Origin of the sequence: Vibrio sp. 10N.286.52.F8, assembly GCF_041468745.1 — a bacterium.
Classification (GTDB): domain Bacteria; phylum Pseudomonadota; class Gammaproteobacteria; order Enterobacterales; family Vibrionaceae; genus Vibrio; species Vibrio crassostreae_C.
In genome coordinates this window covers 1-115,343 of sequence record NZ_JBFRJF010000019.1, presented here as the reverse complement: position 1 = coordinate 115,343, position 115,343 = coordinate 1, and the positions used below count along the sequence as shown (strand labels likewise).

At 43.8% G+C, this 115,343-nt stretch carries 98 protein-coding genes, 4 tRNA genes, 1 pseudogene and 1 other annotated feature (1 of these 104 running past the window's edge); of the genes and pseudogenes, 41 read left to right on the top strand and 62 right to left on the bottom strand.

Annotated elements, in window-relative coordinates:
- The 3 genes in view from nrfD to nrfB are tightly spaced (at most 3 nt apart) and all read right to left on the bottom strand, a layout consistent with a single transcriptional unit that may run on beyond the window.
- On the bottom strand, positions 1-182 hold the beginning of the coding sequence (gene nrfD, locus AB4133_RS11335) for a cytochrome c nitrite reductase subunit NrfD (RefSeq protein ID WP_372224487.1). Its footprint begins 793 nt before the window's first position; 182 of the gene's 975 nt are visible here — the first part of the coding sequence; its start codon is at positions 180-182; the stop codon falls past the left edge of the window.
- A 2-nt stretch (positions 183-184) separates the two neighbouring features.
- Positions 185-871, bottom strand: a complete 687-nt coding sequence (nrfC, locus tag AB4133_RS11330) for a cytochrome c nitrite reductase Fe-S protein (protein WP_017060985.1) — start codon at positions 869-871, stop codon at positions 185-187.
- 3 nt (positions 872-874) lie between these two features.
- Entirely contained in the window at positions 875-1,459 is a 585-nt protein-coding gene (nrfB, locus tag AB4133_RS11325) for a cytochrome c nitrite reductase pentaheme subunit (protein ID WP_372114431.1), read from the bottom strand.
- 482 nt (positions 1,460-1,941) lie between these two features.
- Here nrfB and nrfA point away from each other — a divergent pair, with 482 nt between their 5' ends.
- Positions 1,942-3,372 carry an ammonia-forming nitrite reductase cytochrome c552 subunit gene (nrfA, locus tag AB4133_RS11320; protein WP_372224485.1) on the top strand — a complete coding sequence of 477 codons (1,431 nt, stop codon included), beginning with the start codon at positions 1,942-1,944 and terminating at the stop codon, positions 3,370-3,372.
- Between the two features lie 125 nt (positions 3,373-3,497).
- The gene (locus tag AB4133_RS11315; RefSeq protein ID WP_017063559.1) at positions 3,498-3,842 is read left to right on the top strand and encodes a rhodanese-like domain-containing protein; all 345 of its coding nucleotides are present in this window, start codon (positions 3,498-3,500) and stop codon (positions 3,840-3,842) included.
- 25 nt (positions 3,843-3,867) lie between these two features.
- Here AB4133_RS11315 and AB4133_RS11310 read toward each other — a convergent pair whose 3' ends face one another.
- Both AB4133_RS11310 and gyrA read right to left on the bottom strand, forming a co-directional pair.
- Positions 3,868-4,497, bottom strand: coding sequence for a tetratricopeptide repeat protein (locus AB4133_RS11310; protein ID WP_017066842.1), 630 nt, complete (start codon positions 4,495-4,497; stop codon positions 3,868-3,870).
- Positions 4,498-4,666: 169 nt separating this feature from the next.
- Positions 4,667-7,309, bottom strand: a complete 2,643-nt coding sequence (gyrA, locus tag AB4133_RS11305) for a DNA topoisomerase (ATP-hydrolyzing) subunit A (protein WP_017072500.1) — start codon at positions 7,307-7,309, stop codon at positions 4,667-4,669.
- A gap of 258 nt (positions 7,310-7,567) precedes the next feature.
- Between gyrA and ubiG the strand changes: the two genes are divergently transcribed.
- From ubiG to yfaE, 4 genes are all read left to right on the top strand, one after another.
- A complete protein-coding gene (gene ubiG / locus AB4133_RS11300; RefSeq protein ID WP_017060991.1) occupies positions 7,568-8,311 on the top strand; it encodes a bifunctional 2-polyprenyl-6-hydroxyphenol methylase/3-demethylubiquinol 3-O-methyltransferase UbiG in 744 nt (247 codons plus the stop codon).
- Positions 8,312-8,819: 508 nt separating this feature from the next.
- Positions 8,820-11,102: a class 1a ribonucleoside-diphosphate reductase subunit alpha gene (gene nrdA / locus AB4133_RS11295; protein ID WP_372224482.1), complete on the top strand. Its 2,283-nt coding sequence runs from the start codon at positions 8,820-8,822 to the stop codon at positions 11,100-11,102.
- A gap of 103 nt (positions 11,103-11,205) precedes the next feature.
- Positions 11,206-12,339, top strand: a complete 1,134-nt coding sequence (nrdB, locus tag AB4133_RS11290; protein WP_372104694.1) for a class Ia ribonucleoside-diphosphate reductase subunit beta — start codon at positions 11,206-11,208, stop codon at positions 12,337-12,339.
- Complete coding sequence (gene yfaE / locus AB4133_RS11285) at positions 12,339-12,617, top strand: class I ribonucleotide reductase maintenance protein YfaE (protein ID WP_010438115.1); 279 nt, start codon at positions 12,339-12,341, stop codon at positions 12,615-12,617. The genes nrdB and yfaE overlap by 1 nt, the downstream gene beginning before the upstream one ends.
- Before the next feature lie 172 nt (positions 12,618-12,789).
- On the opposite strand, the gene napF is transcribed toward yfaE, so the two are convergent.
- Positions 12,790-13,305: a ferredoxin-type protein NapF gene (napF, locus tag AB4133_RS11280; protein ID WP_017060994.1), complete on the bottom strand. Its 516-nt coding sequence runs from the start codon at positions 13,303-13,305 to the stop codon at positions 12,790-12,792.
- Positions 13,305-13,871, bottom strand: a complete 567-nt coding sequence (locus AB4133_RS11275; RefSeq protein ID WP_017060995.1) for a molecular chaperone — start codon at positions 13,869-13,871, stop codon at positions 13,305-13,307. Before AB4133_RS11275 ends, napF begins: the two co-directional genes overlap by 1 nt.
- Positions 13,872-14,069: 198 nt before the next feature.
- Here AB4133_RS11275 and AB4133_RS11270 point away from each other — a divergent pair, with 198 nt between their 5' ends.
- From AB4133_RS11270 to AB4133_RS11260, 3 genes are read left to right on the top strand one after another with little or no spacing between them, the layout of a single operon-like run.
- Entirely contained in the window at positions 14,070-16,508 is a 2,439-nt protein-coding gene (locus AB4133_RS11270; protein ID WP_017069171.1) for a DmsA/YnfE/YnfF family dimethyl sulfoxide reductase, read from the top strand.
- An 11-nt stretch (positions 16,509-16,519) separates the two neighbouring features.
- Positions 16,520-17,140 carry a DMSO/selenate family reductase complex B subunit gene (locus AB4133_RS11265; RefSeq protein WP_004733360.1) on the top strand — a complete coding sequence of 207 codons (621 nt, stop codon included), beginning with the start codon at positions 16,520-16,522 and terminating at the stop codon, positions 17,138-17,140.
- 1 nt (position 17,141) lies between these two features.
- Entirely contained in the window at positions 17,142-17,987 is an 846-nt protein-coding gene (locus tag AB4133_RS11260) for a DmsC/YnfH family molybdoenzyme membrane anchor subunit (protein ID WP_102393398.1), read from the top strand.
- Positions 17,988-18,161: 174 nt separating this feature from the next.
- Here the strand turns inward: AB4133_RS11260 and AB4133_RS11255 are convergent, their stop codons facing one another.
- Positions 18,162-19,400, bottom strand: coding sequence for a CinA family nicotinamide mononucleotide deamidase-related protein (locus AB4133_RS11255; protein ID WP_104216166.1), 1,239 nt, complete (start codon positions 19,398-19,400; stop codon positions 18,162-18,164).
- Between the two features lie 210 nt (positions 19,401-19,610).
- Here AB4133_RS11255 and AB4133_RS11250 point away from each other — a divergent pair, with 210 nt between their 5' ends.
- Both AB4133_RS11250 and AB4133_RS11245 read left to right on the top strand, forming a co-directional pair.
- The gene (locus AB4133_RS11250) at positions 19,611-20,519 is read left to right on the top strand and encodes a DUF3943 domain-containing protein (protein ID WP_017069173.1); all 909 of its coding nucleotides are present in this window, start codon (positions 19,611-19,613) and stop codon (positions 20,517-20,519) included.
- Between the two features lie 267 nt (positions 20,520-20,786).
- The gene (locus AB4133_RS11245; RefSeq protein WP_372224479.1) at positions 20,787-21,299 is read left to right on the top strand and encodes a glycine cleavage system protein R; all 513 of its coding nucleotides are present in this window, start codon (positions 20,787-20,789) and stop codon (positions 21,297-21,299) included.
- Between the two features lie 73 nt (positions 21,300-21,372).
- Here the strand turns inward: AB4133_RS11245 and nspC are convergent, their stop codons facing one another.
- The 10 genes from nspC to uvrY all read right to left on the bottom strand — a co-directional run bounded on the left by nspC (position 21,373) and on the right by uvrY (position 31,814).
- Positions 21,373-22,512, bottom strand: coding sequence for a carboxynorspermidine decarboxylase (nspC, locus tag AB4133_RS11240; RefSeq protein WP_017063550.1), 1,140 nt, complete (start codon positions 22,510-22,512; stop codon positions 21,373-21,375).
- Between the two features lie 199 nt (positions 22,513-22,711).
- Positions 22,712-23,965: a carboxynorspermidine synthase gene (locus AB4133_RS11235; RefSeq protein WP_017061002.1), complete on the bottom strand. Its 1,254-nt coding sequence runs from the start codon at positions 23,963-23,965 to the stop codon at positions 22,712-22,714.
- An 8-nt stretch (positions 23,966-23,973) separates the two neighbouring features.
- Positions 23,974-26,925, bottom strand: coding sequence for a pyridoxal phosphate-dependent class III aminotransferase (locus AB4133_RS11230; protein WP_017061003.1), 2,952 nt, complete (start codon positions 26,923-26,925; stop codon positions 23,974-23,976).
- Between the two features lie 1,065 nt (positions 26,926-27,990).
- Positions 27,991-28,066 (bottom strand) — tRNA-Gly (locus tag AB4133_RS11225).
- A 32-nt stretch (positions 28,067-28,098) separates the two neighbouring features.
- Positions 28,099-28,185, bottom strand: a tRNA-Leu gene (locus tag AB4133_RS11220).
- 80 nt (positions 28,186-28,265) lie between these two features.
- Positions 28,266-28,341: transfer RNA gene (locus AB4133_RS11215), tRNA-Gly, on the bottom strand.
- A gap of 36 nt (positions 28,342-28,377) precedes the next feature.
- Positions 28,378-28,451 (bottom strand) — tRNA-Cys (locus AB4133_RS11210).
- A 266-nt stretch (positions 28,452-28,717) separates the two neighbouring features.
- Positions 28,718-29,275, bottom strand: coding sequence for a CDP-diacylglycerol--glycerol-3-phosphate 3-phosphatidyltransferase (gene pgsA / locus AB4133_RS11205; protein WP_017061490.1), 558 nt, complete (start codon positions 29,273-29,275; stop codon positions 28,718-28,720).
- Between the two features lie 46 nt (positions 29,276-29,321).
- Entirely contained in the window at positions 29,322-31,154 is a 1,833-nt protein-coding gene (gene uvrC / locus AB4133_RS11200; RefSeq protein WP_372224476.1) for an excinuclease ABC subunit UvrC, read from the bottom strand.
- A 15-nt stretch (positions 31,155-31,169) separates the two neighbouring features.
- Positions 31,170-31,814 (bottom strand): UvrY/SirA/GacA family response regulator transcription factor, encoded by a 645-nt coding sequence (gene uvrY / locus AB4133_RS11195; RefSeq protein ID WP_371724961.1) that lies wholly within the window; start codon positions 31,812-31,814, stop codon positions 31,170-31,172.
- Positions 31,815-32,240: 426 nt separating this feature from the next.
- Between uvrY and AB4133_RS11190 the strand changes: the two genes are divergently transcribed.
- A complete protein-coding gene (locus tag AB4133_RS11190) occupies positions 32,241-34,604 on the top strand; it encodes a DNA polymerase II (protein ID WP_372224474.1) in 2,364 nt (787 codons plus the stop codon).
- 93 nt (positions 34,605-34,697) lie between these two features.
- Here AB4133_RS11190 and AB4133_RS11185 read toward each other — a convergent pair whose 3' ends face one another.
- Positions 34,698-35,465, bottom strand: coding sequence for a nucleotidyltransferase domain-containing protein (locus tag AB4133_RS11185; protein ID WP_372224472.1), 768 nt, complete (start codon positions 35,463-35,465; stop codon positions 34,698-34,700).
- Between the two features lie 137 nt (positions 35,466-35,602).
- On the opposite strand from AB4133_RS11185, the gene yeiP reads away from it, so the two are divergent.
- From yeiP to AB4133_RS11170, 3 genes are all read left to right on the top strand, one after another.
- Positions 35,603-36,172 (top strand): elongation factor P-like protein YeiP, encoded by a 570-nt coding sequence (gene yeiP, locus AB4133_RS11180; RefSeq protein ID WP_017055115.1) that lies wholly within the window; start codon positions 35,603-35,605, stop codon positions 36,170-36,172.
- Positions 36,173-36,182: 10 nt separating this feature from the next.
- Entirely contained in the window at positions 36,183-36,512 is a 330-nt protein-coding gene (locus AB4133_RS11175) for an HI1450 family dsDNA-mimic protein (protein ID WP_004741258.1), read from the top strand.
- A gap of 147 nt (positions 36,513-36,659) precedes the next feature.
- Entirely contained in the window at positions 36,660-37,142 is a 483-nt protein-coding gene (locus AB4133_RS11170; protein WP_017061495.1) for an RNA methyltransferase, read from the top strand.
- 226 nt (positions 37,143-37,368) lie between these two features.
- Here the strand turns inward: AB4133_RS11170 and rluB are convergent, their stop codons facing one another.
- The 3 genes from rluB to rnm form a co-directional block, all read right to left on the bottom strand.
- Positions 37,369-38,403 carry a 23S rRNA pseudouridine(2605) synthase RluB gene (gene rluB, locus AB4133_RS11165; protein ID WP_017055112.1) on the bottom strand — a complete coding sequence of 345 codons (1,035 nt, stop codon included), beginning with the start codon at positions 38,401-38,403 and terminating at the stop codon, positions 37,369-37,371.
- Positions 38,404-38,562: 159 nt separating this feature from the next.
- Positions 38,563-39,183 (bottom strand): L-threonylcarbamoyladenylate synthase, encoded by a 621-nt coding sequence (locus tag AB4133_RS11160; protein WP_009848751.1) that lies wholly within the window; start codon positions 39,181-39,183, stop codon positions 38,563-38,565.
- A gap of 62 nt (positions 39,184-39,245) precedes the next feature.
- Positions 39,246-40,100: an RNase RNM gene (gene rnm, locus AB4133_RS11155; protein WP_017061496.1), complete on the bottom strand. Its 855-nt coding sequence runs from the start codon at positions 40,098-40,100 to the stop codon at positions 39,246-39,248.
- Between the two features lie 120 nt (positions 40,101-40,220).
- Between rnm and AB4133_RS11150 the strand changes: the two genes are divergently transcribed.
- The 8 genes from AB4133_RS11150 (at position 40,221) to AB4133_RS11115 (ending at position 48,991) form a co-directional block, all read left to right on the top strand.
- Positions 40,221-40,346: a Trp operon leader peptide gene (locus AB4133_RS11150; RefSeq protein ID WP_372224470.1), complete on the top strand. Its 126-nt coding sequence runs from the start codon at positions 40,221-40,223 to the stop codon at positions 40,344-40,346.
- Positions 40,293-40,407, top strand: a sequence feature (Trp leader region). It overlaps the preceding gene by 54 nt.
- Before the next feature lie 125 nt (positions 40,408-40,532).
- Positions 40,533-42,140 carry an anthranilate synthase component 1 gene (locus AB4133_RS11145; RefSeq protein WP_017070758.1) on the top strand — a complete coding sequence of 536 codons (1,608 nt, stop codon included), beginning with the start codon at positions 40,533-40,535 and terminating at the stop codon, positions 42,138-42,140.
- A gap of 2 nt (positions 42,141-42,142) precedes the next feature.
- On the top strand, positions 42,143-42,751 hold the full coding sequence (locus AB4133_RS11140; protein ID WP_017063544.1) for an aminodeoxychorismate/anthranilate synthase component II: 609 nt from the start codon (positions 42,143-42,145) through the stop codon (positions 42,749-42,751).
- A 9-nt stretch (positions 42,752-42,760) separates the two neighbouring features.
- Positions 42,761-43,756, top strand: a complete 996-nt coding sequence (gene trpD / locus AB4133_RS11135; protein WP_372224467.1) for an anthranilate phosphoribosyltransferase — start codon at positions 42,761-42,763, stop codon at positions 43,754-43,756.
- Between the two features lie 25 nt (positions 43,757-43,781).
- Positions 43,782-45,233, top strand: a complete 1,452-nt coding sequence (trpCF, locus tag AB4133_RS11130) for a bifunctional indole-3-glycerol-phosphate synthase TrpC/phosphoribosylanthranilate isomerase TrpF (protein ID WP_372224466.1) — start codon at positions 43,782-43,784, stop codon at positions 45,231-45,233.
- Positions 45,234-45,364: 131 nt separating this feature from the next.
- Positions 45,365-46,555 (top strand): tryptophan synthase subunit beta, encoded by a 1,191-nt coding sequence (trpB, locus tag AB4133_RS11125; RefSeq protein WP_017063541.1) that lies wholly within the window; start codon positions 45,365-45,367, stop codon positions 46,553-46,555.
- Positions 46,555-47,361 carry a tryptophan synthase subunit alpha gene (gene trpA, locus AB4133_RS11120; RefSeq protein WP_017061501.1) on the top strand — a complete coding sequence of 269 codons (807 nt, stop codon included), beginning with the start codon at positions 46,555-46,557 and terminating at the stop codon, positions 47,359-47,361. Before trpB ends, trpA begins: the two co-directional genes overlap by 1 nt.
- A gap of 310 nt (positions 47,362-47,671) precedes the next feature.
- Positions 47,672-48,991 (top strand): dicarboxylate/amino acid:cation symporter, encoded by a 1,320-nt coding sequence (locus AB4133_RS11115; RefSeq protein ID WP_017085898.1) that lies wholly within the window; start codon positions 47,672-47,674, stop codon positions 48,989-48,991.
- A 102-nt stretch (positions 48,992-49,093) separates the two neighbouring features.
- On the opposite strand, the gene AB4133_RS11110 is transcribed toward AB4133_RS11115, so the two are convergent.
- From AB4133_RS11110 to hisC, 5 genes are all read right to left on the bottom strand, one after another.
- On the bottom strand, positions 49,094-50,401 hold the full coding sequence (locus AB4133_RS11110; protein WP_010438025.1) for a TRAP transporter large permease: 1,308 nt from the start codon (positions 50,399-50,401) through the stop codon (positions 49,094-49,096).
- 21 nt (positions 50,402-50,422) lie between these two features.
- Entirely contained in the window at positions 50,423-50,902 is a 480-nt protein-coding gene (locus AB4133_RS11105) for a TRAP transporter small permease (RefSeq protein ID WP_004736522.1), read from the bottom strand.
- Between the two features lie 67 nt (positions 50,903-50,969).
- Entirely contained in the window at positions 50,970-51,929 is a 960-nt protein-coding gene (locus tag AB4133_RS11100) for a TRAP transporter substrate-binding protein (RefSeq protein WP_017063537.1), read from the bottom strand.
- 581 nt (positions 51,930-52,510) lie between these two features.
- The gene (locus AB4133_RS11095; protein WP_102398228.1) at positions 52,511-53,284 is read right to left on the bottom strand and encodes an ABC transporter substrate-binding protein; all 774 of its coding nucleotides are present in this window, start codon (positions 53,282-53,284) and stop codon (positions 52,511-52,513) included.
- A gap of 10 nt (positions 53,285-53,294) precedes the next feature.
- Positions 53,295-54,437 carry a histidinol-phosphate transaminase gene (gene hisC, locus AB4133_RS11090; RefSeq protein ID WP_372224463.1) on the bottom strand — a complete coding sequence of 381 codons (1,143 nt, stop codon included), beginning with the start codon at positions 54,435-54,437 and terminating at the stop codon, positions 53,295-53,297.
- Between the two features lie 181 nt (positions 54,438-54,618).
- On the opposite strand from hisC, the gene AB4133_RS11085 reads away from it, so the two are divergent.
- The 6 genes from AB4133_RS11085 (at position 54,619) to AB4133_RS11060 (ending at position 58,216) form a co-directional block, all read left to right on the top strand.
- Complete coding sequence (locus tag AB4133_RS11085) at positions 54,619-55,506, top strand: LysR substrate-binding domain-containing protein (RefSeq protein ID WP_372224461.1); 888 nt, start codon at positions 54,619-54,621, stop codon at positions 55,504-55,506.
- 285 nt (positions 55,507-55,791) lie between these two features.
- Positions 55,792-56,040, top strand: a complete 249-nt coding sequence (locus tag AB4133_RS11080) for a hypothetical protein (RefSeq protein ID WP_017069991.1) — start codon at positions 55,792-55,794, stop codon at positions 56,038-56,040.
- Positions 56,041-56,173: 133 nt separating this feature from the next.
- Positions 56,174-56,740 (top strand): septation protein A, encoded by a 567-nt coding sequence (locus tag AB4133_RS11075; protein ID WP_017061509.1) that lies wholly within the window; start codon positions 56,174-56,176, stop codon positions 56,738-56,740.
- 188 nt (positions 56,741-56,928) lie between these two features.
- Positions 56,929-57,327, top strand: a complete 399-nt coding sequence (gene yciA / locus AB4133_RS11070; RefSeq protein WP_017061510.1) for an acyl-CoA thioester hydrolase YciA — start codon at positions 56,929-56,931, stop codon at positions 57,325-57,327.
- A gap of 195 nt (positions 57,328-57,522) precedes the next feature.
- Positions 57,523-57,819 carry a YciI family protein gene (locus AB4133_RS11065; RefSeq protein WP_004741234.1) on the top strand — a complete coding sequence of 99 codons (297 nt, stop codon included), beginning with the start codon at positions 57,523-57,525 and terminating at the stop codon, positions 57,817-57,819.
- Position 57,820: 1 nt separating this feature from the next.
- Complete coding sequence (locus AB4133_RS11060) at positions 57,821-58,216, top strand: GspS/AspS pilotin family protein (RefSeq protein WP_017062026.1); 396 nt, start codon at positions 57,821-57,823, stop codon at positions 58,214-58,216.
- A gap of 108 nt (positions 58,217-58,324) precedes the next feature.
- Here AB4133_RS11060 and metE read toward each other — a convergent pair whose 3' ends face one another.
- Positions 58,325-60,688 (bottom strand): 5-methyltetrahydropteroyltriglutamate--homocysteine S-methyltransferase, encoded by a 2,364-nt coding sequence (gene metE, locus AB4133_RS11055; RefSeq protein WP_372224459.1) that lies wholly within the window; start codon positions 60,686-60,688, stop codon positions 58,325-58,327.
- A 281-nt stretch (positions 60,689-60,969) separates the two neighbouring features.
- Here metE and AB4133_RS11050 point away from each other — a divergent pair, with 281 nt between their 5' ends.
- Positions 60,970-61,881 (top strand): LysR substrate-binding domain-containing protein, encoded by a 912-nt coding sequence (locus AB4133_RS11050; protein ID WP_017062028.1) that lies wholly within the window; start codon positions 60,970-60,972, stop codon positions 61,879-61,881.
- Positions 61,882-62,020: 139 nt separating this feature from the next.
- On the opposite strand, the gene AB4133_RS11045 is transcribed toward AB4133_RS11050, so the two are convergent.
- Together AB4133_RS11045 and AB4133_RS11040 are read right to left on the bottom strand one after the other, a co-directional pair.
- Entirely contained in the window at positions 62,021-62,221 is a 201-nt protein-coding gene (locus AB4133_RS11045; RefSeq protein WP_004736508.1) for a DUF4250 domain-containing protein, read from the bottom strand.
- A 132-nt stretch (positions 62,222-62,353) separates the two neighbouring features.
- Positions 62,354-63,034, bottom strand: a complete 681-nt coding sequence (locus AB4133_RS11040) for a hypothetical protein (protein ID WP_372224457.1) — start codon at positions 63,032-63,034, stop codon at positions 62,354-62,356.
- A 330-nt stretch (positions 63,035-63,364) separates the two neighbouring features.
- Here AB4133_RS11040 and AB4133_RS11035 point away from each other — a divergent pair, with 330 nt between their 5' ends.
- Positions 63,365-65,662, top strand: coding sequence for a YgiQ family radical SAM protein (locus AB4133_RS11035; RefSeq protein WP_408068883.1), 2,298 nt, complete (start codon positions 63,365-63,367; stop codon positions 65,660-65,662).
- 85 nt (positions 65,663-65,747) lie between these two features.
- On the opposite strand, the gene AB4133_RS11030 is transcribed toward AB4133_RS11035, so the two are convergent.
- From AB4133_RS11030 to AB4133_RS11020, 3 genes are read right to left on the bottom strand one after another with little or no spacing between them, the layout of a single operon-like run.
- A complete protein-coding gene (locus AB4133_RS11030) occupies positions 65,748-66,212 on the bottom strand; it encodes a GtrA family protein (RefSeq protein WP_017062031.1) in 465 nt (154 codons plus the stop codon).
- Positions 66,199-67,686 carry an ArnT family glycosyltransferase gene (locus AB4133_RS11025; protein ID WP_372224453.1) on the bottom strand — a complete coding sequence of 496 codons (1,488 nt, stop codon included), beginning with the start codon at positions 67,684-67,686 and terminating at the stop codon, positions 66,199-66,201. The genes AB4133_RS11030 and AB4133_RS11025 overlap by 14 nt, the downstream gene beginning before the upstream one ends.
- Positions 67,683-68,702 carry a glycosyltransferase family 2 protein gene (locus AB4133_RS11020; RefSeq protein ID WP_327783691.1) on the bottom strand — a complete coding sequence of 340 codons (1,020 nt, stop codon included), beginning with the start codon at positions 68,700-68,702 and terminating at the stop codon, positions 67,683-67,685. Before AB4133_RS11020 ends, AB4133_RS11025 begins: the two co-directional genes overlap by 4 nt.
- A 125-nt stretch (positions 68,703-68,827) precedes the next feature.
- On the opposite strand from AB4133_RS11020, the gene AB4133_RS11015 reads away from it, so the two are divergent.
- From AB4133_RS11015 to AB4133_RS10995, 5 genes are all read left to right on the top strand, one after another.
- Positions 68,828-69,505 carry a response regulator transcription factor gene (locus tag AB4133_RS11015; protein ID WP_372224452.1) on the top strand — a complete coding sequence of 226 codons (678 nt, stop codon included), beginning with the start codon at positions 68,828-68,830 and terminating at the stop codon, positions 69,503-69,505.
- Positions 69,502-70,800 carry a sensor histidine kinase gene (locus tag AB4133_RS11010; RefSeq protein WP_372224450.1) on the top strand — a complete coding sequence of 433 codons (1,299 nt, stop codon included), beginning with the start codon at positions 69,502-69,504 and terminating at the stop codon, positions 70,798-70,800. Before AB4133_RS11015 ends, AB4133_RS11010 begins: the two co-directional genes overlap by 4 nt.
- 92 nt (positions 70,801-70,892) lie before the next feature.
- Positions 70,893-71,828, top strand: coding sequence for a pyridoxal-phosphate dependent enzyme (locus tag AB4133_RS11005; RefSeq protein ID WP_136973591.1), 936 nt, complete (start codon positions 70,893-70,895; stop codon positions 71,826-71,828).
- A 222-nt stretch (positions 71,829-72,050) separates the two neighbouring features.
- Positions 72,051-72,788, top strand: a complete 738-nt coding sequence (locus tag AB4133_RS11000) for a dienelactone hydrolase family protein (protein ID WP_136973590.1) — start codon at positions 72,051-72,053, stop codon at positions 72,786-72,788.
- A 176-nt stretch (positions 72,789-72,964) separates the two neighbouring features.
- A complete protein-coding gene (locus tag AB4133_RS10995) occupies positions 72,965-73,870 on the top strand; it encodes a MalM family protein (RefSeq protein WP_372224447.1) in 906 nt (301 codons plus the stop codon).
- Between the two features lie 88 nt (positions 73,871-73,958).
- On the opposite strand, the gene AB4133_RS10990 is transcribed toward AB4133_RS10995, so the two are convergent.
- Positions 73,959-76,772 carry a glycoside hydrolase family 3 C-terminal domain-containing protein gene (locus tag AB4133_RS10990; RefSeq protein WP_017071400.1) on the bottom strand — a complete coding sequence of 938 codons (2,814 nt, stop codon included), beginning with the start codon at positions 76,770-76,772 and terminating at the stop codon, positions 73,959-73,961.
- A gap of 142 nt (positions 76,773-76,914) precedes the next feature.
- Between AB4133_RS10990 and AB4133_RS10985 the strand changes: the two genes are divergently transcribed.
- Complete coding sequence (locus AB4133_RS10985) at positions 76,915-77,793, top strand: helix-turn-helix domain-containing protein (protein ID WP_017071401.1); 879 nt, start codon at positions 76,915-76,917, stop codon at positions 77,791-77,793.
- 321 nt (positions 77,794-78,114) lie between these two features.
- Here the strand turns inward: AB4133_RS10985 and AB4133_RS10980 are convergent, their stop codons facing one another.
- Positions 78,115-79,446 (bottom strand): carbohydrate porin, encoded by a 1,332-nt coding sequence (locus AB4133_RS10980; protein WP_048659629.1) that lies wholly within the window; start codon positions 79,444-79,446, stop codon positions 78,115-78,117.
- 457 nt (positions 79,447-79,903) lie between these two features.
- Positions 79,904-81,502 carry a glycoside hydrolase family 16 protein gene (locus AB4133_RS10975; RefSeq protein WP_057621915.1) on the bottom strand — a complete coding sequence of 533 codons (1,599 nt, stop codon included), beginning with the start codon at positions 81,500-81,502 and terminating at the stop codon, positions 79,904-79,906.
- A 546-nt stretch (positions 81,503-82,048) separates the two neighbouring features.
- Here AB4133_RS10975 and AB4133_RS10970 point away from each other — a divergent pair.
- Positions 82,049-83,044, top strand: coding sequence for a LacI family DNA-binding transcriptional regulator (locus AB4133_RS10970; RefSeq protein WP_102319824.1), 996 nt, complete (start codon positions 82,049-82,051; stop codon positions 83,042-83,044).
- A 90-nt stretch (positions 83,045-83,134) separates the two neighbouring features.
- On the opposite strand, the gene AB4133_RS10965 is transcribed toward AB4133_RS10970, so the two are convergent.
- From AB4133_RS10965 to AB4133_RS10940, 6 genes are all read right to left on the bottom strand, one after another.
- Entirely contained in the window at positions 83,135-86,578 is a 3,444-nt protein-coding gene (locus AB4133_RS10965) for a hypothetical protein (RefSeq protein WP_102319663.1), read from the bottom strand.
- A 74-nt stretch (positions 86,579-86,652) separates the two neighbouring features.
- Positions 86,653-87,642: an ABC transporter ATP-binding protein gene (locus AB4133_RS10960; protein ID WP_017071889.1), complete on the bottom strand. Its 990-nt coding sequence runs from the start codon at positions 87,640-87,642 to the stop codon at positions 86,653-86,655.
- 10 nt (positions 87,643-87,652) lie between these two features.
- Entirely contained in the window at positions 87,653-88,606 is a 954-nt protein-coding gene (locus AB4133_RS10955; protein WP_048659634.1) for an ABC transporter ATP-binding protein, read from the bottom strand.
- Positions 88,606-89,583 carry an ABC transporter permease gene (locus tag AB4133_RS10950; RefSeq protein WP_371957688.1) on the bottom strand — a complete coding sequence of 326 codons (978 nt, stop codon included), beginning with the start codon at positions 89,581-89,583 and terminating at the stop codon, positions 88,606-88,608. Before AB4133_RS10950 ends, AB4133_RS10955 begins: the two co-directional genes overlap by 1 nt.
- A 20-nt stretch (positions 89,584-89,603) precedes the next feature.
- A complete protein-coding gene (locus tag AB4133_RS10945; protein ID WP_017071753.1) occupies positions 89,604-90,578 on the bottom strand; it encodes an ABC transporter permease in 975 nt (324 codons plus the stop codon).
- A 55-nt stretch (positions 90,579-90,633) separates the two neighbouring features.
- A complete protein-coding gene (locus AB4133_RS10940; RefSeq protein ID WP_017071752.1) occupies positions 90,634-92,268 on the bottom strand; it encodes an ABC transporter substrate-binding protein in 1,635 nt (544 codons plus the stop codon).
- A gap of 500 nt (positions 92,269-92,768) precedes the next feature.
- On the opposite strand from AB4133_RS10940, the gene AB4133_RS10935 reads away from it, so the two are divergent.
- Positions 92,769-93,548 carry a hypothetical protein gene (locus AB4133_RS10935; RefSeq protein ID WP_017071751.1) on the top strand — a complete coding sequence of 260 codons (780 nt, stop codon included), beginning with the start codon at positions 92,769-92,771 and terminating at the stop codon, positions 93,546-93,548.
- Positions 93,549-93,665: 117 nt separating this feature from the next.
- On the opposite strand, the gene AB4133_RS10930 is transcribed toward AB4133_RS10935, so the two are convergent.
- The 13 genes from AB4133_RS10930 to AB4133_RS10870 form a co-directional block, all read right to left on the bottom strand.
- The gene (locus AB4133_RS10930) at positions 93,666-94,919 is read right to left on the bottom strand and encodes a D-amino acid dehydrogenase (RefSeq protein ID WP_372224441.1); all 1,254 of its coding nucleotides are present in this window, start codon (positions 94,917-94,919) and stop codon (positions 93,666-93,668) included.
- A gap of 225 nt (positions 94,920-95,144) precedes the next feature.
- Entirely contained in the window at positions 95,145-96,071 is a 927-nt protein-coding gene (locus tag AB4133_RS10925) for a LysR family transcriptional regulator (RefSeq protein WP_136973584.1), read from the bottom strand.
- Between the two features lie 245 nt (positions 96,072-96,316).
- On the bottom strand, positions 96,317-97,294 hold the full coding sequence (locus AB4133_RS10920) for a bifunctional oligoribonuclease/PAP phosphatase NrnA (RefSeq protein ID WP_372224439.1): 978 nt from the start codon (positions 97,292-97,294) through the stop codon (positions 96,317-96,319).
- Between the two features lie 58 nt (positions 97,295-97,352).
- Positions 97,353-98,159: an ETEC_3214 domain-containing protein gene (locus tag AB4133_RS10915; RefSeq protein ID WP_017071747.1), complete on the bottom strand. Its 807-nt coding sequence runs from the start codon at positions 98,157-98,159 to the stop codon at positions 97,353-97,355.
- 3 nt (positions 98,160-98,162) lie between these two features.
- Positions 98,163-98,333 carry a hypothetical protein gene (locus AB4133_RS10910; RefSeq protein WP_017071746.1) on the bottom strand — a complete coding sequence of 57 codons (171 nt, stop codon included), beginning with the start codon at positions 98,331-98,333 and terminating at the stop codon, positions 98,163-98,165.
- Between the two features lie 77 nt (positions 98,334-98,410).
- Complete coding sequence (locus AB4133_RS10905) at positions 98,411-99,814, bottom strand: transglycosylase SLT domain-containing protein (protein ID WP_372224438.1); 1,404 nt, start codon at positions 99,812-99,814, stop codon at positions 98,411-98,413.
- Between the two features lie 84 nt (positions 99,815-99,898).
- Entirely contained in the window at positions 99,899-100,510 is a 612-nt protein-coding gene (locus AB4133_RS10900; protein ID WP_017062044.1) for a lipoprotein, read from the bottom strand.
- 3 nt (positions 100,511-100,513) lie between these two features.
- A complete protein-coding gene (locus AB4133_RS10895) occupies positions 100,514-101,521 on the bottom strand; it encodes a hypothetical protein (protein WP_048612772.1) in 1,008 nt (335 codons plus the stop codon).
- 50 nt (positions 101,522-101,571) lie between these two features.
- The gene (locus tag AB4133_RS10890) at positions 101,572-102,555 is read right to left on the bottom strand and encodes a hypothetical protein (RefSeq protein WP_372224436.1); all 984 of its coding nucleotides are present in this window, start codon (positions 102,553-102,555) and stop codon (positions 101,572-101,574) included.
- 750 nt (positions 102,556-103,305) lie between these two features.
- Entirely contained in the window at positions 103,306-104,091 is a 786-nt protein-coding gene (locus AB4133_RS10885; RefSeq protein ID WP_372224434.1) for an HAD-IIB family hydrolase, read from the bottom strand.
- Between the two features lie 35 nt (positions 104,092-104,126).
- Entirely contained in the window at positions 104,127-105,410 is a 1,284-nt protein-coding gene (locus AB4133_RS10880; protein ID WP_372224432.1) for a TRAP transporter large permease, read from the bottom strand.
- 9 nt (positions 105,411-105,419) lie between these two features.
- Complete coding sequence (locus tag AB4133_RS10875) at positions 105,420-105,884, bottom strand: TRAP transporter small permease (protein ID WP_017062049.1); 465 nt, start codon at positions 105,882-105,884, stop codon at positions 105,420-105,422.
- A 107-nt stretch (positions 105,885-105,991) separates the two neighbouring features.
- A complete protein-coding gene (locus tag AB4133_RS10870) occupies positions 105,992-107,005 on the bottom strand; it encodes a C4-dicarboxylate TRAP transporter substrate-binding protein (RefSeq protein ID WP_017062050.1) in 1,014 nt (337 codons plus the stop codon).
- 273 nt (positions 107,006-107,278) lie between these two features.
- Between AB4133_RS10870 and AB4133_RS10865 the strand changes: the two genes are divergently transcribed.
- Positions 107,279-107,983, top strand: a complete 705-nt coding sequence (locus AB4133_RS10865; RefSeq protein ID WP_372147974.1) for a glycerophosphodiester phosphodiesterase family protein — start codon at positions 107,279-107,281, stop codon at positions 107,981-107,983.
- A gap of 9 nt (positions 107,984-107,992) precedes the next feature.
- Positions 107,993-108,745 carry a DeoR/GlpR family DNA-binding transcription regulator gene (locus tag AB4133_RS10860; protein ID WP_017062052.1) on the top strand — a complete coding sequence of 251 codons (753 nt, stop codon included), beginning with the start codon at positions 107,993-107,995 and terminating at the stop codon, positions 108,743-108,745.
- 50 nt (positions 108,746-108,795) lie between these two features.
- Here AB4133_RS10860 and AB4133_RS10855 read toward each other — a convergent pair.
- The 7 genes and pseudogenes from AB4133_RS10855 to AB4133_RS10825 all read right to left on the bottom strand — a co-directional run bounded on the left by AB4133_RS10855 (position 108,796) and on the right by AB4133_RS10825 (position 115,057).
- Positions 108,796-109,773: pseudogene (locus tag AB4133_RS10855) on the bottom strand (DHH family phosphoesterase).
- Between the two features lie 59 nt (positions 109,774-109,832).
- Positions 109,833-110,639, bottom strand: a complete 807-nt coding sequence (locus AB4133_RS10850; protein WP_372224430.1) for an ETEC_3214 domain-containing protein — start codon at positions 110,637-110,639, stop codon at positions 109,833-109,835.
- Between the two features lie 2 nt (positions 110,640-110,641).
- Positions 110,642-110,812 carry a hypothetical protein gene (locus tag AB4133_RS10845; RefSeq protein WP_017062056.1) on the bottom strand — a complete coding sequence of 57 codons (171 nt, stop codon included), beginning with the start codon at positions 110,810-110,812 and terminating at the stop codon, positions 110,642-110,644.
- A gap of 26 nt (positions 110,813-110,838) precedes the next feature.
- Positions 110,839-112,299 (bottom strand): transglycosylase SLT domain-containing protein, encoded by a 1,461-nt coding sequence (locus tag AB4133_RS10840; protein ID WP_372224429.1) that lies wholly within the window; start codon positions 112,297-112,299, stop codon positions 110,839-110,841.
- Positions 112,300-112,399: 100 nt separating this feature from the next.
- A complete protein-coding gene (locus tag AB4133_RS10835) occupies positions 112,400-113,011 on the bottom strand; it encodes a lipoprotein (protein WP_017062058.1) in 612 nt (203 codons plus the stop codon).
- Between the two features lie 23 nt (positions 113,012-113,034).
- Positions 113,035-114,018, bottom strand: a complete 984-nt coding sequence (locus tag AB4133_RS10830) for a hypothetical protein (protein ID WP_017062059.1) — start codon at positions 114,016-114,018, stop codon at positions 113,035-113,037.
- A gap of 55 nt (positions 114,019-114,073) precedes the next feature.
- A complete protein-coding gene (locus AB4133_RS10825; RefSeq protein WP_017062060.1) occupies positions 114,074-115,057 on the bottom strand; it encodes an LPP20 family lipoprotein in 984 nt (327 codons plus the stop codon).
- Between the last annotated feature and the right edge of the window lie 286 nt (positions 115,058-115,343).

Below are 115,343 nucleotides of genomic sequence, written 5' to 3'. Positions count from 1 at the left end.
GCTAGAAAAGCCGTTGCCTTTAATACACCATTATTCGCTGGATCGTCCTCAATCACCTTTCTCTTAAGGTAAATCGAGATCATCACTGCACCCGCTGACATACCCGCCAAAAACAGATAGATAGCAATGATCCAGTCCCAAACCACGGTACCTGATTGAAACGCTGTATCCCATGCACTCATAATCAAATCTCCCCTTTTTGGTGTGGCACTTTATAGAGTTTTGGCTGAGTACCTAGATAAGCCTTATCTCTGTAAACCACTTCAGATTTAAGTACCTGGTTTATCTCGCTCTTAGGGTCATTTAAGTCGCCAAATATCAGCGCATTGGTAGGGCAAGATTCAACACAAGCAGGTAATTTACCTTGCGCAAGATTGGTATCGCGGCAGAAGTTACATTTGTCGGCCGACTTATTCTTAGGATGGAAGAAGCGCACTTGATATGGACAAGCTAGCAGGCAATAACCACAGCCGACACACTTCTCTTTATGTACATCAACAATTCCTGTCTTCTCATCTTTATAGGCGGCGCCTGTTGGGCAAACCATCACACAAGGTGCATTATCACAATGTTGACAAGAGTTACGAGTGAAACGGTAATCAACATTTGGATATTCACCTTGAGGTTCGCTCTTTATGATTTCTAAGCGCGATACGCCTTCAGGCACTTTGTTTACTTCACGACACGCCTCAGTACAAGCAGTACAGCCAATACAAGCGGTTTCGTCATGAACCATTCCGTAACGCTTGGTGCCATCTTCCTGAACATTAGCCAGCGTTTTGCGGCTTGTAACCGCTGCAGTACCTGCAACACCAGTTGTGAAAATAACGGCACCCGCGCCAGCTAAAAAGTTTCTTCTTGAGCAGCTCATAGATTACTCCCCTTCTTTCTTCTGGTTGAAGTCTGAATGGCAATCCACACACAGCTTGATGGTTTGCTTTTTATCTAAGCCAAGCACCTTCGCTTCACTCGCATGCACATCGTGACAGTTTGAACACGTTAAATTTTGTGCGTGAACGTCGTGGGTCCAGCTCGCTTCGCGCAGCTCATCAGGCTTGTGACAATCTATACATTGGCTATTGGCATCTAAAATTAAGCTAGGGTCTAGGTAAACTTTGTCGGTACCTGGTTGTGATTGAGCCTCACGATACTTCACCACTTTAGGCGCGCCTTCGCGGTGGTCGGGGCTAATAGAACTATGACAGTCGGTACAATTTACTTCACGGCCAAGCAAAGCGTGTGCACTTTCACCATGTGAACCCAATACCGTTTCTTTTGAATCTTTATGGCACTGAACACACTTGTAGTCTTTGTCACGGATTAATTCGACTTCATGTCTTGTTGATTCTCCTACTGGCGTAACAGCAGGCTCTGCAACAGCATGAATGGAATAACCATAGAGGCAGAATGCTAGAAGGGATTTAAGCATTATGACTATGGCCAATTTAATATTGCCCATTTTATCCTTTCCTTATACCGGCATTATTTAACTCTCAACTAAATAATATTCCGGTTAAACAAAAGTACCCTTAAACGATATTATTACCGCTTAAATGATATCAATTCTTATTTTGGATAAGCCACAACGCTTTCTATATTTAGAATATACCCCTAATTAGGTAAAGCGAAATATACAAAGGGTAATATGTGAACACAATCACCCTATTTATAGTGAGGGCATGTCGGGTAATTATTTGTTATATATGATAATAATTCTCAATAAGACCAGTCTAACTTGATGTCCACATACCCCTTTAGGGCTATATAAACTTCAACGTGATTGAAGTCACTGTCATTAATTGATCTAAAACAAGCAAACATCCGACACGTAACAAAATGTGTTTATTTATGAATTAATATAAACAGCAATTCTCCAGTTCTTAATTTGAATAGCAAACTCACAACGCTTGGTATAAAAATCAGTATATTGGAGATATCACTGTGAAAAAGCATTGGATACGTAATTCCGTCACAGCATTATTAATGGTTAGCGCATCACTAGTAAGCGCGACCAGTTTTGCTGCGTCTGAACAAAAAGAAATTGGTGATCCTCGTAACGACCAGTTCGAGCAAAACCACCCAGATCAATACCATTCATGGAGACAAACGTCAGAGAGCGAAGCCATTGAAGACGCACTAAAAGAAGATCCAAACATGGTTATTCTATGGGCGGGCTACGGTTTCGCGAAAGACTACAACAAAGCCCGCGGCCACTTTTATGCGGTTGATGATGTAAGACAAACCCTGCGTACTGGCGGACCAACCGACGAAAATTCAGGCCCAATGCCAATGGCGTGCTGGAGCTGTAAAAGCCCAGACGTAGCACGCGTTATTGAAGAGCGTGGTGAAGACGGCTACTTTGAAGGTAAATGGGCTCGTCTTGGCAGCGAGATAGTCAATCCAATTGGTTGTGCCGACTGTCACGATACTCAAAGTGAAGGCTTTAAAAATGGCGAACCTGCACTAAAGATCACTCGTCCTTATGTTGAACGTGCGTTCGATGCGATTGGGAAGAACTTCGAAGAGCAAGGTCGCTTTGATCAGCAAGCCTCTGTGTGTGCTCAGTGTCACGTGGAATACTACTTCACGGGTCCAACAAAAGGTGTGAAATTCCCTTGGGATAAAGGGACGCGTGTTGAACAGATGGAAGAGTACTACGATCAGATTGGTTTTAAAGATTGGACACATAAAGTCTCTAAAGCACCAATGCTAAAGGCTCAGCACCCAGGTTACGAAACTTGGCGTGAAGGTATTCACGGTAAGAACAACGTCGCTTGTGTTGACTGCCACATGCCTAAAGTGACGAAAGAAGACGGTACCGTTTACACCGACCATAAAGTAGGTAACCCGTTTGACCGCTTCGAAGACACTTGTGCTAACTGCCATACTCAATCTAGAGAGACCATGCGTAACATCGTTTCAAGCCGCAAAGCTCAAGTACTAAACATGAAGCTGACCGCTGAGAAACAAATCGTAGCCGCTCACTTTGAAGCAGGCGCAGCATGGGAAGCAGGCGCAACAGAACAAGAGATGGCACCTATCTTACAAGATATTCGTCATGCGCAATGGCGCTGGGACTACGCTATTGCATCTCATGGTGTTCATATGCACGCCCCTGAAATCGCTCTAGAAGTACTAGGTACTGCCGTTGACCGCGCAGCCGATGCTCGAACTAAGATTGTTCGTCTACTGGCGAAGAAAGGCATCACTGATCCAATCGAGATTCCAGATATTTCGACCAAAGAAGCGGCTCAAAAAGCGCTTGGAATGGACATGGATAAGATGAATGCTGAGAAGCAACACTTCTTAGACACCGTGGTTCCTAAGTGGGAAGAGCAAGCTGAAAAGCGTGAAGCTAACTACGAATACTAGTTCCTTCAAATAGACCAATAAGATAAAACCAGTCACACTGTAAAGGTGTGGCTGGTTTTTTAGATTTGGGCGCACTCAACCGTCCCAATTTCACATTACCTTTTAGCTAATTCAAGGAACAAAGAATGAAGCACTTACTTTCGCTTTCGGCATTATGCATCGCATTAACAAGTTCAGGACTTCACGCCTCAGAACGAGCAGAAACAGGGTGGGAAATGATTGAGGAAGGTGCGCTGGTCGTTGATGTCAGGACACCAGGAGAGTTCAAGCAAGGTCATCTGGACAATGCGATTAACTACCCTCTTTCTGAAGTCGCTACGCACTTTGCCAGCATAGACAAAGCTCAACCTATCGTTTTGTATTGCCGCAGTGGTAACCGCTCAGGACAAGCTTACCAGTATTTGAAAGCTCAAGGGTTTACACAGATCCACAACGCTGGCGGTTTAATTGAGATGCAAGAAAGCAAATAATCTCGAAATTACAGATAGTGTCCGTTTAACGGATCATTTGCTTAGCTTGGTTGATCGAATGGATGATAGAGACACGATCAATGCCTTTCTGGTTAGAATCGAGAATTTGAGTCCAAGCATCGATCGCTTGTTGGTAGCGCATACTGATGAAGTGATCGGTCGCTATCAACATCAATGCCGTACGATCGTTGGGATCAAGCTCCATGGATTGATTTAAGAGCACTTTCACATCATCACTCATCGCCTGTGAACTTAGGTAATACAAGGCGCTCGCTTTAGCTGCATAAAGCCCTGAAGGCGCCTGTGGGTCTAAACGAATCGCATAGTCGTAACAGGTAAATGCAGCATCAAACTCCCCTTTCTGCATATAAACACCACCAAGCTTAAACCAAAGGTCTGATTGATTAGGGTCTTGCTCCAGGCTCTGCTGAAGTTCATTTTGGAAATCTGTTGCTGTATAGCTGCTGTCGTCACTTGAAGTAAGTTGAGGGGCTTCTTGTTTCATCTGAGACCAAACCAGAATGCTGGCTAATATCGCCACACATGAAATAAGGAGGTTGCCTTTAAGATGGCTGGTTTTTCTGTTTGATGCGATCACGATTGCCACTAGAAATAGGCTCATTAGCAGCAAAGCAATCAGTAACCAGATATCCATTCCATTCTCCTTTCATTGACGCTTTACTGTACCTTTTTCTCACTAAAACAATATTGATCGAGGTTTAGCTATTGGCTTTTAAACAAGTCACAGCCAAATTCTAGGTAATAAAAAACCGAGCACAATGGCTCGGCTTTTTGTCTCAACTTCTATTTATAGAAGTGAAAGATTACTCAGTGTCTTGCTCGCTATCAGAAGCGTCTGATGCTTGCTCTTCACTTGATTCAGAAACGACTGCTGCTTCAGCGTTTGCTACTTCAGCTTCGCCTTCAACAACCTCAGCTTCTTCTACTTCGTCGATACGTTGTAGACCTACAACGTTCTCGTCGTCAGAAGTACGAATCAGTGTTACACCTTGAGTGTTACGACCAACTTGGCTCACTTCCGCAACGCGAGTACGTACTAGCGTACCTGCGTCGGTGATCATCATCATTTCGTCGCCTTCTTCAACTTGAACAGCGCCAACAACTGGGCCATTACGTTCAGAGACTTTGATAGAAACCACACCTTGCGTTGCACGGCCTTTCGTTGGGTATTCAGCTAGTTCAGTACGCTTACCGTAACCGTTTTGAGTCACAGTTAGGATATCGCCTTCGTTAGAAGGAACAATCAACGATACTACTTGATCGTCTTCTGGAAGCTTCATACCACGAACACCAGAGGCAGTACGGCCCATTGCACGTACTTTGTCCTCGTTAAAGCGAACAACTTTGCCCGATTTAGAGAACAGCATGATGTCGCTATCACCGTTAGTGATGTCAACGCCAATCAGTGAATCATCGTCACGTAGGTTAACTGCAATTAGGCCGTTAGCACGTACGTTTGCGAACTGATCCAGTGATGTCTTCTTAACAGTACCGTCACCCGTTGCCATGAAGATGAATTTCTCGTTAGAGAACTCAGAAACAGGCAGGATAGCCGTGATACGCTCACCTTCTTCTAGAGGAAGAATGTTAACGATAGGCTTACCACGAGCAGTACGACTTGCTAATGGCAGTTGGTAAACTTTCAGACGGTATGTCTTACCACGAGTAGAGAAACATAGGATGTTATCGTGAGTATTAGCAACAAGCAGACGCTCAATGTAATCCTCATCTTTCATCTTAGTTGCACTCTTACCTTTACCACCACGACGCTGAGCTTCGTAGTCGCTTAGGATTTGGTACTTAACGTAACCTGCGTTAGAAAGCGTTACTACAACGTCTTCTTGAGCAATCAGCTCTTCCATGTCGATGTCATGAACTGCCGCTGTGATTTCTGTACGACGCTCGTCGCCATAGATTTCACGTACTGCTTCAAGTTCTTCACGGATAACTTCCATCAAACGCTCAGTGCTTGCAAGAATGTGCATTAGCTCAGCGATTTCTTCTAGAAGGGCTTTGTACTCGTCTAGAATCTTCTCGTGCTCTAGGCCAGTTAGGCGGTGAAGACGAAGTTCTAGAATAGCTTGTGCTTGTGTTTCCGTTAGGAAGTATTGACCATCGCGGATGCCGTATTGGTCTTCCAACCAATCAGGACGAGCCGCATCAGTACCTGCACGCTCAAGCATTGAAGCAACGTTACCAAGATCCCAACCACGAGACACTAAACCAACTTTAGCTTCTGCTGGTGTTGGCGCGCTCTTGATCAGTTCAATGATTTCATCAATGTTAGCAAGTGCTAGAGACAATGCTTCAAGGATGTGTGCACGGTCGCGTGCTTTCTTCAATTCGAAGATAGTACGACGAGTCACAACTTCGCGACGGTGGTCTACGAAGCACTTAAGCATGTCTTTGATGTTGAACAACTGTGGTTGACCGTTATTCAACGCAACCATGTTGATACCGAAAGTCGTTTGCAGTTGAGTTTGAGCGTATAGGTTGTTAAGAACCACTTCGCCTACTGCATCACGCTTACATTCAATAACAATACGCATACCGTCTTTATCAGACTCGTCACGCAGTGCACTGATGCCTTCTACTTTCTTATCTTTAACCAGTTCAGCAATCTTCTCGATCAAACGAGCTTTGTTTACTTGGTAAGGGATCTCAGTAACGATAATGGTTTCTTTACCATTCTTCTCTACTTCGATATCCGCTTTTGAACGCATGTAAACCTTACCGCGGCCAGTCTTGTAAGCATCTACGATGCCTTTACGACCACTGATAAGTGCTGCTGTTGGGAAGTCAGGACCAGGGATATAGTCCATTAGCTCATCAATAGTGATATCTTCATTATTGATAAATGCTAAACAGCCATCAACAACTTCACCAAGGTTATGTGGTGGGATGTTGGTAGCCATACCTACTGCGATACCAGAAGCACCGTTTACCAATAGGTTAGGAATTTTTGTAGGAAGTACTGCTGGAATTTGTTCTGTACCATCGTAGTTCGGTACGTAATCCACAGTTTCCTTATCAAGGTCAGCCAGGAGCTCGTGAGCAATTTTCGCCATACGAACTTCGGTATAACGCATTGCAGCCGCGGAGTCGCCATCGATAGAACCAAAGTTACCTTGGCCATCAACTAGCATGTAACGCAGTGAGAACGGTTGCGCCATACGAACAATAGTATCGTATACAGCACTATCACCATGTGGGTGGTATTTACCGATTACATCACCTACTACACGAGCAGACTTTTTATATGGTTTGTTCCAATCATTACCTAGTACATTCATCGCGAACAAAACGCGGCGGTGTACAGGTTTTAGGCCATCACGCACATCTGGAAGGGCACGACCAACGATGACGGACATCGCGTAGTCTAGGTATGAACCTCTAAGCTCATCTTCAATATTTACGGGCGTGATCTCTTTCGCTAGATCGCTCATAGAGCCATTTTCCCTCTATAGTCAGATCGTATTTTTGAATACGTATAAGACCGAAAAATATAACACAAATTTACCTACGGAGGCATCACTTTCCCTCTCCTTTTACCATCTTGTGACCCTTGTAGCCAATCAATTGATGAGAAATTGCACCTCCGCATCATATCTTGCTGAAACATGGTCACTTTACATCCAATAAACTAGCAAAATTGTAGATCTTCTGGTCAGCGCGAAAAGGCAAGTTATAATGCCTGCAATTTCATGGATGCATTATTTAACTTGGAAATGCCGATTATGACTAAATCACAGAACGTAGACCCAGCAGAAATCAAGAAATTCGAAGACATGGCGTCACGCTGGTGGGATCTAGAAGGCGAATTTAAGCCACTACATCAAATCAACCCACTGCGACTAAATTACGTATTAGAGAAGACTGAAGGCCTATTTGGTAAGAAAGTCCTCGATGTTGGCTGCGGCGGCGGTATTCTTGCAGAAAGCATGGCGGTTGAAGGTGCGATAGTGACAGGCCTAGACATGGGTAAAGAACCGCTAGAAGTCGCGCGCCTTCACGCATTAGAAACGGGCACCAAGCTCGATTACATCCAGAGCACTATCGAAGACCACGCAGAACAGAACCCACAGACGTACGATGTGGTAACGTGCATGGAAATGCTTGAACACGTTCCTGACCCACAATCTGTTATCACTGCCTGTTCGAAATTGGTGAAACCGGGCGGCCACGTGTTCTTTTCTACATTAAACCGTAATTTCAAATCTTACTTGTTTGCGATTGTTGGTGCAGAGAAGCTATTGAGGATCGTTCCAGAAGGCACTCATGAACACGAGAAGTTCATTCGCCCTGCTGAACTTATCAAGATGGTCGATAACACTCCGCTGCAAGAACTAGGGATTACAGGGCTGCACTACAATCCTCTTACGGACACTTATCGTTTAGGCACAAATGTAGACGTAAACTACATCGTCCACACGCAAAACTTTGGCTAAAAAATATCGGTAGCCCTACCGTAAAACCTTTTGTAAAAAAGACGAATGAAAAGAGTTGCAATTACCATAACTTTGCGACTTTTTTCAGTCTAAATTTCGTGCGCTAGCTTCCATTTTGACCACCTCGATTTAAATTTAATCGCCTAAAATCAATCGCCCATTTTGGCCAAAGATCAAGGAATTTTTTTTTATGGGCGTGCAAAAATAAAGCATCATTAAAAGCCGACTTTTATACAATCAAGTCACATATAACCTCATCAGTTAGTGGTCACTTACAGTTTTTTTTCAATCCACCACTTATCCACAAGCAACCCCATTTCTTTACCTTGAAAAATATCAGTTGTAGCACTATCTTGTAACCCAACAAACAAATGACCCCTATATGTTGTGTTTGAACTACAATGTATGGGTAGACCAAGATCACAAAGCCGAAACGTAATTTACAAAAATTACACAGAAATACACAAAAACACGGCCTTGTTCAGTTTTGTTAGGGAAATTAAGCAGAATGAACCAACAACTTACTGTTACCAAGCGTAACGGGCGCAAAGAAACGATCGATCTAGAGAAGATCCATCGCGTGATTACATGGGCAGCTGAAGGCTTGCACAATGTTTCTGTATCACAAGTAGAATTGAAAGCTCACATTCAGTTTTACGATGGCATCACCACTACTGACATTCATGAAACTATCATCAAGTCAGCAGCGGATTTAATCTCTGAAGAGACTCCTGATTACCAATATCTAGCAGCACGTCTGTCTGTATTCCACCTACGTAAAAAAGCGTACGGCGAATACGAGCCGCCTGCACTGTATGACCACGTTGCAAAACTGGTTGATATGGGTAAATACGATAGCCACCTTATGGAAGATTACACGAAAGCTGAATTCGAAGAGCTTGACGAGTACATCGACCACAAACGTGACTTAGACTTCTCTTACGCAGCGGTTAAGCAGCTCGAAGGTAAATACTTCGTGCAAAACCGTGTAACGAAAGAAATCTACGAGAGTGCTCAGTTCCTTTACATTTTAGTTGCTGCGTGTCTATTCGCTAAATACCCGAAATCGACTCGTCTTGACTACATCAAACGTTTTTACGACGCATCGTCTACGTTTAAGATTTCTCTACCTACACCGATCATGTCTGGTGTACGTACGCCTACTCGTCAATTCAGTTCTTGTGTACTGATCGAGTGTGGTGACAGCCTTGATTCAATCAACGCGACAGCAAGCTCAATTGTTCGTTACGTATCTCAACGTGCTGGTATTGGTATCAACGCAGGTCGTATCCGTGCGCTTGGTTCTGAAATCCGTAATGGTGAAGCGTTCCACACAGGCTGTATCCCTTTCTACAAATACTTCCAAACAGCAGTAAAATGTTGTTCTCAAGGTGGTGTTCGTGGCGGTGCAGCAACGGTATTCTACCCACTATGGCACGGTGAAGTTCAGTCTCTATTAGTACTGAAAAACAACCGCGGCGTTGAAGAGAACCGAGTTCGTCACATGGATTACGGCGTACAGCTGAACAAGCTTATGTACTCTCGCCTAGTTCAGGGTGGCAACATCAGCCTGTTCTCACCTTCAGACGTACCTGGCCTTTACGATGCGTTCTTCGAAAACCAAGACCGTTTTGAAGAGCTATACGTTAAGTACGAAAACGATCCTTCAGTGAAGCGTGAAACGGTTAAAGCCGTTGAGCTTTTCTCTCTGCTAATGCAAGAGCGTGCTTCTACTGGTCGTATCTACATTCAGAACGTTGACCACTGTAATACACACAGCCCGTTTGATTCTGAAGTAGCACCTGTTCGTCAATCGAACCTATGTCTAGAAATCGCGCTTCCTACTAAGCCACTTTCTAACGTAGAAGATGACGAAGGCGAAATTGCACTATGTACGCTTTCAGCATTCAACCTTGGCGCAATCAATGAACTGGACGACCTAGCAGAGCTTTCTGAGCTGGTTGTTCGTGCTCTAGATGCACTGCTTGATTACCAAGACTACCCGCTTCCAGCTGCATACAAGTCGACAATGAACCGTCGTACTTTAGGTGTAGGTGTAATCAACTACGCATACTACCTAGCGAAGAATGGTGTTAAGTACTCTGATGGCAGCGCGAATGGCCTGACTCACCGTACTTTTGAAGCAATTCAATACCACTTGCTAAAAGCATCTGTTGAACTAGCGAAAGAGCAAGGCCGTTGCCCATCTTTCCACGAGACCAACTACGCGAAAGGCCTACTGCCAATCGATACTTACAAAAAAGATATCGACTTAGTATGTGAAGAGCCACTGCACTACGATTGGGATTCTCTACGTGAAGAGATCATGGAGCACGGTCTGCGTAACTCTACGCTAACAGCGCTTATGCCTTCTGAGACATCGTCTCAAATCTCGAACGCGACTAACGGTATCGAGCCACCACGTGGTTACGTATCAGTGAAAGCATCGAAAGACGGCATCCTTAAGCAAGTGGTTCCAGATTTCCTAAATCTTAAAAACAACTACGAACTACTTTGGAACATTGGCAATAACGACGGTTACCTGCACTTAGTGGGTATCATGCAAAAATTCGTTGACCAAGCTATCTCTGCAAACACTAACTATGATCCAAGTGTTTACGACAGCGGTAAGGTACCAATGAAGCAGCTGCTTAAAGACCTGCTAACTGCATACAAGTATGGTGTTAAAACGCTTTACTACCATAACACTCGTGATGGTGCTAAAGACGACCAAGGCGATGCAGTTCAAGTGCCGGAAGAAGATTGTGAAGGCGGTGGTTGTAAGATCTAAACCGCAATAAACATTAAGACCCCAGAGAAGAGTTATCTTCTCTGGGTTTAAAGCATTAACAGGGTCCGTTTTATTGCGGGTCTTTAAAGGATTTGAGGCATTTATGGCTTACAGTACTTTTTCTCAACAAAAAAATGACCAACTAAAAGAACCAATGTTCTTGGGTCAGTCGGTAAACGTTGCACGTTACGACCAACAAAAATTTGAAATCTTCGAAAAGCTTATCGAGAAGCAGCTTTCTTTCTTCTGGCGCCCAGAAGAGGTCGACGTGTCTAGTGACCGTATCGACTACAACAAGCTTCCTGAGCATGAAAAGCACATCTTCATCTCTAACTTGAAGTACCAAACGCTTCTAGATTCTATCCAAGGCCGCAGCCCTAACGTTGCCCTACTTCCATTGGTATCACTACCAGAAGTTGAAACTTGGATTGAGACATGGTCATTCTCTGAAACGATTCACTCTCGTTCTTACACGCACATCATCCGTAACATCGTAAATGATCCAGGCGTAGTATTCGACGACATCGTTGAAAACGAAGAGATCCTGAAGCGTGCGAAAGACATCGCCTTTTACTACGACGATTTGATCAAGCTGACGGCGGACTACCACCGCTACGGTGAAGGCAACCACAACATCAACGGCGAAGACGTTAAGATTTCACTTCACGACCTGAAGAAGAAGCTTTACGTATGTCTAATGTCTGTAAACGCACTGGAAGCGATTCGTTTCTACGTGAGTTTTGCATGTTCATTCGCATTCGCTGAGCGTGAGCTAATGGAAGGTAACGCGAAGATCATCAAGCTAATCGCTCGTGATGAAGCCCTTCACCTTACTGGTACACAGCACATGATCAACTTGCTACGCAATGGTCAAGATGATTTTGAATTCATGCAGATCGCTGAAGAGTGTAAGCAAGAGTGTTTCGACCTATTCAAAGAAGCGGCTGAGCAAGAGAAAGAGTGGGCAGAATACCTATTCAAAGATGGCTCTATGATTGGTCTGAACAAAGACATTCTTTGCCAATACGTTGAGTACATTACCAACATCCGTATGCAGGCTGTTGGCCTAGGTACGGCTTACCCAGCAGCAACGTCGAACCCAATTCCATGGATCAACGCTTGGTTGTCTTCAGATAACGTTCAAGTTGCTCCACAAGAAGCAGAAATCAGTTCTTACCTAGTTGGCCAAATCGACAACGAAGTAAAAGCTGACGACTTTGAAGGATTTGAGCTGTAATGCCAACAATCAAAATCAACAAACTGACTTCAATTGAATCTAACCCTTCAAACACTCTGTTGGAAACAATGGAACAAGCTGGGTTAGAGCCAGAATACAACTGCCGAGATGGTCACTGTGGCGCTTGCCGCTGCACGTTGGATTCTGGTGAGGTCGAGTACGTTGGTTTTGCTATGGCTTACACGCAAGGTAATGAGATATTGCCTTGTATCTGTAAAGCAAAGACTGAGCTATCGCTGAGTAACGTTATTCATAGAAACAAGCAAAAACGCGCATAAGCCAGCTGGCTTTAGGTCACTTTGTTCGAATATCGTCAATAAGAATCAAAAAAGGGTCCGCTTCCTTTAGGAATGCGGACCCTTTTCTATTTATGTCTTTAGGTATCTAAAGCGACTCGTCTATCACTCAACCAAATCTTCCTGTTGGCTTGTGTCATACAAAGCCAAACGTTTATTGCTGAGTCAGGTTAAGAGTCACAGAGCCAATATAACAAGCGCTTCGGCACTCTCCACAGCCGTTACACTTATCTTTGTCCACTGTAGGCAACTCTCCTACTTCGATGTGTATTGCACCAGCTGAACACGCCGTTTGGCATGCTGAACAGTCCATTTGCATGTAATTATTGCAGCTATCCGCAAAGCTCGGCTTGAGGTCGATATAAGGCGTGACCGTTGGATGAAGTGCGCCGGTCGGACACACTTCAGTGCATTTGTTACACATAGAACAACTGTTGTAATCCAAATTCAGCAGCGCACTGCCCTCTAGCATCTCAATAACGCTATTTGGACACGATTGTTCACACAATCCACAACCGTCGCAAAGACGCTCAAACAGCACCTCATCGACCGCTCTTGGCGGTCTTGCATGCAAGCGCTGTGATATCTCTTCATAATTCGCGGCTGCTTTAACCGGTTTAGAAAGTCGAGTTAAGAAACCGCGTCTATTTGAATTTATTTGTTCAGACATTAGTCGATATATAACTTTTTAGTAGCAACATTTAAATTATATTCAGATATTAAGTACTTAAACCAATCTATTACATCAACCGATAGCTTTTTATAAAAAGATAACTCTGATGCTTTATTTAGTTTTTCTAAATAAACAGAAGACCAAGTTAATAAGTGACCCTCAAGTAATTCACCGGCTGAATTAATATTATTATTTTCTAACAAATACGCATGAGCGAATAACATTAAACCAAATTGATCTTCCGGCTCTCTTAACCCAGTGTCTAATTCAATCTGATTCAATTCTAAAAACTGGCGATACTCAACCGTAGAAGCACCAAACACAACGCGGTCTTTATCTAGGTACACAGAACCCCAAGGCGGAGCTGGCATGTCTCCAACGCCTTCAAACAGGCGGCTGAACTCTGCTGCGAGCGCATCTTCGTCTTCGCTTCTTAATGCCTGCAAGCATTCTTCAGAGAGTACTTCGCTCTCAACCAAAGCTTCGACAATGGTGATTAACTGTTCTTTACTTGTCGCTTGATAAAATAGCGAACCCAACAATTTATGCGTATCGATAATCATTATTATTTATACCGTTATAGGTTTAAAGATAATTATATTAATTAACTCATTTCATTCTTTGATCTATTTTATACATTCAATTCATAAACTTTAAATTCCACACTTATTTGATGCCAATCAATCAATAATTCGAAATAAATACATAAAGAACAAACTACCTATAAAGTGCTAGCTATCAATAGTAAAAGGCATCTTAGAATGACGAATAAGAAAGAATCTGGGGTAATGAATCTTACTCGAAGAGGCTTCATGAAAGCTTCCTCTGCAGTAGGTAGTGCAGCTGCACTTGCGGGCGGTATTGCATTACCTTTCAAATCCAAACCAGTAGCGGCTGCAGTTGCTGAAAATGTGGATGAGAAAATCGTATGGAGTGCATGTACAGTAAACTGTGGCTCTCGCTGCCCACTGCGTATGCATGTACAAAACGGTGAAATCAAATACGTAGAAACAGACAACACAGGCACTGACGAATACGGTCATCACCAAGTTCGTGCGTGTCTACGTGGTCGCTCGATGCGCCGCCGTGTTTATAACCCAGATCGCCTAAAGTACCCAATGAAACGTGTGGGTAAACGTGGTGAAGGTAAGTTTAAGCGTATTAGCTGGGAAGAGGCTTATGATGAAGTCGCTGGCACCATGCAACGCCTTATTAAAGACTACGGTAACGACACTATCTACCTAAACTACGGTACAGGTACGCTGGGCGGCACGGTTACTAAATCTTGGCCACCAGCTCAAACGCTGATTGCTCGTCTAATGAACCTAAGTGGTGGTTACTTAAACCATTACGGTGACTACTCAACAGCGCAAATCACGAAAGGCTTGAGCTACACCTACGGCGGTTGGGCAAACAACAACTCTTTCTCTGATTTAGAGAACACTAAACTTAACATTCAGTTTGGTAACAACCCTGCTGAGACGCGTATGTCTGGTGGCGGCCAGATCCACCACTACGTTGAAAGCAAAAACAAATCAAACGCAAGAACGATCATCATCGACCCTCGCTACACCGATACTGCCGGTGGCCGTGAAGATCAATGGATCCCAATTCGTCCTTCTACAGATGCGGCATTGGTAGCGGGTCTTGCACACGTGATGATCACTGAAGACCTTGTCGACCAACCGTTCCTAGACAAATACTGTGTCGGTTACGATGAGAAGACCCTTCCTGCATCAGCGCCTAAAAACAGCGACTACAAATCTTACATCCTAGGTTTAGGTGAAGATGGCGTAGAGAAGACACCAGAATGGGCTTCTAAGATCACGGGTATTCCAGTTGACACCATCGTTAAGCTTGGCCGTGAAATGGGCACAGCGAAACCATGTGCGATTCACCAAGGTTGGGGCTTACAACGCACTGCGAACGGTGAACTAGCGTGTCGTGCAATCGCGATGCTGTCACTGCTCACTGGCTCTGTGGGCGTATCAGGCGGTTCAACAGGCGCTCGTGAAAGCGACATCAACATTCCATTTGTGCGCTTCCCTACTGTGCCAAACCCAGTTGAAACGTCTATTTCAATGTTCATGTGGACAGACGCGATTTACCGTCACCATGAAATGACCGACATCACTGATGGTGTTCGCGGTGCAGAGCGCCTTAAGAACCCAATCAAGATGATCTGGAACTACGCAGGTAACTGCATCATTAACCAACACTCAGACATCAACAAGACTCACGCGATTCTTCAAGATGAAAGTGCGTGTGAAATGATTGTCGTGGTTGATAACCATATGACGTCTTCAGCGAAGTACGCCGATATCATCCTGCCAGACTTAACAACGTCTGAGCAAGACGACTGGTGTATGGACGGTAAAGCGGCGAACATGCCTTACTTCATCTACGCGCAGAAAGCGATTGAGCCTCAGTTTGAAGCAAAATCTATCTACGAGATGTGTACTCAGCTTGCGAAACGAATGGGCGTAGAAAAAGAGTTCACCGAAGGCCGTACTCAAGAGCAATGGATTGAGCACCTTTACGCAGAAACTCGTAAGAACGATCCAACACTGCCAACCTTCGAAGAGATGAAAGAGCTGGGTATCTACAAACGTAGCTACGACCACCACTACATCGCTTATGAAGATTTCCGTAAAGATCCTGAAGCGAACCCACTGACCACACCAAGTGGCAAGATCGAGATCTACTCAGAGCAACTGGCTGATATCGCGAAGACTTGGAAGCTGAAAGAAGACGAAGTGATTCACCCACTTCCGATTTACGCGGACTCTTTCGAAGGTCATAACGACCCACTAGCAGAGAAGTACCCACTTCAGCTAACCGGTTTCCACTACAAGGCTCGTACTCACTCGACTTACGGCAACGTTGCAGAAATCAAAGCAGCAGCACCGCAAGAGTTGTGGATCAACCCAATCGATGCAAAAGAACGTGGTATTGATAGCGGCGACATGGTGAGTATTTTCAACGACCGTGGCGAAGTACATATTCCAGCGAAAGTGACACCTAGGATTCTTCCTCGAGTTGTCGCACTAGGCGAAGGTGCATGGTACGCACCAGATGGTCAGAAGATCGACCATGCAGGCTCTATCAACGTGCTGACGACTCAGCGCCCGAGCCCACTTGCTAAGGGTAACCCTCAGCATACAAACCTAGTTCAAATCAAAGCGCTAAAGAAAGCATAAGGTAGGTTGGAATGAAACAATACGGCTTTTACATTGATTCAAGTAAATGCACGGGTTGTAAAACCTGTCAGCTTGCTTGTAAAGATTATAACGATCTAGACATCAAAACGAACTACCGTCGCGTATACGAATATGCCGGTGGTGGCTTCACTCAAGATGGTGATACCTGGGTTCAGAAAGATGTCTTTTCTTACTACCTATCTATCGCTTGTAACCACTGTACTAACCCAGCGTGTGTGAAAGTGTGTCCTTCGGGCGCAATGCACAAACGTGATGAAGACGGTTTGGTTGTGGTTGATGAGAGCGTATGTATTGGTTGTCAGCACTGTAGCAATGCGTGTCCTTACGGCGCACCACAATACAATGCTAAGAAAGGTCATATGACGAAATGCGATGGTTGTTACCAACGTGTTTCTGAAGGCAAACAGCCTATCTGTGTTGAGTCTTGCCCACTTCGTGCATTGGAGTTTGGTGAAATCAATACACTTCGTGAGAAGTACGGCTCTGGTGCGGATGTGGCTCCACTGCCATCTTCAACAGAAACGCTACCAAACATCGTGATTAAGCTGAACAAAAACGCGAAGCCGACTGGCGATACCAGCGGTCACCTAGCAAACCCGAAGGAGGTGTAAGATGATTTTTCATGAGTGGTCTTTAATCTTCTTTACGGTGCTGGCGCAAACTGCGGTTGGTGGTTACTTACTGATTGGCGCACGTGCACTGGTACTTGGTCATGACGAAGAGAAGCTGAACAGCTACAAGGTTCCAATGTTTATCCTATGGGTACTGATGGGTCTTGGCTTCATGTTCTCGACAACGCACCTTGGCTCTCCACTGCGCGCGTTTAACGCTTTTAATCAGCTAGGTTCGGCTTGGTTGTCTAACGAAGTGTTCTTCGGTGCGGCATTCTTCGCTGTCGGTGGCCTGCAATGGTTACTGTCGGTAGTCAAGAAAGGTGGCGTTGCTATCCAGAAGGCACTGATGGTTGGCGCGATGGTACTGGGTGTTATCTTCATGTACGCGATGATCAACGTATACATGATCAACACAGTACCGACGTGGGACAACATCTACACACCACTGAGCTTCATCATGACGATGGTTGTGGGTGGCTTTCTGTTATCTCAGTTCGTGATTGTATTCGCAAACGACAGCCGCTTTACGGTTGACCGTAACATCACCATGTTGGCTGTTATCGCTGTTGCTATCAGCTTGCTTGTGACAGTAGGAAAACTGAACCTGATCGGAGACATCCAAACTTCAGCGGCAAAAGCGTCTGAGTTAGTCGATGGTTTAGGTAGCTATGTGATTCTTCAAGTGGCACTGCTAATGGCAAGCTTGTTGATTTGGATTCTACCTATGCTGAACAAAGCAAAAGTGAACCCAGTTAACCTTGGCTTAGCACTAGTATTGTTCTTGGCTTCAGAGTTAATCGGCCGTGGTTTGTTCTACAGCCTACATATGACAAGCGGTTTGTAATCGAGTTCTTACGGACATGAGTTGCGTGTAAACATCGCTGCTTGTTTGGTTATCTAGAAGGCTAGATAAACAAAAGGCCCAACACCTATTTAGATGTTGGGCCTTTTTATTTCGTTTTTTCTAGCGTTTTTAATACAGACTTAGCGAGTTCGCTTACATCGTTAGCTTACATAGCTACTTAATGATAGCCGCTGGAATAAACATGTCTTTTAATCGCTTAACCGAAGAATAAGTACCAAACATCGGTTTGTTATCTAAATGCCTTCTCAGCATATCGGCGGCAACGGTCTTAATCACGTTGCGTTGGTCTTCACGCGAGTACTGACGATAAAACTCAAGTACCTGCCCCCACTCGCCTGCTTCAGTCGACAATGCAACGCTGAATGTGTTGCCTTCCAGCTTACCAGTCACCAAAGCCAATTCAGTTCCGCACTTATCTCTTGTTGCTCCAGCCAGCGCAAAGGTCGCGGCTAATGGATCGCTCTTTTCAAGTTCGCTCTCTTTTGGCTCAGCCATCACCCATGAGTGTCCGAAGCAATCTTCTATCTGCTCATTCAATTGCAGCCACGCTGACAGTGAACCTTTGGTCGACACTTCAGACACAGATAACGTCTTCTTTTTTTCCGCCATGATGTGTCCAATATGGTCAATCATCGGCTCATCAACACTAACGACATTACTCTCTAGCAGCTTGTAAACCATCTGCAGAAGCTTAACGCGAGTTTCTAAGTCTGCCTTAGGACCAAACAGTTTGACCTCAATGAACGGCAGATAAGAGCGATAACCAAGTTCATAACCTTCTGGCAGCTTTAGTTGATCCAAAACATCAGAGATACCGGACTCAGACAAACCAAACGTAAACAGTCGACTGCATTCAGAGGCAACCACTTGAGGGTAGGTACACGACAAGTCAGGAAGAATCTCAAACGTCACCATGCGCTTGAATTCACTTGGTACACCCGGCGTGAAATAGAAAGTCGCATCGTTAATTTTCAGTTTGAAGCCACAAGCCGTCCCTACAGGGTTATCGACAATCTCTGAACTCGCAGGTAACAAAGCTTGTTTAAGGTTGCTGTCTGGCATTAGCATGCCACGTCCAGAGAACATCTCTTCCATACGAGCAAGCCATTCAGGGAACATGACGAGTTTCTGCTCGGAAGCAGCTGCAGCGGCGGCAGCACTCATATCATCGGTTGTCGGGCCTAAACCACCATTAACGATAACCACATCATAGTTAAAGCTCAGCATCAGCAATTCTTCAACAAGAGCATTCATTTGATCACCCACAGTTGAGCGCTTAGCAAGCGCAAAACCATGCTGATAAAACTCAGCAGACATCCAAGCTGCGTTTGTATCTACAATGTCTCCATGAAGAACTTCTTCACCTGTGCTTAACATTGCGATTTTCGTCATATTTCTATCCCTTGTTGTCATAAAAAGACACTGCATTATTTACAAACTGGTCTATGGTTGAATTTGGAGCAATTCGCCTTTTCACTAATATTAATAATGTTAAACCTAAGGTTTTCTTAGGAAAAGCTATAAATTATTAGTTCCCTAAATCAGGCATTTAATAGATAATTGTGATCCTGATCAATTCCAAACTTTCTCATGGAGACCCTTGTGGCCAAATCACCGTTACTAGCAAAGGTTACTGCCGCATTTTCAATGCTAATGTCAGTTAACTCGGTTGCAAGCCAATACGACTTCGACCAGCCAATCAACCTTTCTTACTCGGATGAATGTGCTCAAGATTACTGTTTTAATGACAACTTGTACACCTACAAGCCTAGTACCAATTACGCACTGAGCGAATCGAGTGATGAGTACGACTTCTCAATCCAACAACCAAAACACATGTTGGTGAGTCAGGAGAAAGATTGGGATTACCTAATGGGTCAAACCTACACCATTCTTGGCTTGAGTGTCGCGACAGTGGGTCTAATGACTCTGCTCCCTGAAAGTATTACTAAGTGGGATGATGACCAACGTGATATCAGCTCATTAGGTAAAAAGTGGAAAGATAACGTTTCTGCTGGTCCAACATGGGACCGTGACGAACACTTCCTAAACTACGTAATGCACCCATATTTCGGTGGTGTTTACTACACCGCAGCTCGACACGCAGGTTACGACGAGTTTGAGTCATTCTTATACTCTTGGACTATGTCGACGTTCTTCTGGGAATACGGCGTAGAAGCGTTTGCAGAAGTACCTTCATGGCAAGATCTCTTCATCACACCTTTCTTCGGTGCGGTTGTCGGTGAAATGATGCTAGAAGCAGAGCAGGATATCATTGCTTCAGGTGGCGAAGTGATGGGCTCTCAAACCATGGGTGATGTGTCGCTATTCTTCCTTAACCCTGTTGGACACATTCACTACTGGGTAAGTGACGCATGGGGCGGTGATGCAGAAGTTAACCTGAATACTAACCCTTGGTGGGATAACCAAGACGCTGCACGTTTTGCTTACGATGCTGGCGCACCATACGACTCTCAGTTTGTTGGTATGAACTTCAAAGTAACGTTCTAATTCGTCTCTAGTACTACTCAATATAAGTTATTGAGTATAAGTTGCTGAATCATCAATCACAGTGACAACTCTTCTAAAAAGCGGCTCTCTAGCCGCTTTTTTTGTGCCCTACTCTTCATTCTCTTTTTTTGCATCGAAGCTTAGTTTCAAAAATTGACCTAGGTCAAACATTGTTCGATGTAACCTTCTACACTGAAATTAAAGAACTTTATCGCGTGATATCAAACATTTAATTAGCAAAGAATAATTGAAACCTTGGGGGCTGATATGAACAGTACATTTATCGTAAACTTTATAGGAAAAGCATCACCAGCAACAATCAAACAGCTTGCTGCGGTTACTCACGAAAACGACGGCAAATGGCTCATCAGTAAAGTGAACTTTATTGAAGACCAAGTCGCAGGCGTACTAAAGGTTCAACTTCCAGCCATCAACGAATTGATTGTAAAAGAAGCGTTCAGCGCCAATCCAGATCTCATCGTGCAGTTTGTCGATTCCGATCATACACACAATGTTCAAGACACGGTCCATCACTTGAGACTCGACTCTAACGACCGAGCAGGTATCGTCAACGAAGTGACTCATGTATTGGATAGACAAGGAATCAGTATTCTCGATATGGATTGTCACCGCGTCTTTATCGCTGGTGGCGGCGGTGTTAGCTCAAGTCTATTCACATCAAAAATCGCCGTTAAGCTGCCAATCGAAGTACAGATCGACGACGTAGTTAATGAACTCGAAACGCTCAGTGAAGATACTCGTGTGATGATTGAAAGCTAAATAAACAAAATTAAAGAACAAAAAAGAGCAGCTCATTAGCTGCTCTTTGTATTGCTCTGAACTTGTGATTCAGTTACTTAACTGACCATTGTGATAATGAGCGTTTGAAGTCTTCATAGCCGAATTCATTTAGCTTCTGAACTTCACCACTGCTACGTTCACAGTAGATTGAAGGCATTTTAAGGCCATTGAACCAGTTCAATTTCACCATTGTGTAACCCGCGCTGTCTAACAGATGCAGCTTTTGACCAATCTTAAGTGGCTCATCAAAGCTCGCTTCGCAGAACTGATCGCCCGCAAGACATGAACACGAACCAATCACGTAGTCATGGCTGCCTGTTTCTGATGCTTCCAATACTGATGCGGGCTCATTGTAGATAAGCGTGTCAAGGCGGTGCGCCTCAGTCGCTGAATCCACAATCGCTGTTTTCTTCACGTTCTCAACAATATCGACCACTGTCACAACTAGGTCGGTTGTTTTAGTGATGATCGCTTCACCCGGCTCAAGATACATCTGCACACCGTGCTTTTCAGAGAAGGCTTTCAGCGCAAGACCGAGTTTTTCGATGTCATAGCCAGGCCATGTGAAGAACACACCTCCGCCCATGCTCACCCAGTCCAACTTATCTAAGTGCTCACCAAACTGTTCTGAGATTGAATCAAGCAGGCCGATAAACGCATCGACGTCTTTGTTCTCACAGTTCATGTGGAACATCACACCATTAATCTCATCGAAAATTTCTGGTTTGATGTGGTCAGCTTGCACGCCCAAACGCGAGAATTGACGTGCTGGATTCGCCAAGTCTTGCCCTGCGTAGCTCACGCCCGGATTTAAACGTAAACCCAGTGAAGCTTTACCTTCAACAATATGACGGTAAGCAGCAAGTTGGCTTTGAGAGTTGAAGATCATCTTGTCGCAGATGTCAGCAACCTCTCTCACGTCATCTTCACTGTAGCCCACACTGTAAGCATGAGTTTCACCGCCAAAAGTTTCGTGACCTAATTTCACTTCATAAGGGCCAGAACTAGTAGTACCGTCTAGGTACGGTTTGATGATGTCAAACACGCCCCAAGTCGAGAAGCACTTAAGCGCAAGTACCAATTTCACACCTGAAATCTCTTTCAGTTGCTTGGCTTTTTCTAAGTTCGCAATCAACTTGTCTTCGTTGATCATGAAATATGGGGTTTTTAGTTCTTCTTTCTTAAACGTCATTTTTGTAAACACTCAAGCAGCATCTATAGATGGAAAGGTAAATTAACAATTTTGGTGTGATTTATTTTGATTTTGTCCTGTCCGAGCGCAGTGAGTTACAAAATCAAAATAAATGATACCAAAGCTTCAAGGCTATCATCATCGAAAAGGGAACAATCCATGTCCCCTTTAATTAGCAATCAAAACAAGAAATCAGTTCTTATTTTTTCAGCTCATGAATCACTGGAAGACCTTGGCCTGCTTCAAGCTCTTGAACATGCCAATCTAGACCAATTTCCGGCATAGTTGCTAGGAACGGATCTGGATTTAGCTGTTCCATGTTGAACACGCCTTTATCAGCCCATTCGCCACGGAAGAACTGAAGTGCAGCGGTAATCGCTGGAACACCAGTTGTGTAAGAGATCGCTTGGTGCTCTACGTCTTCGTAAGCCACTTCGTGGTCTGCGTTATTGTAGATGAATACGCTACGCTCTTTACCATCTTTCTTACCTTGAACCCAAGTACCGATACACGTTAAACCAGTGTAACCCGGAGCTAGAGATGTTGGATCCGGTAGTAGTGCTTTAAGAACATGCAGAGGCTGAACCACAGTACCATCGTGCAGTGTTAGCGGATCTGGGCTAAGAAGACCGATATCACGCATGCAGTTGAAGTAGTTCAAGTATGCATCACCAAAGCCCATCCAAAATTCGATACGCTTAGCTGGGATGAACTCTTTCATTGAACGAACTTCATCGTGCGCCATTGAGTAAACTTTGTGAGAACCACAGTTCGGGAATTCAAACTCAAGCATACGAGAGTGACAAGGTACTTGTTTCCACTCTTCATTTTCCCAGTAGAAAGAATCGCCTTGGATCTCAAGCATGTTGGTTTCTGGGTCAAAGTTTGTCGCAAACTTCTTGCCGTGGTCACCAGCATTCACATCCATTACATCAATTGAGTCAATCTCATCGAACAAGTGCTTAACCGCGTATGCAGCAAAGATTGATACCACACCTGGATCGAAACCAGCACCAAGAATACCTGTGATGCCTGCTTCAGCGAACTTCTCACGGTAGCCCCACTGCCAATCGTAAGCTTGTGGTACTTGTTGGCCTTCAGAACATAGGTCAACCGCTACCGATGTATCTAAATAAGAAACTTTAGATTGGTAACATGCTTCCATGATTGCCATGTTTACCCAAGGAGGACCAGCGTTGATCACTAGATCCGGCTGAACTTCTTTAATCAAAGCAACAAGCGCATCAACATCATCAGCGTCTACTGAACGTGCTTCTAGTTTCTTAGTTGAATCTTTAAGGTTGTTTTTGCCCTTGATAGATTCGATGATTTTTTCACACTTCGCGATTGTGCGAGAGGCGATTGTGATATCACCCAGTACTTCGTTATTTTGTGCTGCTTTGTGTGCAACAACCCAACCAACGCCGCCTGCACCAATTTGTAGAATAGCCATAGTATTAATTACCCTTGTTGTTCTGCTAGCTCAGTGGCTAGAGTTTGAATTTTGTTAATTAGAGATTTGAAATCTGATGTCTTTAAGCACGGATTCAAGATAGTAAATTTCAACGCGCTTTTACCATCAACGACCGTTTCGCCAAGAACAGCAATGCCACGAGTCAGCGCCTCCAGCCTTAACGTTTGATTCAGTTTGTCTAAATCTAGCTCACCGTTTGCTGATTGCCCATTGCGAGGCACCGATCGGAACAGCACAGTAGACAGTGACGGCTCAGCAAGCAGTTCAAAATCGTCATGCTTCTGAATCAGGTCTGCAACTTGAAGCGTCTGCTCTAGGAGATGATCGTACATATCACCCAACTGCTTTGGCCCAACGCTTTGCATCGTCATGAAGACTTTCAATGCATCAAAACGCTTGGTGGTCGCAATAGACTTATCGACAAGATTTGGCAGCTCATCGTGCTCGCGATTCAAGTAGTCTGCGTGATGCAGTAGGAACTTAAAGTTCGCTTTGTCTTTCAGCAACACAGCACCACAGCTGATTGTTTGGAAGAACAACTTGTGGAAATCAACGCTCACTGAATCCGCTTTCTCGATGCCTTTCAGGCGAGCTTTATGGCTACTTAAGATAAGCGCGCCACCGTAAGCACTGTCGACATGGAACCAAAGATCTTGTTGGTTGGCGATGTCAGCAATCGCTTCAAGGTCATCAATAGCACCGTGATCGGTCGTACCCGCAGTACCGACAACAGCAAAAGGAATCAACCCTTGTGCTTTAAGCGCTTTCACTTCTGTGTCTAGCAAGTCAGGTTTGATAGTGCCGTTTGCATTGGTGTCAACACAGCACACTGCCGCTTCGCCTAGCCCTAGTAGAGAGGCAGACTTTTGAACCGTGAAGTGCGATTTCTTTGAACATAAGATACGCAGCTTACTCGCGTATTCTGGTAAGCCAAGCTTTTGGATAGAATGACCATTGTGCTTATCCGCAACCCAGTCTCTCGCAAGCAATAAACCCATTAGGTTACTTTGCGTGCCGCCGCTGGTGAAAACACCGTCAGCTTGTGCGCCAAGTTGGTATTTTTCGCACATCCAATCCACCACACGCTGCTCAACATAAGTCGCAGCCGATGCTTGGTCCCATGAATCCATTGATTGATTCAACGCCGCGATAATCGATTCAGCTGCTACCGAAGCCATAAGAGGCGGAGTGTGAAGGTGTGCAATACAATCTGGGTGTTGCACGAAGATGGAGTTTGCAGCGACAAGGTCTGCAGTGCTATCTACAACATCAACCAAAGCGTGTTGATTGTTGTCAAGGTCGACAGCATTGATGGCTGCTTCTAGCACTTTTGGTTCTAAACCCGAATAAGGGGTTTCAACCTGTTCAAAAACCGCTTTCATCGCTTGAGTGGTTTGGTTCATCACGCTAGCAAATTCGTCGCTACCGCCTAAACCCGTCTGGATAAAATGCTTGTTCCATTCTTGGTTTGCTTGCTCGCTTGAAGCTGGGTCTTGTTGTAGACCACCACCTGCTGCGATGATCGCTTCTTCCATGACGCGCAATGCAAAGTCAATCTGCTCAAAAGAGATAATCATTGGCGGAAGGAAACGAATGACCGAACCATCACGACCACCCTTTTCAACCATCAAGCCGCGTTCTAACGCCGCACGTTGAATCGCAAGAGTCAGTTCGCCGTCTGATTGTGGTTCGCCAAACTTGTTAAGCTCACCATTTGGTTGCTTGATCTCAGCGCCAAGCATCAAGCCTTTACCGCGAACTTCAGCAATACAGCTAACGCGTGATTGAATCTTCTCTAACCCATGACGTAGGTATTGGCCTGCAATGTTCGCGTGCTCCACCAAACCATCTCGCTCGATGATTTCCAGTGCTTTAGCACCAGACACCATTGCTAACTGGTTACCACGGAATGTACCGGTATGTTCACCCGCTTTCCAAGTATCGATGCTCTTGTCGAATACAAGCAGCGACATAGGCAGTCCGCCACCGATCGCTTTAGACAAACATAAGATATCTGGGTTAACGCCAGACTCTTCAAACGCAAATCGATGACCCGTCTTACCTACACCACACTGAATTTCATCAAAGATCAGTAGGATGCCGTGTTCATCACAGATGCGACGCAAGCCTTGTAGCCAAGATGCAGGAGCTGGAATCACACCGCCCTCACCTTGTACAGGTTCAACGATCATCGCGGCTGGTTTCATGATGCCAGACTCGTCATCGTTCAACATACGCTCGATATAACGAATGCTCGCGTTGGCACCCGCTTCACCACCAATGCCAAACGGGCAGCGTAGGTTGTATGGGAAAGGCATGAAATGTACGTCAGACATCAAGCCGCTACGACGCTCTTTAGTACCGAGGTTACCCATCATGCCCATGGTGCCGTTGGTCATGCCATGGTAAGCACCACGGAAAGCAAACATGGTGTTGCGACCTGTGGTTTGCTTAGCAAGCTTGATCGCCGCTTCCACAGCGTCAGCACCCGATGGGCCACAGAATTGAAGAACCGAGTTATTTGAAAAGTCTTGAGGAAGAAAGGCTTTAACTCGCTTGATAAACGTCTCTTTTGCTTGAGTCGTGATATCAAGTGTTTGGTATGGCAAACCAGAATCGAGCTGGTCTTTCAGTGCTTGGTTAATCTCAGGGTGATTGTAACCCAGAGAAAGTGTACCTGCACCGGCTAAGCAATCGAGAAAGAGTTGGCCACGAGTATCTTCAACTAAAGCGCCACATGCTCGTTTAATAGCAATAGGCAGGCGTCTTGGGTAAGAGCGAACATCCGACTCATGCTGTTCTTGCTCTAGCAAAATAGCGTCAGGTGTTAGGTCGTACGTTCCCTCTAAGATAGGAACCATAGTTGAAAATGAATTTGCGATAGTATTAATATCGACTTCAAAGGCGGTAGTCATAAAAGTCCCCTTGAATGTGTTCATACTCACCTCCATCAGACGCAATTACCCACCAACTCTCGTTAAATTTGGAGAGAGTTCATAGTGAAATACACGTATTGTCTAGAAATGAGATATAGCTGTACGCTCGCATAAGTCAAATGACGAATACGAAATTAAGCCGTCTTAAGACAGCGATAAATTGTTAGCGTGAGCTCAAGGTTCAGTAATGCTACTGTTTTGAAGAATTGGACATTTTTGCAGGATCGGGCAGCTATGAGGAGCTGGTCCCTTTGGAAATGCAGAGCTGATTAGCAATGTTGTAATTAGTGTGTTCAATGTTGGGTTTCCCATTAACATGACGAACTGCGCCATAAGTATCCCGTCTATCAGCTAAAGGACTAGCCAATACCTACCCTACGTAATGTCCCAATCAGCAAGAATGGTCACTACGCGTATCCCCCAGAAGCAATCGTTGCTCTTCTTGAACATTTTCATTCCGAGATTGCGCGGGAAAGTAACATAAAGTGAAATGAACGATCAATAGTTTTTAGTAATAGCTTGATAAATAGCAGCGGTGGCTAAGCAATTGCTGTAAATATCGTCACACTATCGTTTGGGAAAGAGATCCCCGGTTCATTCGTTCCTCATACCCGAGGATGACGACGTGGGGTTATAAACGTTGCTAGAGAAGCTTTTAGGTCATGGCGTCACTCCCTAGAGCGAGGTATGAATTCATAGAGAACCCCTTACAACATGTCATTGTATTGCTTTATTCAAGAAACTATCTGATGCAATAGATTAAACTGAAGTTAATCAGCAAGCGGCAAGAGATCCCCGGTTCATTCGTTCCTCACACCCGAGGATGACGACGTGGGTTTATAAACGTTACTAGAGAGACTTTGAGGTCATACCGTCTTTCCGTCATTCCCTAGCACGAGGAACGAGTTCATAGGGAATCTCGCTTTTAAAAACTAACTTGATTGCAAAATTTGAAACAGAGATAGAAATGAATGTTGAGTGCGGATTCGAACAAGAAGAGTTCTTAAACGTAAAAGCTAAACGTCAGAAACCAAAAAGCCCGAACATTTCTGTTCGGGCTTCTTAATTTGGAGCGATACATCGGGTTCGAACCGATGACCTCAACCTTGGCAAGGTTGCGCTCTACCAACTGAGCTAGTATCGCATTTGCTTTATCGAGATAAAGACTTTAATAGATGGTGCCCCGGGCCGGACTTGAACCGGCACAGCGCGAACGCCGAGGGATTTTAAATCCCTTGTGTCTACCAATTCCACCACCAGGGCACGCAATTCTTTATTGCGATGCCGATTACTGAAAAGTAAAACACCATCTTAATGCTGACGCCAATCAACATTACAAAATTTGGAGCGATACATCGGGTTCGAACCGATGACCTCAACCTTGGCAAGGTTGCGCTCTACCAACTGAGCTAGTATCGCATTTTCATTCAAATTCTTTCTAGAAGAAAGAGAGAATGGAGGCGCCTCCCGGAGTCGAACCGAGGTCCACGGATTTGCAATCCGCTGCATAGCCACTCTGCCAAGGCGCCTTAGTAACTCCAATTGAATCGCTCATTGCCATCCTCTTGGGTACGGGATGCATTCTACGGATTCAGGCGATTGAGTCAATATTATTTTTGTATTTTTAATTCGTTTGAATAGATTTCATACGAAACAAGCCAAATAGCTGACTTTATGTTCAAAACACACTGTGAGCGGGTTATTCAAAGGAGATCTATATCACATTAGATATCCACTATTGATAACTTAACCTTAGGTTAAAGATCAAAAAAGCGAGCCTCAGCTCGCTTCTTCATCAATGATGTTTTTCGTCCAACAAATCGTCTTTGGCGGCCATCAAGTATTGTGCCATTGACCAGTAAGTAAGAACGGTGGCGACATAGAGCGCAATGTATCCGACCCATACCATCCAATCGTCATAGCGCCAGATAAGTACCCAAAGGGCGAACATCTGAGAAACCGTTTTTACTTTACCAACCCAAGATACCGCAACACTTGCGCGTTTACCGATTTCAGCCATCCATTCACGAAGCGCTGAAATGATGATCTCACGAGCAATCATGGTCACGGCTGGAATAGTTATCCAAATAGAGTGGTAATGCTCTGTAATCAGGATAAGAGCCGTAGCGACCAACACTTTGTCAGCCACAGGGTCAATGAAGGCACCGAAGCGAGACGTTTGCCCTAACTTACGAGCTAGCATGCCATCTAGCCAATCAGTGAAACCGGCTACCCAAAACACCATCGCAGCAGCGAAAGGAGCCCATTGATAAGGTAGATAGAAAACGACAACGAATACTGGGATCAAAAATAGTCTCAGTAAGGACAAAATGTTAGGTATATTCAAACGCATATTATTGGGCTCTTATTAATTGCGCTTTAATGGTGCGGGATTTTTACTATTGTTTCAATGCTTGATAAATGTTTTCTGCCAAAGAATGACTAATGCCCGGCACTTTGGCTATTTCTTCGACAGTTGCACGCTTAAGTTCTTGTAAGCCACCCATATATTTCAGCAAAGCTTGACGACGTTTAGGTCCTACCCCTTCAATTCCTTCCAAAGCACTGGTTCTGCGCGTTTTACCACGTTTCGCCCTGTGCCCTGCAATCGCATGATTATGGCTCTCATCACGAATGTGCTGGATAAGATGCAGCGCTGGTGCATCGCTAGGTAAATTAAACTCTTCACCTTCAAGGGTTACCAAAGTTTCTAAACCCGGTTTACGCGTCACGCCTTTCGCAATACCCATCATTCTTGGTCTAAACGGCCAATCACCCCAATATTGAGAAATGATCTCATGAGCGCGGTTTAGCTGACCTTTACCACCATCGATAAAGATGATGTCTGGGATCTTGTCGACATCGAGTTGCTTCGAATAACGTCTCTCAAGCGCCTGAGCCATCGCTGCATAATCATCGCCACCTGTAATGCCGGTGATGTTGTAACGACGGTACTCTGGTTTAACCGGGCCTTCTTGATTGAACACCACACACGACGCAATCGTGCTTTCACCCATGGTATGACTGATATCAAAACATTCCATGCGCTTGATAGCATCCATCGACAGCACTTCTTGGAGCTCTTTGAAGCGCTGATTAATCGTCATCTTGTGATTAATCTTGGTGGTAATAGCCGTCAATGCATTGGTATTAGACAATTTAAGGTAACGACCTCGAGTACCTGAAGGGTTGGTATTGAAGTGAATCTTACGACCCGCTACTTCACACAAGGCTTCTTGAATCGGTGTGACATCTTCCATCAAATCGGCATTGAGAATCAAACGGGTTGGGATGGTTCTCGCTTCACTATGCGCAAGATAGTATTGGCTTAAAAAGCTCGAAAAGACCTCTTGTCGCACCGTATTGTTGGGAATTTTAGGGAAATGGCTTCTACTGCCTAAAACCTTGCCTTGGCGAATCATCAAGATATGAATACACGCTACGCCATTCTCTTGAGCAAATCCCAACACGTCCATATCTTCCATTGAATCGTCAGATACGTATTGTTGTTCTTGCACACGTCGAATCGCTTGGATTTGATCACGGAAAGCGGCAGCTTGTTCAAAACGAAGCTCACGGCTTGCCTTGTCCATTTTGTCGATGAGCGTCTCAAGGACTAATTTGTCTTTCCCTTGCAGGAACAGACGAACGTAGTCGATAAGTTCACTGTACTCTTCATCAGAGATGATTGAGCTAACACATGGCGCAGCACAACGACCAATCTGATACATCAAACACGGGCGCGTTCTATTGGCATAAACCGTATCTTCACACTGGCGGGCAGGGAAAATCTTTTGGATTAGGTGTAGCGTCTCACGCACAGCGCCGGAATCAGGGTAAGGACCAAAGTATTCGCCCTTTTTCTTCTTAGCACCACGGTGCATCGACAAACGAGGATGCTTGTGACCGCTAATAAAAATATAAGGGTACGACTTATCATCACGCAAAAGTACGTTGTATTTAGGCAAGTACTGCTTGATGTAGTTGTGCTCAAGAATGAGCGCTTCTGTTTCCGTGTGCGTTACAGTGACATCGATCTTGTCAATATTACTAACTAGAGCGCGTGTTTTTTCACTGTCGACTTTTTTACGGAAATAACTGGAAAGGCGTTTTTTGAGGTTCTTAGCTTTACCGACGTAAATAACGGCAGCCTCGGCGTTATACATTCGATAAACGCCGGGCTGCTCTGTTACTGTCTTGAGGAATGAGACTGAGTCAAACAAGTTAGTCACTATACGATCTCAGTGTTAAAGGGTCTCAGTGTCTAACATTCCATGTCTAATCGCTAAATGCGTCAGCTCTACATCGCCACTGATATCCAGCTTACTGAACAAGCGGTAGCGGTAACTGTTGACTGTTTTAGGACTTAGATTGAGTTGTTCTGAAATATCCGTCACTTTCTGACCTTTGGTAATCATCATCATGATTTGAAGTTCACGTTCAGATAAGTCTGCGAATGGATTTTCAGACGCAGGCGAGAATTGGCTCAAAGCCATCTGCTGCGCAATTTCTGGTGAAATGTATCGTTGGCCACTATTAACCACTCGAATTGCATTTACCATTTCATCCGGACCTGCCCCTTTAGTAAGGTAACCAGCAGCTCCAGCTTGCATCACTTTAGTTGGAAACGGATTTTCCGTATGAACAGTTAAAACGATGATTTTAACATCAGGGTTGAAACGCAAGATCTTCTTGGTTGCTTCTAAGCCACCAATACCAGGCATATTCATATCCATCAAAATAACGTCAGTATTGTTAGTACGACACCATTTTGCAGCACCTTCACCGCTTTCAGCTTCCCCTGCTACGTTCATTCCACGGACGTCTTCAATAATACGTCGTATCCCTGTGCGAACCAGCTCGTGATCATCTACAAGGAAAACATTTATCAAACTTGTATCTCCACACTATTAATTGGCTCTGCAACCACTGTGTCATTTCATCTGTTTGAAACAATTGAACAAAGGAACAGTGGATCGCAGCATTGAGTACATCTTAACTTAATTACTAAAAAAAAGCTCTGTTGAATATGTGCTGAAACACGAACTTTAGCAAGTACTTATTAACAAATAAGCTAACTAAAACAACAAGCTTTTTCTAAAAATCAACCAGTTAAAACAACACCCAATAAAATTACATAAGATAAAGATATTTTCAATACCATTGAATAACCATTCGCGACAATTTCACTTATTTGCTTATAGAGTCCCGTTATTTGCCTCTACTAACTAGAATTTAGTTAGTATTTTTACTGCCTTTTGTGCGCAGAGGGTCGCTAGATGGTAGTATTCGATTCCCCATTTCAATAGGTTACTACATTGGATATTCAGCAAGGCTTTGTACTCACAAGACAAGCAAGAGATTTTTCAGGGCGCACACAAATCGACTTGTGGTTAAGCACCCCTCAAGGCCCTACTCTGCTGACGATTCAAAATGAAAAACCGGTATTTTTTGTCGCTCAATCTGACGTTGAGGCATGTCAGGCAATCGCAGCGAAAGAGTCGATCGATTGCCAATTTAAGCCTCTAGAATTAGCCACATTCGAGCAAACACCTCTCGCCGCGTGTTACACCTCACTGTCGAGAAGCAGCTTTGGTTTAGCGCAAGCCTTTCACAACGAAGAAATCCAAACCTTTGAAAGCGATATTCGACTCGCCGATCGATTCTTGATGGAACGTTTTATCAAGGGAAGTATTGAGTTCACCGGATCTGCTGTGCAAAAAAATCAGCATCGTCGAGTCTCAAACGCAAAATGCCGAGCAGGTTATTACTTACCCAGTCTATCTGTGGTCTCGCTTGATATTGAGTGTTCGGAAAAAGGCGTGCTTTATTCAATTGGCCTAGACAGCCCGATGGACAGCCGAGTAATCATGGTCGGCGAAGCACAACAAGCTGAAACCAATATCCAATGGGTTGCCAACGAGAAAGCGCTACTTGAAGCCATGATAGCTTGGTTCTCTGAATTTGATCCTGACATCATCATTGGCTGGAATGTTATCGACTTCGATTTTAGGCTGCTGCACAAACGTTCAGAATGGAACGAAGTGAAGCTCAACATCGGCAGAGACAACCAACCGAGCTTTTTCCGCAGTTCTGCTCAAAATCAGCAAGGTTTTATCACGATTCCGGGGCGCGTTGTCTTGGATGGTATTGATATGCTCAAGACAGCGACCTACCACTTCCGTTCTTGGTCTCTTGAGTCGGTATCGCAAGAGCTGCTTGGGGAAGGCAAAGACATCCATAACGTTCATGACCGTATGGATGAGATAAACCGAATGTTTAAGTTCGATAAACCCTCACTCGCTAAGTACAACCTTCAAGACTGCGTACTGGTAAACAGCATCTTCGAGCACACTCACCTACTCGACTTCGCGATTGAGCGCTCTCGATTAACCGGTGTTGAGCTGGATCGCGTTGGTGGCTCTGTTGCGGCCTTTACTAACTTATATCTGCCTCAAATCCACAGAGCGGGTTATGTCGCACCGAACTTAGAGCCAGAGAATTGGATTGCGAGCCCCGGCGGTTATGTGATGGATTCAATTCCCAATCTGTACGACTCGGTTTTGGTACTCGATTTTAAGAGCCTGTATCCATCGATCATTCGCTCGTTTCTGATTGACCCTATGGGACTAATTGAAGGGTTGAAGCTTGAACTAGGCCCAGCAGAAAACCAAGCCGTTGATGGCTTTCGAGGTGGGCAATTCCACCGCTCTAAACACTTCTTGCCCGAGATGATCGAAAACCTTTGGGCTGCACGTGATGTGGCGAAGAAGAACAACGAGAAAGCGTTCTCTCAGGCGATTAAGATCATCATGAACTCATTCTATGGTGTGTTAGGTTCGTCTGGTTGTCGTTTCTTCGATACCCGGTTAGCGTCTTCAATTACCATGCGTGGACATGAGATCATGAAGCAAACCAAGGTTCTGATCGAAGACAAAGGCTATCAAGTGATTTACGGCGATACCGATTCAACCTTCGTGTCTCTGAACGGCAGTTATGATCAGCAAAAAGCAGACGAGATCGGGAACACACTGGTCGCTTACATCAACGATTGGTGGACGAATCACTTAAAAGAGACCCACAACCTAACCTCAATACTCGAATTGGAATACGAGACTCACTATCGCAAGTTTCTAATGCCGACCATTAGAGGTTCAGAAACCGGCTCGAAGAAACGTTATGCCGGATTAATCACTCAAGGCGATAAAGAAAAGATCATATTTAAAGGGCTTGAGAGTGCACGCACCGATTGGACACCTCTCGCACAGCAATTCCAACAAACCTTGTATGAGATGGTGTTTCACGATCAAGATCCAACCGACTACGTCAGACAGTTTGTTGATGAAACCTCTGCTGGCAAACATGATGATTTATTGGTGTATCAAAAGCGCTTACGCCGCAAATTACATGAATACCAAAAGAACATTCCGCCGCAGGTTCGCGCAGCTCGTATGGCCGATGAGATCAATGCTCAGCTTGGTCGCCCTCTTCAATACCAAAATAAAGGACGCATTGAGTATTTGATTACTCTGAGTGGCCCTGAGCCCAAGGAGTATTTAAAGAGTGGTATCGATTATCAGCACTATATCGACAAGCAGATTAAACCGGTCGCAGAGGCAATACTGCCCTTCATCGGTTTAGACTTTGAAAGAGTTAGTGGGCAGCAGTTGGGTTTGTTCTAGCACTATATTCAATATGCTCTTAAAACGAAAAAAGCAGAGATATGTTCTTCAGCACACTCTGCTTTTTAGTATCAATGGATCGGTTATAAATCTCTATCCGATTCTGAACTCGGTTTTCTGATACTGCTTAATCAACCACTCACCAAAGCCATCAAGAATACCGATCACCGAACGTTTAGGGATTGGTCGACCAGAAAGTAAAATGCCCAACCTTTGGATTTCGACTTCTCGATCTGGGTGATACTTCAAGAACTGTTGGCCACATTCAACAGGATCATCGTACCAATATTTATCGCGGTACATCACCAGTGAGTAACTCGCCCGTAGAAGCTTCTTGGCAATAATCACCTGCGCAGCGACTTGTTGTTCTGGCGTTGTCGCTCGTGCGATCTTGTTGCGATACACCGCCAACCAGTTTTCCGCATCCATATTCCAGTGCTTAGCGATTTCCCAACTTGTTTCAAAATCACCATAGCAGTCTGATAAGTCTTCACCATGCACACACACGGCTAAATGCTTGAGCATAAAACCCCAAGTGAAGATATTGTCGAAATCGACTATCTCACTCACTAAGGTAGTTTTTATCGCCACTTGAGTTACCTGCGGGAAGCTCTTTTGGAAACGCCATTTGATGGTGTTCAACAAAGTGGTTCGTTGGTCAGGAAACGGTCGATGGGTCACCACAACCACATCTAGATTGGAGCGACCGAAGACGGCTTGCTTACGAGCCACACTGCCATAAATATAAATACTGTGCAGATTAGATCCTAACCCACCTTTTAGAAAGGCAATCAGATCGTTAACCACAGGTTGAAATTCAGGTTGAAAAGGCTGTGTTGGGTCAATAACGGGTAGCTGCATAGGTCGTTTCGGTAAATAAAATAATGATTTAACTATAACTCTATGATCGCCTAGGTGACTTTATGATTCAAGCTATTCCTATTTATAGCATCTCCGAGATATAATCAGCGGATAGACCCACTAAGGACAAACACAAAATGCCTAGAGCAAGTGAAATTAAAAAAGGTTTTGCTATCACAGTAGAAAGCAAAACAGTGATCGTTAAAGATATCGAAGTAACAACACCAGGCGGCCGTGGCGGCCAAAAGATTTACCGCTTCCGTGGTAACGATGTAGCAACTGGCGTTAAAACTGAAGTTCGCCACAAGGCTGACGAAATTGTTGAAACTATTGACGTAACTAAGCGTGCAGTAATGTTCTCTTACGTTGATGGCAACGAGTACATCTTCATGGACAACGAAGATTACACACAATTCATCTTCAACGGTGAGACTATCGAAGACGAACTACTGTTCATCAACGAAGAAACTCAAGGCATGTACGCGATCCTTATCGACGGCAACGCTGCAACGCTTGAGCTACCAACATCTGTTGAACTAGTTATCGAAGAGACTGATCCTTCAATCAAAGGTGCATCAGCGTCTGCTCGTACTAAGCCTGCTCGTCTTTCTACAGGTCTTACTATTCAAGTACCTGAATACATCGCGACTGGCGACAAAGTAGTAGTAAACACTGCTGAACGTAAATACATGAACCGCGCAAGCTAAGATACTTATTATGACCGAAGCTAACGACCTAATGTCTTATGACGACGCAATTGACACTGCATACGACATCTTCCTAGAGATGGCACCTGACAACCTAGAGCCTGCAGACGTGATTCTTTTCACTGCTCAGTTTGAAGATCGTGGCGCAGCAGAGCTTGTTGAAACTGGCGATGATTGGGTTGAACATGTTGGCTTTGAAGTCGACAAAGAGATCTACGCTGAAGTGCGCATTGGTCTTGTGAATGAAGCTGATGACGTTCTAGACGACGTATTTGCTCGCATGTTAATCAGCCGTGACCCAGAACATAAGTTCTGTCACATGCTGTGGAAACGTGACTAATACCGCTGTTGACGCTCATCAGCATGAGTAAACAAGTATTCATGTAAGCGAGTTAAAAGTTAGCCGAGCCGATTGCTCGGCTATTTTTATCACGCCATTTCTCATCATGATTACTCACTTTCATCATCAACGTTAGATTCACTGATTATGACCAAAGCAAAAACAGACACACAATCAAAAGGCTATGCCTGCATTGGCCTAGTTAACCCAAAGACGCCTGAAAACGTAGGCTCTGTAATGCGAGCTGCTGGCTGCTACGGCGCCAACTCTGTGTTTTACACTGGCACACGCTACGACCATGCGCGAAAATTCCATACCGATACCAAAGAAAAGCACTTAGCCCTGCCTTTGATTGGTGTTGAAGAGCTGAAAGATATTATTCCAGTAGGCTGCGTGCCGGTTGCTGTTGATCTGATTGAAGGTGCTAAGCCTCTACCTGATTACAAGCACCCACCACGTGCGTTTTACATTTTTGGCCCAGAAGATGGCACGCTAAAGAAAGAAATCACAGATTTCTGTCGTGAGACGATTTACGTTCCGACCAACGGCTGTATGAATCTAGCGGCATCAGTGAATGTAGTGCTTTACGACCGATTAGCGAAAGGCGATAACTTCTCGAATCATAAGTAAATAGAACGAGATACGAGATGCGAAAAGATTTATAGATACGTGTAAACGAGATAAGAGATGCGAAGAGCATGCTTACTGCCGATTATGGCAGTATGTTTTCGATACTCGATTACTCGCATCCCGCATCTGCTATTTCTCCAGACGTAAAAAAACCTGCTCAATGAGCAGGTTTTTTAGTATTCAGTGCTTTCAGCTAATGAAGCTTTACGCGTAAGAAATTACGTAATTACTGACGTGTTCTTGGCTTAGCTGGTTTAGCCGGACGACCGTTGTTCAGTTTAGGCTTACTTTTGTTAGCCTGAGGTTTGCCTTTGTTTGCAGCTGGAGCGCTACGACCTGAATCAGGTGTTGTAGTACCGCGAGTTGCAGGCTTCTTACGCTTAGTTTGGTTGCTACGGCCTTTTGGTGCGTTTGCACGCTCTTCGTGACGTTTAACAGCACGACGAATTTTTTGGCTACGAGAACGCTCACGCTTACGAGAAGTGTTTGAAGGATCAAGATCCAACAGTGTCTCTTTCTCAGGCTTAAGCTCAACAAGCTCACGCAAGTAGTTAACTTCTTGAAGATCTAGCTCTTTCCAACCGCCACGAGGCAGTTTCTTATCAAGGTAGATATCACCGTAACGTACACGTTTCAGGCGGCTTACTGTTGTTTCTTGTGATTCCCAAAGACGACGAACTTCACGGTTACGACCTTCGTTAATCGCTACATAGAAAGTATGGTTCATACCTTCACCACCAGCGTAAACCACATCTTCAAAACGAGCCATGCCGTCTTCTAGTTGTACGCCACGAGTAACGTTTTTAACTTTCTGCTCAGTCACTTCACCGAATACACGTACTAGGTACTCACGTTCAACCTGACGGCTTGGGTGCATTAGACGGTTTGCAAGCTCACCATCAGTAGTGAAAAGCAAAAGGCCTGATGTGTTTGCATCAAGACGACCAACTGAAATCCAACGAGAACCACGGATCTTAGGTAGACGATCGAAAACAGTACGGCGGCCTTCAGGATCGTGACGAGTACAAAGCTCACCTTCAGGTTTGTAGTAAGCAAGTACACGACAAACCACTTCTTCAGAAGCCTTGCCTGAAACAGTATGGCCATCGATACGGATCACTGAGTTCTCGTCTTCAAGACGCTCGCCCAGTTTCGCAACTTGACCGTTAACACTTACACGACCAGATTTGATTAAACCTTCTAGTTCACGACGAGAACCGTGACCAGCTCGCGCTAAAACCTTCTGTAATTTTTCGCTCATTTACTCTTTTCTACCTAATTGTCGTCTTCACAGACGTCGAATGAATTTTTCGCGACCAAATCGCGGTCGCGTATTATCGCAAATAACCTGCCAAAAAGCACTTGTTATTTACTGTGGCAGGTTTGCTGTATCGTTACAGACTGTTAATCAGTAAAGCGATTATTCAAACGGCGCAGGATCGCCAGCACCACGACGTAGAACCACGGCATCATCGTCACTGAAGTCAATAACCGTCGTCGGTTGCTCACCTAAGTAACCGCCATTCAAAATGACATCAACCGCATGTTCTAGGCTGTCACGAATTTCTTCTGGATCCGACTCCGTAGTCTCGTTACCCGGCAGAATCAGAGACGTCGACATTAATGGTTCACCCATCGCTTCCAAAAGGTCGAGTGCAATCTTGTTGTCTGGGACACGAATACCAATCGTTTTACGCTTGGCGTTCATCAAACGCTTTGGCACTTCTTTGGTTGCTTTAAAGATAAACGTGTAAGCACCTGGCGTGTGTGCTTTCAGCAGACGGAAAGCCACGTTATCAACGCGTGCATACAGTGATAACTCAGAAAGATCACGGCATAACAAGGTGAAATTGTGCTTGTCATCGATGCGACGAATTTTACAGATACGTTCAAGTGCTTGTTTGTTTTCAAGCTGACAGCCCAGCGCATAACCGGAATCTGTTGGATAAACCACAACGCCGCCATTGCGAATAATCGCAACCGCTTGAGTAATTAAGCGTGCTTGTGGGTTATCTGGGTGTACATAAAAAAACTGGCTCATTGTTGATCCTCGTTATCGAATCTCTCGACTCTATCATCAGAAGGAGCTGGCTCACCTAAAGACTATTCAGATGGTGAAACCGTTTGAAACTCCCAATCTTTCCATACTTCTTCGACCCCAGAAGGTAGCCAGAGATTGCGTCCAAGTTCCATCCACGGAGATGGGTAATGGAAATCACTGCCTTGGGAGGCTAATAGTTTGTATTGTATAGCATAATCCGCGAGTGTGCGTCTTTCTTGTTGCGCTTGCTGAGGTTGAGCTACTTCCATCGCATCCCCTTTCGCTTCAACAAATGCCGCTAGCAGGCGCTTAACCCACTTGGCTGTAAGTCCATATCGCCCAGGGTGAGCGAGTACGGCTTGTCCACCAGCAGCATGAATAGCCGTGACAGCATCACTCATTGAACACCAAGTTGGCGGCACATAACCTGGGTTATTACGAGTAAGAAACTTTTTAAACACCTGCTGCATAGTTTTCGCATAGCCATTGTCGACTAGCCACTTAGCAAAGTGAGCGCGAGTGATTGGTGCATCACCCGCAATCAATTTAACTTCTTCTAACACCCCTTCACGAGTCGCTTTCTCAAGACGGTGAGCGATCATCTCAGCACGCCCAATACGGTGTTGCTTCTGTTGTTCAATGAGCGCTTTGAGTTCTGGTGACTCAGGATCAACGTTTAACCCAACAATATGGATATCTTTGTTTTGCCAAACAGTCGAAATCTCAATGCCGTTTATCAACTGAATAGGAAGGTTGTTATCCGCAATGTAGCTGCGTGCTTCAGCAAGCCCATCAGTCGTGTCATGATCTGTAATCGCTAGCGCTTCGATGTTAAAGCCAAGCGCTCGGTCAATTAGCTCAGGTGGAGTAAGTCGGCCATCTGAGGCTGTTGTATGACTATGTAGATCAATTCTCATATATTCTTTTTCATTGTTTTCAATTTTTATCGTTATATTTGTGTCAACACACTTGACCCGCAAGCAGAAAACTAGTTAACTAGTACACAAATACGAAGTATCACATTTGATAGGTTCACCATGTTACAAGAATTTAACCAAAACCATAAAGATAAAGTTTTAGAACTTTCTTCAGTAGAAGCAAGTTCAGAGCTTAATTCGTGGCGCACTTGGACAAGTTCTTGGTGGGCTAACGTGTACTTCTAATTAAACAGTTTGTTTATAAAAAAGTTATCACTAAGCCCGCTTTAATAGCGGGCTTTTTAATTTGTCGAACATCTCACATTCAACTGACTAACAAATCATCGAATTGACCATATTCTAGATTGGGTGAAAGGTATCTTTATGCGACTATGTACGGCAGGAAATTTAAAGAATCATAAAGGAGGTCTTGTGAACAAGGCCATTGAAATCAAAAAGCTGGGAACCATTGAGGTCATCAATTCCTCAGTTCCTTACTCGCAAGATCCAACCAGCGTTTTTCATACTTTGTGTGAAAACAAAACTGATAGTCTTTTGTTGGAATCTGCCGAGATTGAATCTAAACAGAACCTGACAAGCCTACTCCTTATCGACTCTGCTGTTCGCATCGTATGTCGCGGACATGAAGTAACCTTTCAAGCATTGACTGAAAACGGTCAAGCGCTTATCGAACATCTCACTCAAAACGTGAAAGCAGAAATTAAATCTGACCTTACTGATAACGTTTTGACGCTGACTTTTATCGAACCAAGCAACGAATTAGACGAAGACTCACGTTTAAGAGAAGCCTCTTCATTCGATGCACTGCGTTTGGTTCAGCACAGCTTTGAGCAAGACGCGGATAACAAACACGCATTATTCATGGCGGGCTTATTCGCTTACGACATCGTGGCAAACTTTGAGCCACTAGGTGATGCTGAAGCAACCAACAATTGTCCTGACTTTGTATTCTACGTAGCTGAAACACTATTGCGTTTCGATCACCAAGAGAACGAAGGCCTACTTCACGCGAGCTTATTTGCTCAAGATGACAACATCAAAGCGCAATTAACTGACCGTCTAGCCGACATTCAAACTCAGTGTCAGTCCCTGAAAGCCATCACTGAAGTAACGCCGTTAGACAACGTTGAAGCTGTACCTAGCGTTTCAGATGAAGACTTCTGCCAAACGGTTCGTGATTTAAAAGAGTACGTAGTTAAAGGCGATGTATTCCAAGTGGTACCTTCACGCCGCTTCACTCTACCTTGCCCTGCCCCACTGGCGGCTTATAAAGAACTCAAACAAAGCAACCCAAGCCCTTACATGTTCTACATGCAAGACGAGCTGTTTACTCTGTTCGGTGCATCTCCAGAAAGCGCGCTGAAATACGAGACAGAAACCAACCAAATCGAGATCTACCCGATTGCTGGTACTCGTCGTCGTGGTAAGCGCCCTGACGGTCAAATCGATTTCGACCTAGACAGCCGTATCGAGCTTGAACTGCGTACCGACAAGAAAGAAAACGCCGAGCACATGATGCTAGTTGACCTAGCGCGTAACGATGTGGCACGTATTGCCGAAGCTGGCACTCGCCACGTAGCAGACTTACTGAAAGTAGACCGCTACAGCCATGTAATGCACTTGGTTTCTCGTGTTGTTGGTCAGCTCCGTGAAGACTTAGATGCTCTGCACGCTTACCAAGCTTGTATGAACATGGGCACGCTAACGGGCGCACCAAAAATCCGCGCAATGCAGCTTATTCGAGACGTAGAAAAAACGCGTCGTGGTAGCTACGGTGGTGCAGTCGGTTATCTAACTGGTGAAGGGACTCTAGATACTTGTATCGTAATTCGCTCTGCTTACGTTGAAGATGGCGTGGCACAAGTACAAGCAGGCGCTGGGGTCGTATTTGACTCAGACCCACAAGCAGAAGCCGATGAAACTCGCGGCAAGGCACAAGCGGTTATCTCAGCGATTCAAGCTGCACACACTAAAAGCGCTGCAGTAAATCAGAACACATCAAACAAGAAGGAGTCGTAATCATGGCTGATATTGTATTCATCGATAACTTCGACTCATTCACTTACAACCTTGTAGACCAGTTTCGTTCATTAGGTCACAGCGTAAAGATTTACCGTAACAACATTCCGGCAAAGGTTGTTGAAGCGGCGATCAACGAACTAGACAACCCTGTTGCACTGCTTTCACCAGGCCCTGGCGCTCCAGCAGATGCGGGCTGTATGCCAGAGCTGATTCAGCTTCTAAAAGGTAAAGTGCCAATGATTGGTATTTGCTTAGGCCACCAAGCGATTGTTGAAGCCTATGGCGGCACCGTTGCAGGCGCTGGCGAAATCATTCATGGTAAGGTGTCGATGATGGAACACCAAAACCATGCGACTTACCAAGGCTTACCTTCGCCATTGGCTATCGCTCGCTACCACTCTTTAGTGGCAACGCATGTATCTGATAGCCTAACGGTGACCGCTGAAGTAGATGATTTGGTGATGTCTGTGGTTCAAGAACAAGACAAGGTGTGTGGATTCCAATTCCACCCTGAATCAATTATGACGACCTACGGTGCAACGCTTCTAGCAAACGCTATCGAATGGGCTCTTGAGAAACCTCTTCGCCTTGAAAAGACTGGAAAATAGGAAACGATCATGGAACAGATTAATAAACTTTACGAACAGCAGTCTCTTACTCAAGAAGAAAGCCAACAGTTATTTGATGTGATCATCAAGGGTGAACTAGACCCAATCTTGATGGCTTCTGCGCTAACTGCACTGAAAATCAAAGGCGAAACGCCCGATGAAATTGCAGGCGCAGCAAAAGCACTACTTGCGAATGCAAACCCGTTCCCGCGCCCTGATTATGATTTCGCAGACATCGTAGGTACAGGTGGCGACGGTCACAACACCATCAATATCTCGACGACTTCTGCATTTGTTGCCGCAGCGTGTGGCTTAAAAGTCGCGAAGCACGGTAACCGCAGCGTATCGAGCAAATCAGGCTCTTCTGACTTACTGGATTCGTTCGGTATCAACCTAGCGATGACAGCTGAAGACACACGTACGGCTGTTGATGAACTTGGCGTAGCATTCCTATTTGCTCCGCAATATCACGTCGGTGTACGTCACGCGATGCCTGTTCGTCAGACGATGAAAACGCGCACTATCTTCAACATCCTTGGTCCACTGATTAACCCTGCTCGCCCTAATATCGAGTTAATGGGTGTTTACAGCAAAGAGCTCGTCCGCCCTATCGCGGAAACCATGCTGAAAATGGGTATGAAGCGTGCTGCCGTTGTGCATGGTAGTGGCCTTGATGAAGTGGCTATTCATGGCGAGACAATCGTTGCTGAAATTAAAGATGGCAAAATTCACGAGTACACAGTGACACCGGCAGACTTTGGCCTGAACACTCACCCTCTTGAAGCAATCAAGGGCGGCGAGCCAGAAGAGAACAAAGCCATCACAACCGATATCCTGACGGGTAAAGGCACTGATGCTCAAGTTGGCGCAGTGGCAGTCAACGTTGCTCTACTGATGCGTCTGTTTGGTCACGAAGACCTAAAAGCCAACGCACAGCAAGCAATTGACGCGATGAACTCTGGCAAAGCATACGAGCTTGTACAAAAGCTTGCTGCACACGCCTAACGAACGACGAATCGAGACAAAGAACATGACACAGACTACCGATAAACTGTCGACCCACGTTTCAGTCAAAGAAGCTGAAATGGCGGAAGTATTAGCAAAAATCGTTCGTGATAAATACCAATGGGTTGAAGCGCGTAAGCAGACTCAACCATTAGACGAGTTTAAAGCGTCACTAACTGCAACAGACCGCAGCTTTTATGACGCTCTGAGCGGAGAACAAACGGTTTTCATCACTGAATGTAAAAAGGCCTCTCCGTCAAAAGGTTTAATCCGTGACGAGTTTGACCTCGACTACATTGCTTCTGTTTACAACAACCACGCAAACGCGATTTCTGTGCTGACAGACGAGAAGTACTTCCAAGGTGACTTTGAGTTTTTACCTAAAGTTCGCAGCATTGCTAAGCAGCCTATCCTGTGTAAAGACTTCATGGTTGATACCTACCAAGTGTATCTAGCTCGTCATTACTCAGCTGATGCTATCTTGTTAATGCTATCGGTATTAGATGACGAAGAGTACAAAGCGCTGGCGGAAGTCGCTCACTCACTCAACATGGGTGTATTGACCGAAGTCAGCAACGAAGAAGAGCTTCACCGTGCAGTCGCTCTAAACGCTAAGGTGATCGGCATTAACAACCGTAATCTTCGTGACCTTTCGACTGATTTGAACCGTACTAAAGAGTTGGCGCCGCTGATTCGCGAACTGGCTCCAAACGCAGTTGTGATTTCAGAGTCTGGCATCTACACACATCAACAAGTTCGTGACCTTTCAACGTTTGCAGATGGCTTCCTAATCGGTAGCTCTCTAATGGCAGAGAAGAACCTCGAGCTTGCGGTACGCAAAGTAACACTGGGTGAAAACAAGGTGTGTGGTTTAACTCACTCTGACGATGCAGCAAAGGCTTATCAAGCTGGTGCGGTATTCGGTGGTCTGATATTCGTTGAAGCATCTAAGCGTCATGTGGATATCGAAGCGGCTCGTTTGACTATGAGCGGCGCACCTTTGAACTACGTGGGTGTGTTCCAAAACCACAGCGTTACTGACGTTGCGAAAACGGTTTCTGAGCTAGGCCTGTTCGCTGTGCAATTGCACGGTGATGAGTCTCAAGCGTTTGTCGATGAGCTAAAACAGTCACTACCTGAAAGCGTTGAGATTTGGAAAGCTTACGGTGTTGCTTCTGGTGCTGCTTCCGGTGCTAAAAGCTCGCTACCAGAATTACTGGAAAGCAACGTGACTCGTCACCTGCTAGATACTAAAGTGGGTTCTCAAACTGGTGGCACAGGCCAAGTGTTCGATTGGAACCTAATCAACAACCAAAGCGCAATCATGTTGGCGGGTGGTCTAACCCCAGAAAATGCTAACCAAGCGGCTAAGTTGGGTTGCTTAGGATTAGACCTAAACTCTGGTGTTGAATCTGCTCCAGGCAAAAAAGACGCAGACAAACTGCAACGTGCTTTTGCTGCGATTCGTAATTACTAGTCCAAGCTCGGCGCTAGAAATTAGAAAGCAGAAACTAAAAACATATTTGTGAGCTTTGCCTTTTGCGAAGCTCAAACAAGATTAAATGACTTGGTGTGAATACACATCAGTAGAATTGAAGGAATAACACAATGGCTAAACTCGATGCCTACTTTGGTGAATACGGTGGTCAATACGTACCGCAGATCCTAGTGCCAGCACTAGACCAACTTGAACAAGCATTTATCGATGCACAAGCCGATCCTGAGTTCCGCAGCGAATTCATGACGCTTCTTCAAGAGTACGCTGGTCGTCCAACGGCACTAACGCTAGCACGCAACCTAACAAAAGGTACAAAAACAAAACTGTACCTAAAGCGTGAAGATCTACTTCACGGCGGTGCTCACAAGACAAACCAAGTTCTTGGTCAAGCATTGCTAGCAAAACGTATGGGTAAGCAGGAAATCATCGCTGAAACTGGCGCAGGCCAACACGGTGTGGCAACGGCTCTAGCGTGTGCTCTACTAGGTCTTAAGTGTCGTGTTTACATGGGTGCAAAAGACGTTGAACGTCAAAGCCCGAACGTGTTCCGTATGAAGCTGATGGGCGCAGAGGTTATCCCTGTTCATTCTGGCTCTTCAACGCTAAAAGATGCGTGTAACGAAGCACTACGTGACTGGTCTGCAACTTATGAAGACGCGCATTACCTATTGGGTACTGCAGCGGGTCCTCACCCATTCCCAACGATTGTTCGTGATTTCCAACGCATGATTGGTGAAGAAACGAAGAACCAAATTCTAGCTCGTGAAGGTCGCCTTCCTGATGCGGTTATCGCTTGTGTCGGCGGTGGTTCGAACGCTATCGGTATGTTTGCGGATTTCATTGAAGAAGAAACTGTTCGCCTAATCGGTGTAGAGCCGGCTGGTAAAGGTATTGATACCGACCAACACGGCGCGCCGCTTAAGCACGGTAAAACCGGTATCTTCTTCGGCATGAAAGCGCCACTGATGCAAGATGAGAACGGCCAAGTAGAAGAGTCTTACTCTGTATCTGCGGGTCTAGACTTCCCATCAGTTGGTCCTCAACACGCGCACCTAAATGCTATTGGCCGTGCTGAATACGACAACGTGACCGACGACGAAGCGCTAGAAGCGTTCCAATTGATTGCACGTAAAGAAGGTATTATCGCAGCGCTAGAGTCATCTCATGCTTTGGCTCATGCTGTTAAAATGGCTCACGATGACCCAGAGAAAGAACAGCTATTAGTGGTTAATCTATCTGGTCGTGGTGATAAAGACATCTTCTCTGTACACGACATTCTTAAAGAGAAAGGAGCATTATAATGGATCGCTATCAATCACTCTTCACTCGCTTAGCTGAAAAGAATCAGGGCGCATTTGTACCATTCGTAACGGTTGGCGATCCTAACCCTCAGCAGTCTCTTAAGATCATGGAAACACTCGTTGAAGCGGGTGCTGATGCACTTGAACTTGGTATTCCATTCTCAGATCCGCTTGCAGATGGCCCGACAATCCAAGGTGCAAACATTCGTGCGTTAGATTCTAAAGTCACGCCAGATGTGTGTTTTGATCTTATTGGTCAAATTCGTGCTAAATACCCAGAGCTACCAATCGGCCTACTGATGTACGCAAACTTGGTGTACGCACGTGGTATCGAGAACTTCTACGAGCGTTGTGCTAATGCAGGTATCGATTCAGTATTGATTGCTGATGTACCAACCAACGAGAGTGGCGAGTTTGTTGCTGCAGCTAAGAAGTTTGGTATTCACCCAATCTTTATTGCTCCACCAACAGCAAGTGATGAGACGCTTCAATCGGTTTCTGAGCTAGGTGGTGGTTACACTTACCTACTTTCTCGTGCTGGCGTAACGGGTGCAGAAACCAAAGCAAACATGCCTGTGACAGCCCTACTTGACCGTTTGAACAAGTTTGATGCGCCACCAGCACTGCTTGGTTTCGGTATCTCTGCTCCTGAGCAAGTAAAAGAAGCCATCGAAGCTGGCGCTGCTGGTGCTATCTCTGGCTCTGCGGTTGTGAAAATCATTGAAAACAACGTTGAACAACCAGAAGCAATGCTTAAAGCACTTGCTGAGTTTGTTACGCCAATGAAAGCGGCAACGCAAAAATAATAAATAGGCTCCCACTAGTGCGATAATTTGCGCTGTGGGAGTTTTTCTCCGAGAACACGTCCAAACCCTCTCAATTGTTAAATTTCTGATAAAAACAACACCTCATACAAACCTGTAGCACACCTATAATACCCCACCAAAACATCACCACCATTTATAAAAATAATGACAAACCAAAAAGCAAACGTTTGCTTTAGTATGAAAAATCATCAAATGACATTTGATTACTGCTTTTTGGTGTTCTTTCATCTCTGCTCATATTGATAAATGTAAAAGATACGTGTAAAACTTCTCGCGAAATATTAATCCAATGGTACATCGTACATTGGTGAGTAGTTCTGGGATTTTTATATTTAGTAGCACAGAGGTTATGGAAGTGTTAAAAGAAAAGAGTTTACTAAGCAACATCGGCGTTCAAGTCGTTATTGCAATGATCATCGGTACCGCTGTCGGTGCAATGATGGGTGACAGCGCAACAATGTTCGCTCCACTGGGCGCAATCTTCATCAATTTAATCAAGATGCTGGTTATTCCTCTAGTCGCAGTTGCCCTAATTTCAGGTGCTGCAGGTCTAGGTAATAGCTCATCAGCAGGTAAAGTTGGTGTGGTTACACTGGGTTACTTTGCACTAACGTCTGCACTTGCTGTAGCACTAGCGCTTGTAATGGGTGAAGTATTCGAACCGGGTCGTGGTATCGATGTTTCTGGCGTTGAAGGTATGTTCTCTTCTGAATACGCTGCGAAAGGCGAACTTCCAACGTTCTGGGCAACCATCACGGGCATGATCCCTACCAACGTTTTCCAATCACTGAACGAAGCTAACATTCTGCAAATTCTCGTTTTCTGCTTATTCTTCGGTATTGCGATTTCTAAACAAGCGAAAGAAAAACGCGACCCAATCATCAATGGCGTAAACGCGATTGTTGACGCTATGGTTTGGATGATCAACAAGGTTATGATCATTGCACCACTTGGCGTATTTGGCCTAATGGCAGAAGCAGTCGGTACATTCGGTTTTGGCGCACTTATGGTCGTGTTCAAGCTGTTCATTGTCTACATTGCTGCGATTCTTATCTTCGGCTTTGTTGCTTACCCGCTAATGATTCAAATCTTCACTAAGACTTCTGCGAAGAAGTTCCTAGTGGCGATGAAGAAGCCTCAAGCGGTTGCACTATCAACAGCATCTTCAATGGCGACACTGCCAGTAACAATGGAAACGGTAGAGAAAGAACTTGGCGTTCGTAACTCTACGGCTTCATTCGTTCTGCCTCTTGGTGCGACGATCAACATGTCTGGTAACGCAATTTACTACGGCCTAGTTGCTATCTTCTTCGCACAGCTGTTCAACATCGACCTTTCTATGGGTGCTTACGTTGCTATCATCGTAACGTCTACCCTAGGTGCAGTTGGTCAAGCAGGTGTTCCTGGTCCTTCTTTCCTAGTGGTTGCAGTTCTTCTAGCGGCTGGTATCCCTATCGAAGGTCTACCTCTGTTGTTCGCTCTAGACCGTATCTTCGACATGATCCGTACTGCTCTAAACATCACTGGTGATGCAGCATGTGCAGTCATCGTTGATTCTCTAATCGAAGACGAAGCGAAAGAAGCTGAGCTACAAAAACAGCAAGCGTAATATTAAGCTTCAGTTTGATTGATAAATAAAACCGCCTTCATGAGGCGGTTTTTTTATTAGGTAATGATCGATATTGATTCGGTAAATCTTACCCTTGTCAGGCTAATTGATGAGTCCAAACGCACGAGGCAGAGCCAAACTAATTTCAGGAATAAAAGTAATGGCCAACAGTGTGACGATCAATACGGCACAAAACGGCATGATACTTCTTATAACGTTTTCAATCTTAGAGCCACTGACACTACAACCCACAAATAGCGCCGTACCAACGGGTGGCGTTGCAATGCCAATACATAAGTTGAAGATAATCATCATCGCGAAGTGAATTGGATGCATGCCTAAATGCTCAGCAATCGGCATAAAGATAGGGGTAAAGATCAATACGGCTGGCGTAAGGTCCATAAACATACCCACAATCAGTAGAATCAGGTTCATCAGAATAAAGATGATAATTGGATTGTCTGAAATAGAGAGCATCCAATCACTGATCATGGTTGGTAGACCGGTAAACGCCATTGCCCATGACATAATGGTAGAAGCACCAATCAAGAACAGCATAATGCCAGTAACCTGAACCGTTTCTCTACAAATTATCGGAAAGTGTGCCCATTTGAGGGTTCGGTAACAGAGTGACAGTATAAAAGAGTATAGAACCGCTATACATGCCCCTTCTGTTGCAGTGAATATACCACCAATAATACCGCCAATAACAACAACAATAAGCCCTAAGCTTGGTGTTGCTTGCCAAACAATATTCAGCACATCTTTCGTTGTGAAGCCGTCATTCGCACTTGTTTTGTAGCCCTTCTTTTTAGCGATGAAATAGGCGACGACCATACAACTTAAGCCCATTAGAATACCTGGGACATACCCTGCGATAAACAACGCCGCAACGGATGTTCCACCCGATACCACTGAAAATACGATCAGTGAATTACTCGGCGGTATTAATAAGCCTGCCGGGCAAGATGCAACGTTTACTGCTGTTGCTAAGTTTTTATCATAACCATCTTTTTCTAATTCTGGGCCTAAGGTTTTACCAACCGCAGCTGCTGCTGCAACGGCTGATCCTGAAACGGCGCCAAACATCATATTGGCGAAGATGTTCACGTGAAAAAGTGAGCCCGGGATCCAACCAACCAAGAGCTTTGCAAGGTTGATGAGTCGACTCGCGATGCCACCTACATTCATTATATTCCCCGCGAGGATAAAGAAAGGGATGGCTAATAAACTGAAACTATCAATACCGGTAATGATTTTTTGACCCGCAGTAATACTGGCGACTTCAAACGGTAAGATGAAATACATGATGGTTAAAGATGACATGGCAATTGCAATCGCAATCGGCATGCTTATCGCGATCATGAATAAGAATAGGCCTAGCAGCCAAACACCAATGGACAAATCCATAATATAGAGTCCTTTTAAAACTTATTTTTTGTTGGGCTCACAAAAAAGATCAAACGTATTCATGACCAAATAAATGAGGATAATAACGGCTGAAATCGGCAATATTGAATACACCGTCGACATCGGTAATTGCAGTGCTGGAGAGAGTTGTTGTGTGGTTCTTCCCATTAGGGCGATGCCACCTTGAAGCATTGCTAGAAATACAAATGCGCCAGAAATGATATTGATGAGTACATGTAATGCGATATGTGCTTTACCCTTAAGATAACCATCCAATAACGTTATTGCTAAGTGTCCTTTGATACCGAATAAGTAGCTTGCTCCTAATAAGCCAAGCCATACCATCGCATAACGAGCAAGTTCATCAGTCCAGTTACTTGGATCATTCAAAACATAACGACTAAAGACCTGCCAAGTGACAGTAACGACAAGTAACATTAGTGCAAAAGAAGAGACAAAAAGAATCAGCCTATCAAGTAGGTTTCTGAAAGTTGCTAACATGGTGTGATACCTCAAAAAATTTTGCCTTAGCAAAGCCAAGGCAAAATTATATTTTCACTAAGACTGATTAAAGAGCTTCAATTTTTTCAATGAATGGAGCTAGTTTTGGATCTTTTTTCGCCTCATCAATCATAGGTTTAACAGCTGCACGGAAAGGGGCTTTATCAACTTCAACAAACGTGACACCTTCTTTCATTCCTTTCTCTTTGTTCATGTCATCTGTTGCATCCCAGATTTTGATCTGCTCTTCAAGAGACTCAGCAGCAGCTTCTTTTAAGATCTTTTGCTCTTCTGCCGTTAATGAACCCCATTTGTATTCTGAAATGATGATCACGTCAGGTGTCATCATGTGCTGGTCCATAGAGTAAAATTTGGCAACTTCACTGTGTTTCATTTCAACTAAGCTAGAAATATTATTCTCAGCACCATCAATTACACCTTGTTGCAGAGCCGTGTATACCTCATTGAAAGGTACAGGTGTTGCTTTACCACCAAGTAAGTTAACCATTTCCATCATGGTTGGAGAACCAGGAACTCGAACTTTCATACCAGCGAGATCTGCTGGTGAGTTGATGGCTTTCTTAGCGTAGAAGCTACGTGTGCCTGAGTCATAGAATGTAAGACCGATGAAACCTTTACCTTCGCTTGAAAGCAGCATCTCTTGTGCAGCTTCACTTCGCATGAAGGTTCTCATATGTGGAACGTCACGGAATAAGAAAGGCAGTGCATTAACCTTAAACGTTGGTTCAAAAGATTCGGCTAACCCACCATTGATTTTGGCCATATCAATCGCGCCAGTAACAACTTGCTCCGCTTGGTCACGTTCAGAGCCTAATTGACCGTTTGGAAAGATCTTAATCGTAAGTTCACCATTCGATTTTTCTTTAACTTTATCAGCCATGATCACCATGCCTTGGTGAGCTGCGCTTTCTAATGACATTGCATGCCCTAACGTCAAAGTTTTTGCTTGAGCGCCAAATGCCATAAGAATTGAAGCCGCTGCAATCGTCAGTAGGTGTTTTTTCATGTTCTTCTCCAGAATCCATTTTGTAAGAGGTACAGTTTTTATATGCAACGCTATAGCTAAGTTTGAAATCTAACGTTCTATTGCACATCGCTCATAGCAGTAACGTTTCATTACAATATTCTTACCTCTATGAATTTTGTATTACAATACTATATGTACATTTTGTGAACTAAGGTTTATCTATTGGCCTGAGAACCTAATTGATTGTGATACCAATCATATTTGGGACTAATTAGACCATTAAGCAGTCTAACTTCGGATTGTTTGGGAATTTCGATTACTTTCAACTGCTTTTAGAACAATCTCTTAGCAAAAAATTACCGATATATTTATGTTATTTTAAGACATTAAATTCAGTTATGGAGCACGACAAAGAAGGTCTCCTCGTTCTAAAACGCGAGTCGTGAACAGTGCTTTGTGAGGTGATGAAGGCAAGGTTTTCGGCTGAATTTAGGTAACAAGAATAGATAAAGGCAATAGAGAGAAGCTTGAGAGGATGAATTATTTGTAACAAAAATCCGAGAGCCTCACAGCCCTCGGATTTTTGTTTTTGGTGTTCTAATTTTTAGGCGTTAGACGAATTACAAATCAGCGCCATAGATATCAAACGTAAAGTACTTAGCGGCGATCTTGTCGTAAGTACCGTTCGCTCTGATCTCTTCAATCGCGGCATTGAATTGTTTCGCCAGTTTTGAATCCTGCTTTCTTAGTGCTAACGCCGTACCCTCGCCAATGTAGGCTTTGTCGGTTACTGCTTTACCTTTAAATTCAAAGCCCTCACCTTCTTTTTTATCTAAGAAAGCTAATGACAGTTGATCCGAGTTGCCAAAGGTTAGATCTAGACGACCATTTTGCAGATCCAGATAAACTTCATCTTGCCCTGTGTAACGCTTAATGTTGGCAACATTGCCAAACTTGTCGGTTACGTAGCGATCGTGAATCGTACCTTGCTGAACACCTATGGTTTTGCCCGCTAAGCCTGCCTGATCGACGCTGAACTCAGCGCTTTTAGCAGCAACAAATACGGCTGGTGTTTGGTAGTACTTATCAGTAAACAAGATCTTACGCTTACGCTCTTCGGTGATACGCATTGACGCCATGATCACATCTGACTTTCTTGCCAACAAACTTGGAATTAGCGAGTCCCAGCTTTGTGAAACCCAAGTACAATCGAGTTTAGCTTGCTCACACAAAGCATCAGCTATCTCAATATCAAACCCGACAGGCACACCGTCGCTGTTTTTATAGTTGAATGGCGGATACGTAAAGTCCGACGCCAAACGGATTTCTTTCGCCTGTACCGTTGTACCAAGTAAAGCGACCGCACAAGCGAGTCCTAGTATTATCTTTTTCATCATTGCCATCCTAGATATGATCTTTATCGAGTTGAGATTGAGTTTCTTTATGTTGAGCTTGTTGAATGTGTTTGCCTTGTTGACTCTGTTCTAATTCGGTTTGGTAACGTGTTAGTGACGTTATCACTTCTAGCATGCTCTCTTGGCTACCAATACTGATTCGAACACAGTTACGCAAAGCCGGTTCATGGTTTTGGTTCCTTGTCACAATGCCGTCCTTCGCCAAGACACTGAACACTTGATGCCCAGCTTTTTGACGCAGCAAAATGAAGTTTGTCGATGAAGGGTAAACAGACTCGATGAAATCAAACTGCGTTAACTCACAAGCAAACCAGTTACGCAGCTCAACCAGATTCTGCGTCGCATCTTGCATCACTGAGACTCGTTCATCAGACAACGCGTCTAATACAATTTGAGATGAGCAATCTGGCATCGGATAAGGTGGAATCAGCTTCGCGACATACTGCATCACATTTTGACTCGCTAAGATAAAACCACAACGAACTGCAGCCAGTCCAAATGCCTTAGACAAAGTGCGAATCACAACCAAGTGCGGATAACGCTCAATAAGGCTAACGGCTGACGTTTGTGGTTCAAATTCGATATACGCTTCATCGACGACCACTAGAGATTTTCCAGTCGTGCCTTCCAGTACCTGAATCAAATCCAATTTAGGAATCACATTGCCCGTTGGATTGTTTGGTGAGCAAAGAAACACGATATTCGCCAGTTTTGCCTTATTCACAATATCAGCGACGTTCAGGCTAAAGTCTTCCTGCAATGGAGAGTCCAAGGTATTAATCGCCAATGCATCGGCGCAAAACTCATACATTGCATACGTTGGTGAACAAATAAGTATATTGTCACTCGCTGGCTTACAGAATGTTCTGATAAGTAAATCTATCGCTTCATCGGCGCCACGAACGGCAACAGTCGCAGCATCAGTTCCGCAATACGCTTGATAAGCCTTTGCAATATCTTGCGGTAAAAAATCTGGGTATCTATTGTGGCTTGCTTCTCCTTGAAATAGCGAACTTTCCAATTCATTGGCGTTTAGCCAGACTCGTCCATCACCACCAATTCTTCTTGCCGATTGGTAAGGTATTAATTTTTTTACAGCCTGAGGCACTAAACTATCGATAAAAGATGTCAAGAAGCTATCCCTTTCACAAAATCACAATGTCTTCACCACTGCTTTCATATTCAAAAAATGTGACTTATACACATATTGAATCACAAATGATGATTAAGTATTTACATTCAAACAGAACACTATTGATAAATGAATCGAAATAATCACATAATAGCCATGATAAAAAGTCATAGGTAAAGATATGAATCGCACACTTCCTTCAACCAAAACCTTGCTCGCGTTCTTGTCGACGGCAAGACATCTCAACTTTACGCGCGCGGCACATGAGCTCAATGTTACGCAAGGTGCAGTGAGTCGTCAGGTATTGTCGTTTGAAGAAAGTCTTGGCTGTGATCTCTTCTATCGCCATGCTCGAGGATTGTCTTTAACGCCGAAAGGAGAAGAACTGGCTCCCCTGATACAAGGAACGATTCATCAACTGCAATCGGCTCTCAATCAAGTGGCTAGCTCTCCGTCTAAGATCAAACTCAACGCACCGAGCTGTATTACCTCTTGGCTACTACCTAAGTTGATGTCTTTTCAGCAAGCCTATCCTGAAATTGATGTCGAACTGACGTCGACCATCAAGCACGTCTTCGAACCAAGCTTTGATCCGTTTGACGCCGTAATTACCTATGGTAAGAAGCCAAACCAACAATCGATTATCAGCCAATTATTGTTTAACGAGCAGCTAGCGCCCGTTTGCCAAGCACAAAGCATTACACAGAGCCATCTTGTCGACGACGCATCGACCATCATCAAGCCACACAAGCTTGCCCAATACACTTGGCTACACGCCAACAATGAGCAAAGTGATTGGCGACTTTGGTTAGAGCACATAGGCAGCCACGACCTTTCAAGCAAGAACAACCAACAATTCGCAACACTCGATCAAGCTATGAACGCCGCCATTCAAGGGTTTGGCATTGCCATAGGCGACATCACACTGGCCAAGCAAGATATTGATTTAGGTAGATTGGTAAAAGTGAGTGAAGGCAGTGTTTTCTCTGGAAATGGTTACTTCTTGCTGCAACCCAAGAATCGACAAAATACATCCTTATCTACGCTTGTTGATTGGCTCGTCGATTAGCGGCAATCATTGTTGGTAGGCCTCTTTATAAGCGGCAGGAGAGCGTCATAATGAGAATTTTTCCGTTCTCAAAATGAAACTATTTGATGTCTGTTTCGTATTGATTGTCAGAGAATAGAACGTACCTTCCTTTAACTATTTGAAAAGAAGTTCAATTCTATTTAGCCGGGAATTTATTCTGTTCCGTTGGAGAAAATGGCATTCGAGTTGCTTTGTCATAGATAACCCAACCAATATACAGCAGGTTGCACCAGTTTCACTGCAGCTTGTCACGGAGGATAGGCTATGACCTTACAAAGACATACGTATTACGGCTTGATTCACCATGGAATTAAAACCCTATTAATGGACAGAATTGGCCACTTCACAGAGCGTGAATATCACGAGTATCTCGACTTAACGACCGGTAAATCGACATGTTTTGCCATGAGTGAGCAAGAGCTCGAAAACACCTTAGACAGCTTAAAGAGCGAAGGTTACCTTGAAGATATCAAAAAGCTGATACCTCGCTATCAAACCTCGTCAATGCGATAACCTGCTTCAACTCTTTAAACACGATGAGTGGTTAGATTGAATTAATTGGCACCCAATTGTCTCGAGCTATTTTGCATCGAGACAGTTTTCGTTAGACTGTCAGCAACTCAACTAACTGGATAGTCAGTGTCTCATGAAACAAATTCTTGATTTCATTCCTCTCATTATTTTCTTTGCGCTTTATAAGATGTACGACATCTATACCGCGACCGGCGCTTTGATCGTTGCCTCTGCAGTTCAAATTATTTTGACTTATTTCATCTACAAGAAAGTCGAAAAAATGCAGGTCATCACCTTTCTAATGGTTGCCGTATTTGGTGGCATGACCATCTTCTTGCACGACGACAACTTCATTAAATGGAAAGTCACCATCGTTTACGCACTGTTTGCGATTGGCCTGACGGTCAGTCACATCATGGGCAAATCAGCGATTAAAGGTATGTTAGGCAAAGAGATCACACTGCCTGATTCGGTATGGGGCAAGATCAACTGGGCATGGACGCTGTTCTTTACCCTATGTGCCGTTCTCAACGTTTACGTTGCTTTCAGCCTACCGTTGGATGTTTGGGTCAACTTCAAAGTGTTTGGTCTACTCATCGCGACCTTGCTCTTCACCTTGCTCACTGGTGTTTATATCTATAAGCATCTACCAAAAGACCAGCAGAAAGAGTTAACGGATAAAAATACCGACGAGAAATAGCCCTTAGGGATGAGTCCTCATACCCTATTTGATACAATTATTATCAATATGCGATTGGCCAATGATACTCGTGATCATTGGCCGCTGATTATTTGTGTTCGGTGAAGACGTTAAAAATTAGACCACCACGAGTCTCGTAAACACATCTATTTTTATATAAAACAATCAATACCATTAAGAGTACGACAATGACTATTCAATCAACTTTGAACCCGATTGGTTCTTTACTTCTTCGCACATTAGCGATGCCTTCTGATACAAATGCAGCAGGCCAGATTTTCGGTGGTTGGATAATGTCACAGCTTGACCTTGCTGGCGGCATACTGGCAAAAGAGATATCTAACGGCAAGATAGTCACGGTTTCAGTATCGAGTATCGAGTTCAAACAGCCGGTTTCAGTGGGTGATGTTGTGTGTGTTTATGGTGACTGCACTAAGATTGGTCGCAGCTCGATGAATATCGACCTAGAAGTCTGGGTTAAGCCGGTACTTGATCACGGTATCGGCGACCGCTACAAGGTTTGTGGCGCGACATTCAACTACGTTGCTGTAGACGAAAGCGGTAAACCCCGCCCAATTAATAAATAGTACTTTCGACGACCCTATCGCACTTTAAGGTCTTTAGTCGTTTCGATTAAAAATGCTAAAGACCTTCTCACTCTCCCGCACCATTTCACAATTTCTTATCATTAGCCCTTCCAATACCAATTAGTTCGCGTAAATTAGCAAGATAGCGAATTTAAACGCCCCAAATTTAGTGAAGTAAAATAAGGATATCTCAATATGTGGTACGTGATTTTTTCTCAAGACGTCGAAAATTCATTAGAAAAACGCCTAAGTGTTCGCCCACAACATCTAGAACGCCTACAAACACTTCACGATGAAGGCCGACTGTTAACAGCAGGTCCAATGCCAGCGATTGATTCAGATAACCCTGGCGAAGCAGGCTTTACAGGTTCAACTGTGATTGCTGAATTTAACTCTTTGGAAGATGCACAAGCATGGGCAGACGCTGACCCGTACATTGATGCTGGCGTTTACCAAAATGTGATTGTAAAACCATTCAAGAAAGTATTTTAACGTGAAAAAATGGATTATTGGCTCACTGGCTTTAGCTCTGCTTGCAGGCTGTGCTTCAAGTGAGCAAGACGAACAAAGACAGCTAGAGATGATGGCGCAGCACCGAGCTGGCGTTTTATCTGCAGGCCTGCCGATTGAGTATGGCCCACTGTCGGTCATGCGCGTGCTAGCAAAAAACACGGTTATCGAAATCATGATGATCTACAACCAAGATGCAAAAGGTGCTAAGCCTTTAAACCAAGTTGTAGACATGAGTGTGAATAGCTACTGCACCAACTCTGAAGTGAGAGCAAACCTTGATATGGGCTTGGCTTACAACATCAAGATTCGCAACACTCGCGGACAACTGATGGTTGAGAAGTTGATCAGCAAAGAGACGTGTCAGAGCAGCAGCTAGTTTCTAGCTCGAGATTCGAACAAGTATAAAACCAGAAGGCCTCGCATTTGCGAGGCCTTTGTTGTGGTTCATCGTGGATTAGCGGGTCAATCAAAATCCTAGACTGAATTATGCCTCGGCTGATCCCCACTCTTTACGCAGTGCTTTAGTTGCCGAAACTAAGTTAGTCAGCGCCGCTTCTGTCTCTGCCCAATTACGCGTCTTCAGCCCGCAATCAGGGTTTGCCCACAAACGTTCTGCTGGAATTTTCTCTGCCGCTTTCTTAAGTAAATCAACAATCCACTCTTCTGAAGGGATGTTTGGTGAGTGAATGTCGTAAACGCCAGGTCCAATCGCATTCGGGTAGTTGAACTCTTCAAATGCTTTCAGCAGTTCCATGTTCGAGCGAGAAGTCTCAATGGTAATCACATCGGCATCTAGCGCGGCTACTGAATCAATGATCTCGTTGAACTCGCTGTAACACATGTGGGTATGAATCTGAGTTTCTGGTTTAGCACTTGCCGCTGAGATCTTAAAGGCATCGACCGCCCACTCTAGGTATTCTGCGTGGTCGCGCTTTTTCAATGGCAGACCTTCACGAATCGCTGGTTCATCGATTTGGATAATGTTGATGCCCGCGTCTTGCAAATCAGACACTTCATCTCGCAGCGCAAATGCCAATTGATTAGTGATCTCTTTGCGTGAGATGTCTTCACGTGGGAATGTCCAACATAAGATAGTGACTGGGCCTGTCAGCATCCCTTTCATCTGCTTCGAGGTCAGAGATTGGGCATAGGTCGACCATTCTACGGTCATCGGCTTCTCACGCTCTATATCCGCGACCACAATCGCCGGCTTCACGCAGCGTGAGCCATAGCTTTGTACCCAACCAAACTTAGTGGTTTGAAAGCCTGCTAGGTTTTCTGCAAAGTACTCCACCATGTCGTTACGTTCAGCTTCGCCATGAACAAGCACATCCAAATCCAGTGCTTCTTGACGTTTAACGGCATCCGCAATATGGCCTTTCAATGCAGTGTTATATTCCGCTTCACTCAGTTTGCCAGTGCGGTAAGCGCAACGTTGAACACGGATCTCGCCTGTCTGTGGGAATGAACCAATGGTTGTGGTTGGTAACAGCGGTAAGCCTAACACCTCAGACTGGTGCGCGGCACGTTCTGCATAAGGAGCACTGCGCTCTGCTAATGCTTTGGTAATCGTGCTAAGACGAACCTGTACTTGAGGCTTGTTCACATGAGTCGAGCTCTTACGTGCAACAATAGGTTGGCTATACGTCTCACACGCTAATATGGCATTTTGATCGCCGTCAAGCGCAGCACCCAATAAGCTAACTTCCGTGACTTTCTGTTTCGCGAAAGCAAACCAGCTTTTCACTTCATCGCTAAGTGAATCTTCTAACTCTAAGTCAACTGGGCTGTGCAGCAGCGAACATGAACTTGCGACCCAAAGCTTATCGTCTAACTTCTCTTTCACTGGTTGCAGTTTCGCTAGCTGAGTAGCCAAGTCTGCTCGCCAAACATTGCGCCCGTTGATGACACCTGCAGACAGCACCCAATCTTCAGGTAGCTTGTTCACCACTTCATCGAGTTGCTGGGGTGCGGCAGCCAAATCGATGTGTAAGCCGTTGACGGGCAGTTCCATGATTTTATCTAACGTGTCAGTCACAGAATCAAAGTACGTGGTAAGGAGTAGCTTCACATCACCTTGAATCACCTGATAAGCCAATTTGAATGAATCTGCCCACTTAGTCTCAAGTTCCAGAGAAAGGATAGGTTCATCGATTTGTACCCACTCAACGCCCAACTTGGCCAGTTTTGCCAGAATCGCTTGGTAAGCGGTAAGCAAGCGTGGAAGCAAAGTTAAACGGTCAAAGCCCTCTTCCACTTCCTTGCCGAGATATAAATAAGATAATGGGCCTAGAAGAACTGGCTTCACCTTATGCCCCGCTTTAATCGCTTCACTCACTTCGTCAAACAGTTGTGGCCAACTCACTTCAAAGGTGTCGTCTTTACTGAACTCAGGAACAATGTAGTGATAGTTAGTGTTGAACCACTTCGTCATATCTGATGCTGCTGCACCATCTTTAGCGCTTTCAGAGCCGTGCTTAGCGCCACAACAAGTTGGCTGCCTTTGAGATTGTATTTGAGTTTGAGATTGACCGCGACCAACGCGGAACAAGGTATCTAAATCTGGGAAGGCTTTTTCACCTTCTGATCCACCAGCGTGACGCTCAGGTACATGACCTAGAAGTAACGTCGTTGTTAGAACATGGTCGTACCATGCGAAGTCACCCGCAGTTGCAAAGCTTAGATTCGCCTTAGCTTGTACATTCCAGTTACGATTTCTTAGTTCGCTACCGAGTTGCTTTAAATCTGATTGGTTAATCTCACCGCGCCAGTACTTCTCTAGTGTGAATTTCAGTTCGCGTTTTTCACCAATGCGTGGGTAGCCAAGAATATGCGTTGTCGTAGTCATGAGCCTGTTCCTTATTCAATAATTGTTAGTATCTTTTCAGACCACCTATTGAAGATTACGCTTTATCAAAAAGGCGTCTGGATGGCTAAACTATCCACCCAATCTGAATAATGAACAACGTCCAAATATTCATCTTGTTTATTAAAAATATTCATCTTGAATAAACCAAAGATGAGGAACTCAAAACCATCTAGACATCTAGACGTTTACAAATGATAAAAAACCCCGTAGGGTGATTATTAAGAAATATTGAATTGGCTTAGGGAATATGAGGAATACTCATGATAGAGCTTAAACACCTTCGAACATTGACCACCTTAAGAGACAGCGGCTCACTAACTGCCACTGCAACCTCTCTTCATTTGACGCAGTCGGCGCTTTCTCACCAACTGAAAGACCTTGAGGCGCGTATCGGTGGTCAGCTTTTCCTACGTAAAACTAGACCAGTTAAGTTCACCTCTGAAGGTGAGATTTTGCTTAGGCTTGCCGATGAGATACAGCCAAGAATAGCTAAAGCGGAGAACGAACTCGCGAGCCTGAAAGAGGATGTGAATGGTCGTTTGCACATGGCGATTGAATGTCACTCATGCTTCCAATGGTTAATGCCTGCTTTGAAGGAATATCAAGTGGCTTGGCCAAGCGTAACGCTAGATTTCTCGTCAGGCTTTGGGTTTGAGCCGCTACCCGCGCTAATGGCAGGCGAGCTAGATTTGGTGATCACCTCTGATATACAGCCTCGCTCTGAGGTTCATTACGAGCCGCTTTTCGATTTTGAGATGCGTCTTATCACCGCGATCAACTCGCCTTTGGCCGATAAAGCGAGCATTGATCCGCAAGATCTTAGCGAGATCACCATGCTCTCCTATCCTGTTCAAAAACAACGTTTAGACGTCGTGAAACACTTTTTGCAGCCTGCAGGCGTAGAACCTAAGAAGTGGAAACAAGCAGACAACACCTTGATGTTGGTGCAAATGGTATCGGCGGGTTTAGGTGTGGCGGCATTACCCAACTGGGCGATCAGTGAGTTCTCAAGACAAGGTTTGATAGCAAGCAAGCCGTTAGGTAAAGGGCTTTCAAGAAGACTGTTTGCAGCGGTAAGAAACTCAGAAAAAGACAAACGTTACCTGCAGGCTTTCTTTAGCACAGCAAGACAGCAAAGTAAGAGTCACTTAGATGGTATTGAGGTCGTTTAAGAGGTTCATTATTGGGCTAGCTTAAGCCTTTGTTAAATCGGATAGGCAAACGCCAGAAACAAAAAAAGTCACAGATAATCTGTGACTTTTTAGTTTCAGTACCGATGATTTTCGATATCTGTTGATTCGCGAAAATAGACTATCTTGGATAAGACTTAAACTGGTTAGTCAATGGGTCGTATTGATAGCCAAGCATATCGAGCTTGCCCACGACACTTTCTATATCCATTTCATACATACTGATCAGCTCTTCAAAGCTATCGCACTCTAGGCGAAGTTTTTCATTCACGATTCCCAGCAAGATAATGCTATCGAAACCTTTGACGTTGCTTAAATCCATCTCGTACTCCTTACGAACACACCGACTAGAAATAAGTTTAGAACGCTTACCAACGCCATGCTAAAAAACTGATCACACTTCTTAAAGAGAATACGTGATTATTGAGCTTACGTAATTAATGAAAGTGCGCGATTAAAGTGCCCAAACTGGCGTTAAACCCACAGCCGCAGCCAATAACATCAGTAACGAAATTGTCAGTTGCAGTTTTTCCGGGGTTTTAACGAACAGTAAATGCCAACACCAAACCACGATAGCGGAGATTAACAAAACAAAGCTGAACAGTAACGTTGAAATCACAGGCTCTAATTGAGCTTCAGACAAAGAATAGACACTCACGACTGTCGCCAAAACCACTAACATACCCGTCAACACACCAACAACGGGCAGAACTCGGTGAAATGCCTGTAAGCGTGTTCTTGCAATTGTCAGTAGTAAATGGCCAAACGCTGAGCCTAACAGTGCCACTAGCAATACAGTAGTGATAATGCCAACAGTAGTTGCTTGTTCCGTCACTTGGATAGCAACGTAAGACAATGCCAAACCACAAGCTAAGTACATCACCCAAATAGGGCCAGAATCGCGTGTCTTCTTAGTTTGAACTTGAGAATAGAAATAAAAGATCGCAAACACGACCAGAAAGGCTTCAATTTTTACTGAGGCAACGGCAAGCCACAGCACGCCAATCGCAGGTAACATCTTGTGGATACGACCACGCTGCCCCGGACAAATATCCCCTTTCACCAAGATGAGGGTTAAGATCAGTTGGGCTCCTAAAAGCATCGGAGCAAATTGTACTAATAACGTTTCGACCATTGTGGATCTACTTCTTCAGACTTATTTTCGCGAATAATATCAAAAACTGCTGCGAACACTAATCAAAATCACAAATTAGCGACGTTATTCAAGGCTTCAACTATGCTGTTGTATGGTTCTTTTGTCGCCATTTACCGTAAAAAGACGAAAGACACCAGAACTAACAGGGGCATGTTCTACTGGCTAGTCTAGGCTCATGCCGCTATAATTCCCGCCTCAAAAATCAGAGGTTGAAATATGTACAGCGATATCACTCCTATTCACGAACACAAAAAATACTGGGCCGAGTGCTACGGAACTGCACCCTTTTTGCCTACCAGTAGAAAGGAGATGGATGCTCTTGGATGGGATAGCTGTGACATTATTATTGTAACTGGTGACGCTTATGTCGATCACCCGAGCTTTGGTATGGCTATCATCGGCCGTCTGCTTGAAGCTCAAGGTTTCCGCGTGGGCATTATTGCTCAACCAAAGTGGGACAATAAAGATGCCTTCATGAAGCTAGGTAAACCTAACCTATTCTTCGGCATCACAGCGGGTAACATGGACTCCATGATCAACCGCTACACCTCTGATCGCAAATTACGTCACGATGATGCTTATACTCCGAACAATGAAGGTGGCAAGCGTCCTGATCGTGCAACTCTGGTTTATTCTCAACGTTGTCGTGAAGCTTACAAAGGCACGCCAATCGTGCTTGGTGGTATTGAAGCGAGCTTACGTCGTGTAGCTCACTACGACTACTGGTCAGATAAAGTTCGCCGCTCTGTATTGTTTGATGCAAAAGCTGACATTCTTCTTTTTGGTAACGCTGAGCGTGCACTGGTTGAAGTAGCACACCGCATTGCCGATGGTGAAGACATGTCTACGCTGACCAATATCCGCGGTACTGCTATCAATCTTCCTGCGGCCCCTGAAGGCTTCAAGATCATTGACTCTTCTCGTATCGAAAAGCCGAACAAAGCGTATGTTCCGGTTAACCCGTACGAAGTTGAAACTCAGTGTGATACCAAGAAAGACGAAAAAGAAGAAGTAAAAGCACAACCTATTACTATTCGCCCTTCTCGTCACGATGCAAAAACTACAGCGGTTCGTATCCCAGGTTACGAAAAGCTAAACAATGACCGTATTCTTTACGCTCACGCTAGTCGTATTCTGCACCTTGAGACAAACCCGTACTCAGGTCGTGCTCTGATTCAACGTCACGGTGATCGCGAGCTTTGGATTAACCAAGCGCCTATTCCATTGACCACAGAAGAGATGGACTACGTGTTTGGCCTTGCGTACAAGCGTGTTCCGCACCCGATGTACGGCAAAGCGAAAATCCCAGCATACGACATGATCAAAACCTCGGTTAACATCATGCGTGGTTGTTTTGGTGGTTGTTCTTTCTGTTCAATCACAGAGCACGAAGGTCGCATCATTCAGAACCGTTCGAAAGAATCTATCTTGGATGAGATCGAAGACATTAAAGATAAAGTACCGGGCTTCACAGGTACTATTTCTGACTTGGGCGGCCCAACGGCGAACATGTACCGTTTAGGTTGTTCAGATCCAAAAGCTGAAATTAACTGTCGTCGTCCATCATGTGTGTTCCCGAAAATCTGTGAAAAGCTAAACACAGACCATCAACACACTATCGACCTGTACCGCTCTGCGAGAAAAGTACCGGGTGTTAAGAAGATCATGATCGCTTCTGGTGTACGTTACGACTTAGCGATTGAATCTCCAGAATACGTTCGTGAGCTTGTGACTCACCACGTTGGTGGTTACTTGAAGATTGCTCCAGAGCATACTGAAAAAGGCCCACTGGATCTGATGATGAAGCCGGGCATGGGCACTTACGATCGTTTCAAAGAGATGTTCGAGAAGTACAGCGCTGAAGCCGGTAAGAAACAGTACTTAATTCCTTACTTTATCTCTGCTCACCCGGGCACAGAAGATGAAGACATGCTTAACCTAGCAATGTGGCTGAAAAAGCACAACTACGAGTGTGACCAAGTACAGAACTTCTACCCATCGCCAATGTGTAATGCAACGTCGATGTACTACTCAGAGACTAACCCTCTGAAACGCGTGAAATATAAGAAGCGTGAAGATGTTCCTGTGCCGAAAGGTGATCGTCAACGTCGTCTGCATAAAGCACTGCTTCGTTACCACGATCCTGAAAACTGGAAAATCATCCGTGAAGCACTGATCAGCATGGGTAAACAGCACCTAATTGGTGACAAAGCAAACTGCCTAGTACCAGCAGAAGACTTTGATGCACAAACACCGGCACAACGTCGTAAGTCTGGTCGTCACGGTTCACAACGCTTTGCGACTAAGCACAGTAAATCTCAGCCAGGTCTTGGTGGCGAAAGCCCACGTAACCACTCTGGTAAGAAACCGGGTGGCAAGAAGCCGAATGGTAACGGCAACGGTAGCCAAGGTAATGCTAACCAAGGTGGCGGTAATGGCAATGCTCGTAAACCAGCGACTGGCTTTATTAAGAAAGGTCCTGGAGGTCAGCAATCGCAAGGTAATGGCGGCGGAAATGGCAAACCAAACCGTAACAAAACGGGCAATGGTCAAGGTGGCAAACCTGCGGGTAACGGCAAGAACCGCCAGCGCGCAGCACAACGCTAATATCGCGAACCAGTTTACTTCGCTATCGTAAAAACACAAAGCGCAGCTATTTAGCTGCGCTTTTTTGTGTCTGTTACAAGATAGCCTAACGAGCAAACACCCAATACTGACTAAGCAAATAGTTACTGACCATGCCCACCAAGATGCCAACCGCCATTGCGATAAACACTGCCCCAGTAAATGCAGGCAGCAATTCAGTCATCAGCTTAAAGCACAGCAAATTAGGTATCGCCGATATTGATGCAGAGAACATGAACTTTTGCCATTGAATCAGCTTTTCGGACCAATTCCCCTGCCCTTTGAATTCAAAGGTCAACACTCGATTTCCAAACCAGGTTGTCGTTGCTGCAACGATGAAAGAGCCAATTCGAGCACTCATTAACGGCAGCCCAATAACGTAATGCAGCAACGCAAACACGGCACAATCGACAACAAAGCCACCCGACCCCACCATAGCGAATTTAATCATCTTATGATGAGGTTGTAGTTTTTGGTTTAGCACGTCGAACTTGTGGCTAAACAGTCTCGATGACGAGTTAAAATTGAACATCGCCATCACTTCGAATATGGCTCAACGATAGATTTGGTTTGATGTTTTGGCTATGACAACTAAATAGAGCGCGCTTGATCTTCACCGTCGGCTCTAAAATACAGGTCAACGCATTGTCTTTAATCTTGGTTTCCACTTCCGCTCTTTTACCAATCAGATAGAACTTGTCGATACCATCTAACTGCTTAACATCAAGTAGCTTTTTCGCTTGTCCATGACTGTAAAATTGCCCAGAGAACGGTCGTTTACCGATGTAAAAGCTCGGCGCTTCATCCGTGATCTGCTCGAAGATAATACGGTCACTTTTCTCGTTCGCTTTGCCTAGGTTGAGGTAGACCATCGCAATCATTAGCAACACAGGTAACACTAAAGCCACACTCGAGAACCACTTCTTATCTTTTTCTACCACAAGCATTGCCACCAGAAAACCAAGCGCCGGAATACCCGGTAGGACGTAAGCTGGAAGAATATTACCCGCCATAGTGAAAAGAATTAGAGGAGAGACCAACCAACACACAAGGAATGAAAATAACCCATTATGTTCAGCGTTAACTTCTGCGATTTTCTTACGACGAGCAAAAGTCAAAATAGGCAACACAATCGACCACGGCGCAGCTGCTTGAATCCAGAAAACCCAAATCATTCCTCTTGTTTCATCATGGGCTGAACCATAAAGATCCCCTTCCCAACCACTCACAACAAAACGCTTAAAGTGTTCGCCAACAATAAAGTAGTCGATGAAGCCCGGCGTTGCCATTTCAGCCATGATGTACCAAGGTAGAGCAATCGCTAACATCACACCTAAGCCTGACAACAGTGGAAAGCGTTGCCATAACACTTTAAAAGCGCCAAAAAATCCATGTTGCAATACTAACCAAGGGAAAACGGCGATACCCATAATCACAATCGCTACCGGCCCTTTTGCCAGCAAGCCTAGTGCTAAGCCAATGAAACCGACATAGCCCCAAGACCGATTAGTCTTCGCGCTCCCTTCTCCCTTCGAACCCTCTCCTCCTAACCAACATAGGTAGAAACCTAACATGGCTATGGTCATCGCTAACGTTAATGCCATGTCAGTCATAACAGCACCCGCCGCAATAGAGAAAATACCACATGTCGCCAACACTACCGCGGCAACCAACGCACTTTGCCCTGTTCGTTTCGCCATGTAAGCGGTCAACAAAATCGTTGCTACACCCGCTAACCAATGTGGTGCGCGAACGGCAAACTCACTCAGGCCGAACAACTCAATACCGGCAGCGCTCATCCATGTAAACAACGGTGGCTTACCCCAGAAAGGAATACCGTAATCAAACTGAGGCGTTAACCAATTCCCAGTTTCTACCATCAAGCGAGCCATCTCACCGTAGCGCGCTTCCGTAGTGTCCATTAAAGGGTATGTCGCCAGAGATAAGAGCCTTAGAACCAATGCAAAAGCCAACAAATACCATAGGTGCGTTCGGTTCAGGCTCATGCTGACTCCTCTAATTTAAAATGCGTTTTTAATGCAGGGGTATCGACCACCGATTGGATCAGATACAAAGGACGGTTCTTGGTTTCGATGAAAATACGACCTATGTATTCCCCCATCAAACCAATACTCAGAAGTTGAATGCCGCCAAGGGCAAGTTGAACGACCATCATTGATGGGTAACCCGTGATCGGCTCACCAAACATCAGGGTTTTGAACACGATGACCATCCCATACACAAAAGCCGTTAGGGCAACGAGGCCACCGACTGCTGTCGCAATGCGCAGTGGTCGGATAGAAAACGAAGTTATGCCATCCATCGCCAAGCCAATTAACTTCAAGTAGTTCCACTTGGTCTCACCACAAAAGCGCGCGTCGCGCTTAAACTGAATCGTTGCTTGCCTAAAACCCGGCCATGAGAAAATACCTTTCATGTAGCGATTACGTTCAGGAAGTTGATTGATATGGTCGACGACTTCACGGCTCAACAGTCTGAAATCACCGACATTTTCAGGAACATCGATTTTCGCAGCCACATTCATGACTTTGTAAAAGCTCGCCGCTGAAAACTTCTTAAACCACGTTTCACCATCACGCTGGCTGCGCTGCATATTCACAACGTCATAGCCTTCGCGCCACTTGGCAACCATTTGTGGGATCAGCTCCGGCGGATCTTGCAGGTCTGCGTCTAACAAGATCACCGCTTGTCCTCGGCAATGCTCAAGGCCAGCACTCATGGCTGACTCTTTACCAAAGTTACGGCTTAAACCAATCACCGAGATTGAGCTGTTGATTGAAGTGAATGAACTCACCAAGTCCAAGCTGTTGTCTTTGCTGCCATCGTCGACATAAACAATCTCACTCGTGATCGGTAAGCTATCAAGCACCTTGGTAAGGCGAGAGTGGAACTCTTCCAATACCTCTTGTTCATCGTAAAAAGGCACAATGATAGACAAAGAGACCGCAGGATTGATCTGCGATGTAGATATCTTAGGGCGGCTAATATGAAGTTCAGACATAATACGTTCTTCTATTTTTTAATCTGAAGCCAATCTACCCTCCCATAAGTGAAAGTTATGTTATTGACATATTTTTCACGCTCACTCAGGATAATGTTACTGTCTATTTCTGTATGAGAATCAAAATGAAACGAGTTCTATTAGTCGAAGATAACCGTGAAATTGCAGGTGTCTTGTTTGATTATTTTGAGTGTATTGGCATGGAACTCGATTACGCAGACAACGGTGAACTTGGCCTACAACTCGCGTTGGAAAACTCATTTGATATCATCATATTGGATCTAATGTTACCGAGAATGGACGGCCTAACGGTTTGTAATAAACTGCGAGACCAAGGTAACGCGACACCTATTTTGATGCTGACCGCCTTAGATAGCCGAGAAGATATGCTGAAAGGCTTTGACCACGGTGCCGATGATTACCTCACCAAGCCATTTGATTTGGATATTCTAGAAGCAAGAATGAACGCGTTAGTCCGTCGTTACCGCGGAAAAGTCGCCTCTTCAAAACTTCAGTTCGATGAACTCACCATCGACCAAAAAACCCGTAAAGCTTACCGCCAAGATAAACTACTAGCGCTCAACCCAACCACTTACACCATACTTGAGATGCTGTGCCAAAGCGCACCTGAAGTAGTCACTCGTGAAGCTATTTCCTACAAGTTATGGGAAGAAAACGAGCCCAACAATGATGTGTTGCGCAGTCACATTTATCAGTTACGTAATCAACTCGACAAGCCTTTCGACACTCAGATGTTAATTACGGTGCCTAAAGTTGGCTTCCGATTGGAGCCATCTAATTGATTTCAAATGTTCTTACAAGCACAAAAACCCTAACGGGCCGCTTAGCGGTTTTCTTTGGGTTAATGGCCGTAATTGTGTCGGCATTTGTCTATGTGGTATTTATCACAGCCCTGTACTTGTCGGAAGACCGCGTGGGTGAAAGACGCATCCTAATTGACCGCAACTATGCAGTCGGGTTATTCCAGTCAGGTGAAAGTGGAGAGCTTCGTATTGATGACCTGACTATCGCTTACAACGATCTTTCCTATCTACCGAAAAAGTATTTAAAGTATATTGAAGGCAAAGAAAATTTCATTGGTGAGGTCGGTGAAGATCCAGAATCTCGCATGGTCTATGTAGGCGAGTATACTCATGAAGGTAGAACTCACCCTATTGTTCTGCTTTCTGAAATAGACCGTGTCGAGCTTAGTGTCTTTGAGCTCGTTTATGCCACCACATTTGTATTAGCCCTTCTCTCTATTCTAATATTCAGCTTCGGAGCTCTGCTCTATCGGTTGTCTAAACGGCTGATTGAGCCCTTCAACTCCCTGTCTGAACAGCTTGAATCCAATAAGCTCAATCTAAACGAAGAATTTGGAGTGAATGACGATGCGGCGGTGGAGTTTCGTCAGTTGACGGATCAACTCAATCAATACAGAAGAGAAATCAATTCTCTAGTAAAACGCGAGCAAGCTTTCGCACGCTACTCAAGTCATGAACTAAGAACTCCGTTGACTGTTGCTCGTGGTGCCAACAAACTGTTACTGAGAAGCGAAACAACCGAATTTCAATCTCGTCAGGTTGAACGTATTGATGAAGCCATTGTTCAAATGTCTGAAATGGTCGATGCACTGCTTGGTTTAGTTCGTTATGAAAGAAACAGTGACGATGCACCGCTGCGCTTGTTTAGTCAGCAAGAGTTAGAAGCTATCGTTTCCAAGAATTCATTACAGGCGGATGAGAAGCAAGTCGAGATATCCTTACACATTCAATCAGAGCCGACCATTCAAGCCACCAGCGCGATCATGAATATGTTGGTCGGCAATTTATTGAGGAATGCCATTGCAGCGACCAATAGTGGCACTGTCACGGTTACCCTGTCCGAACAGAGTATTGTGATTGAAGACCAAGGTGAAGGCCTTCAGGAGCAATACAACCCGAATGGACACGGGCTAGGTTTGTTGATTGTCGATGACTTGTGTCAGCGTTTTCATTGGGACTTTGAATTGTTTAATCGCAGCTGTGGTGGATGCACAGCCAAGATCACCTTTCAAGCCGATTCATCCGCGTCAATATCGAACGAAAACTTGATTTAGTTGGTTTACAGCCGCCTCTGGCTACTAGATACTCGTCCGTCCTATTTGATTTAAAAATGCTGGCTCTTGAGTCAGCATTTTGTCTAAGTGCGATGAAACTAAATAATAGCCCTGTCACTCAACATCAATACAACGACCACACCTTTTTCTTAAAGCGTGACGATCAGCTTCATTCCCACTTTTGCGGCAACAAAGCCAGAAAGTTCATGAAGCTACTGGAAGACGAGCACCCAAGCACTACCACCCTAATAAGCTATGGTTCCGCTCAAGCCAACTCATTGTTCTCGCTAGCCGCACTTGCAAAAATCAAAGGTTGGACGCTTGAGTTTTACGTTGATCACCTACCTCGATGGCTACAAGAACGCCCACTCGGCAACTACCGTGGCGCTATCGATCTCGGGGCTGAGGTTATTTCAGTCAAAGAAACAGGCTCTGAGCTTCATCCACAAGAGTATATTGAGCAAGTAAGACAACCTGACTCACAATGCATTGTGTTACCAGAAGGTGGACGCTCTCAGCTTTCTGAATATGGCGTAAAACAACTGGCGATGGAAATACTGAGCTGGACTCGCTTTGAAAACCAATACGATTTTGTTGTGGCACTGCCAGCAGGCACAGGCAGCACGGCTCTGTATCTACATAAGCATTTAAAACTACACAACATCCCGGTATTAACCTGTGCATGTGTTGGCGGCAGTGATTACCTAACGCAACAGTTCAACGAGCTTGGCGAAACCGATCACCCGCAGATATTACCGCTTAAAGCCAAACACCACTTTGGTAAGTTGTACCAGCAGGACTATCAAACTTGGTTGGATCTACAAGAACAAACTGATATTGAATTCGACCTGCTCTACGACCCATTAATGTGGCAATGCTTAGAGCAATGGCAAGAAGAGAACCCAACCAAAACCGTCATCTATATCCATCAAGGTGGCATCTTAGGTAATGAGTCGATGTTGCCGCGCTATCAACGTAAGTACCCAGAACTTCGAAGTAGCCACACCGCTGATAACGCTACTTGGTAGTAATCCGTTCTTTTCTACTCTAATGCCCCGCGTTTCTGCGAACTGAGAATTTCTCAGCGCATCATGAACAGCCATCGCACTCCCTTTCGATGGCTGTTTATCAGTAATAGCCACCTGCTATCCCTGCCAGACATTTCAAGTTAGAGACAGAAATCTGGCGAGAATCATCGCGTTATCTATACTTTCGATTGGAACGTCAATTGTCATCGAAAGGAATTACGCATGCGAAAACTCACTACGCTCGGCCTGTTTTCAGTTTTACTGCCCTTCTCTGCGATATCAGGAGAAAACGTCACTTACCAAGTCGATGGGATGGATTACGAAGGTTATTGGAGTGAAGCCAGTGACCAAGCGCCTTTGGTACTGCTAATACACGATTGGGATGGCTTAACCGATTACGAAAAGAAACGTTCTGAGATGCTCAACGAACTCGGTTACAACGTGTTCGCCATCGACCTATTTGGTAAAGGCATTCGCCCTACGGAAGTGAAAGATAAAAAGCAACATACAGGCGAGCTGTATAAAGACAGAGAAAAAATGCGTACGTTGCTCAACGCTGGTGCCATGGAAGCGAAAAGACTTGGCGGCAACTTAGATAACAACGTAATGATGGGATACTGTTTCGGCGGAGCCGCTGTATTGGAAGCCGCTCGTGCGGGCATTCCTTCGAAGGCTTATGTCACCTTCCATGGCGGTTTATCAACACCAAAAGGTCAAGACTACTCGCAGACTAAAGCTCCCGTAGTCGTGTTCCACGGCACGGCTGATGCCATGATTTCAATGCACGACTTTGGAAGCCTCGCCGCTCAACTTGAATCAACCAAAGTTCCGCATGAGATGATCACTTATAGTGGTGCGCCACACGCCTTCACAGTATTCGGATCGAATAACTATCAACATGAAGCTGACCAAAAATCATGGCAACGCTTTACTCAGTTGTTAAGTTCGGTATCTCGTTAACTTTCAATCTAGGTAACAGCCCAACGGCAGCCTGTTACCTAATTCGTACTAATTATTAGCGACTATTTCTTTAAATTTGGTGTTCGTCACTCAAAAAGAAAGCGCTTTCTTGTAGTGTATCTCTATTATCAATCAGGCACTCTGAATCAGATATGCTTTTTTAACTGTGAGAAATTATGAAATATTTAGCAATTCTACCAGCGGTATTCGCACTAAGCGCCTGTTCAACAGTGACAGAGTCACCGGTTAGCTACCACAAAACTTCTCCGGGGCTAGAGTCACTACAGAACAACGAAAACTGCTGTGAAAACCTGAGTACAATTCAATATCAAAGCGTTACGAACCCAGAAGAAACATCTGTTTCGATCACCACAGCAAGCCCTAAGATCGAGTTCAAATCGGGCCGATCCTTTGCTGGAGGGCTAAAGCTTCCTGCAACACTAGATGCTATTCGTTTTTCAGTGACTTCAAATGCTAGTTATTCAGCATTCGTTCCGTCACTTTTAGTCTTAGACAAAAATTACCAGCCGCTAGATGTCATTGGCAATGAAAGTATTAAGTACCAACCACTTAGCCTGCTTGATGGTGCACAATATGGCGCGCAAATCGAACTGCAAGAACGTTACTTAAACGGCGAGGCTCCTGCTTACTTGGTCGTATTCACAACCAGCGAAGCACTCGCGGAAACAACTCCTGTCGAAAAACCAAGTGATATGGCGATACGTTCTGGTGATATCCAGGCAAACATCGCTCATAACACGGACTACGCCATCCCTCATTCTGCAATCGGGAAAGTCTCCTTTGATTTTAAATTCACAGCGGTAACCACCGTTGTTGAAGAACAAAACCGTCAAAAGCGAGTTCAACAAATTATTCCAGAATCAACCGTAGCCCAATCAGATTTATTAACGGGAAATACACTGAATAAGAAAGAGGTTTATCAAACTCTTATAGAAAACTCGGTTTCATCTGGAGATTTTAGTGCAGCACTGACTTACGTTGAAGAATCTGAGCGATTAGGAATCGAAGGGATGCGAAACTCCTTTGTTGACGCGATGAAGCAATATCAAAAAGCACAATAACTCAACCTCAAAGTAGTCGTTTATTTTCTCTCACTTTACCTCTTTTTTGAGCAACGAGAGTTAAATAAACGACTGTTATCCCTTAGCCCTATTCAGGCATAAACGAAAATACTAATTGCTCCAATTCTAAGCCTAATTTGATGAATTCAATATCCAAAGAATAAAAGCCTTTATCAAGCTTAACGGAGAGCCCCTCAACTGAAACTGTCTCGCCATTAGTACCATTCACTGATAGAGACATCGCGTACACGTTATTGAGACTTAAACTACACGCAGATTGAGCCAAAGTGCCACTATCGTAGTTAACAATACCTGCACATCGATACACACCAGCCTGTTTAACTTCCAAAACAATGCTACGGTTTTCTCTGATATTAAGTGGTAATACTATTGCATGTTGCTCTGCCGTCAGAGAGCAAAAGTCTCCATCAGTTTTACTCTGTTGTTTATTAAGATTTTGGGTCGCCTCAAAGCTCTTAACTGGATCAAAAGCGACTAATGGGCGACCCATTGCTGGAGAGTCCATAATAAAACGACAAATATTCATCGCGCTTCGTTGCAACTCCCCTAAGCTCAACGTTCCGTTTTCAAGCGCCTGTAACGTATCGTCATTCGACACGTTATTTTCCGCACCATCATGCTCAACAACCATATAAAGATCATTTTGAGAGCGAAGCATAAAGGATGTGTAACTTCGACTTTCAGAGCCACCTTTGATTGGGTCATTCATTTTTGCCCACCAATCCGTCATCACTATCCCTTTATAACCCCACTCCCCACGAAGAATCGTAGTATTGAGGTCGTAATTGGATGCAGCCCAGTGACCATTAATAGGGTTGTAGGAGGTCATAACACTCGAAGCTCCTCCTTGTTTTACCGCTATTTCAAAAGGCTTCAGATGAATCTCACGAAGTGCTCTTTGAGATATAACACTATCAACATCAAACCGTGACGTTTCTTGATCATTCGCCACCAAATGCTTGATTGTGCCAGATACTCCTGCAGCTTTAAGACCAAGAGTTTGAGATGCAGCTATTACCCCTGAGAGAAATGGATCTTCTGAGAAATACTCAAAATTTCGACCATTCAAAGGGTGGCGGTGGATGTTAATCCCAGGACCAAGCAACGTATCAATATGATTGGCTTGCATCTCTTTCCCCACTAAATGAAATAGTTTCTCATTCAGTTCTGGGTTCCATGTACAGCCTAATAATGTACCAATTGGGACTTGAGATGCTTTATGTCCGCTGTCCATTCGGATACCAGACGGACCATCAGCAGCTGCAACGACAGGGATACCTAAATCAAATAAGCTCGGCGAAACACCCCCAAAAGCAGCAGCAGTACCTGGCGTCACCTTAGGGCTGCACATACCTTCCCCACGAACAATTGTCGCTAACTGCTTTACGGTCATTTGCGAGATAAATTCGTCAATGTTCGCTCGCCCCTGCTTAACATCCAGTAAACGAATGCCCGTATCTTCACCAAGAGGAATAGAGCTTGGAAGCTCACTCAGAATACGTTTACTCAAATCAATAGTTCGCAGCGGCACAGATTCGTAATCGCAACTGTAAACACCATTTTCCTCGTTGCCTTTTGGGATCAACCTACTAAATCCGGTGACAGGAGCAAGTGCTTCCGTTAATTGCTCAACAACTAACAGCTCTTCTATTTTAACGCTCTCACTAACAAGCTTTGCCTGGCGAACACTTCCTCCTAGATAAAAGTGATATTCTCCAGCTTCAAGTACGTAACTATTTGGGTGTCCCGTTTTACCGGAGTCATCAAATGATGCGAAGGAAGATAGAGGACATGAAATAGTCAAACACACCGTATCTTGCGGGTCCAAGGTCGGTGTTTTCACAAAACCGATCAGTGCTCGTGAAGGCTTACCAAGGTGACCTTGAGGCGATTCAACATACAGTTGAACCACATCCTTACCACTGTATTTCTCGCCTATGTTTTTAACTTCAATATCGAAGACCAACTCTTGTTCAGAGCCGGAACCAAGAGTCGTCAATGCATTTAATTTATTGGAAAAGCGGGTGTAGGACAGCCCAAAACCAAACTCAAATTGAACAGCTTTAGGATTGAAAGTTTCAAAATACCGATACCCGACATAGATATCTTCTTGGTACAGATTACGCTCTTTATTTCCGAAGCTAGCGCTGGAAGGATAATCAGATAAAGAGTGCGCAATAGTGTCGGTCAAACGTCCACTCGGGCTAACATCACCTGATAAAACATCAGCTAAAGCATGCCCACCTTCCATACCTGCGGCCCAACTATACAGAACAGCCTTAATCGCAGCAGAACCTTTAAGTGAACTTGTCCATGACATATCGATTATGTTGGTCACGTTCAGTATCACAATGACATCATCAAAATATTCTGTCACTTTCTCCAACATTTGTATTTCTAGCGCGGTTAAATTGTAACTGCCTTGCTGCTGTGCATTATCTTGATCTTCACCCGCCGTTCGACCGATAAAAATAACGGCTTTGTTAGATTTGGCAACGGCATCCATCACAACTGAATTTGAAAGAGGCATTTCATCTTGAAACCAAGGTTCTGCTGCCCAACCACCTCCTCCGTCATTGAACGGGTTGTCCTTGACCCAACGTTTGTATACCTCCACCAAACTGAGATTAAGATTGATGTTTGGATTCTCATACAAGCCCTGTAATGCATTAACGGAATAAGGGACATTCACAGCTCCACCAGATCCAGTGCCACTTCGGTAGGTATCAATCTGACAGCGACCAAAAAGAGACACCGTATCACTAGCCTGCAATGGCAATATTGAATCACTATTTTTTAGTAGCACAATGCCCTCAGTAGCCGCTTGTCGACTTATGGGTGCAAGCTGCTTCTGTGCTTCGAGAATTTCCACAGTATTCATTTAAAGTCCTACTATTTTTTTACTTAGAGCAAAAATTTGACCTCTCGCTCTAAAAGTTAATATTGTCTTTGTTCAAAAAATAGTAATCTTAACCACGGCGTTTAACTACCAAATAAGCGACAGAAATAGGTAAAATAGCGACATGAAAACCAAGTTTAGACTCCAAAGTCATCAGAGATATCCTCAGATAAAATTTGCCTATGTCGATGGTCATCACGATTTCGACTTTGACGTACATAGCCATGACTTTTCTGAACTTTTCTTAGTTGTGAGTGGTAGTGGAAAGCATACGGTAGCTAGCCACACTTACCCTTTAAGTACAGGAGATGTATTTGTTATAAATGGGGATATTGAACATGGATTTTGTGAAGTAAATAAACTGAAGATTGTAAACTTGATGTTTGATACGGCATTGCCTTTTTTTGAGGTCCCTTCAATGCGTCAAATGCCAGGTTATCAAGCGCTTTTCAAGGTAGAACCAATTGCTCGACAAGCATCTGAATATCAAGCAAAGCTTACGTTATCACTTTCTCAGTTGAAACGAATCAATGGACTTCTACAACAAATCAAATCGGAATACGACAACGCAGAACAGGGGTTTGAAATCATATTGACGAGCACAATGCAGCAACTTGCGATAGAACTTGCTCGGCGATATCAAGAACAGACCCATAGCTTACCAAGAACAACCCTGGCATTGAGCCGTGCTCTCGCACATATTGACCGTCATTACAAAGAAGTAGGATTAGATACAGAAACCATTGCGCAAGCGGCCTATATCAGCAAGCGGCAACTAGAAAGGTTATTCAGGCAGTTTTTAAATACATCCCCAAACCAATACGTCAAAGACCTTCAAATTCGACACTCGGCATCCTTATTATTAAACGACAACAAAAGCATCCAACACATTGCTGAGTCTTGCGGCTTTTCTGACAGCAACTATTTCTCCAAATGTTTTAAGGCCCAAAATGGATGCAGCCCTCGCGAATTTAGAAAGCAACATTCTTCCCATAACTCATAACCCTTTCCCCCTTAAACCTTAAGCCTTAAACCTTAAGCCTTAAGCCTTAAGCCTTAAGCCTTAAAAGATTAGATATGTCACACATAAAAAAACCGCTCCTTTCGAAGCGGTCGATGAGTATCTTTGGCAAGAACACATTTGAAACGAAACTCAAATATGGAAGACTCATAGCAATAAAAATGAAACTCTTTGTGCTGCTAGGAAAGAGCTCAACTATTGCAATAAATAGGATATCGAGAACCTTGCCCGCCCTAAAGGCAAGGCCGTCATACCACTCCCCCGGTATGCTCGATATCACTTAAGACCCGAAGGTAAAAAATTCTACCACCACATGTCAGCTTGAATACCTACAACAAAGTCGCCCTCTTTACCCGTACCATCTTGCATTTCACCATCAAGGTAAGATGCCATGAAGCGAATTTCTGGAGATGGACCGAAGCCAGAGTGCACAACTAGAGTCGGTGCTACTGTTAGCTTGTAATCATAAGAATTCTTTGACTCACCATTACGGTCTTCGTAGTTGTACATGTAACCAGCTTCGGTAGCGATAAAGAAGTTTTCTGAAATTGGGAACGTTGGTCGCACCATTGCTGATACCCAGCCGTCTGTGTCACCATTGTCAAAATCGTTGTACTGAGTTTGAAGAGAGTGGAAAATATTCACACCATTTTCAAAAAAGTACCCACCCCATGCTAAAGCACGTAGCGATACATCGTTTTCATCAACAGCCTTCAAACAAGACGTACCACAGCCCGTGCCTGTCGTTAACCAACTTTGATAGTCGCTACCAGGCTTGTACGTGTTGTAAGTCGTAAGAGTACCGCCTAAAAGGTTACCTGAACCTAAGCCTTTACCAGCCTGCGCGATGTATTTTGTAAAACCTTTATCTGACAACCCAAAGACAGACTCAGTGTGAACAATTGCCGTCATTTCATAGCCATTCTCAGCGAATGCTTCTGGGCCATTACCAAAACCTAAATCGACCATATTGTCTGGCATATACTTAGCCATAGCGTGAAGCTCAACACTGCCAAAGTTCACGCCAGCATGAAGTGCATGCATGATGTTGTTGCTGTCACCCCAGAAACTTGTATCGCCAGAGTCATCGCTTGCAATATAAGCAAAGTCCCACTTATTACCACCTAGCTCAACACCTTCAATACCAACACCAGTACCTGACATATCCGTGTAGAAAAAGTCGGTCATAAAGATGTAATTATCTTTACCATAAAAGCGCTTACCACCCCATACAACACCGGTTTCAGATACACCTTCAAACTCGACAAAAGTTTCTGCCATACCAATTTCGCTGTTGGTTGCATCGGCATTGGCACCAAGTTGGTTAGTTGCATATTCCGCATTATTGGCTGCAGCTCGTGTTTTGATTCGAATTTTCTGACCACCGTCATTCTCAAAATTTTTCTGCAGTGCTACTTCAAAGTGGCTATCCGACTCAACACCCAATCGACCTAAACGCTCTTTAGATGCTGGGAACTTTGCACGTTTAAAATCGTCATTTTCACTGAATAGAACACCAGCACGGAAATAGCCGTGAAATTCAAATCCATCCGATTTTTCGGCATATGCAGTAGGTACAGTAGACAAGCCAGCAGTAGCGACTAAACAAGCAAGGGTAAGCTTAGAAAGTTTCATAATAACTCCATGTTCCAAATTATACTTTCAAAAAGAAAGCGCTTTCTTTGTTTTTCTTAAAAAAAACCAATCGAACAGATTTAAAGAAGATCAAATCTAAGCCCACATTCACTATGCACTCTTAACCTTATTGGCTTTAACCGCTCAGTTGGTATGGAAAGAGTATAAATGGATCTTGTGAATATAAACCGTGATCAACCCCACCAAAGAAAGCGCTTTCTTATGCATGAGTCACAAAAATAGAGATGTTAAGTATTTTGTTTGAACAATCATGGAACCAAGTAAAATATCACTGTTCACATATTAAGGACGAATTACTCCGTTCAATCACTCAGAACCTGTTTCGGAATACATCGTCGATTATCTTCCTCGAATGCTCGTCGAAATAAAAAAGGGAACATACATCGTATGTTCCCTTTATATTCAGAATTTTATTCAAACCCTTTTGTTAAAAAGCTTACTTTTCAAATCGAATATTGTCTAATTTAAAACTCATTTCTCCTTGAGGCTCAAACACTAAAAGGTTAGTGATCGTTGTTGGATCAGCTTGATTCCCACCAGCAAAACGGTTGTCTCTCTTTAAAATGTCAGCGATTGGAATACGTACCGTCTTCCATTCATTGATTGCTGATAGCGGCACGGTATAGTCACTTGTTTTCGGCCAGCCACTGTCCATCTTAACCAATAGTTCAACCCCGTCGGCCATGCTCTCAACTTTCAAATCAAAGACCAGTTCACCCGTCTCTTGCCAATGTGTCACATCTGTTACAGGAGAACGAAAATAGATATTTCCTGATCCTTGATTCTTATTCACTTGTAGCACTGTTCCACGATCTGGTTCGGTCACTTCTTGATAGTCAACAATATCCAATGGGTCATAACTTGCATAAGCCAAGCTTGCGTTAAGAGTTTCGGTAAAAATCTCCAACGTTGGTCCATCAGCATAACTATCATCGGTTGCTAAGATCTCTGGAGCTTCGTGCCCTATCACTTGTATTGCATGTTCAGAACGACTTGCACACCCTTTTCCTTTCCAACGATCAACCTTACAACGGTAAACCTTTACTGAATCAACTAGCATTGTTTTCGGAAACAAACCTTCGTCGATGCCTTTATCATTTGCGTTTGCTGACCACGCCCCACCGACGGCCAAGTTCAATAACAAATGAAACTTTTCATCAAACGGAGCTGCTCCACTCGCATTAATGAGTTTCCCTTCTTCCGCTTCATATTGGCTGTACCAGCCCTCTTGAGTTTGAGTCGCGTAATGAATATTGTCTACATACCAACGAATTTCACCTTCTTCCCACTCAATCGCGTACGTATGGAAGCCCTCAGTAGGGTTCACACCATTTGGCAATGTCGCGGCTTGCCCTTTATAAACATTGTCTGGCCAATTTCGTCCGTAATGTAACGTCCCGTAGACCCGGCTCTCTAGAGCATCATTTTTCGCTCCCGCCGCATCTGAAAGTGTGTTTAGGTTAACCGCTTCCATAATATCGATTTCGCCAGAAGCAGCCCATGTACCATATTTATTGTCGGTTGGCAGCATCCAAATCGCGGGCCATGAACCTTGTCCACCGGGTAACTTTGCTCTGATTTCATAACGGCCATATTTGGTGTCACGCTTGTCTCTTGTACTTAGCCTCGCAGAAGTATAAGGGAGTGTTTTAGTTGCTCCGCCAATCGTACCTTCGGCATTGTCAGGCCCAGTATGACTTTGCTTCAGCGCGACAATGTGTAAAAAGCCATCTTTAACAAATGCGTTATTAGGATCATCCGTGTAGCACTGTTGTTCATTGTTCCCTCCTCCCCAACAGTTCACTTCTAATGACCAATTACGTTTATTTATTTGCTCGCCTTCAAACTGGTCTTCCCACACCAATTGCCAGTCTGAACTTAAAGTAACTGGAGCATGGGATAGCACAATCGCTTTTTCAGTTTGAGCTAAGTCAGCACTTTCGGATACCGGCAGCTCTATCGCCGTGCAGCCAGACATCAAAGCGGCAGAAATAAAAGACGTTAATATCTTTACCTGATTGGTTAGATCTTGCATTACAACTCCTTGTATCACGACTTTCTAAGCAGGCGACACGTAATATCGGAGCCCATAACAGAAAGTCGATAAATGAATAAGTCCGCGAGCATGGACCCAATATGCCATGCACGACTGTTTCAAAATGAGTATATAAAAGTGCATAGTTCAAAAAAGAGACAACGCTCACCTTAAGAAAGCGCTTTCTTGTTGGGTTTCACATTTTGCTAAAATTCGTTGTGGTTTGTGTAGATTCTCAAGAATTTTTTGACCTGATTATCTGCATAACACCCTAGAATCCCTTTATTCTAAGGCTTCTGTTTTTTCTAGCTTACAACGAAGTTCAGAAAAACAGATTCACTTTTATTACAACACAAAGAAAGCGCTTGCTTGATATTTGAACGAGTATATGGAAATATTCGTGACGTTACTTTGTATGCTTAACCTTCAAATTTAGCGTTAAGCAGTTCTGAGTTTTTAAATATTAATCATTGGATTACTAGGCTCTTATTGATCACGAAGGTAATATAGCTTAGTTCACTCCTTGTAGAGATAAGGCCACTACCATTGATCACCATTAAAGAAGTATCTGAACTTGCTCAAGTTTCTCAATCAACCGTCTCACGAGCATTAAATGGTCACCCTACGGTAAAGGAAGCCAATCGCGAAAAAGTATTCAAAGCTATTGATCAACTAGGCTACAAGCCTAATGCGTTTGCACAAGCTCTAGCCTCCAGTCGTTCAAATAGCATTGGCATGCTAGTTGGTTCGCTTGATGGGCCTTTCTATGGACCATTAATGCATACAGCCGAAGATACCGTTCGCCAAAATAATATTCACTTAATCGTTACAAGTGGCCAGGAATCACGAACCAAAGAGCTCGATTCTATCCAGTTTTTGCAATCTAAACTTGTGGATGGCCTCATTGTTCACTCAGACAAGCTCAGTGATGACGAACTGATCAAAATAGCGAAAGACAGTGAAACAATGATTGTTCTCAACCGTTTTATTCCTGAGATTTCTGATCGCTGTATTTACATTGATAATGAGCTTGGTGGCTACCTTGCAACGAAGCACTTACTTGAGAACGGCCATAAAAAAGTCGCTTGTATCACAGGCCAGTTGAGTAAAGTTGATAGTAGAGATCGCTTTCAAGGGTATCGAAATGCCTTGTTAGAGTTCGGTATCGAATACGACGCAGGGCTGTTTGTAGAGGGACGCTTTGATCATCAAGGCAACCACGAAGCTGCGCGACGCTTGTTAGACCGAGACCCTGAGATCACCGCGATTTTCTGTCAAAATGACAACATCGCGCTTGCTGTATATGACGTAGCAGCAGAGCGAAACCTCATTATTGGGCGAGACCTTTCAGTCGTAGGCTTCGATAACGATACTCATAGCCAGCATATTCGTCCTCGCTTATCGACGGTCGACTTTCCAGTTCATGAGATGGGAGAAGAAGCTGCAAAAGGTGTTTTATCGTTAATTAATAAACGCGACTACCCATTGAAGCACAAACTAACCCCGACATTGATTGTAAGAGAGTCCGTGGCTAAGCTTTGATTTTTGTATATCAAGCACCCCATTTTTTACACTTAAAAGAAAGGCTCTAAGTATTCACTTAGAGCCTTTTTATTTCACTTTAAATTAGAATTAGAGTAACTGGTGCTTTGACAACACGACAACGACTTTCTCAATAAGACCACTACGAGAAAAGAGCTGTGAAGCCATTTCATGGTTTAGCGTTAACGATGCAAATGCCTCACTTGTTCCGTCTTTAAACTGAACTTCAATACCCTGTGTTGGCTCATCATTGAGTTGGTAAATAAACGGTACCTGACAGTAAGTAAAAGCCAGTTGCCCAGCCTGAACAATAAAGCTCTGCATTTGTCCTTCAATATTTTGGCAGTCAAAAGTCGCCGCTTTTTGTAAGAACTCTTTAGGACTAAGAAGTGAAGGGTTAATTACAATTGTGCCATCAACGACCTCTAGACCTAGCTCTCCAAAACGAGTAATCACTTCTTCCTTAACTTGCCCTGTCATCCCTGGCTGCTGTGCTCCAGAGTGCTTTGGCGTATGAGAATACGGATCCGTCGGAAACGCACCGTAGTTTTCCGGCGTTTTGTTGAAACCAATACCAGCTCTCACTTTGTAATAGTAATCCGCTAATTTAAGAGTTTCCTGGCTATTAGAGTCCATACTCCAAGCATGCTGATAGTTTTCTTGCACAGCTAGCAGCAACTTAGAAACCATATGCCAATAGATACAACCTAAACCTTCATAACCAAACATGGTTCCCGAACGCCCAGTAAAGGCTTTATGGTTGAATACACGCTCATACAAACTAGATACATGACAAAATTCATCATCACTAATTGACGGGTAATCGGCTTTAATTTCATCAATCGCAGCCTGAAGGAAACCTTTGTTTTCAAAGCTTGAATTGAAGTGGTAAGAACCTTTGCTGTCTTGGTTTACTAATCGGTTATCTTTGGCAACAACCATCATGCTTAACAATTTGCTCTGGTCAATGTCTTTAGCGTCTAAACAGTTTTTGTCCATAAAAGAAGCCAGCTCACGGTCAGGGTAAAGCATGAAGCTATTTTGATCAGCACGATACATGTCACTGGCAAACAATTTATCCAACAACTCAACCGCTTGTTTAGATGATAATAGACCCGAGCTCAATACTGCAACTTGCCCTTCTAGCATAGGGTAAAGCTCTTCAACCATTAAGCTCTCACCAGAACAACTCAAGATGTTATACGCATTGTACAAACCGTCTTCACGCAAGTTGTTTGCAATCGTAGAATCTAGGACTTTTAAGCTCGCGCCCATCAATTGAACAATCGCTTCTTTCTCAACTTTCGTTTTCCCTGAGAATCCATTTACTCGGTACACGCGCTCACGATAATTAGCAGCGGATTTAGCCAGCTTAGTCAGCATTGCTTTACGCGTTTGACGAGTGACCGTATCTTGACGAATCTCTGTATTTGCCTCTGAAACGATCTGTGTAACAGAAGACATCCACTCAAACACTTCTTTGGAAATACTGTATGACGATGGTGACTTCTCTAACAGGCGCTGCATAAAGGCAACATAGCGACGCATGTAGTACAAGGTTACCATTGAGAGGCCGTTGCCAACGATAGCGTTGTTTGCATCATTCCATTCTGGACGTTGTGTATTGAGCCAAATACCACCATCAAGCACTAAGTTACTCAATTTCGCCAATAAAGGGACGAGTATCTTCTCCATTAAGTTGACCATATAAACTTCTTGGTCACCCGTCATCAACAAGCGACCGTCACTGCCTAAGCTCTTTACACGTTGCTCTGTCAATTCCTGCAAGTCTTGGTTGAACTCTACGGTATCTTTAGGGTTATCAAAGAGGCCTTGAACTCCACAAAGCTCGTAAGGCACGTTGGCATAACTAAAAATGTCACTCTCTAGTAATTCGATAAGATCGCTTTGCTCAAATTTGTCTGCTAACTCAAGGAATTTTAATAGATAAATGATTTGATGATCGCCCCAGTAACCAATGTTACTCCAAGGATCATCCGCCTCTAACAGCTCCCAATCTACACCATCTTTAGTAATTCGATACGGATTGTAACCATCCACCGTTGAAGCATTAACAAACTTAGAGATGAATGATTTGATGAACCCTGGATAACTAAGAGCCATCGCTTCCCAGTTTTGGAAAATATCACGCCAGTTGCCTTGATAAGAAAGTAAGCGTTCGCCATTTTCATCTTTAAGCTTAATCTCATAGTGGTTCCAAGGGCGACTAGGGTCACCATGACGACGTCCAAAAGTAAGCGGTAGATACTCGTAGCTCAATCGAACTAATTGAGAATCCCCTGTCGCTTTAGCGCGCGAAACTAATTCAGAATGGCTGAAAACATCCCCTAACTGATCAAAAAAGTCTTGATGGCGGCCAGCTACCTGAGAGTTGGCCTTTTCCATAGTTTTAACTACGTCAACCTTTTCTAACATATAGCCGTTTTCAAACACGCCACCACGCATGTTATTGAACAACACATTGGCATAATGGTGAACGCTGGTATTTTCTTCAGCTGTTATTTGCCACGCATCCGCGCCAGACATTAATGTGATCAATTCATCTTGATTATCTGCAACGCTCTTTTCTAAAGCTAGTGCTAGGTTAGCAGGAACAGAGAGCTCAGATTGAAGCTGACAGATATCGGAATGAGTCTTGTCTATATCAGCGACAATCGACCAAACTTTGGTTTGATGTGCTCGCAGCGTCAGAGACTTATGAACTAAATAGCTCCCTCTAACCCCTTTCGTTAAAGGTTCACTTTTAACCGCTCGACCTTTTCTGAACGCATTAACTTGAGCACTCGTCAATAAAATTTGGCTGCTTTCCGTTTCTAAGCTGAAGACTGTCGTCGCTAGCAAAGATTCAGCAGGGTCGGCTCTATCGCTCAATTTCGCGTACATGCTGAACAGAGCTAATGAACTACCATCAACTTGTTCATTCCACTTGTACGCATCAACTAATGCACTTCTTGTTTGAAGAGCTGATAACGGAGCGCCTGAAGGAAGTATATTTTGTAAGCCATCTAGTGCTTCGACTTTACGCTCAAAGCTCGCGAGGTTGGTCAGTTTTGAACGACGAATAAAGCCGTATTTTTCACTCGTATTCCAGCTGTATTGGAACTGTAGTTGCAAAGTATGGTTTATCTCTTCAAATACAATCTTGTCTCCAATCGTATTTTTATAAAGATTGCGTTCAACATCAAAAATACCATCATGGAATGTATTAAACGGTTCCCAAAGTACAACCTTGTCGCCATGTTCAATACGGAAGATGGATTTTGAGCCGGTGTTTTCCGCATTTTCATGAATATGGTCAACAGACTTGTAAGGAAAAAGCGCATTTTCCGGACGAATGCGTCCAGCTGAAAGGCTGCCTGTTGATGAAATAAATAACCAGTGATCGCTCGACGATACAACGCTAATAAAGAATGGCGTCATTTGGTCAACATTAGAGATTTGGTAGTAACGCTCACCATCTAAATCAACGAACTTGCCATCGACCTCTGGTGTTGAGTTGTAGTCTTGTTTCATATCAAAATTCCAAAAAATTCTTACACTTAAACTTTGAAAGCGCTTTCTTTTGCGTTTCAAAAAGGATTTAAAGTTTACAAATGATGACAACGAGCAAAATGCTCTTCTGCAATTTGAGTCGGTTCTGGTATTGATTGCGTGCAAAGTTTATCGGCTTTCATACAACGGCTTGCGAACGGGCAACCTACGCTACTTGGCTTCCAAGAAGGGATATCGCCTTTTTTCACGTTCATGTCACGCTTGCCCGATTTACCGACTTCTGGCACTGCTGACAACAACAACTGAGAATACGGATGTTGTGGGTTCTGAGTGACGTTGTCGCTATTGCCCCATTCGACCATATGTCCTACATACATCACCGCCGTTTTCTCAGCAAAATAACGCGCTGTCGCAATGTCATGAGTGATGTACATGAACGAAATACCATGCTTATCCTTCAAGTCAGCCATTAGGTTTAAGATTCCTAACCGCACAGACACATCAAGCATAGAGATAGGTTCATCAGCTAGGATAACTTCAGGGCTAACAGCAATTGCGCGTGCAATTGCGACACGCTGTCGTTGTCCACCACTTAGTTCATGGGGGTACTTCTCTGCGGTCTCTTTAACTGGTGTAAGCCCAACCATTTCAAGCAATTCATAAACGAGGTTCGGAATCGCTTCTTTTTCTGCTCGTTTATGGATAAGTAATGGTCGCGCAATATGGTGGTAAATCGTATGTACAGGATTCAACGAGCCAAACGGGTCTTGAAAAATCATTTGCACTTGGCGTGCATATTCAAGCTCACCATATTTTTCAATATAATCAGACAGAGGCTCACCTTTGAATTCGATATCTCCAGCCGTCTTATCGTAAATTCGGGTAAGAATTCGAGCTCCTGTGCTTTTCCCTGAGCCAGATTCGCCAACAATCGCTAATGCTTCTCCTTTACGAAGATCAAATGAAACATCATTTACGGCTCGCATCATATTGCTTTTGACTGACTGGCCAAGTGGGAAATCTTTTACCAAATTCTTAACTGATAAGATAACTTCGCTTTTATCAACGTTCTTTAAAGTATTCATAATCTTTCGCTCAAACTAGGTGACAAGATACGTGATGCCCAGTCGCAATAGCGCCCAAACGAGGCTCACTTTTAATGCACATTGAAATGCATTCGCCACATCGCTCTTGGAAGTTACATCCTTGAGGTGTATCCAAAAGGTTGACAGGATTCCCAGGGATCCCGTAGAGACGTTCTTTTGGCCCATGAATAGTCGGGAATGAAGAGATAAGCCCTTTTGTATAAGGATGCTTAGGTTCACTAAATACCGTTTTCGCATCACCTAATTCAATAAGGTTACCCGCATACATCACGCCAATTCGATCAGCAATTTCGCCCATGAGGCTTAAGTCGTGACTAATAAACAGAATAGAGAAGCCAAACTTACTCTTAAGCTCATACAGTTCATTCAAGATTTCACGTTCAACCACTACATCAAGTGCCGTTGTTGGCTCGTCCATGATGATTAGTTTAGGTTCCAGCGCCAAAGCAATCGCAATAACAACTCGCTGACGCATACCTCCACTCAGTTGATGGGGAAAGCTCGACATTCTGTCGCCATGAATCCCAACCGTTCCTAACAGCTCGACCGCACGATCGTGAGCCTGTTTATAAGGTATTTTTCTGTGCGCTAGAATAACGTCCGTTAGCTGCTCACCGATGGTAATGACAGGGTTAAGTGAGTTCATTGCGCTTTGAAAAACAATAGAAACGTCATTCCAACGGAAGTCACGTAACTGCTTGTTATTCATCTTTAAAACATCCTGCCCTTTGTAGAGTATTTCACCCTCAGAGATAAGCGCTGGTGCTTTGTGTAGGCGTGATATAGCAAAAGCCAATGTACTTTTACCGCAACCAGACTCACCGGCAATACCGAGCGTTTCACCGGGCGCAATGGAAATACTAACGTCATTAACGGCTCTTGCTACGCCATTAGGAGAAACGTAATCAACACACAGGTTATTAATTTCTAATAGATTGCTCATTATAGGCCTCGGCGTTTATCTGCTTCTTTTTTAAGTTTGTGCCACAGTTTGATGTGTGGGCCCGTACGTAATTTAGGGTTGCTCACTTGGTCAATTGACATGTTAATCAATGCGAGTCCACCACCAGTAATCGCTAACGCCAATGCAGGAACCAGCATTTCCCACCACGCTCCGGTATATAACGATGAAGAGGTCTGTGCCCAATACAGCATAGAGCCCCAACTCACTTCTGTTGCATCACCTAAACCTAAAATACCTAGACCAGCTTCAGAGCCCATTGCGTAGATAACCGTGCCTAGGAACCCGCCAAAAACAATCGAAACTAAGTTTGGTAAGATCTCTACTAAAATAATGCGGATTTTTGATTCACCCATAACTTCTGCAGAAATGATGAATTCTTTGCTTCTAATTGCCATGGTCTGTGCACGAATCACCCTAGCTCCCCAAGGCCAGGAGGTTATTCCTAACAACACGGTAATAACCAGCGAACCGACCTGCCCTAAGAATGCGGCGAGAACAATCAGCAAGGGCAACTGTGGAAACACAAGAAATACGTTAGTAACGAAGTTCAAGCGTTCATCGACTTTTCCACCAAAGTAACCAGATGAAACCCCGACGAGCACTGCTATTGTCATCGCGATTACGCCCGCAGAGATCGCAACAGTAAGCGACTTTCTTGCTCCAAATAGAACCTGGCTATATACATCACGCCCGCTACGAGTAGTGCCCATAATATGCTCAGAACTTGGTGCAATATGTGGACGTGCTACGCGCTTTTCTGGATTATGAGTCGATAATACAGGCGCAAATAACGCCCCAGCTAAGACAATCGTAAGTAAAAAAGTACCTACAATGGCTGGAGGGTTACCGTAGAAAAATGCGTAAGCTTTACCGAGAGTTTTCTTTACGTTTTTCCACGACCATTTTGGCTCACGTACTGGCATATTCGGCTGGTTAGCGGTTTTTTGAGTATCCATTAAATTATCCATCATGCGCCTCAGTTCGAGATTCTAGGGTCAAGCCAGACATATAGAAGGTCGGCAATAAAGTTAGCGGTCAGTACCGCTGTCACCAAGATAAGAAGAATGGCTTGGATAAGTGGGTAATCACGAGCAACTATGCCTTTAAGAAGGATGTTCCCCAAGCCTTGGTAGTTAAAAACCACTTCGGTCATGATTGAGCCTGCGAATGAGAATCCGATTGCCATTGCAATAGCGGTCGCAACAGGAAGGATGGCATTTCGACCAGCATAGCGAGACATAACACGATAACTACTCAAGCCTTTGGCCTCAGCCATCGTTACGTAATCTTCACCCAACACATTGATCATCGCATTACGCATATTGAAGACCCATGTTGCGATCCCAACCAGGACCATAGAGCCCATAGGCAACACAGCGTGTTTAGCCACACTAGAAATAAACTCCCATGTAAAACCTGGCTCTAGCGATGGGTCATAAGTGTATGCCAAAGGTAATAGTTCGAGTTTTAAACCGAAGAAATAGAACAACAGTAACGCGGTCACGATGTACGGGAAGTTACTAATAAATGCCAAAACTGGCGGAACAATTTGTCCAAATAGCCCTTCACGTCGATACGATGCATACGTACCAATACTGACACCAATGATAAGAGCAACAATCAGCGAACCAAGCGCTAGGAACATAGTCCACGGCAGTGCCATAGCAAGGACATCTGAAACACTTACAGGAAACATAAGCACTGAAGGTCCCAGATCAAGAGTGAATACGCTTTTCATATACGCGAAGTATTGTTCGAAAACATTGCCATCAACAAAACCGTACATTTCACGAACAGCATCCATTTGAGCAGGATCCATTCGACCTTGAGCTGCAGCGAAAAGAGCATCAACAGGATCTCCTGGCATTAGGCGAGGCAACATGAAATTAAACGAGATAGCGATTAAGAAAGCGGTAAAATAGAAGCCAAATCGGCGAATTAAAAACGACATAAAAATCTTTTAACCTAGGGGCTACAACCTAAGCTGTAGCCCTCTCAAAAATAACTTACTTAAGGTGTAGATTGTTGAGAATTATTACTCTCTTACCACCGTCGTACCATACTGGCTGTACGTATGGGTCTTTTTCACTTGGCCAACCAACAATATGTTTAGTACTGTATTGGAACCAAGTTGGGTTAGAAAATAGAGGGATAAAGGGAAGGTTTTCAGCCGTAAATTCCTGAAGTTCACTCAACACTTTCTCTTGCTGCTCTGCATCACCAATTTTGCCGAAGCTGTCGATCAATGCGTCGATTTCTGGTGAATTAACACCGTGACCAGCATGCCAAGTTTTTCCGATTCGAGACGTTGAGAAGTACTCTTGGTACGCCAAGATTGGATTTGTCGCGACCATTGACCAGTTAATTGACATGGTATATTTGCTTTCTTTCAAATTGCTGTCATATACCGCCCAATCCACAGTCTTAACGTTTGCTTTCACACCCACTTCTTCAAAGTATTCAGATACCATCTGAACCACTTGGATCCAGTCGGTCCAACCGTTTACAACCTCGATATCAAACTCAACCGTTTCCCCGTTTGCTTTGTCGCGGAATCCATCACCGTTTTTGTCAACTAAGCCCGCTTCATCAAGTAAAGCGTTTGCTCTTTCAACATCGTACTTAGTTAGATAACCATATTTCTTAGATACATTTTTATCAATGTGCGTTTCGTATAGCTCACCGATGCCACCAGCATTGAAGTTTGCGGTCGGATAACCGTAAGCAGCAATATCAACGATGGTTTCACGATCAAGAGCCATAGAAAGTGCTTGTCGTACTCTTAGGTCATCAAATGGCGCTTCTTTGGTATTTACGTAAAGGTGGATCGCATCATTCGCTGGATACCAAAAATGGTTATTTTCTTTATCCATATCGACAAATGTTGACTCAACGTCAGCAATAAAATTTGAACCCCAATCAATCTCACCTTTGATTAAGGCAGGTTGGATCTGAGAGTTGTCATTGTAAGAACGGAAGTTGATGCAATCTAAATAAGGTCTATTTTCTAAATAGTAATTTGGGTTTCGGCACAGCTCCATCTGTTGCGGTTTAATGTATTTAACCGTCGTCATTGGGCCACTACCTACCGGATTAAGGTTGGTAAACGTTGTCAGCTCTTCAACTTTCGACCAAATATGCTTTGGTACAATATGGTAACGCTCTAAGTTCCAAGCAAATGTAGAATCCGCTTCCGTCAGCTCAAACACGACGGTTCGCGCGTCAATAGATTTGATTTCTTTTAAATTACCTGAAGACCAAATACCTTTCTGGTCAAAAGCTGGTGCCTCTTTAGTCAACATAAAGCTAAAAACAACGTCGTCTGCAGTTAACTTTGAACCATCAGACCACTTCAAATTCTCTCGTAACTTAAGCGTCAATGTTTTCAGGTCAGTTGAATACTCAACCGACTCAGCCAGGCGATAATCAACATCACCTGTCATGTTGTTGAATACGACCAATGGCTCAAACATTACCCCATGCAGCAAGTCTTTAGTTGTATAAGGGTTAAAGTTTTCAACAAAGCCAGTATTGATAATTGGCACCGTTAGTGTGCCACCCTGCTTAACTTCATCTGCTTGTACAGAGGCTCCGAATAAAGCTCCAATGGCGAGCGAAGCAATCAATGTCTTTTTGTGCATCACGTTGTCCTTTTAATGATAATAACCAGAAAGAAAGCGCTTTCTTTTAACTTTAAAAAAAGGGGGTGTTTTCGTATTCACTATCGGCAACTCGCATCAAGAAACCGCTTTCTTTAGGTGGATAATAAGCCGATAGAATGATTCTTCAACTTACATTTCGGTGAAACGAACCATAGATCACAAATTTAGAATAGATTGAGAATAGAAATACACAACAGTGCCATTCGTCACATTAATTGTTCACTAACACGAAAAACAATTTAAAAACAATAAGTTAAAATTCACTAATGGTACCCCCATGGTCTTTCCTAATCGTCGAACCTCTAACCCATCAATGAACTTATGTGCTTTCTTTAAAATAGCCTTTCCGTCGCGATTCTCAACATACATAGACTGTATCTATGTATGATTCTCTCAAAAACAAAAGAAAGCGCTTTCTTGGACGCTAAACCTATGTCAGCATACCAGTCATAAAATGTAAGTTCCCCCTTAGGACAACTATGTTTAACTTTTGGAATGGCAATAAATCAGGTAAAAGACAGCACTATGAGTTGGAGCTAATTCATAGCTTGTTGAATTGGGATCCGAACGAACCTATTGTCGTTCACAGCGATAATACAGACTTTCCAAGAGCTGAGGATGAAGGAAATATATTCCGCAAGAATTATGATGTACTCGTCACGGTGGCGGGAAACCGTAAATTTGCTGATAAGCCTGCAATCAAACTCAACTCTCCAATTTGTAAAGGCTTATTAGGACACCGTATCCTGATAATTAGGGAACAAGATCAACCCACATTCCATAATATCAACAGCAATAAACTGAAATCACTTATCGCTGGAATTCCTGCGACATGGGCTGATGCTGAGCTGTTTAGAGCAAATGGATATCGAGTACTAGAGCAAGGAACGTTACCAGAGATTCTGAAACTTCTCTCAGATAAAAAATGTGATTATGTGTCACTCGGAGCCAATGAAGTTGAAAGCATATACCAAGAACATACCTATTCCCTGGATGGGTTAGTCATAGAAAAAAGTATTATGCTTTATTACCCTCTTCCTCTGGTCTTCTATGTCCACCCAGACAAGGCTCAACTGGCTCAATTACTTGAGGACAAACTGCAAGACTACAAACTCAGTGGTGATTTCGAGCTATTGTTTAACCAACATTTCGGGGACGTAGTGAGATCCATTGGATTAGAACATCGCAAAGCTATTAACCTCGTAAATAAGGAGCTACCGCCAGAGCTAAGATCATTTAAGTCTCAAGTCATCTCGTGATTATAAATAGAGGAGACTTAAAACCATGCACCTAGCTTTACAACATTAGGTGCATCCGCTTCATGCTCCTAATGTCGATATCATCAAACCATAGGCAAGATAACTAACGGCTTGCTTTTACATATAGCGGTGGATACTCAAGTCATCAGTTTTTATATCACTAGCAGAGCCACTGACCACGCTTGCCAAGATCTTTCCTGAGCCACATGCCATTGTCCAACCTAGAGTTCCATGGCCTGTATTGGTAAATAGGTTCTTGATAGGCGTCTTACCGATAATAGGCGTACCATCCGGCGTCATTGGTCTTAACCCAGTCCAGTATTCAGCCTTAGAAAAGTCACCCGCTTGTGGGAAAAGATCTTTAATCACCATATCAATCGTGGCTTTGCGTTTTTCAGGGATAAGGTAATTAAACCCCGCAAGTTCTGCCGTCCCTGCAATGCGAATACGATCATCAAATCGCGTCATCGCTACCTTGTAAGTTTCATCCATCACAGTCGAGGTTGGTGACTTATCTACATTCACGATCGGCAGTGTTAGCGAATAGCCTTTCACTGGATAAACCGGGATTGATAAATCCACTTGCTTGAGCAGCTCACGAGAGTAGCTTCCCGAAGCTACCACATAAGCGTCCGCTTTGAATTCACCTTGAGTTGTCGTAATGCTCTTTATGGTTTGGTTCTGATGATTCAAACTTACCACTTCAGTATCAAACACGAACCTAACACCAAGTTGCTTGGCCTTCTCAGTCAGCGCTAAACAGAACTGATGACAATCACCGGTTTCATCATTAGGTAAGTATAAGCCGCCCACCAGCTTGTCTTTAACATCCGCTAAACCAGACTCCACTGACAGACACTGTTCAACATCAAACAGCGAGTGTTCGATTCCACTCTCTGTTAATAGCTTCATATCCTGCTGAATAGCATCGAGTTGCTTCTCGCTTCGGAATACTTGCAAGGTGCCTTTCTGCCTGCCCTCATAAGCCAAATCTTCACTGATTCTTAGATGAGTCAGGCAATCTCGGCTGTAGTTAGCGACTCGTAACATCCGCGATTTATTCTGTGCGTACTTGACTTCATTACAGTTGGCGAGCATCTTAGTCGCCCAAGACATTAACTCTGGAGAAAGAGAAGGCTTCACTTTAAGTGGCGCATGTTCTTGGGTAAGCCATTTCATCGCTTTCAAAGGGATGCCCGGTGCCGCCCATGGTGATGAATAACCGTAAGAAATTTGCCCGGCATTCGCAAAACTGGTTTCTTTGCCACTGCTATCTTGACGATCAATAACCGTGACCGAGTGACCTTCTTTTGCCAAGTACCATGCGCTGGTCAATCCAATAACACCACTGCCAATTACAATAACTTCCATTCTCTTCCCCTAATGCCTGACAAAGCCAAATCTGTCGAACACAGCTGTCAGTCTAAAACTCGTTTCGTTAATAATTTGTAACTTATTCCGCATGTGTTGACTTAACAATAGAGGTGGCATTGACAAAACATCAATTCTACTCGAAAACAAATCCAGCAGTTTGGAAGTGTGATATTGGCGGTATTTGAAAGCTTAGGTAGGAGTCGCTAAGTAAACTGATTAAGCCTAGATATTGTAAGCGTCATGACTCAAGAAAGTGGCGTTCTCGAGTAAGAAATCTAACAAGGTTTCCGCTTGTAGCGTTAGTGCACGGCCTTTCAAAGATTGAACCTTAACCGTCGCCTTCGATAGCATCTCCAACTCGGTCGCAACCACTTCTATCTGCCCTGACTTTATCTCATCGATCACAGTGAGCTTAGGCATAAAGGTGACGCCCAACCCTGCTGAAACGAAGTTAGTCAGTGCCGTGACTGAGTTAGTTTGAAGTTTTGGCTGCAAGGTAAGATGGGAAATTTGTTCAGCCTGCTTTACCAGCCTCCCCATACCGGTCGAGTTATCGATCAAGGCGAGAGAAGCGTCTTGAATATCTTGCATTACCACTGGTGCATCTTTCATCGTAAGGAAGTGCCCCTTCGGAGCAATCAATTCGAGCGGATGACTACGCTCGACGTGTGAATGCAGTTTAGGATGAGGTGCAGACGCATAGGTGATCGCGAAATCTATCTGTTGATCTTCTAACATTTTCACGGCATCCAATGCACCTGCAATTTCAATCGATAAATTGATATCAGGGTATCGAGCCATGAAGGTTTGCATCGGTTTAGAGACCAAGTTAGTAATAAATCCTTCTCCAATCGCGATGCTAACATTACCGCCCTTGAGGTTTTTAAGCTTGGTTAGTCGAGCAAGCACTGCCGCCTCTCCACGAACAATGGAGCGATAGTAGTTCAACAGTTCGTTCCCCGCCTCAGTCAGCAGAGATTGGCGGTTGTTGCGCTCCCATACTTTCATTTCCGCTTGCGCTTCTAACTGTGTCAGCATTCGACTCATCGCGGCAGGGTCAACGTTCATCATCTTAGATGCCTTACGTAACGACCTGTATTTTGATAACGCGTTTAAGTACTCGAGAGCACGGATATTAAAGTGGTGCATTCAACTTCCTTGTAATTCAACTGACACTTAATCAAGCGTCTCACAAATTTGCTGCGAACATATATCCCAATTTATCAAGATCGTAATTGCTCTTACTAACTTGTGCACCGAGTCACTTCAAGGCACTACATCAAAGGCTGATATACGTGTTTTAGCTTGCTGTCGATAATACAAAGGCGACAACTTTCGTCATCGCCTTTGAGTTGTTACTTCTTGTAGAGCAACAATCATTTTCACTGATAGACTTAGGCATCAAGTAAAAGGTTCGGTCGAATCAAGTCATAAACACAAGCAAGTTCACTGCTGAATTCAAACTGTTTGTTGATAATGCCGCCAGCCATATGAGGGTGCCCGCCGCCAAAACCAATCCCTTTTTCATTAAGGGCCCTTCTAACTATCTTCGCGACATTGTTTTTTGAACACTCTGAACGGAGAGAGATAAAGGTCTTCTCTCTATTTCTAGCAGTGAGAACAACAATATCGAGCTCATCAACACTCAGCAAGAAATCACCTAACACGCCAAGCATATTTTTAGGGCAACCTTCAGGAAGCACAGCAAATGCTGCGTTTTTTTCACGACGTAAGCTATCGAGCATGGAATAGAAAAGTTTTAATTCATGGAACTCTACTTGATTACGACAAATTTTGTTAACCATATCATTATTGGCCTTCGCTTGAAGATACAACAATGCTTTTAGATCTGCAGTCCCTACCCCTCGGGTAAAGTTTGCGGTATCAAAACTCAGACCAACCAATAGTGCTGTCGCAATATTCTGGGGCATCTGCAGAGAAAAATAACGATAATACTCAACCATTATGGTTGCTGTTGAACCATAGTTTGAACGTATATCGGAATACCATACAAAATCAGGTGCTTTCACTTGATGGTGGTCGATCACTCCGACCTCAAGCCCCGGAAAATCGATGACATTTTTCTCACCAATACAGCCATCAACAACAATAACCTTGTCATCCGGTTGTAGTTTCAAATCTTTTGGCTGATAGATTGGAATATCTAGCCAATCTATTAAGTTCCTGAGTGACACTCGATCTATATAACCATGAAACGTAATATATGGGCGCAACCCTTTGCTTTTTAATAAGTGTGCTAAGGCGTATGCGGAAGAAATCGCATCATGGTCAGGAAAGTCATGAGCTTGAATAATGATTCTGTCATCACCCTTAAGCCGTTCTAGAAAGCTTTCGAACTTTAAATTTGCCATAATCCCACTGCTAATAAAGTTCTAGCTTGATCATAAGCTAGAACTGATGCGTTAATGGTTAACTCTTATGAATTAAACGATATTCGGTGTTAGACAAAATAGCTTCTTCTAAAGCCCCCACACCTAACGTACTGTAACCATAGAAATTAGGTTTCGCATTCAAACGTAAAGACTGTACGCTTTCTACAACGTTCTCGTCCATTGTTAAAGCGTCTACCACTTCCGAAAGCAACTTCCTGTTCTCTTGTAACATCGGCGAAATAAACTCACTCGCACCACTGATTGATGAGTACAAGTAGCCAAATTCGCCACCATTATTCTCTTCAATGTAGTAGTTACCTGTTCTTGCAAACGATGCACGGATCTCATTGACACTTTCAATAGAACTAAACGTCTGTGCAAAAAACTCAGAACCACCTGCATGCTCGAATGTTTCTGGAGCAAAGTCTTCATTTGGGAAGACCAGATAAGCGACGATCGCATTATCTCGAGTAATCGCAGAAAGGATGAAATTGTCGTCCTGGTAGTACTTAATCACATCATCCGTTGTCGCGCGCTTAATATAAACAGGCGCACCAAATGTTTGGTCTAAGGTTTCGGCAGATGAACGAATATAGATTTTGTCCAACTTTCTATGCGATGGAATGTCTGTCATTTGAGAAAGACCAAAATCGAACATCTTTTCTAGCGCATCAAAGCTGTCATTAAAGCCGCCCAAAGCAATGGAAATAACCGACACTAAGCCGATAGTGCGTGCCATACCGCCCTTCTTCTGCTCTTCCAACAGAGACTCTTGAGTGTCTTGAAGTTCTTGTAACTCTTCCTGTATATCTTTTTGAATATCCTTGTTTTGCTCTTCAGACATTTTTTAACCTTTGATCTCGTCGATTTTATCCATTAGCGCATCTGTACCATCTTCAGCCTTCTCTTGAACTCGCTCAAAAGCATCCGTGTCCATGATGCTTTCAATTTCATCGCTATAATTAAGACCAAGATAAATGCCGACACCGATAAATACTAAAGCGAAAATTTTAAACATTGCTACTCTCAATTCATTAACTGGTAATCCAAGTACATGCCAGTGACATGTACTTGGTTGTTTTGCTTAACTAATTATTACTTATACAAAGCGATACGACTGTTTACTTTCTTCAAGTAATTTTTGGTTTCGTCGTACGGCAGATTAACCACTAGCTGCTCATAGACTTGTTGAGGCGTCAGCTGGTTGATAATCTTCGATGCTTTGCCAATACTGGTGGAGCGATCTTTATTGAACGCTCTAGCCACATTACCCGCACCAGTGTTATAGGCGGCAATGACACAGTACAAACGGCTTTCGTCATTCTTTATCTTGCGAAGATACTTACTGTTTAGGATGTCTAAATAGGCCGTACCTGTTTCTACGTTGATAACTGGTTGATACAGATCCGCCACTTTCATTGGCGCGTCGATATTATGGACTTGTTTGTTAACGTCATGACCCGCACTGGTTGGTACCACTTGCATCAAACCAAACGCAGGCACGTGTGATTTCGCATCCGGACGGAACGCCGATTCCGAGTGCATGATTGCCATAATCAGTGCAGCATCAACTTCCCAGTTTTTACTCTCGTTTTCAGCCAACGCACTGTACTTGCTCGCGCGCGCTTTTAAGCTGTTCTCAGGAAGCTTAACTTTGTAACTGATCACTTTTTTCGGCTTAGCCGGGGCCGCCGCAACGTCAACGGCTGGCTTAGGCTTTACCACTTGTGGCTGTGGCGCTTTTTCGACGACTTTTTCCACAACTTCTGGCTCTGGTCGTTTAACCTCAATACCATGTTTGGCACGCATTTCGTCATACAGCTTGGTTTGCGCCGCAATACGTTCCTGAGCTTTTGCCAGTAGTGCCATTTTCTTGTTATGAGCACGCTGGTAAATGAAAGAGTCTGGAATACCAGTATCAGATAAAATCAATCGCTCGGCTTGCACATCCAACTCATTCATCTGGCTTTGCGTCTGCTGGATAACGAAGTTTTTCTCTTCTTGCTCTTTCTCCAAAGAGTAAAGCACCGCGTGGTCTTCTGCTTTTAGCTCCGCTAGCTCAACGTTTTGACCAGCAACCTCAACCGGAATGTTTTTAACAAGCGCTTTAATCTCTTCAGGGCTGCTATCTTCATCCACCAATACAGATACTGTTGCAGTATTGGTTTCGTAGTCGACTGAAGTTTTCACCTGATCGTCTTGAGAGTAATCCACCTGCTTGGTTTGAGATGAAACCTCACCCTCGCCCCATGTCTTGATTAGATCGGTTCTGCGCTCATCGAGGTTGTTAGTATATTCATCACGCCAAGCTTCGTACTCATCCAAATAAGCATTAACGTAAGCATGAAACTCTTTGACTTTGTCTTCTTGAGACTGGCTTGCTTTGGCAACAGCATTGTTTAGCTGCTGCTTTTGTTCTTCTGACACAGCAAATGCCTGAGAACTAATAGCTGCCGAAATAACTACAGCTAACACGGTCTTATTGATCATTTTGTACATAGTTCACTCCCAGAGTGTATAGAGACAAAAGGCCACTCAAATGGCGGCCTTTTTCACTAATACTAATCGCGGTTCCGTTCGCGGTTATTTTTTCAATGCATCGAACGCCGCCGCAAGGTCTGCTGCCGCTTTCTCATTGTTGAATTGATCCCACAAAGCAGAATCTTCACCACCAACTTCATCAATTACTTTGTTCATATTCGCATCGTATGCAGCTTGGTCCATACCGACTAGAACGTACAAGCCGCCCGTTGGGCTTGCTTGGCTTACGATAATGCGGCTGCTAGTAAGCGTTTTATTCACGACTGTCTTAGTGATGTTCTCGAATGTCTCTTGAACATCTTCAGTCACTAGCGTTATACCCTCTGCTGCCGATGTAGAAGTCACACCTTCAGTAGCCGCTTGGAATAGGTTGCTCACGTCAGTTTCAAACTCAGCTGCAAGGTTTACACGAGCATCATTGACTGCAACTTTTCGCATAACGCTCATACCAGCTGCACTCTTCTTGGAGTAGCCTTTTGCCGCTGCAGCGATATCGCTTGGTATCACATCACAAATCCAACCCGGCGCAGATACGGTAGGTGCATCTGGGAAAGTACATGGAGCGAAGTTTTGCGCTTCCTTAACCGTCGCGTTGTTGCTCTGACAGCCAGCTAGAACTGCTACTAGTGAAGTTGCAATAAGTAGTTTTTTCATAAATTAAAATTCGTTCTTTAAGTTTTCGACATGACATGATGGATCCAACAGAGGGCAGTCAATGCTTGATGCATCTACCTTACTAATTGTTCCTTGCTTAACTTTCAGTGATACTTCTTCATCAATTACCACCCAAGAATACTTGTTAGTTACAGCATTTTGCTCATTATTTACAACGTAGCCTTCACCGATTGGGTGAATTTCAGTTTCGCCTTCCATAGATTTCATAGCGTTAGAGAACAAAATATCTGCGCCTGGTTTAATCTTCTGGTTTTTACCCATCGCAATGCGTACTTGTGTGCCCGCCTCACATTGGCGCATCTCAAGAACAGGTGCACTTGCCGCTAGCATTTTGTTAAGTTCGGTAGAGTAATTGACCGCTTCTGCTGCTGCTTTAGCCGCCATGGAGCCATAAGTCGCGTTACTAACAGGACAACGTGAATTATTTGTTTCCGTAGAGGAATACTCGTCGCCTTCAAGCTTGATTCGCTTAACAACTTCCATACTTGGCAGTACAACAACTTTTGCTACCGCTTCTACGTCAAAGTCGTAGCTACATGAAGGCGCGATTTCCACTGTTTCGCCATCATCGTTTTTATATGTGCGGCGCTCGCTAAACGATGTACTTAGGTCAGCGTGTGTAACCTCCGTAATAATCGCGTAATCGGCGATTGGTACACCTTTAGTGCTTAGGCGACCGCTCTGCTCGGCCAGTTTAATTTCACCTTTTACTTTGTTGGCAATTTTGCGATCAACAAGATTTGCACCTGTCTCGTCAATCTGTGTCTCTATTGCATTTCGCATTGCTGACTGGATTTTTTTCGAAGCAGAGTTTTCAAAATCAATGTCGACAGGTAGAACAACAACCTTCATATTTTCTGAAGATGGGATTTGAATTTCAGCAGTTTCAATATCAACACGCGTATCAGGAGTACAAACAACATCTTCCTTGATAACACAGCCAGTTAAACCAGTGATTACAGCACTAGCCATTAACGTTTTCTTTAACATATATTCTCTCCCGAATATGTTTATTTTATTTTTCTAGGATTAGAGGTTCGCTATTTAATTAAGCCCAGCGCAGTCCAAATCCCTTTCTCTTTTATTTGCTCATCAAAGTGGCGAGCAGCCCCTTCGTCGGCATATTTGTAGCTAGTTACAGAGTTTCCTGTAGAGATGATTTCACTACGAGACACTGTTTTAGATTTGTTATTTACAATTTTAACATTAGAGACCAAGGTTGAAATATACGCGTCTCCGACTTTGTTTCTTCGACGCTCAGAATCCACTTTCAACACATGAGTTTGGTTTTTGTTCTTTGAAGTTGATGTCACGATATTGAACTCTGATAACTGGTTCCCCAGCAGTTCAATTGCTTTTCTTGACTCTCTATCTGAAGAGAGACGGATGTTAATTTGGCTGCTTAGTTTTTGGTGTGTAATAGTCAGCTGTTCGATCTCGCTGATGTCAGCTTTATAACTAGGCTTCAGAGATGAAAGCATTGCGATACGCACAGAAGCATCGTGTTCAGTTTGATAAACACTGCGATTGTCTAACCACCAAAGTAATTTATCTTCGTGAGAAAGCGCATCAAGTTCGATTTGAGATTTACGGTTTAGATCTTTTATTTCGCGAATCAACTGTTGAGTCACGAGTGACTTTTTCACTCTTACTTCGACAAACGCACCAAGATCATTCTCTTCCATTTGTACATATTCGATACCATTTAAGGTCAAGGATTCAGTCTTAGTATTAACTTTGTTGTCAACTAGACTATTTGAAAAACCCTTACCATTAGTTTCTCGAACGGTGTCTCTCATGTAAAAAGACGACTCGACTTGAGTCCATAACTTTTCGTTGATGTTGTTTACAGCAATTTTTTTCGCATGAGATAGAGTTCGCGCTTGAGAAGCTGCATAAATGTACTCGTCACTGTCTACTTTAGGCTTTAGATACCATTCAGGTTTTGTAGATTGACAGCCAGAAAGAACAAGCAACGCGAATAGCGCTATGAAAAAGCGAACTATTTTTTTATTTGAAGACATTTGGAACCAACATCGAAAAAGTTTGTCGCAATCTTATATCCTCAAAATTAAACATTCAAACGACCAGATTTATAGTTCGATTCATTTCTGAGTTAAATATATAAATTTCCATTGATCTCACGCATCAAATTTATACAAAACCTCCGTTAATTAACAAAAAAGACAATACAAAGCATTGATTTTTAGATAGTTGATATAAATTATAAATTACACAATAACCCTTTACTTTCCATTGATAAAAACGTGAACAAAGTCTTAAAAAAACCGAATTTCAGTTCAAAAAAAACACATAACCTCTACTAAAAAAGTGATATTTATTCAATAAAAGTGAGATACTGATCTCAATGACAAATTTGATATTAACAGCAGATTTTGGTCTCTACCCTAAATAAAGATACCAGACAGGCACTCGAAAAATGAAACTCCGTTAATCATAATAATGTTAATAAATGACTATCGCGCGGTATTTACAGGAATTATCTGTCTATTTTTTATGCTAATACTGATGAAAATAAGGTCTAATTAAATGGATATCAGAAATATAGACCATTAGCGGATAAATAAGGAGGGGAAGTAGATCTTGTGGGAAGATAAATTATTGTTAGTTTCTATTTAAATCGAACCAAGAAACCAAATAAAACACCAACAGACAATGAATCCTTATTAAAAATAACCTTCATAGACAGAAAATACAGATACCACCTTATGGGTAGTTTCACTTTTGTCCATGAAGGATTTGAGTCTGTCTGACTATTTTAGCGCAAGTAACTTATCGACAAACTCTGAGAAACCGTACCCGCCGGGCTTGCTCATCACCACTGATGGATGATGCTCAAGTCGCGCCCAGTAATGCTGGATATTTGCCACACCGACACTGTTAGGCAAAATTTCAAACATGTATTGGTCATTCATCGAGTCACCGACATAGCAACTACGCTCGACTATCTCTTGATCAGATAACCCCTTATCTTTGAGAAAAGCGGTCGATGTCGCTTTTTTAGAGTGCTCACCATACCAAGCATTGATGTGAATTGAGCTTGCTGTGGCATGTGCACCTAACACGTGAATCTTAGAGACTATCTCTTCAATAATCGCATCATCGACTTTGGGACGGTTTTGACCGATGTCTATCGCAACTTCACACAAGCGGTACGACTGATCGAGCGTTAAACTGAGCTCTGGGTAATCGCTCAAAATAGCTAAAACTTGTTCTTTCAGTTTGCTCTGATTAGCACTGACTTCTGGCAAAGGGGTATCAGATCGCAATGTCAGATAACCGTTTTTCTTTTCCATAATGAAGGCGCCATTCTCGCCGAGAACCGCATCAACAGGCCACAGCTGAGAAATATGATCACACCACCCTGCACATGCGCCCGTTACCGCAACTACTTTTTTCCCTGAATCACGTAGCTTGCTTAACGCAATCAAGGTTTCAGGAGGCAATTGACCTTGCCACGTTAAGGTGTCATCCACATCGGTTAACACCCAATCTATCTTTTTCCAATTTTGGTTCAATTCATTCGATACCGAATTCATTTCTACACCTCTAAACAATCAATCACTAAACAGTGTTAAAGCAAATTCGGTAAAAACATCACTAAGCTTTCAGAGAAAGTCAGCAACATCAGAACCGTAAGTAGTGCTAGCAACAACGGAGCCACTTCTCTTACGAAGTCGACCATACGAACTTTTAAAATCGAGCAAACCGTAAACATCATCGAACCAAATGGCGGAGTCACACCACCAATCATGATATTCACAATCACAATAATGCCGAAGTGAGCCGGGTTAACGCCTAGGTTAAGCACAGCTGGCAATAGTAATGGCGTGAGTATGATCATCGCAGCACCGCCTTCGATGAACATGCCAACCACTAACAGCAGTACGTTAATCAACAACAGCAAGACGAGCTTGTTGTCGGTAAGTTCAATCAACGCAGACGCAACATTGTGTGGGATCTGCTCTAGCGTCATGTAGTAACCAAAGACCATGGCACCGATAATGATGAACATGACACTACTGGTGCCTTGCACTGTTTCACGCATGATCAGCGGGATATGGCGGAAGCCCAGTTGACGATAGACAAAGATGCCAATAATCGCGCAGAGTAATACAGCAATCGCACCCGCTTCAGTAGGCGTGAACAAGCCAAAACGCATGCCTAAAATAATGCCAAATGGGATCAGCAGTGCCGGTATCGCTTTCAGGAAATAATGAAAGCGCTCTTTAGCAGAAGCTGGCTCAGAACGCGACGGTTTGTAACGACGTTTGCGAGCGATGAACGCGATCGTCACCATCAGCGACAGCGCCATCAAAAATGCCGGAACGTAACCCGCAATAAACATTTGATGGACCGACACATTCGCTAATAAAGCAAAGATGATTAGGTTGATACCCGGTGGAATCACAGGGCTGATACTTGATGAAGCAGCTGTTACAGCGGCCGTGAATGGTAAGTCGTAACCACGCTTGGTCATCTCAGGAGCAAGAATCTTAGACTGCATCGCCGCATCCGCATTTGCAGAACCAGAGATACCGCCCATCAGAGTACTCAATGCTACATTCACTTGAGCAAGGCCACCGGTTTTGTGACCAATCATAGAATCAGCAAAGGCGAGTAAGCTCTTACTGATCCCCGCATAGTTCATCACCGAACCCACCATGATAAAGAACGGAATAGCCAACAACGGAAAAGACTCAGCAGAGCTAATAAAGCGCTGCATCACCAAGCTCACCGGAATAGAGTCATTGATAAAAAGAAAGTAAACCATCGCCGATGCAATCAGAGAAAACGCGATGGGGATGTTCAAAAGAAATAGAACAAACAGAATAAGGATTGGAAGATAGCTTTCCATGAATCGTACCTACTTAGAAGAGCGCTTTAGAGAAGCGACATCGTTCGCAATAAATCGAACGGTGTGGATCGCCATCAATGAGAAACAAAGCAACAACACGCCATTGATAACAAAATATGATACGCCCATGACTGGCGTTACCTTGTTAGATAACATGAGATATTGATAACTCAGAACTGCCATTAAGAGGTTCAGAGCCAGTAGGAAAACGGAAACACATAGCCTAAATGGGATTTTTGCTTTTTCTGGCAACATGGCAACCACCACGTCCACACCCATGTGAAGCTTGTGTTTGTAACAGGAGCTAATCCCTAAGTAGACAGCCCAAATGAAGCAAATAACCGACAACTCTTCGCTCCACGGGACAACAAAGCCAAATCCATAACGCAGGACGACGTTAACGATAACAACCAAAACGGTGATCGATATAGCGATAGAAGCGAGGATTTCTTCAATATTTTTCAATAAAAACAAAAGACTTCTCCAGCGAAATACCGAATACAACGTGGGTATTTCAGGAATAAAACGGCCTAAGAATAGTTAGGCCGTAATCATTAACTAATTAATTGACGTATGCAGGATTACTGTGCAGCTCGGATCGTTTCTAGCTCTTTCATGATCGTCGCGTGTATACCTTCACTCCAGCTTGGGAACTGGTTGTACACATCTGCCGTCAACTGGTTGAACTCTTCAGAATTCACTTCATTGAAGGTAACGCCTAGCTCTTCAAGTTTCTGAGTGTATTCAACATCCAATTTAACTAGCTCAGCAGTGTTAGATTCAGCGCCAGCCTCTAGCTCTTCGTTGATGATCTGTTGTTGCTCTGGCGTAAATTTGTCCCAAAGCGTTGGTGAAATGTAGATACCCACTGTGCCAAGGAAGTGCTTAGTCAAAGACATGTTCTTAGCCACTTCGTAGATCTTGGTTGAGTACATTGTCAGGATAGAACCTTCAAGACCGTCAACAACGCCTTGTTGAACACCTGCATAGGTCTCAGGGAATGGAAGAGAAGCTGGAGCTGCGCCCATTGCTGAAAGTGTGCTAATGAACAGCTGACTTTGTGGAACACGAATACGCATGCCTTTCATGTCATCAGAGTTAACGATCTCTTTATTGGTGATCATGTGGCGGAATCCAAACATGTAGTCTGCATTCAATACTTTGATGCCTTTCTCTTCCGCTTTAGTCTTAAGGCCAGCGACGAAATCAGTGTCCATCATCGCTAAGTATTCATTGTAGGTGTTGTACAGCATTGGACCTGCAAGTGCAGCAAAGTCAGGCACGTAATCACCTAGATAAGTCAAATCCTCTACGGCAATCCAGTTGGCACCGTTAACCACTTGTTCCAAGTTATCTTTGTAAACAGGCAATTGGCCACCAGGGAAAACTTTAATGTTTACCGAGCCATCGGTTCTTTCTCGAATTTTGTCGGTCGCTTTGATTAGCTCTTGTGTAAGCAGCTCATTTTGAGTGAACACAAGGCTCATGTTGATATTGATCGGCTCGTCTTTAGCTTCAGAACCAGCCTTGTCAGCTTCACCACAACCAACAAGCAGCGTTGCCGCCATAATTACTGTACCTAATAGCTTTTTCATTTTTTATCACCTTTATGTGGCTATCGTTTTCTAAATATAGAGGGGGTTATTAAGTTTTCGTAGAGTATGTGAGTGAATTATTACATTCATATGAACATTAATCTTACCGACTTGAACATTGTGAGTATAAGGTCTCACTATTATATAAACTCTGTACAACACCTTTTAGCTAGCTCTCATTTAAAATAAGTAGATATAGCGGATAGATAATAAATCTGTAATAAAGTAGAGCTACTGTTTCCTGAATTTTCAAATGAACATCGAGATTGAATTATGATCACAGGCCACCGCGGTGCCGCGTCTTTAGCACCTGAAAATACGTTAGTGAGTATTGAACAAGCAGAGAAAGCTGGTGCTAAATGGATTGAAATTGATACCCAGTTGAGCGCTGATGGCATCCCTATGCTTTTTCATGACAAGACAGTCAATCGTTGTACTAACGGAACGGGCAATATCGCCGATTTAGACTTAACCACACTCAAGACCTTAGATGCTGGTAGTTGGTTTGGTAGCGAATTCGCGGGGACAACGATTCCTACTTTGAGTGAAGCGTTCGACAAATGCCTAGAACTTGATGTAACTCTGAACCTTGAGATCAAAATTTACGACGATAAGGCTATTCAGCCTCTAGTTGAAACAGTGATCGCACTGATTGAGCAAAAGCAGTTCCCTATTGAAAAACTGCTCATCTCAAGCTTCAAAAAAGAGGCGCTAAGTCTTTGCCAACAGATGATGCCAGAGGTTAAACGTGGTTTTATCTGCGAAGTGTGGAACGATTTCAGCCTAGAATCCCTTCAATCACTTGATCTTTACAGCATTCATATCGATCACCGCATTCTTGATGAGAAAATAGCAAAAGCGATCAAAGCTTCAGGCGCAGTTCTTAAAATATGGACTCTGAACGATCCACAATTGGCGGCTAAATATTTTAACCTTGGCGTCGATAACATCATCACTGACGTACCAAACCAATTTTAGTGGGCTTCTATGGAACTGAACCATCGCCAGAAAGAAATACTCGCAACGCTTAAAGCAAACCAAGATATTCAGATTGACCACTTAGCCGAGTTGTTTTCTGTCACTACTCAAACCATTCGCCGTGACGTAAACCACCTGTGTGAGCAAGGTCTAGCGCGTAGAGTGCACGGAGGCGTGAGCCTACCTACTACGCTCACGAACACGAGTTATCGATTCCGCGCTGGCGTTGAGTCAGAAACAAAAGACAGTATTGCGATGGCGGTTGCCGATGCGATACCTGAAGGCTCAACGGTTATGATGGGCATTGGTACCACCGTCACTCGAATTGCGCAGTATTTGTTGGCAAAGCCCGCGTTACGAGTGATCACCAATAACCTACAAGTGGCCCGTATCTTAGAAGCAAACGAGCAAATTGAAGTGTATTTGGCCGGTGGTTTGTTCAGACGAGAACACCAAGACATGGTGGGCAGTAGCGTGGTCCACTTCTTTTCCGATTTTGAAGCTGACATTGGCATCTGTGGGTGTGGCTCAGTAACAGACAGTAATTTCGCTATGGAACATGAGCAAGTTGAGGCTGACCTATCCAAATCAATCATAAAGAACAGCCGTGAAAGCTGGCTTGTCGCGGATGCCAGTAAATGGGGACGCTTTGCCGCTCTAAAGGTAGCGTCACTGAATGACTTTGACCGCATATACACCAATAGCAGCCAATTACCTTCGGAGCTAAACATACACTTAGTAGAAGACGAAACGCATGCTTAGATACAAAGTGCTAACTATTTCAAAATAGCTAGCAATCTAAACAAATAACTTTAGGCATCAAGCACTAGACTTGGTCGGATCAAATCATAGATGTAATCTAGTTCATCACTTTTCCGAATCTGGCTGTTGATGATGCCACCAGCCATGTGAGAATGCCCACCTCCAAAGCCGATCCCTTTATCGTTCAGTGCCCTTTTAACTATATTTGCGACATTGTTATTGGAACACTCTGAACGAAGAGAGATAACGGTTTTCCCATGACTCCTAGCAGTGAGCACTACGATATCAAGCTCATCAACACTTAATAGAAAGTCACCTGATACACCGAGCATATTTTTAGGACAACCTTCAGGAAGCACCGCAAATGCTGCATTTTTTTCACGGCGTAAGTTAGTCAGCATTGAATTGAAAAGTTGCAATTCATGGAACTCAACCTGATCACAACAAATTTTGTTGACCATGGCATTGTCTGCCCTCTCTTGAAGGTACAGCAGTACTTTCAGATCAGCCGATCCTGCAGCCCGAGTAAAGTTAGCGGTATCAAAGCTCAAACCGACCAATAGTGCTGTTGCTATTTTTTGTGGCATCGGCAAAGAAAAATAGCGGTAATACTCGACCATCATGGTTGCTGTAGCGCCATAATTTGCTCGCACATCGGAGTACTATACACAATCAGGTACTTTGACTTGGTGGTGATCAATCACTGCGATTTCTAAACCCGGAACGTCAGTAACGTTCTTTTCACCAATACAGCCATCAACAACAATAATCTTGTCGTCAGGTCGTAGCTTCAAGTCTTTTGGTTCATAGATTGGAATCTCCAACCAATCGATTAGATTCCTAAGTGACACTCTATCAATGTAACCATGAAAGGTAATAAACGGATGAAAGCCCTTCTTTTTTAATAGATAAGCCAGAGCGTACGCCGAAGACAATGCATCATGGTCAGGGAAGTCATGAGCTTGGACAATGATTCGTTTATTGCCTTTGAGTCTTTCTAGAAAGGTATCGAATTTTGAATTTGCCATAATCCAACTGCTGATAAAAGCTCTAGCCGTGTAAGAAGCTAGAGCTGATGTGTTAATGCTTAACTCTTATGAATCAAACGATACTCTGTGTTCGATAAAATCGCTTCTTCGAGGGCGTCGACACCTAATGTACTGTAACCATAGAAGTTTGGTTTGGCGCTCAATCTCAAAGACTGGACGCTCGAAACGACATCTTCGTCCATCGTTAACGAGTCAACTACTGCGGCAAGCAAATTCCTATTGCCTTTTGTCATTGGCGTAATAAATTCACTAACGCCACTGATTGAAGAATATAGGTAGCCAAACTCTCCGCCGTTGTTTTCTTCAATGTAATAATTACCGGTTCTAGCGAACGACGCTCGGATTTCATTGACACTTTCAATGGCATTAAAAGGCTGATTAAAAAACTCAGAACCACCTGAATGTTCTCGTGTTTCAGGTACAAAACCTTCATCAGGGAAGACAAGATAAGCGACAATGGCATTATCCCTAGTAATCGCAGACAGTATGAAATTATCATCTTGATAATATTTGATCACATCATCACTGCTTGAACGTTTTATATACACCGGTGCGCCAAACGTTTGATCCAACGTCTCAGCGGATGAACGAATATATATTCTCTCTAGCTTTCTATGAGATGGAATATCCGTCATTTGAGAAAGGCCAAAGTCAAACATCTTTTCCAATGCATCAAAGCTGTCATTAAAGCCACCTAAAGCAATAGAAATAACCGAGACCAAACCTATAGTACGAGCTAGGCCGCCCTTCTTTTGCTCTTCTAGCAGTGATTCTTGCGCATCTTGGAGCTCTTGTAATTCCTCTTGAATATCTTTAGAAATATCAGCACTCTGTTCTTCCGACATTTTTAACCTTTAATCTCATCAATTGTATCCATCAATGCGTCTTTTCCGTCTTCAGCACGTTCCTGCACTCGCTCAAAAGCATCGGTGTCCATGATATCTTCAATTTCGTCGCTGTAATTAAGGCCTAGGTAAATACCAATAGCGATGAAAAATAAAGCAAAAATCTTAAACATATTTAATCTCACCTTTTCAAAAAGTTTTACTTATATAATGCGATACGACTGTTCACTTTCTTCAAATAGTTTTTGGTTTCATCGTATGGCAACTTCGCAACTAGGTGGTTGTACACCTCTTCTGGCGTCATTTTGTTGATCACTTTGGATGCTTTGCCGATACTCGTTGATCGATCTTTGTTGAAGGTTCGGGCAACATTACCAGCGCCAGTGTTATAAGCCGCAATCACACAGTACAAACGACTTTCATCATTCTCAATCTTGCGCAGATATTTACTATTTAGAATATCCAAATATGCGGTACCGGTTTCCACATTGATAACAGGCTGATACAAATCTGAAACCTTCATTGGTTCATCGATATTTCTAACTTGTTTGTTCACGTCATGCCCTGCACTCGTCGGCACCACTTGCATTAGGCCAAAGGCGGGAACGTGCGATTTCGCATCAGCACGGAAAGCCGATTCCGAGTGCATGATCGCCATGATCAAGGCCGCATCGATTTCCCAGTTTTTACTCTCTTTCTCAGCTAAGGCACTGTACTTGCTTGCGCGCGCTTTTAAGCTATTTTCAGGAAGCTTAACTTTATAGCTGATCACCTTCTTCGCCTGAGCTGGCACAGATGTGACTTCCGCAACCGACGTTGACGCTTCAGCTTTGGGTTTCAACTTCGCAGTTTTTACGGTCGCTTTTTCTGCTACTTCTTGGACAGGTGTAGCCTCGACCTTTGTGACTTGTTGTGGCTTTTCAGCAATGAACTCAGGTCGCTCAATCTTGATGCCAAATTTAGCTCGCATGTCATCAAAAAGCTTTGACTGCGCTGCAATACGATCTTGCGCTTTTGCCATCAGCGCCATCTTTTTATTGTGAGCACGCTGGTAGATAAACGATTCTGGAATCCCAGTATCTGATTGAATTAATCTCTCCGCCTGAACATCGAGTTCATTCATTTGGCTTTGAGTTTGTCTAATAACGAAGTCTTTCTCTTGCTGCTCTTTTTTCCAAGAGTACAAAACCTCATGGTCCTGAGCTTTCAAAGCTGATAGCTCTACCACTTGCCCTGCAACTTCTACCGGGATTCCCTTTACAAGATCATCAATCTCTTCTGCACTGCTGTCTTTATCAACTAAAACAGAAACAATCGCCGTATTATTTTCGTAATCCACAGCGGTTTTAACTTGATCATCTTGCGAGTACTCAACTTGTGTGGTTTGAGAAGAAACCTCCCCTTCACCCCACGTTTTAATAAGATCGGTGCGGCGGTCATCAAGCCTATTGGTGTATTCGTCACGCCATTTTTCATACTCATCCAAATACGCATTTACATAAGCATGGAACTCTTTGAGGGTTTCTTCTTGGGATTGACTTGCATTGACCACTGCATTATTTAACTGCTGTTTTTGGTTATCTGACACTGCAAGCGTAGGGAAACTAATTGCCGCAGAGATTGCGATAGCTAACCCTGTTTTGGTGATCGTTTTATACATAACTAACTCCGAGATTGCATTGTCTCGTCCTAAAATACATAGAAACAAAAGGCCACTCAATCGGCGGCCTTTTTCACTTTAACTAATCGTCATACCACGATTATTTTTTCAACGCATCGAATGCCGCTGCAAGATCTGCTGCTGCTTTCTCGTTGTTGAATTGATCCCAAAGTGCAGAATCTTCACCGCCAATTTCGTCGATAATCTTGTTCATATTCGCATCATAAGCCGCTTGATCCATACCAACTAGTACGTACAAACCACCAGCAGGGCTAGCTTGGCTGACAATGATACGGCTGTTTGTAAGCGTTTTGTTCACTACGGATTTAGTGATATTTTCAAACGTCTCTTGAACGTCTTCTGTTACTAACGTTACACCTTCAGCGGAAGAGGTGGATGTTACGCCCTCTGTCGCAGCCTGGAATAAGTTACTTACGTCAGTTTCGAATTCAGCGGCAAGGTTTACACGCGCATCATTTACAGCAATCTTGCGCATAACACTCATACCAGCCGCACTTTTCTTTGCGTAACCTTTCGCAGCAGCGGCCAGATCTATAGGAATCACGTCACAGATCCAACCTGGAGCAGATACGGTTGGAGCATCAGGAAAAGTACATGGCGCAAAATTTTGAGCCTGTTCAACCGTGCTGTTGTTGCTTTGACAACCAGCAAGAGCGGTAACGAATGATGCTGCAATAATTAGTTTTTTCATCTTCAATACTCTTAACAGTCGAGTTAATCCAGGATGCATTCAAGATCAGTCCAGTGACATTTTTCTGGAACAATCTTACCCAGAGAGCCCGCCTCAACTCTCTTGGCAGTCTCTTCATCTATCGATACCCAAGAATACTTTGGCGTAACTGCGTTGTGTTGGTTATTTACTACGTGACCTTTGCCGATAGGAAAAATCTCAACGTCGCCCTCATTAGACTTCATTGCTTTAGAAAACAAGACTTCTGCACCTGGTGTCACTTTTTTGTTAGTGCCCATATTGAGTTTAACCATGCTGCCGTGTTCGCACTGGCGAAGCTCTGATACTGGAGCACTTGCAGCTAACAATTGCTTAAGATCGTAGGTATGTTCTACCGCTTCAGTAGCCGCTTTGCTTGCTAAACTTTGATACTGTCCGATGGTGATCGGGCATTCAGAATCACTCTCTTCGACCGTAATTTGCTCATCGCCTTCCATTTCAATTCGCTTAATTAGGCTCATACTTGGAACAGCTACCACTTTTGTTACTGCTTTTACGGTTACTTCAAACTTACACTCAGCCGGATAGTGTTTAACTTCACCATCATCTTTTTCACGCTCGCGCTCTTCTTTATATTTGTATGTAAGATCAGATGCAGTAATCTCTGTGATCACAGCGATATCAGCAACAGAAGCTCCTTTAGTGTTGTAACGACCACTTTGTTCGGCAAAAACGATTTCTTTCTTGAGTTTGTTTGCTAAGCTTCGGTCAACAAGCTCTGCGCCTGACGTAGATATTTGTGTTTCAAGCTCATTGCGCATAGAACTAATGAGTTTAGTTTTCGCTTCGTCCTTAAAGGATATACTTGGTGAAAGAACGATCACTTTTATATCTTCTGTTGATGGAATTTCAACTTCTGATTTTTCTATTTCTACTCGTGTATCTGGGGTACAAACCTCAACTGCAGGACTAGCACAGCCAGCTAGAGTTGCAAGCACAGCAGTAGCCATCAACGTTTTTCTTAACATTATTTCTCCGAATATCATCAGTTAATTATATTTCCAGGTGGAGGAACCGAACTTATTATTTGATTAAGCCTAATGCCGTCCAAATCCCTTTTTCTTTTACTTGCTCATTAAAATGGCGAGCAGCGCCTTCATCCGCGTACTTAAAGCTTGTTACTGAATTACCCGTCGATATAATTTCACTACGAGAAATTGTTTTTGCTTTCGTGTTGATCACTTTAACGTCTGAAATCAGTGTCGAAATAAAAGCATCTCCCACTTTATTTCGTCGGCGCTCTGAATCAACGTGTAGTACGTGAGTTTGGTTTCTTCTCTTGGAAGTTGAGGTGGCAATGTTAAATTCCGATAATTGCTTGCCTAGCAACTGTGTCGCTTTCTGTGAATTTCTGTCATAAGAAAGACGGATATTAATTTGGCTACTTATATTTTTATGAGCCGCTAGAAGTTTATCGATAGAACGAGTATCGACTTGATATCCTGGTTCTAAAGGCGCAAGCATTGCTGTTCTTACCGAAACCTTATGCGGCAACTGGTAGGCACTTCGGTTGTCTAACCACCATAACAATTTATCTTGATGCTGAAGCGCGACAAGCTTTGCTTCAGAGTTATTATTCATCTCGTTTATTTCACGAATCAATTGCTGCGTTACTAAGGATTTTTTAACCCGAACCTCTACAAAAGCACCAAGTTCACTCTCTTCCATTTGCAGATATTCAATACCATTGAGGGTGAGTGATTCGGTTTTTGTGTTTACTTTGTTATCTACTAAGCTATTTGAAAAACCAGATCCATTCGTTTCACGTGCGGTTTCTCGCATATAAAAAGAAGATTCGACTTGAGTCCAAAGCTTTTCATTGATGTTATTGACCGCTATTTTTTTTGCGTGAGATAAGGTCCTTGCCTGTGCCACTGCATAAATATACTCATTTGTATCTACTTGAGGTTTTGAATACCAAGTTGGTTTAATCGATTGGCAACCAGTAGTAAATAAAAGTCCAACAACTACAGAGAACACTAGAAGCTTTTTTATATTTGAAAACATATGGCACTAAGGTCTAATAAATTTCCCGGCATGTTATAGCGCCATTTAATAACATTCAAATCGCCACTTTGAGAGAATGGTTTATTTTTAACCATAAAATGTATATTATTTAAATAACCATGAATAAGTACCCCCTATTCAAGAAGAACAACTAACACTATAAGTAACTGATATTTATAACCTTATATTTAATGCAAGAAAACATAAAAACCGTAAAATTTAATTTTATTTATTATCGTTAAAATGGGTAGAGAACAAAAGACAAACCAAAAAACGATCAATAAAT

Coding starts and splice junctions, on each gene's coding strand:
- nrfC (WP_017060985.1), bottom strand. CDS start 871: ATGAGCTGCTCAAGAAGAAACTTTTTAGCTGGCGCGGGTGCCGTTATT.
- nrfB (WP_372114431.1), bottom strand. CDS start 1,459: ATGGGCAATATTAAATTGGCCATAGTCATAATGCTTAAATCCCTTCTA.
- AB4133_RS11315 (WP_017063559.1), top strand. CDS start 3,498: ATGAAGCACTTACTTTCGCTTTCGGCATTATGCATCGCATTAACAAGT.
- AB4133_RS11310 (WP_017066842.1), bottom strand. CDS start 4,497: ATGGATATCTGGTTACTGATTGCTTTGCTGCTAATGAGCCTATTTCTA.
- gyrA (WP_017072500.1), bottom strand. CDS start 7,309: ATGAGCGATCTAGCGAAAGAGATCACGCCCGTAAATATTGAAGATGAG.
- ubiG (WP_017060991.1), top strand. CDS start 7,568: ATGGATGCATTATTTAACTTGGAAATGCCGATTATGACTAAATCACAG.
- nrdA (WP_372224482.1), top strand. CDS start 8,820: ATGAACCAACAACTTACTGTTACCAAGCGTAACGGGCGCAAAGAAACG.
- nrdB (WP_372104694.1), top strand. CDS start 11,206: ATGGCTTACAGTACTTTTTCTCAACAAAAAAATGACCAACTAAAAGAA.
- yfaE (WP_010438115.1), top strand. CDS start 12,339: ATGCCAACAATCAAAATCAACAAACTGACTTCAATTGAATCTAACCCT.
- napF (WP_017060994.1), bottom strand. CDS start 13,305: ATGTCTGAACAAATAAATTCAAATAGACGCGGTTTCTTAACTCGACTT.
- AB4133_RS11275 (WP_017060995.1), bottom strand. CDS start 13,871: ATGATTATCGATACGCATAAATTGTTGGGTTCGCTATTTTATCAAGCG.
- AB4133_RS11270 (WP_017069171.1), top strand. CDS start 14,070: ATGACGAATAAGAAAGAATCTGGGGTAATGAATCTTACTCGAAGAGGC.
- AB4133_RS11265 (WP_004733360.1), top strand. CDS start 16,520: ATGAAACAATACGGCTTTTACATTGATTCAAGTAAATGCACGGGTTGT.
- AB4133_RS11260 (WP_102393398.1), top strand. CDS start 17,142: ATGATTTTTCATGAGTGGTCTTTAATCTTCTTTACGGTGCTGGCGCAA.
- AB4133_RS11255 (WP_104216166.1), bottom strand. CDS start 19,400: ATGACGAAAATCGCAATGTTAAGCACAGGTGAAGAAGTTCTTCATGGA.
- AB4133_RS11245 (WP_372224479.1), top strand. CDS start 20,787: ATGAACAGTACATTTATCGTAAACTTTATAGGAAAAGCATCACCAGCA.
- nspC (WP_017063550.1), bottom strand. CDS start 22,512: ATGACGTTTAAGAAAGAAGAACTAAAAACCCCATATTTCATGATCAAC.
- AB4133_RS11235 (WP_017061002.1), bottom strand. CDS start 23,965: ATGGCTATTCTACAAATTGGTGCAGGCGGCGTTGGTTGGGTTGTTGCA.
- AB4133_RS11230 (WP_017061003.1), bottom strand. CDS start 26,925: ATGAACACATTCAAGGGGACTTTTATGACTACCGCCTTTGAAGTCGAT.
- pgsA (WP_017061490.1), bottom strand. CDS start 29,275: ATGCGTTTGAATATACCTAACATTTTGTCCTTACTGAGACTATTTTTG.
- AB4133_RS11185 (WP_372224472.1), bottom strand. CDS start 35,465: ATGCAGCTACCCGTTATTGACCCAACACAGCCTTTTCAACCTGAATTT.
- yeiP (WP_017055115.1), top strand. CDS start 35,603: ATGCCTAGAGCAAGTGAAATTAAAAAAGGTTTTGCTATCACAGTAGAA.
- AB4133_RS11175 (WP_004741258.1), top strand. CDS start 36,183: ATGACCGAAGCTAACGACCTAATGTCTTATGACGACGCAATTGACACT.
- AB4133_RS11170 (WP_017061495.1), top strand. CDS start 36,660: ATGACCAAAGCAAAAACAGACACACAATCAAAAGGCTATGCCTGCATT.
- rluB (WP_017055112.1), bottom strand. CDS start 38,403: ATGAGCGAAAAATTACAGAAGGTTTTAGCGCGAGCTGGTCACGGTTCT.
- AB4133_RS11160 (WP_009848751.1), bottom strand. CDS start 39,183: ATGAGCCAGTTTTTTTATGTACACCCAGATAACCCACAAGCACGCTTA.
- rnm (WP_017061496.1), bottom strand. CDS start 40,100: ATGAGAATTGATCTACATAGTCATACAACAGCCTCAGATGGCCGACTT.
- AB4133_RS11150 (WP_372224470.1), top strand. CDS start 40,221: ATGTTACAAGAATTTAACCAAAACCATAAAGATAAAGTTTTAGAACTT.
- AB4133_RS11140 (WP_017063544.1), top strand. CDS start 42,143: ATGGCTGATATTGTATTCATCGATAACTTCGACTCATTCACTTACAAC.
- trpD (WP_372224467.1), top strand. CDS start 42,761: ATGGAACAGATTAATAAACTTTACGAACAGCAGTCTCTTACTCAAGAA.
- trpCF (WP_372224466.1), top strand. CDS start 43,782: ATGACACAGACTACCGATAAACTGTCGACCCACGTTTCAGTCAAAGAA.
- trpB (WP_017063541.1), top strand. CDS start 45,365: ATGGCTAAACTCGATGCCTACTTTGGTGAATACGGTGGTCAATACGTA.
- trpA (WP_017061501.1), top strand. CDS start 46,555: ATGGATCGCTATCAATCACTCTTCACTCGCTTAGCTGAAAAGAATCAG.
- AB4133_RS11115 (WP_017085898.1), top strand. CDS start 47,672: ATGGTACATCGTACATTGGTGAGTAGTTCTGGGATTTTTATATTTAGT.
- AB4133_RS11110 (WP_010438025.1), bottom strand. CDS start 50,401: ATGGATTTGTCCATTGGTGTTTGGCTGCTAGGCCTATTCTTATTCATG.
- AB4133_RS11105 (WP_004736522.1), bottom strand. CDS start 50,902: ATGTTAGCAACTTTCAGAAACCTACTTGATAGGCTGATTCTTTTTGTC.
- AB4133_RS11100 (WP_017063537.1), bottom strand. CDS start 51,929: ATGAAAAAACACCTACTGACGATTGCAGCGGCTTCAATTCTTATGGCA.
- AB4133_RS11095 (WP_102398228.1), bottom strand. CDS start 53,284: ATGAAAAAGATAATACTAGGACTCGCTTGTGCGGTCGCTTTACTTGGT.
- AB4133_RS11085 (WP_372224461.1), top strand. CDS start 54,619: ATGAATCGCACACTTCCTTCAACCAAAACCTTGCTCGCGTTCTTGTCG.
- AB4133_RS11080 (WP_017069991.1), top strand. CDS start 55,792: ATGACCTTACAAAGACATACGTATTACGGCTTGATTCACCATGGAATT.
- AB4133_RS11075 (WP_017061509.1), top strand. CDS start 56,174: ATGAAACAAATTCTTGATTTCATTCCTCTCATTATTTTCTTTGCGCTT.
- yciA (WP_017061510.1), top strand. CDS start 56,929: ATGACTATTCAATCAACTTTGAACCCGATTGGTTCTTTACTTCTTCGC.
- AB4133_RS11065 (WP_004741234.1), top strand. CDS start 57,523: ATGTGGTACGTGATTTTTTCTCAAGACGTCGAAAATTCATTAGAAAAA.
- metE (WP_372224459.1), bottom strand. CDS start 60,688: ATGACTACGACAACGCATATTCTTGGCTACCCACGCATTGGTGAAAAA.
- AB4133_RS11050 (WP_017062028.1), top strand. CDS start 60,970: ATGATAGAGCTTAAACACCTTCGAACATTGACCACCTTAAGAGACAGC.
- AB4133_RS11045 (WP_004736508.1), bottom strand. CDS start 62,221: ATGGATTTAAGCAACGTCAAAGGTTTCGATAGCATTATCTTGCTGGGA.
- AB4133_RS11040 (WP_372224457.1), bottom strand. CDS start 63,034: ATGGTCGAAACGTTATTAGTACAATTTGCTCCGATGCTTTTAGGAGCC.
- AB4133_RS11035 (WP_408068883.1), top strand. CDS start 63,365: ATGGATGCTCTTGGATGGGATAGCTGTGACATTATTATTGTAACTGGT.
- AB4133_RS11030 (WP_017062031.1), bottom strand. CDS start 66,212: ATGTTCAATTTTAACTCGTCATCGAGACTGTTTAGCCACAAGTTCGAC.
- AB4133_RS11025 (WP_372224453.1), bottom strand. CDS start 67,686: ATGAGCCTGAACCGAACGCACCTATGGTATTTGTTGGCTTTTGCATTG.
- AB4133_RS11020 (WP_327783691.1), bottom strand. CDS start 68,702: ATGTCTGAACTTCATATTAGCCGCCCTAAGATATCTACATCGCAGATC.
- AB4133_RS11015 (WP_372224452.1), top strand. CDS start 68,828: ATGAAACGAGTTCTATTAGTCGAAGATAACCGTGAAATTGCAGGTGTC.
- AB4133_RS11005 (WP_136973591.1), top strand. CDS start 70,893: ATGAAACTAAATAATAGCCCTGTCACTCAACATCAATACAACGACCAC.
- AB4133_RS11000 (WP_136973590.1), top strand. CDS start 72,051: ATGCGAAAACTCACTACGCTCGGCCTGTTTTCAGTTTTACTGCCCTTC.
- AB4133_RS10995 (WP_372224447.1), top strand. CDS start 72,965: ATGAAATATTTAGCAATTCTACCAGCGGTATTCGCACTAAGCGCCTGT.
- AB4133_RS10990 (WP_017071400.1), bottom strand. CDS start 76,772: ATGAATACTGTGGAAATTCTCGAAGCACAGAAGCAGCTTGCACCCATA.
- AB4133_RS10985 (WP_017071401.1), top strand. CDS start 76,915: ATGAAAACCAAGTTTAGACTCCAAAGTCATCAGAGATATCCTCAGATA.
- AB4133_RS10980 (WP_048659629.1), bottom strand. CDS start 79,446: ATGAAACTTTCTAAGCTTACCCTTGCTTGTTTAGTCGCTACTGCTGGC.
- AB4133_RS10975 (WP_057621915.1), bottom strand. CDS start 81,502: ATGCAAGATCTAACCAATCAGGTAAAGATATTAACGTCTTTTATTTCT.
- AB4133_RS10965 (WP_102319663.1), bottom strand. CDS start 86,578: ATGAAACAAGACTACAACTCAACACCAGAGGTCGATGGCAAGTTCGTT.
- AB4133_RS10960 (WP_017071889.1), bottom strand. CDS start 87,642: ATGAATACTTTAAAGAACGTTGATAAAAGCGAAGTTATCTTATCAGTT.
- AB4133_RS10955 (WP_048659634.1), bottom strand. CDS start 88,606: ATGAGCAATCTATTAGAAATTAATAACCTGTGTGTTGATTACGTTTCT.
- AB4133_RS10950 (WP_371957688.1), bottom strand. CDS start 89,583: ATGGATACTCAAAAAACCGCTAACCAGCCGAATATGCCAGTACGTGAG.
- AB4133_RS10945 (WP_017071753.1), bottom strand. CDS start 90,578: ATGTCGTTTTTAATTCGCCGATTTGGCTTCTATTTTACCGCTTTCTTA.
- AB4133_RS10940 (WP_017071752.1), bottom strand. CDS start 92,268: ATGCACAAAAAGACATTGATTGCTTCGCTCGCCATTGGAGCTTTATTC.
- AB4133_RS10935 (WP_017071751.1), top strand. CDS start 92,769: ATGTTTAACTTTTGGAATGGCAATAAATCAGGTAAAAGACAGCACTAT.
- AB4133_RS10930 (WP_372224441.1), bottom strand. CDS start 94,919: ATGGAAGTTATTGTAATTGGCAGTGGTGTTATTGGATTGACCAGCGCA.
- AB4133_RS10925 (WP_136973584.1), bottom strand. CDS start 96,071: ATGCACCACTTTAATATCCGTGCTCTCGAGTACTTAAACGCGTTATCA.
- AB4133_RS10920 (WP_372224439.1), bottom strand. CDS start 97,294: ATGGCAAATTTAAAGTTCGAAAGCTTTCTAGAACGGCTTAAGGGTGAT.
- AB4133_RS10915 (WP_017071747.1), bottom strand. CDS start 98,159: ATGTCTGAAGAGCAAAACAAGGATATTCAAAAAGATATACAGGAAGAG.
- AB4133_RS10910 (WP_017071746.1), bottom strand. CDS start 98,333: ATGTTTAAAATTTTCGCTTTAGTATTTATCGGTGTCGGCATTTATCTT.
- AB4133_RS10905 (WP_372224438.1), bottom strand. CDS start 99,814: ATGTACAAAATGATCAATAAGACCGTGTTAGCTGTAGTTATTTCGGCA.
- AB4133_RS10900 (WP_017062044.1), bottom strand. CDS start 100,510: ATGAAAAAACTACTTATTGCAACTTCACTAGTAGCAGTTCTAGCTGGC.
- AB4133_RS10895 (WP_048612772.1), bottom strand. CDS start 101,521: ATGTTAAAGAAAACGTTAATGGCTAGTGCTGTAATCACTGGTTTAACT.
- AB4133_RS10890 (WP_372224436.1), bottom strand. CDS start 102,555: ATGTCTTCAAATAAAAAAATAGTTCGCTTTTTCATAGCGCTATTCGCG.
- AB4133_RS10885 (WP_372224434.1), bottom strand. CDS start 104,091: ATGAATTCGGTATCGAATGAATTGAACCAAAATTGGAAAAAGATAGAT.
- AB4133_RS10880 (WP_372224432.1), bottom strand. CDS start 105,410: ATGGAAAGCTATCTTCCAATCCTTATTCTGTTTGTTCTATTTCTTTTG.
- AB4133_RS10870 (WP_017062050.1), bottom strand. CDS start 107,005: ATGAAAAAGCTATTAGGTACAGTAATTATGGCGGCAACGCTGCTTGTT.
- AB4133_RS10865 (WP_372147974.1), top strand. CDS start 107,279: ATGATCACAGGCCACCGCGGTGCCGCGTCTTTAGCACCTGAAAATACG.
- AB4133_RS10860 (WP_017062052.1), top strand. CDS start 107,993: ATGGAACTGAACCATCGCCAGAAAGAAATACTCGCAACGCTTAAAGCA.
- AB4133_RS10850 (WP_372224430.1), bottom strand. CDS start 110,639: ATGTCGGAAGAACAGAGTGCTGATATTTCTAAAGATATTCAAGAGGAA.
- AB4133_RS10845 (WP_017062056.1), bottom strand. CDS start 110,812: ATGTTTAAGATTTTTGCTTTATTTTTCATCGCTATTGGTATTTACCTA.
- AB4133_RS10840 (WP_372224429.1), bottom strand. CDS start 112,299: ATGTATAAAACGATCACCAAAACAGGGTTAGCTATCGCAATCTCTGCG.
- AB4133_RS10835 (WP_017062058.1), bottom strand. CDS start 113,011: ATGAAAAAACTAATTATTGCAGCATCATTCGTTACCGCTCTTGCTGGT.
- AB4133_RS10830 (WP_017062059.1), bottom strand. CDS start 114,018: ATGTTAAGAAAAACGTTGATGGCTACTGCTGTGCTTGCAACTCTAGCT.
- AB4133_RS10825 (WP_017062060.1), bottom strand. CDS start 115,057: ATGTTTTCAAATATAAAAAAGCTTCTAGTGTTCTCTGTAGTTGTTGGA.